Raw genomic sequence first — 115,343 nt, 5'->3', positions numbered from 1 at the left:
TTTAAATATTGATCCTTATAAGGTGCTTTTAAAACATTCTCACTCATTATAGTAAAACTCATAGCGTCATTCAAACGTTTAGAGCTTTGAATTTTACTCATAATTTTATTATAAAAATCAGTGTCATTAACAAGCCCTTGATTTACTTGAAATAATGTAGCAAAATATTCAGTAACACCTTCATACATCCATAAATGCTTTGAGAAAGTAGGATTGTTATAATCGAAATAATGCACATCCTCAGAATGTACGCTTAAAGGCGTTACTATATGAAAAAACTCATGAGAAACGACATCTGTCATACTCTCTGCTAAAGCTTCCTTTGGCATAGATTCTGGTAATACAACTACTGTGGATGTGTGATGTTCCAATGCCCCAAATCCTTTTGGAGAATCTTCTTTTCCTTCCGATAAGTACAGATAAATATCATAACGCGATGTTGTATTTATATCACCTAAATATGTTTTTTGAGCTTGCATCATTTTAAATACAGTCTCTTTTAAAGATTTTGCCGAATGAACTTTATTAGGAGAATATACACTTAATACAATTTTAATAGTCCCTACTTCGAATTCTTCAACATCTAAATTACCGTACATCATAGGATTATCGGTAATATCGAAGTACCTTGAAGCAAAATAACTTGTCGTTATATTTTTCCCGTCTTCACTAGTCGCAGAACCTACATTTTGTAATGCCGAAGTACGTATAAAATCTGCCGAAGCGGTAATATCTAATTTGTATTGGTTCTTTTTTAAAGAATCAAAATACCCAATAAAACCATGTAAATTTAATACATAATTATTGGGTTCCAGGTTTGTGCCTGAAGGTGAAAAAGGCGTATCTTTTCCTATACCACCATTAACTTCAATATCGTAAGTATCATTAACCAAATAAGTAATTTTATCTAATTGTTTTGCATTACTAATAGACCATGAATTAGTATCTACTTTATTCACCTGCATCTCATTTCCTTCATAATCAATCGCCTTAAAATCATCAACATACTTCCCAAAGTCACTTACAGAATAAGTCCCTTGTATAACTTTTGGTAAACGATATGTTACAGTTTCCACCGTAAATCTCCCAGGATTAATAACTACTGGTGCTTTATCGTTATCAATACCTACTAAGTTTATTGATGTGGATATAGGTAAACTTGTTGCTAAATCATTTTTTGTGTTCTTTGTAGAACTACAACTGGCTAGTAAAATACCTGCAAATAACGAGGCAAATGTTTTAGTATTCATCTAATTAACGTTTGTTTTTTTAATTGACGCACAAAATACCATTATGTTACGGGCTCTATTCTTAAGGTTATGTTAAAAAGTTAAATTATATTCGCCCAATGCAAACTCCTCTAGTTAGTATACTTGTCCCTTTTAAGAATACAGAAGCTTTTATAAAAGCTTGCCTGGTCTCTGTATTAAACCAAACATATACGAATTGGGAATTGCTCATCGTTGATGATGCTTCATCAGATTCTAGTTTTAATATCGTTAAAGAATTTGCTGAAAATGACCATAGAATAGTCCTTTTAAAAAACTCGGGAAATGGCATTATTGATGCTTTACGATTCGCTTTTAAACATAGTAAAGGTGAATTTATTACAAGAATGGATAGTGATGATGTTATGCATGCTAACAAATTAGAAGTATTAGTAACTAATTTATTAAAATATGGCAAACAACATGTAGCCATTGGCTTGGTTAATTATTTTTCTAAAGAAGGTATTAAAGAAGGCTACAAAAACTATGAGATTTGGTTGAATAACTTAACCAAAATGGGGCGTAATTATTCTGAAATTTATAAAGAATGTGTCATACCTTCCCCCTGTTGGATGATCCACAGAAGCGACCTAATAACATGTGATGCTTTTAACCCAAATAGATATCCTGAAGATTACGATTTGGCTTTTAGGTTTTATAAGCATAATTATAAATGCATCCCTTGTAATGATATTATTCATGATTGGAGAGATTATAGTTCGCGAACCTCAAGAACACACGAGCATTATGCCGAGAACCATTTTATAGATATAAAACTGCATTACTTTTTAGAGTTAGATCGTAGTCCTAATAAAACACTTATAGTTTGGGGAGCTGGAAACAAAGGAAAAACGGTAGCTAAAACCCTTATAAAAAAAGACATTCCTTTTGAGTGGATTTGTGATAATCCAAATAAAATTGGAAGAGATATTTATGGTAAAATATTAAAGCCTTTTGGTTATTTAAAAGAAATCAATAATCCTCAAAGTATCATTACTGTTGCTAATAAGGAAGCACAAATAGAGATTAAAAATTATATGAAGGCTCTAAATATGATGCCTATTATAGATTATATTTTCTTTTGTTAATTTCTAAAATACGTATTAAAATATTCATTTTTATTTTCTATTTTTCCTCTGTGATATATATTTGTAAAATAATATAAGAAGGAAGCTAATAATATTTTTTTCATTTCATTCAATAACTTGAAAATGAAAAAAAATATGTAGCTTTGACAAATATAAAAATGAATGCAGTTTAAACATCCAGATCTTCTTTACGCTTTATTTTTACTGCTTATTCCCATAATTGTTCACTTATTTCAATTACGTAAATTTCAAAAAGTTCCTTTTACTAATGTGGCATTTTTAAAAGAAGCTACGATACAGACCCGTAAAAGCTCGCAGATAAAAAAATGGTTAATTCTTTGCACAAGATTACTCCTTCTTGCTGCCATTGTTCTTGCATTTACACAGCCATTTACGTCTAAATCGGATAGCTTTAAAACTAAAAAAGAAACCGTTATTTATTTAGATAATTCGTTTAGTTTACAAGCCAAAGGAAGTCAAGGAGCTCTTTTAAAACGTGCCGTTCAAGATATTATTAGTAATGTCCCCGAAAATGAAAATATCTCATTAATTACTAACGACAATACGTATAAAAACACAACAATAAAAGCCATTAAAAATGATTTACTGCAATTACAGTATACATCTACCAAGCTAACATCTAAAGCTGCTTTATTAAAAAGTAAAACCGTATTTAGCAAACAAAAAAGCACTTTAAAAAATCTGGTTTTTATTTCCGATTTCCAGCAAGATGCATCAAGTTTCAACCTAGAAACAGACTCTCTTACAAAGCTTCATTTAGTAAAGTTACAACCTATCAACACTAGTAACATTAGTATTGATAGTATTTATGTTTCTAAAAGAACAGCAACAACTATAGCGTTAAAAGTACTTATAAAAAACAGTGGAAGCCCTATTGAAAATCTACCTGTTTCGCTATTCAATAATGATAATTTAATTGCTAAAACTTCGGTAGCTATTGAAAATAATGCCGAAACCATATTTTCTATTCCTATAAACGAAGTTATTAACGGAACCATTATAATTGACGATATTAATTTACAGTTTGACAATAGCTTGTATTTCAATATTAACAAGGCATCAAAAGCGAATGTCCTTTCTATAAATGCTACAAATGATTCTTTCTTAAAACGTATTTATACTAATAACGAATTCAATTACACAGCAGCTTTAGAAAACCAATTAGATTATAATATTATTGACCAACAGCATCTTATAATTTTAAATGAGTTGGATGCTATTCCTAATGCCTTAGTTGCAACGTTAAAGCAATTCACGATACAAGGAGGCACACTAATTGTAATTCCTTCAAAAAATATAAATAAACAATCCTATAATCAATTATTAACCAATTACGGTTCTAATTTTAACGACTTACTACAAACCGAAAAACGGATTACAACTATTAATTATGCACACCCTTTGTATAATAATGGTGTATTTGAAAAACAAGTAAGCAATTTTCAGTACCCTAAAGTGACAAGCTTTTATAATGTTTCGTCAAACAGTGCTGCCGCTTTACAATTTGAGGATGGGAAACCCTTTTTGTATCAAAATAATAATGCTTTTATTTTTACTGCGCCTTTAAACAGTGAGAATTCAAGTTTCACAAACTCACCATTGATAGTTCCAACGCTTTATAATATAGGAAAATACAGTCTCAAAACGCCCAATTTATATTATACTATTGGACAGGAAAACACTTTTGATGTCGATACACAATTACAACAAGATGATATCTTATCATTAGTAAATAACGATATTAACATCATACCAAGACAGCAATACTTCAATAACAAAGTAGTTGTAAATACGTCTAAAGATCCGTCGATAGCAGCGACTTATGCTATAAAAAACAAAAACGAAAGCATAAAAAATATTAGCTATAATTATAATAGAGATGAAAGTCATTTAATCTATAGAAATCTTTCACCTTCAAAAAACATTACGGTTAGTCATTCAATTACCGAAATTTTTGACACCTTAAAAAGTGATACAAAAATTAACGCCTTATGGAAATGGTTTGTTATTTTTGCGCTAGCGTTATTAATTATTGAAATGGGCATCTTAAAATACTATAAATGAACGTACTTATAAAATCTGCCACGATAATAGATCCAAAAAGCGAGTTCCATAACACAACTCAAGATTTATTAATTGAAAATGGTACGATTTCAAAGATTGCTACTAGCATTAAAAACACAAATAATTATCAAGAGATTAAGTTAGACAATCTGCATATTTCGCAAGGTTGGTTCGATAGCAGTGTCTGTTTTGGAGAACCTGGTTTTGAAGAACGTGAAACTATAAAAAACGGACTTAAAACGGCTGCTGCTTCTGGTTTTACCGCTGTGGCATTAAATGCAAATACCAACCCTGTTTTAGATTCTAATTCTGACATTACTTTTATTAACGCAAAGTCACACAACAACGCCGTTACATTATTACCTATTGGATCTCTTACTACAGGTGGTAAAGGTGCAGATTTAGCAGAGCTTTATGATATGAATTCTGCTGGAGCGGTGGCTTTTTACGATTATAAAAAACCTATTTCCAATCCCAATCTTATGAAAATTGCTTTGCAATATACAAGTAATTTTGGAGGATTAGTTTATTCATTTCCGCAAGAAAATAAAATCTCTGGCAACGGTGTTATGAATGAAAACATAACAAGTACCACGCTTGGTTTAAAAGGGAATCCTGCCCTGGCTGAAGAACTACAAGTAACACGCGATCTATTTTTACTAGAATATACAAACGGAAAATTACATATCCCTACCATTTCTACAGCAACATCTGTGGCTCTTATAAGAGAAGCCAAAAAGAAAAAATTAGATGTTTCCTGTAGTGTTGCTATACATAATTTATATTTTACTGATACCGTATTAACAGACTTCAATACACATTTTAAAGTATTACCACCCTTACGTACTCAAGAAGATACACAAGCTCTAATTGAAGGTGTAAAAGATGGCACAATCGATATGGTTACAAGCGATCATAATCCTATTGATATTGAACAAAAAAAAGTAGAATTTGATCATGCCGAGTATGGAACTATAGGGTTAGAAAGTGCCTTTGGAGCTTTACAAACTATATTCACAACTAAGAAAACAATAGATATTTTAACCAAAGGAAAAACACGGTTTGCTTTAGAACAGACACCTATTAATATTGGTAATAAAATTAATATCACGCTTTTTAATCCAGACACTGAATATTCGTTTTCTAAAAAGGACATTATTTCAAAATCGAAAAATACCATTTTTGAAGGTGAAACTTTAAAAGGGAATGTTTATGGAATCATCTCTAACAACAAAATTTCATTAAATCAATAAAGTATGACTGAGAAAGATATTGAAGCAGGAAGACAAAATGCTATAATTAGCTATCTAACTATATTTGGGACCATTATTGCCTTTTTTTTAAATAATGAAAATAAAAATGAATTTGCTAGTTTTCATATAAGACAAGCTTTAGGCTTATGGCTTACTTTTTTTGCTCTTGGATATATTATTGGAAGTTTTGATAGTTGGACTATCTCTTTAGGATTTTATATGTTTTTTTGTGTACTCTTTATTTATGGTTTTATGAATGCTGTAGGGCGAAAAGCCCAAACCGTTCCACTTGTGGGTAATTTATATCAAAAAATATTTGTAAATCTGGGTAAGTAAATCACTCCTGAAAGTCTATAGATTTGCTTTGTAAAATACCGAAGCATAAAATAATAATCATGGTAAAACTGAATTCGTGAAATTCATGCTAAAAGTTTCTAGAAGCTGAAAACGAAACACATAGTTTTAACTACATTTTAAACTAATAAATGACAAACAATACACTTTCTTTACATCATATAGTTCGTAAATCTACTTTAACAGAAAATGCACCGTTGTTAATTATGCTACATGGTTACGGTAGTGATGAAAACGATTTATTTTCATTTGCCAGCGAATTACCAGAAGAGCTCTTTATTATTTCGGTTAAAGCACCTTACCCTATGCAACCCTATGGAAATGCCTGGTATGCCATTAATTTTGATGCAGGCAAAGGTAAATGGAACGATAATGAGCAAGCTGAAGCATCTCGCGACCTGATCTCTAAGTTTATTGACGAGGTTATTGAGGCTTACCCTGTAAATAAAAACAATGTCTCACTTTTAGGATTTAGTCAAGGGAGTATTTTAAGTTATGCTGTCGCTTTAACGTACCCTGAAAAAGTTAAAAATATTATAGCTTTAAGTGGTTATGTGTATAAAGATATTATTCCTCTAGAAGACGCTAAAGACTACTCGCATCTTAATTTTTATTGTTCCCACGGAAGTGTGGATCAAGTTATTCCCGTTGACTGGGCAAGACAAACAGCTCCTTTCTTAAATAGTCTCAATATTAAACATCAATACTCTGAATTTCCTGTGGGACATGGTGTTGCTCCTCAGAATTTTCATGAGTTTAAAAATTGGCTAGTAAATAATATATAATATTTTTCGTACCTTTCGGTTCTCAAAAAGACCAAAAATGAACCGAGTAGCAATTTATACTATTAGCCTATTTTTACTTTTTATTAATCAGGCCATTTCTCAAAATTATAATGATTTAAAAGAGATTAATTCTCAAATTTGGAATAAATTCTCCAAGTCTTTCGAAACCGTAGATTATCAATTGTTTGAAAGTTTACATAGTGACGACTTAATTCGAGTAAATGGAGGTGACTACAAATCCATTAGAAATAAAGAAGCCTATCTAGAAGGCTATAAGAATCGTTGGAGCAACCAGGCTTTAAGACAATCTATTTCTTTTAGATTTTTAGAACGGGTTTGTAAAGATGGTATGGCGTCTGAGCGAGGTATCTATAAATTTATTATAAATCCAGGTAGTGAAAACCAAAAATTATACTACGGTGTATTCCATGTTATTTTAAGAAAAGAAGATAACCTTTGGAAAATATTAATTGATTACGATTCTTCAGAGAATGAGTCTATTAATGAAATAGAAATATTATACAAAGAAGCTTTCGCTTTAGATGATTTTGATAGAAACATTAAAAAATCGGGGTAACGCTAAAGTTCGTTATCTAATATTTGTTATAGGCTTTTAGGGTGTTTTATAATTAGGCATCGTTTGTCCTATTTTACTATATTCTCTTCGAATACCTTCTAAAATAACTACAAGAGAAAGCTTTCCAGAATTTTGCTGTTTATACAAGGCTACAAAACGTAAAACATTGACTAAAGCCCCTCCTCCCAATTTATAAGTGACTGCTAAGTTGTGTATCCAATTATCGGGAATTATATAGTCATTAGAAAAAATGGTATGCCATAGTTGTATTCGTGTAGATACATTGGGTATCACGAATTGTATACTCACTTCAAAACGTCTTAAAAAAGCCTCATCTATATTGTCTTTTAAGTTCGTTGCCAATAAAATAATGCCTCTATAACTTTCTATACGTTGCAGTAAATAAGCAATTTCTTGATTTGCACCACGTTCAGTTGCTGCACCTGTATTACTTCGACTTCCAAAAATGGCATCACACTCATCAAAAAATAAAATCCAATTATTACGCTCACCACGATCAAAAACTTTAGCCAGGTTTTTTTGTGTTTCCCCAATATATTTAGAAATAAGGCTGGAAATATCTATGCGATAGACGGGACGGTTTGTTTCTTTACCTATCAACGTAGCTGTAAGCGACTTTCCCGTTCCAGGAGGTCCATAAAACAAAGCTCTAATACCTGGACGAATCCATTTTTTCAGATGAATATCTTTTTCAAAAGCTGCCTCATGATTAATCCAATAAATTAATTCATTCACTTCATTAAAAATAGTTTTAGGGAGAATAAGATCCTCTTTTTTAAGGGATGTTTCTAACAATTCTGCAGGAAACTCTTTACTATATTCTGGAAGGTATACAATATCACCAAAAAATAAATACTGTGCTTTTTTTGTAAAAATAAGAGGTGTATTGAAAATAGACGGATAAAAGATAAGAGGTTCTATAATATGATCTGCAAACAAAAAATGATGTTCGCTTAAAAACTGAGTCTTTATACCACAAGCATCACAAAGCCAATTAGCGGTATGAATTGTGGGTTGTATATAACCTGTAGTAGCGTGCGCTATTAAACCAAAAGAATCTATACTCGTTGTATTTTCCATTTCTTCATGTTGTAACTTTTGAAAAAGCTTTGGTGCTAATTGAAAACAATGTGCTAAAGCAAGAATGACGCGCTCATACAAAGTAGGCTGTACTTTTTTCAAATAGCTTGAATAAGCCAAATTTTCTGGCAATATAGGTGGAACTATAAAATCGTCTTGTTCTATTGGTTTTATGGTTTGAAGTATTAGGTTATATATCCAATTTATTTCAGACAATATTGGTGATTTTATGGAGCTAACAGGCATATATTTTTTAAATTTTTAATTATTATCTTCTTCTAAAGGAGGTATGCAATATTTTTTAAGTGTTTTTAAAATATGGTCATAATCACCATTTTTAGCTTCTTTTAATACAGCTTCTATTGTTGCTTTTGACCAACCTTGTTTTAATGCTTGTTTTTCAAAAACAAGCATTAAAACAAAATAATTTGCTTCTATATCTTCTAAATTCAGATGTATCTTATTCATCTTTTTTTCTTTTTTATAGATAGAGAAACTCTTGTATTATGCTATACTTTGGTATATTTGATAAAGGCAAATATCCTTTGCCAGCTTACGTTGTTCTTCTATAATGAGTTTTAAATCTGTTTTATTTACCAAGGGACTTGCTAACACAATACGTAAGCCCACAATAAGATCTCTATCATACTTTTTTAGTGGCACTGTAGTATAAGACACGAAAGAATTCCCAGCCTCCATTTGCTTTTTCTGTAGTATTTTATTAAAAGTATTTAGAGCCTTATTTACTGTTTTGGTTTTGGGTATGTTTCCAAGAGTTTCAGGAATATACCGATATAAAAAAATATTTGTTTCTGGAAAAGTCAGCAATTCAAAATCATCCAAAGTATCCAGATAATCAGCCATATTATTGGTGTTTTCTATGCCTTTCTCAATAAGCCTTGCATACATTTTTTTTCCTAATAGTTTGAACCCTGCTTGTAAATAAAAGCTATGAGCTGGTCGGGAACCTTCAATGCTCCGCTTACCAAGATCTATCGAAGTTTTTCGAATAATATATTCTGACTGTTTCTCAATTAGTGCCGCCATTTTCGGGTCTTTAAAAAGCACAAGACCTATCCCCATAGGCAAATACAATTGCTTATGTCCATCTATAGTAATAGAATCCGCTTTTTCTATACCTTTAAGTAAATAGGCATATGTTTCAGAAAATTTTATGGAACCACCCCACGCGGCATCTACATGAAAATAAATATTATGGATTTCAGCAATTTCTGCTAAAGCATCTAAAGGATCTATACTGCCACATTCTGTTGTACCAGCAATACCAATAAGAGCAATTATTTTAAGTTGTTTTTTTTGACATTCATGGATCGTTTTTTTAAGAGTATCTATGCAAATTTTGTTTTGGTCATCTGTAGGAATAGTGATTAGACTATCGCTCCCTATCCCTAGTAACCCCATCGATTTTTTAATGGAGTAATGACCTAATTCAGAACAGAGCACTACACCTTTGCTCTCATTATACAGTCCTTTTTTTTCTATCTGAGGATATAACAAGTTTCGGGCACATTGTAAACTCGTTAAATTGGCTATAGTACCTCCTGAACAAACAATTCCTAGGGTACTATTCGTTTGATGAATGTGTTTCTCATAGAATTCTTTTGTGTTACTATACAGTAATTCATGCAACATAGCTATAGCTTGCCGCTCGTAAAAAGTAGCAGATTGTGCTGTTTCTAACTTCACTACATTTTGATTTAATGAAGCAATTAGCTTAGCAACATCAAGAGTGAAATTTGGCAATGCAGACGTCATATGTCCTATAAACTTTGGACTTGAAACATTGGTACCATAAGGCAATATCTTGCGCTCTAATTCAATGATATAATCTTTGACAGGATAATTTGTTTCTGGAATGGATTTAAATGGAAAAAGACGCTCCATACTTTGTTGATTATATCTTTTAGAAACATTTTTCTTTCTTTTGTATAACCCCAGCATTCTTTCTATCTTTTTAGATAGAGTTGTCCTTTTATAATTTTTAAATGCCGTTGCTAAAAATTTATTTATTTCTTTATCTTTCTTATTCATTTTCTGGGATTTATATCTTCATCTAACTTTAATACTGGAGATTTCACTTTTAATAAAAAAAGGATATAGAGCACTAATGCCATAACAATGATGGTAACTAAAACGCCTAAAAAAACTTCTTGGGGATTTAATCGGTTAATTTGCCACAAAAGGAAAAGAGAAAACCCAATACCCCCAAGAATAGAAACCTCGGGATCCATACCTCCTTTTAGAGAATTAACAGCTTTATTATTTTTTAGACAACTGGCTAATATACCACCACCACAACTCGTTAACACTCCTAAACATGGTCCCCAAAGCCAAAGCGGTTTTAAATTCATCTCTACAGCAACACCCACCCCAACAATAGTATAAGCCCCTAATGCAATAGCCTCTATGAACATCTTCAAAAAAAGAGACTGCATACCATAACGATTAATAAACAAATAATAGGACCTATATTTTCGTATTAAAAAAATATGGAGGGCTAAGAGTAAAAAGCCAATTAGAGAAACGGATAAAATAATATATAAATAAGTTGTATCTGCTAAAAAGGAAGGTGTTTTGCTAACGAGCAAATCCCGCATTATTCCACCTCCCGAAGTAAGCAAGGCTACCATTATGATGGTTCCAAAAATATCAAATCTGCTTTCGCGTGCTAATAAAAAACCTGTAATAGCAAAAAAAACTGCTCCTATATAATCGATTAATTGAAACCATTTTGTCTGTACCGTGATATTCATTAAAACAGGAAATAAATAATTAGCTATAAGATTATTTAATTCTCCATTTTTTTTTGAAGTTTTTAAACTTGTATTAAAACGACTCATTAGTGCTTTATTTCTTTGTATGCTAAGACTATCTTTTCCTTTGTGCAGTAATAAATGAATGGGTTTTTTAGGCAACTGAAGTATATGCTCCGAAACATCAATCTTCCATTTCTCCCTATTTTCCCATATAATTTGTGCCCCAGTAATACGATCTGCTATTATAATATTTACTTTATTATTGATTAACTGATCGAAATTTTCTTCTTCATTGATTGATTTTATTATAAACTCATTTTTATCTCCATAGGTGTCCACAAAATTATTCACGACAGGGCTTGTATAGCGATACCCCAAAACAACACCTAGCTTTAGTTTCTTTTTTTTAACATAATGTAATAAGGCATCTATGTTTGAAATTTTTGATAATTCTCTATCGTCTTTAAGGATATATAACGTATTCCATTCATAGCGGTATGGCTCAGATATCAAATATTTTTCATGCCGGTCTTCTGTCCAAAAAGCACCTCCTGTAACGATTTTTTTTCCGTCAAGAACATCTTTTTGATTTTCTTCCCAGGTTTTTTCTTCTTTCAGGTCAAAATTCACTTTTACCTCAGCTTTTTGAAAAACATGGGTGATCAATGCATAATCCAACCCTGTAATAGTTCCTTGATCATTTATATATTGATAAGGCACCCATGGGTACCAAGCTCCTTGTATCGTATCTTTAATTTGAGCTTGTACTACAGAAACAAACAACCATACGATAAGAAAACTATATTGTTTAACCTCTAAAATCTGTTTTAATATTTTCATAATCAATAAATCAAAAATTATAACTCATCACTAGTCTTACATCAAAAATTTGATTGTTTTTATTAGAAATATTTTTATCTAACAATGCTGCTTTAATTTTAGTATTCCACCTTTTATTGATGTTATAAGAAACTATAAGGTCTAGCTCATTATATATGGCAGGAGTATTTTGTAGATGATCATCTATATATAATTTATCTCTGGTATATAAGTACAATAGATAAATGTTTCCTTTAGAAAAACGATAGCTACTTTCTAAATAATAAGATTCGCTTCCTTCATTATAAGAGCTATTTGTTCCCAATAGAGGTTCCGAAACAATTAATTTAGCACCAAAAGGGTTTTGTAAAAAGGTATTTTCTTTTGCTGTTTTTTGTGGTACTAAAAAGGCTCCTGTTTCTAAACTAAGTCCTCTATAATTAAGTAACACCCCTGGTTGTATACCTTCTATAGTTTCTCCTTTAGTAGTAGTTCCATTATCCCATTGAAAAATGCTTTTACCTCTAATATTCAGATTTATATCTTTGCCAAATGTGATTATTTTTTGCAGGTAGTATATACCAACTATATTCCACAAATTATTAGCCGATATATAATAGGCCCCAAAAGATACATTAGCCTCTTTATTACTATGAGAAACCTCTACGAATTCCTGTCCTTTATCTATATCAGAAATGTAAGCGCTACTTATCGGCTTAAATTCATTTGGATTTGACTTCCAACTACTAAATTTGGATAAATATCCCAACGTAATTCTCCAATTACCAACATCAGGAATATCTATTAACACACCTTCATAAGCTTGATTTTTTTGTCTTAGTCTATTTCTTGTCATAAACCCAGTATCTAAAGCAAAACGCCCTACAGAAATAATACCTTCTTTAAACCCAATCGTTTCTAAATGGTAATTAATACTCACATTATTTAAAATACCAAAAGATCCATTTTGTAGTACATCGGCGGCATTTACAGATAGTGAGCTATATTCTTGTAATACCATAGCTTGTATATAAGAAAGGGTTACAGAAAAGTGTTTAATTTTTGGGCTTTTATAATTTAGAGTGAATGCCATAGAAGTTGCATTATTAATTGTATTACTCAGCTCTAAGATATTATCAGGACTATGAAAAGTTTTTTGGTTGATAAAAAACAACTGCGCATTTACATCAAAAACACCCACACCTTTATTATTGAGTGTATTAAAAACAGACTCCTGACTATAACTAAAAATGGAGAAAAAACACACGCTTATTATGATATAATTCTTCATTAAAAATCTATTTTTAAATTATTGAAAAGTGAAATGTTGTTAAAATGAATATGAAAAAACAGAGCAATGGCCAATACATCATTTTTATGATTTCTCCATCATTCTTTTTGAAGAAAGGAGATGCTGATGCTGATGAAAACAGAATAGCACCTACTGAAACAATGGTGATTAAAAAATACAAGCAGAAGAAAAAGTATTCTAAATAAATAATACTTCCCGTTTGTAATGTTTCTCTTAATGACATATGAGACACGATAATGACAAAAAACAGACTGGCACAAAACCCCAAAACAGTAGAGGCGCTAAACCCATAGAATTCATTTTCTTTAGAATTTCGGGTATAGGTCATTAATACTGTGAAAAGTAAAAAAACGGTCACCAAAATAGGAATAAAATAGACTACAAAGACTTCTAAAAAATCACGTTTCACACTAATATTAAAATACAGTTCTGGATATGTATGGTTATTTTTAAAATTATACTTGCCAAAGGAAGTTGCATACGGTCGGTCTCTAATAGCAAAAGAGGTGCGTACAATTTCCCAACCTTTTATAAATAAATCTTTTTCTAATCCATTCTTCAGGTTTGCTTCAGTGATATTTAGATTTAAATAATGATCATTTTGTGAAACAAATTTTGGATATGAATCAAAATCTGGTATAAAGAGTAATTGATCTTGATATGCTTTTTTAGGGTGCACTCTTAACCATATATCTTCTTCATCAAAAGGGTAGTCCGAATAATCAAATGATTGTCGTATCTCTGCCGAAAAGTACCATTGTATCAAACCATCTTCTTTACTTACCAATTCTAAATCCAAAGATTCGGCTTCAGGAAAATCTGGTTGTAAAACTTCGGTAAGCACGTTTTCTTTAAACCTTGAAGTAAATGTTGGCACATCTATTTTTTGCCAGAAATAACCTGTGATATTCAGATCATTTGCCGAAGAAAACTTGACATTCTGAATAAAAAAACCAGTCTTAACATGTAACGGAGAAGCCTTCTTTTTTTCTCGCTTTATAGCATTTAGGTACGCGTCTAACTCGGTAGTATTGGTGATTTCTATATCGGTAGTCGAAAATGAATACAGAGGTGTTTTTAATTGTACATGGATAATTAATAACGAACCAATGATATAAATGACCGATTGTAATGTGATTAAAAACCAAATTCGTCGAAAATCAAATAATAGGAAAATCCAAAAAACCAGTAAGGATATAATTAACGTGAATCCACATAAAATCTGTAATCGTAATGATTTTACTTTTTGTGTCGGGTTTATCTTTTCTGTTGAAAAAGCAGATAGTGTTTCACTCTCCTTTAAAATAATAATAGCACTGTATACTGTTCCTGTATTGGTAATATGTAACTTATATCTAAAGTATAAATTACGATCATCAATACGATCTTTATACTCCCGGATAGGTAAAAACTTTTTTTCAGGTAAGGCATTAATTTTTGAAAACACCTCCTCAGGAATAACTTCGGTTATCTTTTTTCCCAAATATTTTGATGAAGGATGCGATATTACCAAAGAATCTTCATTAATAATAATACCATATCCTTTCCGAAAAAGGTTTAGTTTTGCAACTTCCTCCTGTATATATTCTAGTGCATAATCCAAACAAACGATCCCTTCGTTTTTATCTTTTTCGGTATCACTAAGTATAGGTGCCCTATAACTAACCACCAATGTATTATTGGCATCTCCTAAATATGGCGTTGTCCAGCTACCCGTTTTCAATTTTTCAGAGTACCAATTTTTCCCCGAAGTATCAGGATCGGTATAATCGTACGGAAAAGCAATAGTTGTTTCCTGTTCTTTTTTATAAAATGGCGCCCATAATTTTTTATTGGTATTTAAGCTATAGATTGTATCATATTGTAATAGCCGTTTGCTATAGTATGCCGAAGGATGTATGCCAATCGCAGAAAAATTATAGGTTGTAAACAATCCTTTTAAAGAATCTGCAATGGCAATGGCACTTTTAGGTTTCTCTCCTATCTTTTTTGCATAATCATCTGCAATTTCTTGAGCCTCTTTAAAATCCTTGTGCAGCTGTGTTTCTAATTCCTCTAGCTCCTTCGCTACTTCTTTTTCGGTAATTGCAATAACTTTTTGTTTACTTTCTAAACCTAAATTTTTATAGGTAAAAAATAAAGACACGGTTCCTGTAAGAGTTAAAAGGCTAACAAAAACTAAAACCCATTTTTGTGCTTTTGATAGTTTTTTCATCATATTAATGTTTTATAGCACAAAATTGTGGGAATCAACACTGCTATGCATGCGCATTTATACGGGGTTTTGGAAATTGGGTGGTTTGTGGTTTTTGTTGATTACTACTTGCTGACAGTTTACATAACATACTAAAGTGAAATAGTATATCAAGAAACTGATTCTTTTCAGGCGAAATTATTATACAAAAAATCCTATCATAGTATAGTTATAATAGGATCAGTATATCTAAGCTTTTTAATATAGATACCCATCATCATATTCATATCCATCATCATATTCATATTCAGCATCATATTCATATTCAGCATCATAATAAACAGTAAGAGCATCTTTCAGTAAATCCTTGGCACTAGGCTTACTTCCTCGATCTCGAAGACGAGTACTGCGATCATTACGATCTATCTGTTTACGAGACTTAGTACTCTTTTTTCTGGGTTTCTTAATCTTTTGCTCATCTATTAGTTTTTGGAGCTCGGAGGCATTATAGAAACCCCCTTTGATCACTAAAGAAACATTTGCCAAAGCGATTTTCTCAATGAACTCAGGTGATATCTGACTCACAGATAACGTCGGACATGAATAGGCAACTTTGGCTTCTTCTTTTTCTTCCACTAACCCCTTATACCCTTGCATTTGTGGATAAGTCCCTTTAAGACCTCCATCTATCTTGTCTCGAAGCTTAGAAGGTGTTGCTGCAACCTCAATAAAATAGGACTGATCTCCATCTAAGGAAACTAGATCAACTTCCTGAATTTGTTTATTACCATATTTAAATATTGCACCGAGGCGATTAATAGGTTTTCCCGTTTGAACGATCTGAGCAGCTGCACTGAGCTCACCAGCCAATCCTTGAAATTCAGAAATCCTACCACTACTAAATTCATTCCTTTGTTCGCCAATAACGGCTGTGTAATCATCTTTAAAACCGATGACCTTTTTGAAAGCACCTCTGATGTCTTCCTGTAGCATAGTATTCATCCTATTCGCCTCAGATTTATTAATTTTCATCAAAAAACTCGCAAGGCTAGCAAAATCGAAATCACCCATAATTAAACCAACAAGGAATATAAAATTCTGCTCATTGTCATCAAGATAAGGGCGGATCTTACCTATAAGTGAACCGATTCTTCCAGTTCCTTTACGCAAAATATCATCTACCTCCATATTTCGTGCTTTTTTCACTTTATCAAACTGAAATACAGGATGAGTAACTAAAGTAATTGCATGTTGTGAGGAAACAGACTTACTTTCAAGTGTTTCTTTTTCCAACCTCCCTTTTTGTCTTACTCTTTGAAAAGTAACACTATCAGTCATACTTTTGTAAGGTTTAAATTGTTTTACAAGTAAATTGTTATCCATTTTCTGAAGTTGTTCTTGAGTATCGACTTCAAACCGATTATCTACAACTCCAAAACGTTGTTGATCATAGTTTCTCTTCTGTAAAACAAAATTATCATCTCTCTTAATCTTATTATCTCTTGACTTCTCTACTTGTTCATACATACCTTATTTTTTATTTTCTATTAAATGTTATTAGTTTTGTCTTTAAGCTAGATGGCTCCTTAACTAGTTTAATACATTCGTGATTTTATGTTTATTTATTTTTTAGGTAGTAATATGAATTTGTTACTTTAACACTTAAATTTTATTTTTTTGCTGTTTTTAATCACTAATACATATAAACCCTTTTTAATCTTTATATTCAAAATTATTCTTCTACGACTACTTCGTTTCGATTTCTTAACCACCATGCCAAAGCCAAAACCAAAGAGGCACCAGTTAAAAGCAATATCTTTTTAATAGGTACTTTCGAAGAAATCTCAAAAACTTTTCCTGTTTCTATGTTATAAACATTATTTTTACCTATAATAGCTCTAGCTGCCAATATTACACTATCGGGAGTATTAGGATCTTGCCATACTTCCGCATTCAAACCGTTATAGTTAGCCGCTTTTTTTAATTCCAAAACACGAGCTTTGAAATGACTCAAATTTTCCGCTTTAGCAGCTCCTCCAACTATACCTATTGCAGTTGGTGAACGCACATCTATTGGTGTTGTGTTACCATCATCACCTATTACGACTTCCTCGTCACGACCATTAATTTTTGCTACATTCCCTCCCATTAATACGGCAACTCTCTGTTCTCGATTGTTACCTATAACATTGGATGCCCTTGATGATTGATGAGCTTGTTGAAGTCCCAAAGCTAAGCTAGCTAATGATGTTGCATGATGTGTTTCATTACTGTTCACTTTCCTTCCAAGAGATTTTCCTAATGAATTATCCCAAACACCTGCCCCCTTCATAGCTCTTATTAATGTTCCCATATCATGGTAGGTTATACCTGTAGAATCGTCCGTGATTGATCTTTGTGTTATCGATCTATCTCGATTATCCACTAATCCAACCCCTTGCTTAATACTTCTTTTCTTCTGTACAACTGAATTAATATTTGACTGATATTTATTTTCTTTTTGTGCATACATATTCTAAACCTTTTAATATGAATTTTATAAATGATTATAGACTGTCTCCATCATTCACCATAACAATTTAGAAAAGTTACCCTCGTTACTTTAAGGTTTTGTTATGCGATATTTTTATTATTCAACTTCTATTTATGTTTTGCTAGTAGTCGCTTCTCTAAATAGAAAACTTAGAGTTTGTAGAGTTTTTCTGTAGATAATTAAATTTTTATACTCATTTATTAAGTTAACGTTTTCCTTTTATCATCTCATATACACTCTTTCTTAATTTTTTTAAATTTTGCTAGTGTTTCCCATTCTTTAATCTGACGATTGATCAAAAAACCCAAACCCACCATATACATCAGATTCTTCCAACATACTTTCTAAGGGCTTTAGATTAAGTTGTGGAAATAAAGATAAATCGTTATGCTTAATTCCACTGACACTAGTTCTCAATGACCATGATGTTCCGACTTCCCTTGGTATATGCTTAATAATCAAATCCTGAAGAGTATTCCATGCCTCTATATCATTATTGTTAGACCAAACAATCCCCTCATCAAGATCATCTTGATATCTAGCTATCATTATTTGATTAACCCCATTCCACCAAGCTGGTAACCCCATTATTGGAGTAACAGTTAGTTTAGCATCTTCATTTGTTTCAACATCATTTACAGCTTCATTATCAAAGCTATCCCAATCTGGTGAATGCCCAAGACCTATACGAAGTTCTCCATGGATCTCTTGTTCTTGAGGAGTCCATATGTTATTTTCAAATGTTCTACTCCATACTCTTACATTATCTACATTACTGCCATCTCCGCCAAACGAACTTGCAACCATATGTGCATTCATCATATTTAGAGCTTCGTTATGATTAAAATTTCCTTCAAAAAAATAACCTAATCTCTCGCTAATTGTTTGTGCCTGCCCTGAATTTTGTCCTCCAACCTCTGTTCCTTGTTCTTTTGCCCATCTTAAATTACTATAATCTTTACTAAATGTACCCGAACTGACCTTTAGTCGTCTTTGTAAAACATTACAATATTCCTGTGTTCTTTCTGAAGAAAGTAACTTGGACATTATTCTCTGATCTGCAGATTTTTGTCTTACTGACATATCATGATTCATTACTCTTTGTGGTTTTCTTTGAGTAATAGTTCCTCCACTACTTTCAACAAAACCAAATCCTTGTTTTATATTTCTTCCTTTCTTATCAATAGAATTGACAATCATTTTACTTTTATTCTTTCTTGATTTCTTTAATTGTTCATACATAATACATTTTTTAATATTTGCTTTTATCCTTTGTTATAGGTTTTTATAAATCATCTATATCCACAGTATTATAAAGCAAATCACATTGTTTCCTATACAAATTCACTTAAGAATTTTGCTGCAATTTTCTATGAAACTCCTTTAATGAAAGACTTAAACAAGTTAAATATAAACGAGTTAAGCATAGCCGTTAAAATAATCTAAATCAACTGCGTAATATGAAAGTCTATAGTGCCCTTTTCTCCATAATTAACTACCGTACGCATCTCTAAACTATAGTTAAAAGATGTGCCGACCCAACGCAATTGTATACGTCGCCACCATCTCCATCCATAATAGCTTTGAAACTTTCTAATACGTCCTCTTTTTCCTGAAAAGGGATTAAGCGCAAAAGCATGGAGCACGGCATATTTCCCTTCGCCTTTTCCTCCTTTGGCACAGGCACTAACCTCCAGCAGTTTGCAGTCGGTTTGATTGGTAAGAATGGTTTGCCACTTGCCGTTTGCCATAATAGTACCATTAGCATAAGTTCCTTTTCTACTTTGTATTCCTAGATCCCCTTTTATATCCAAAGCATGTTTTGGGGTGGTGGTATTGATACCTATTCCGCCTCCTTTCTTTATATATAAGCGACTTATACTATTATCTCCTTCTTTAAAATTTAGCCCTGCGCCATCCTCTTTGGAAGTTAAGCCCAAAGACCAGGCGGCGTATCCGTCATCAATCTGATGAAAAAGACTTAATAAGTTTTCTGCTGTATTCCCTTGTGGGGAAAGGCTTAATCCATGATCAAAATTTTTCTCTATGCCATCGTCTAACTTATTGATCATAGAGTAAATTAAATTCGAAAATATAGCCCCAGAAGGCTTCATGCCATCTTTAAATAATTCTGCCAGAGTTTCTCTATTCAATAATTTATCAGTGCTATTCTTTTCTGTTGTTTTCATTATCATTTTTGGTTTTTAGAATAAAATCGTTTTCAATTTCCATGGTTCCTATTTGTAAATGTGTTGCTTTGGTATTTATAAGTTCGTTTACAACCTCAATATTATGTGCCATACTAGGTACAAAAACAGACCAGGGTTTCGTGGGTTGCAAACCTGCTTCTTCATCCATCCCCATGGTTTCTCTATAGTCATAGGTTTTATCTTTTTCAAATTGATGGATTTGCACCATAGACAGCCCACTAATATACAGTACTTCGGGCAAGGCCAGCAGATGACTTAATAGACTACTAGGATGTAAAATTTGATGTTGCGGACTTGTATTTACTCCGTTTTCATTGTCTTGTAATATCCAGGGAGCTATAAAACGATTTATAGTGGTGATCAACTTTTGTAATGCTGTTCCTGTTTCATAGGCATCATCAAAGGTAACTGTACAAGATACCCGTATGGTTTCATAAAACGCATTGCTTATAATTAATGATTTGTGGTGCATGCACAAACCTTCTATATATTGTTTTATTTTTTTTAAGGTATACCCATTAAATTTTCGTTCCCCTTCTGGGGTATCTTCATAAATAAAGGGTAGTACCATAATCTGTATTGTTCCTGGTGGTACGTCTTTTGGAAACAAGGTTGAAGGAAAACAACTGGCTTGGTATACTTGAGAAAAAGCTTCTAAAATCAGTACCTCAAAATCAGAAGGGAGTACCCCTCTTTTTTTATGAAACAAACGCTCACTAACCCGTGTATAAAAATCCTGTTGCTTTTCTGTAACAACACCTCCTGTAGGGATAAAAGGTTGTAATACAGATTTTATTCCTGGAATTGGGGTATAGATTGCATCTATAGTATTTGGTTTTGTTACCGTAGTTTGAGAGCTACTTTTTTTGTTTATTTTTCTAATGGTTTCAACGCCATTTAGTTGAATACACACTACTTTTCCCATTTGTGAGCTCAATGTATTAGAAACCGAAAGTCGTAACCAGGCTTTTTCTTTTTCAAACAACGGATGGTGATGCTCTAAGTGTTTGGGCATTTTAATACGAATAATTCCTGAATGTTGAAAATGATCGGTACCATCATAGAGCAGAAAGGTACTGGAGGTACGTTTCCAATATTCGCCCAATAAATACTCCCAGCTTATTTCCAGAGGTTCTTTAGTAATAACCCCTACGCGTTGTGTTTCTATTTTAAAATAAAAGGATAATTCTTCTAATGGAGTCACATCTTTTATGCCCATATATAAATACCCTTTATCTTCAAAATAAGGAAGCAGCGATCGGTTTTTCACATAAGTTTGTGTCGCTGTAGAAAGCAATCCAAAAGGATGAATATGAAACAACTCAAACGGAAAACGTTTGTCTGTTCGCTTCCCTTCTTCAGAATGAAGAATAAATTCCTGCTCGGCAGTATAACTCGCCTCAATATATTGTACTTCTGGAGAAAAAGGAGTTGGTGGAATTTGGATATTTTTTTTTCTTGCCTTTTTCGGATCTTTTGCTATTTCCAACACTTTTTCATTGACCAATGCGGTATATATATCATGTCCAAAACCAAAATCTGGAGCTACGAGCTGCCATCTGAAATAACCGTTTTTTGCTTCATCAAATACAGGAGTTTCTTTATGCTCAAAATCAGGAACCATTTTTAAAATAACTGGTTCATGGATGTTTATTAAGGTCTCCGTCTCTATATCATCATTTGTTTTATGAAACAATGGAATGGCTTGCAAAGACTTTTTGGACGCTTTCCATTTTCGGTTAGACAAAGAACTTATACTAATCTTAAAACTGTCTGCCTTTATTTTTTCGGGGTATTGCCTATAGATAGCTGCTAAATTAGCATTAGAAATCTGATACCATTTTACTTTAAAATCAAGTGCTGTTAAGGATTTATATCGCCATTCATCATAACCAACATAACATGCTGCTGCTTTTCCAGGTTGCGGACCAAATAAATAGAAAGGTTTTGAGGTGTCTTGCCTACCATATTGATCATAGACCTCTAAATTTCGTAATTTCTGAACCTCTACTTTGGTATGGATGGTATTAATTCTACTATGCCTTAAAAATGAATACGGGTAATATACTTTGTTCTTATCTAAAACTATTTTTAGAACAGGGTATCCTGTTTTATACGTTCCTTTATGTACTTCTTTATTATAGGATGTTATAGCGGGTGCATCTATCGCTAAAGAGAAAGAAAAGGTAAGCTGGTAGTCTTTTTCTGTTTCTTTTATTGTAGAAAGAAATTGGGTTACAAAAAACCATCCTTCGTTTGTTGTTAAAGACAGTTTAAATGTTTGATTAAAAAAACGATGGATCCATACCTTCTCTTTGGTTCCAGTATCCTTGGTTATCTTTTGCATTTGTTTTTTAAATGCAGATAAACTTTCTTTCTCTATATTAAAATTTAAGGTTACTTTTCGCAATCCTTCTTTTAGTATGAATATGGGACCACTAACTGCCCATCCTATTTCTGAATGTGAAATAGGATATAATTCGGTAGCTTCAAAACCATCTTGTCCAAATAATTGAAGTGGGGTATTATTAGGATTCAGCTCTAAAACGTCTTCTATTGTATTCTCATAGATACCAGTAATTAGTCCCGCTTTATTGTGAGGTGAAATATGAAGGTTATTTGCAATATAAATAGTAACTAAATCGGTAAGTGTTGCTTTAGAAATATTCAAATCCTCCATGGTTTCAAATAAAATTTCTTCACCATCTTCCTCTATGCCTCCCATCAACACAGTCTTATTTGGTAAAACAACGCCTTTAGCTTCTTTGGCTAACTCAAAAAAAACGGGTGTTCGTTCTGGCTCCTTTCTTTTTTTGGATTGTCCTAAAAGTTCTTGAAAGTAATAATCTAAGTGTTTCTTAGTAAGATTATTAAATTTATCTTGAATGTGTTTGTATAATTTTAAAAAACTAAGAATTAATGCGACATGTGGTTTTGAAATTTCTTGCTTAGCGGCATAGGTATCAAAAAGAGTTTTACAAAGACTTTGAATATATAGAATGGTTTCTTCAAAGGTTTCTATACTTTTTTTAAGGGACATTTTTTCTAAAACGCATTCTTCTTTTGTGGAAATCTGCCATATATGATGAAGGGATTGTAAATCCTTCTCTTCTAAATGTCTACTCGATTTTTTCAATTGATTATTAATAGCATTTTCCAATTCGAACGATAAAGGATCTATACTAAGAGACAGTGCTTTTTTATACCAATGATCTACCGTTTTCACTAAATGTCTTAAATAAGATTTTAGTGTTCCTGAAGGGGTACTCACTATTTGTTGATAGGCTTTCTCTGTAGAAAATTGTTGAAGTTGCCCCAGAAAAAATAGTATATCTTCATCTAGAAATTGTTGCCAGGTGCCTAAATTAGTTTTTGTTTCATCTATAAAATGAATATCCTTAGCTATAGATCGTATTTCTGCAATTAATGCTATTAAAGGCCTTTGATCTAAACCAATGGTCTCTGGTATTAATTCTTGCGTTACTCTATCATCTCTTGTGGTACTATTTGGAATACTATTAAACGCGTTTTGTTTTATCATTTCTAGAATCTCTTAATTCATTAAAACACAAAGTTCTTATAAAGCATAAATCTAATAAAGGGTATAACTGCGGAGTTTTTTTATGTAGGTAGCTTTACTTATTAAACAGACTTACTTTTTAATAATAAATACCGCAAGGGTTAAGGTATTACACCTTGATCCTGCTAAAAATCGGGATTAGATTGCCTGTACCAAGTAAAAATTTTAACTAGCGTATAAAATGACGGATTTCATAAATGATTAATTTTCAATCGTTTGTCATTCAGAGCACAGCGAAGAATCTTTATTATTGATCTCTATAGATTCTTCAGTCGTACCTCCTTCTGAATGACACCCAAACTACGTCATTTTATACGCTAGTTAAAATTTTTAACACAGATCTCAGACTGACATTTTAGCCTTAACTTAACGACATTGAGCTGCCAACAGGCTGTTTCCTATCAGAAATTTTTAGATGCTGAAAGCCACATGCACTAAAGTATATCCTTTTAACTACAGTTAAGACTAATAAAAAGGTCGCAAAAAGAAACAAATTTAATATTGTTATGTTTTATTTTACTTCTCTATTAAATAGTAAGGGAATACTAAATTGGTTCGTGTATTGCTTTCTCTAATGAGGTAATGAAGGTCTATAAGAATGATATTTTCATAATCTTCTTTTTCTTCAATGATAATATCTTCCAGAGTGATCCGTGGTTCATGAATCATAAAAATATATTCCAAATGTTCTTTAACCCTATAGATTAATGTCTGATCCATGGTTTCAAAAATCATTATATATAATTGGTGTCCGTATTCTGGATACATGGGTCTTTCCCCTTGTCGGGTAGAAAGTAACATCCTTATGTTTTGTACAATACATTCGGCATTACTTACCATGGTTACATCTTTGGTATATGCACTAAATTTTATAGGAAAGTGCCATCCAGTTCCTAGAAATGTACTTTTTTCTTTTGTATTCATTTTTAATTCTTTTTAGCTGAAAATTATGGTCTTGATTGTCATTTCGAATGCAATGAAAAATCTCAGAATCATGAGATTCCTCCTCGTACCTCCTTCGGAATGACACTTTCCTTTTGTAAACATGGGATGACATACATATCTAGAACAAGCAATTATGTATCAAATATTTTTATCCCAAATTCACATAACCTTGTGCTAATTGAGTGCAACCATAGCACCTTTTACAGAGGTTTTACCACTTGCTTTTAATTCTGCTGTGGCATTTCCTTCTAAGGCTATTGCTTTGTTTGCTTTCATTTTTATATCCAAACCTTTAGCCTCAATGTTTGCGTTTGCTTCCATTTTAATCGCTTTCCCTTTTAAAATAATATCCTTGGTTGCTTTTAGCTCTATATTCCCTTTACTTTCTATAACCACACCGTTTTTACTTAGGGTTATGGTATTTTTATTCTCATCGGTAATACCTATTTCCTTGTCTTTATCGGAAATTACAATTTGATTCCCTGCAGGTGTAGCAATAGTGATGATTTTATCTTCATCATTAAATTCTATTTTCAAATCGTTTTTGGTCACTAGGGCTTTGATCGAATTCTTATCATCTGGTGTATAGGGGGCTGTATACTTCTTACTAAACAAGCTTCCTAGTATAATAGGATGGGACGAATTTCCTTCAATAAACCCCAGCACTAATTCATCACCAATTTCTGGGTAAAAGAAGAATCCTTTTTCTTTAGTTGCATAAGGCGTAGCAAAACGCGCCCAAATGCCTTCTGCTATTTCTGGAAAGCTAGGTACGGTAACCAAAATACGATAGGTATTCTCAGGGTCTTCATGAATTTTTTTAACCACACCTATTTGTAAACCTGTAAATGTTGTTGCTCTGGCATCCCCACTATTTTCATCTGTACCTGTCGAATCTTTAGGTAATCCTAATTCAATTTCTGTTTCCCAATCGCCTGGTAAAATAGTATGCTTTACTGCGCCTATATATCCATTTCCGTTGTAATTGTCTCCAAAACCTTCTAAAGTTATGGTTGTATCTGGTTTTAATTTGGGATCTCCCTGGGTATTAATTCTACCGCTAATTTTGATCATACGCAGGATTGCTAAATACGCGTTAGCCCATGCTTTAAGTACTTCCTGTTCTAAAAAGTTACTAGTTTGCAACGTGTGTTCTGTTCCTTTATTTTTTGCTAGTTTTTTTCCATCACTATTACCTTGTTTATTTACAGTGGGCTCTGTAGCTACTGCTTTTATTAGTTTTTGCTGAGAGGGATCCCAACAAACTGCTGTCACTTTTGTTGGCTGATTGGCATCACTTACCGTTAGGCTTTGCTCTTTAACAGTGTCTCCATATTTAAGTGTTCGAATGCCAGCCGCACTCACTTGAGGGGATGCTACCGTAAGTTTACCGTCATCAGCAACTAAAATACATGCGTTAATTTGCGCTCTTTTTTTGATAAAATCCCAATCGCTGGTTTTGTATTTAACTAACTGCTCAAATTTAGCTCCTTGTGAAATGGAAATGGTTTTCTCCAAACCATAATCAGATACAATACTGGTTACAATTTCTGAGTCACTTTTTTTGTAAAAAACTTTCGTTTTTATCCCTTCGGTTAAAGCAGCAACCTTATCCAGACATTCCAATATCATAGTTGGAATTTCTTTTTTATCCTGGTCTGTATTTTTTTCAGAGATCACCCCTTTAAAAATTAGTTCGGTATTTGTTTCATAGCCTGCTTTGATTTCAATCGCGCTTCCTATTTTAATTTTTGTAGCAGACTTAAAACTATCATCCCCTTCTACTGGATTTCCGTCAATTAAATGAACGGTGGCTTTAGGAATTTCATTAATCTTTTTTTCTACACTAATTTTGGTAATAGGGAATTCTTTCCCTACTGATTCGCCTTCAATCAGGATTTCTACCTCTATTTGACTGGTTGAACTACTATATACAGAATCACTCATAATACTATGCTTTTAATGGAGGTACAATAATTTCGATCCCTTGTTTTAGGTTTCTAAAAGAATCTAACTTATTAAATTGCGCTAATTCGATACAATAGCTAGGATCTTTATAAACGTTATACGCAATACCTGGTAAGTTGACCCCTGCACTAACAACCTTGTAATGAGTCATGTCTGGAGAGTTTTTCTGTACTTTTTTTTGATATTGCTTATGGGTGATTTTTTGCTTAAAATCGGCTTTTATTTTTGCCCGTATAGGAATTCCATTTCGATTAAAATGTGTGTATTCTATATCTATAGATTCACAAAAACATCGAAATTGTAATGTGCCCCATGAGAGCAATATATTATTAGGCGTATGGATTTCTCCATTAACTTGATACACGAGTTTTACAAATTTTTTAACTTGATTTTTTACTGTTTCTTTTGAGCTTTCTGGAATGACTCCTGACTCATCAAATATAAATTCAAAGGTTTGTGTTTCTGCTTCTTCATTGCCAAACCTAAAAATCTGTGTCCCACCAATGGTAGGCGTTTCGGTATAATTATGTTTTTTGGTTTGATTATAACTACTAGGGTTCACCTGTACTTTTATTCTCCCTACTCTGCTAGAAAAGCCTTCATCTTTATAGGCTATAATTGTCATTTTTTCTAGTTTCCCACTCTTTATACTCATCTTCTTTTTAGTTTTTTGTCCAACATGCGCTCACAGGATTTTAAAAGGTCTCGTTTTAATTGCTCCAGATCAATCGGTTCTTGTTGTTTGGGGTCTTGATAGACCTCACTGGTAATGATTAATTCTTTTACGATTACTGTCATTTGTTTTGTGCTTTTTTGGTGGTAGCAAGGTATATTGTAAGCCTTTAGTAGAAAATAGTAGTTCTACTTGTTTTTGGTTATTGGGTAGTTTGTATGTGTTTTTGAGTACTCTTAACACTTTCCTAATCTGTATAGAATGGCTCTGCAAAATTTGTTACTTTGTAGTACACTATATGGTTTCAACACTATAAAAAATAAAAGTTATCATATAAAATGGATAATACTTATTCTTCTTTATTTCGGAATCGTTGTGGCTATGAAGTTATAAACTTCGTAGAGCGGGGGGATTTGAGAACCAACTTTACATGTTTACCTTTATCACTTTTCGTTTAATTTAGGAACTCTATAGCTATCGTCTTCCCTAATCTCCTACCTTGGGTCATTATCCCATGTTACACCATAATAATTACACCACTCCCGTATGTGCCCTTTACAAAAACGACATATGTCGATGCTTGTATGAACACTTAATTTCCACCCCTCCATATCCTCTTGGGTTTCAATGTATGGTGTTAGGGCTCCGAGTGCTTTTACTTCTGCGTCCGCCTTTCGCTTCCTCCCAGCAGCAGAATTTTTGAGCCTATTCCAAATCCATTGAGGTGCACGGTAATTTCCGCCGCTATTTGTATTTACTGTTTTTACAATTTTATCATTCTTTGAGAGTTTCATAGTAGCAGTTGTCACTCCACTTGCTATTGTCACCGCTTTACTTGCTGATTTCCCCTTTAAGGCCTTGTTATACCCCTTGGCCCTAAATCTTCTTCCAAACTGGATCACATTAAGAGTTAAACTCTTAGATTGTGGTTGATGCAATTGTGAAATTGAATACTCATCTATCGAAGATTCATCTTTCGATTTTCTTTGAATCGTCCCTGAACAAGAAGAACAACCACACATTGGTTCATGTCCTGTAGACTTTTTTTGAAGTATTGTTTCAGCATTAGATTTCGGTCTATTATCTATAAAACTAAAAACTTGCCTCACACTATTTTTCTTCTGAACAACTGAATTAGCAACCACCCTACTTTTATTATCTTTTGGTTTCTTTACTTGTTTATACATAATAATTTTTTTTAATGGTTGTGCTTTAATTGCTCCAAGCCTATAACTCATTGTTACTTAACAAGCTTGATAAATCTCACTGATAATACTTAACTCTCTTGCGATTACTTTCATTTGTTTTGTGCTTTTTTGGTGGTAGCAAGGTATATTGTAATCTTATGATAGGAAATAGTAGTTTTACTTGTTTTTGGAAATACCGTAGTCTTTGGTTTTATCTTTGAATGACTTCTGTAGTGATAATGAAAGAAGTTTTATTAAGAAATGGGTACTAATTTGCAATGCTACATCCATTTTATAAAAAACAAGAGCTGCATTTCTAGATGACAGCTCTTATTTTTCTTGGTTTGACAATCGTTGTGGCTACGAAGTTGAAGTTTAAAACTTAGTTGAGTGAGTACTATATTTAACCAGAGTACACGTACAACCCTACTCTTGCCCCATCTTGTGCCACAGTTATAGTATTTGCTGCATTGGTGGTGTTTCCTCCTGGATCAATTGTGGCAATTGGAATGGCCACTCCTGCAGACCACGCTGGTACGTTAACTTGGTTACCTAATCCTAATCCATTTATTGCAGCTCCTACTATTGTATTTATTTTGTTTCGCCCATGTGCTTCACTTCCTACAGGCACAACTTCCCCAAATCGAGATAGAGCACCACCAGCAGCAGGTGCGACTCCAAGATTGGGTATATGACCTGAAGGTACATTTTGGTCAACCACCCGTTGGTTTCCAGCCCCAGCGAAGCCATGCCCCAGATAACTGGCTTTTATAGCTGCATGAACAGCTTGTCCAAGGAAAAGAGGATTTTGATATCCTGGTGCAGTTATCGTCCCATTAGCGATCACTACTCGTTGTAGTGGATTATCAGACATTGTATGTCTTTTTTTTTCAATTACAGCTTCTGATCGATTATCAAAAAGCCTTGAGCCTTTCTTTACAATACTTTTCTTCTGAGTAATAGAATTAGCAATTACCTTGCTTTTATTCTCTTTGGATTTTTCCACTTGTGTGTACATATCTCAAACTTTTTCAAATTGGATTTCATTGAATATTATTGACTTGTTTTGAATATAAAAATATTAGTATATATTAGTTCCAGTCCTTCTGAATTCGTTGTACCAAACTTGAAAATTCTGGAGTGCTACACCCAATTTTTGCTTTTCATTAATATCACCTCGAAGTGCTGCGTTCCCTTGGCGTGCTACTCCATCCCTTCCAAAGTGTAAATGATTATGAATATTTGTGGCATGATAATTTTCGGGATTATTCGTATCTACGCTAATATGAATATTGGGAAAATCCGCACTTGTGTATACATGCCAGCTGACTGTAGAATTAACATTTGCCCATACTCTTTGTATAATATTATCTGTAAAAGATACATTTCCATTTTGCCACTTTGCCATCTGCTTTAATTGGGTAGTATTAGAAACCAATATCTGTAATTGATTAGCTTGCTTGGCTTCAGGACAATTATCCAAAAACTTAACACCTTGATTTTTATTGTTTTTTTTCTGAGCAACAGAATTAGCAACTGCCCCACTTTTATTCTCTTTAAACTTCTCTACTCGTTCATACATATCTCTTAAACATTTCATTTTATTTAGTAGTTGTTATAAGCTTTCTTCAGTTGCCTATAACAACTTTTTTAAGCCACTAGACACTCTAGTGGTCTTTATTCTTACTATATATTTATAAATTTCTGTAGTTTTAAATTACTATAACCTAATAAAACTTATATATATGTCTTATTTTTTGATTTAAATTTTATTTTCTCCACTAAACCAACACATAATAATTATAATTCAAGTTAATAGTCTCAAAAAAAATGCTACTTTCTTCTGCATTAAGATTAGAAGCTTCCCAACTTGTAGGATACGCATTGATAAACTTCCATGATAATACAGGTTCTCGTTCCTCATCTAATAACGACACCAACAAATCGTACGTTTTAATAGGCTTATCAATACTAAACTCCATGGTATCATCACACCAGGTTGTTAAAACACTTTTATACAAAGCCATACCTCGTTTTAAAACCAAAGGACTGTAAGTTGTTTTAATAGGAAGTTGGTGTTGAAAACGATTTTCGCCACCTTCGGCTATCGCTTCGGTATCTAAAGTGGTTTTAATCCCTGATATTTCCTGAAACCCATAATCCAAGGGGTCTTCCGACCCCAGGATTTGTAACCTAAAATGAAAAGCTACTGGTGGATACAGGTTCTCTTGCTGCCTACTCATTAGCTATTACAATACCTTCATGCGCAATTTCTAGGCTTTCTACAGCAACCTCGCCGCCTTCCGATTTTAAATCGACTCCAGAAATTTTGGTTGGAAACGCATTATTTAACGTCCAGGTCATTGTAGGTGCTCCCGCTTCATCCAATAGTTTAATCACTACCGTTTCACGTTTTATGGTATTCATTTTTATGGAATTAAACCAAGTCCAAAAACGATTATCTTTTACAAATACGCCTTTTTTAAGGGTGACATTCCCAGAGGAAAACATCCCTGGCATTTTAATTGTTGAAAATTGCGGGCTATTACCATGTCGGTATTCTATTACTTTAGATTCTGCATCTAACCCATTTATTTCCTGAAAGGCCAGGTCTTTTTGGTCGCCAATATCGACACTAAAATAAAAGTTACTAATTGGCCATATGTTCTGACTTTGTACTGATCCATCTTCTGCCATGATTCTTATTTTTTATAATTATTATTTATTTTTAATTGTTATTTATGTTATGATTTTTGCATTTGTTGTTGGAACGTGATGACGATAAATTCTGCTGGTCTAGAGATCGCAACTTTAACGCTTATATTCATAATTCCCTCCAAAATATCTGTAGGAGACATGGTTGACCCCAGTCCTACTGCAACTTCAAAAGCTTCTTCTGGTGATGATCCTGCCAAAGCACCCTGTTTCCATAAATTGGTTAAGAAACTACTAATCATACTATTGATAGCAACCCAGGTATTTTTTACATTTGGTTCGAATACATAAGCGTTTGCTGCAAATTTCACAGACTGCTCTATCATAATCATAGTACGACGTACATTGATATACCTCCAATCCAAACTGTTAGCATCTAAAGTTCTGGCTCCCCAAACCATTGTTCCTAAACCTACAAACGGACGGATGGCACAAACGGCTTTTCCTAAAATAGGAGCATTTAAATCCTGTTGTTGATTATGGTCTATATGCACTGCTGGACCTATTGTACTATTTACAGCTACGTTAGCTGGTGCTTTCCATACGCCATGCTCATTATCCACACGAGTAAAAATACCTGCCATAGCTCCAGAAGGTGGCAATAGGTTTTTCTTTTCCAATACAGCCAACATCACCGATTTATAGGCTGGAAACGTGTTGTTCATAATATGGTTAAGCGTGTCTGGATCGCTAGGAACATCACTACCTTCTTCAATATCTCCTGTTAGGGCATTGATATAAGGCGTCATCGCTTCGATTTCTTTTTCTTTAAGCCCAGAAATACTTTCTGTTAATAATTCTTTTAGTAGAACGATACCATCTTCAGACAAGTTTTTATAACTCAACTCGGTAGGTTGTACTACGGTCGTTTTTAACCAAGGGTAATAGGTAGAACCGTAACTTAAAAAATCGGAACTCACAGCATCTCTAAAGGCATCAATTGGATTGTACGTAGGATCCTCTAACCCTTTATTCCCATTAAAAACATCTAAAATGGCGACTCTACTTTTTAAGGTTCCGCAGTGGTTAAGCATTTGTTGCTGTAAGGAATAACAATTGGCACCATTATCGTCTGTAAACAATAAGGCGTCTGGAATTACAACCATAGTTGGCTCTACTTCTTTTTCTAATAAGCGTAGTCCATGGATAAAAGGATCTGTAGAAAAATCAGGTTTTACGGTACCTCCTCCATACGTTCCTATGGCAATCACATAACAACTGGCTCCTCCATTTTGATAAAAGAGCTTTACGGCTTCGTACATATAAAACAATGTACCAGCTTGTGGTGTAAGGCTTAAATGTTTATCCAACATGATAAGATCGGTTGGTGGGGCATCTTCTTGATCGGGATCTATAGTTGCCACATTATAAATGGTATGGGCACCCATGCCAAAAAAGTTTTCGAATTCTAATAAAGAATCGACCCTAATAGGTTTGTTTAAAAGAGATTTCCCTTTGAAAGTAGCATTTTCTGTGTAACCAATAAATGCTGGTATGGCGGTTTCTACAGCCACTACCGAGTTAGAAAAGGCATTCTTTTCTTCAATGTAAACACCAGGTGTTTTTAATGTAAGACTCATAATATTCAGGTATTAAAATTTATATGTATATAATTGTTTGTGTTTTAAACTCTGTGACTGCTTCAGTACTGTGAATTTTTATATTCTCTGGACTTGCATTGGGTAATATGCGGTCTTCTGATGCGAGGTAAGGGGTCTCATTTTCTGTATTTGATACCAGTTTAAATCGTGTTTTGGGACGCTCCTTATAAGGTATTTTTTGATCAGATAGGTAGCTAATGGCATCTAACCCCATCATCGTTACTTTTCCTTGACATGTAAAAGTGTATGTACCATCATTATCAATAATAGTATAGATATCTTCTATGTGTTCTTTTTTAGAGATAACTAAGTATTCCCAATAGGTTTTTTTGGTTTCAAACTGTATACTAATTTGATGTACCGCTTCAGATTTTAATTGAAACTGACAAATACCAATGGTATGTTTAAGGTTTTTATCAGTTAAAAAAAAGGTGTCCGAAAACCCATTAAATGTCCAGGTATAAAAACCTTCTTCTTCCTGGGTTAAATCTAAAACGGTTGTTTTTCTTCCTACTGGTATCATTTCCTCATATACCATATCTCCATGGTTATCAAAAACTCTAATCTGTTCATCTTTTTCTACCATTTCTTCAAATACGACTACTTGTAATTTTCGTTGTATATTTTTTATGGCTTCTTTTTTAGGGATTAAGAGTTCTTCTTCTTTTTCATTTACAAAACACAATAGGTAGTCACGATTTATTATGGTATCGGGTAAATCGATATAGTTATAAAATTGAGGGTCTGTAACCTCAACCCAGAACATAAATGTGGAAGGATTTATACTTGATAAATTAATTTTTTTAGTATAAATTTCTATAGTCCCTTCTGCTTGATGCAACCATAATTCTTCTCTTTGAAAAAGAGATTGTGTAGGGTAGGTAGGGACTAACCTCAATCCCCTAGAGGCATGACTGGCATAGCTTTGGTTACAAGTTATTTTTCCTATTAGATGTAAAACGCCCATGGATGCTTACTTTTTAATTAGATTTGGTATTATTTTTTGAACCGTTGGTAAAATGGCTTTCATTTTGTTTTCTGTTATGGTTACTTGTCTCATTTTGTATATAACAGAAGGCATGTATTTACCAGATAAAGCAGCCCAAAAATGGCCTTGTTGCTGGATGTCAACGTTTACCAATTCCATCGTTAATTTGTCTATTTCTGGTGGAAGACCTGGTGTGTTTCTCGCATCAAAAACTGGTTTATTTTGAAAAAAACCAATCGCTTCAGATAACCAATGCAATCCTTCTAAATATTGCTCTGTTTTGAAACAAGCACTAATTAATATATAGATGTTTAGATTGATAGGTGGATACTGTTTTGCTATACCTCCATCTCGTTTTATATAGGGTGAATTTGTAGTACGGTTGTTTTCTACTTCTATATTTACTGTTGTTAATGCGAGATTATTAGCATCTAGCGGATTATTTTTCCCTTCGGAAAGGGTATGCATTACCACGGTTTCTTTTTGTAATTGAAGTACTTCTTTAAGGTGTGTATTCAATCCGTTATGAATGGTATGTAATGCTAATGAAATCATGTGCTTTTTGCTATATTAAAGTTTGATGTGGTTTTTGTTTGTCTTTTATTATGCCAAAATTGCTATAAAAACCAGTGATATATAAGAGTCTTTTTACGGGTTTAAAAAAAGCAGGTACTAATCACTAACCGTAAATTGCCCAGCAGATGAAAATTGAATACAACCGCCCCAGGTACACATACATTTACACGTATTATCAAGAGCAGGTACATTACCAATTAAAATAGTAGGCTTTCCTGGTATCCAGGGAGCTGTTGTGAAAGGGATACATGGCATTGGTGTTAGTACGCCTAGTGCTGCCGTAGTAGCTGCTGCTACCGTTGGGTTTGCTAAAGAGGTACACATAGCAAAAGGCGGAATGTTTACAAAAGGTATATTATCCATAATAGTTGCCGCTGGCAAATTAGAAGTTGTTACCCGTTTTAAGGGCAAAATATTCAATACTGAAGGAGCTGTTCCGAAAGAACAAGTCATCTGTGCACTTGTACATGCTAAATTGGGCATAAGTTTAATGTTTTATTAATATATTATGGGATCAAAACTATTTTAAAACAGAAGGGTGAGAAAGCGTATTAACACTTGGTTTTACGAATAACGTATTTTTACATTTAAGCTTAGATGAGCTATAAATGATATAAGACTTAGGGGACTTTTTTGAACCTATTACCTCTTTTTTAGGCCTTGCTCATCTCAAATCGATACAGAGCAAAGACATTCACATTCTATTGATTAAAAAGGGGATTGCATCGAGATTTGTAATAATTTATAGTCTATTTCTACCAGTTTATAAATTATGGCATACAATACCAAACCTACAGTATTTTTAGACCCCGTTTTAGAAAGTAAATTATTACGGTGTCCTTCTACAGTTCTTATACTAAGGAATAATTTTTTTGAGATTTCATGATTTGTATACTCATGGCATATCAGATTTAAGATTTCTAGCTCTCGTTTTGATAATTTTTCTCGTACTAAAAACCTTGAATGCAATGCTTTTATATCTGCACCTTCCGAATATAATAGGATATCTTTATAGGCTTCTGTTTGATAAATTCGTTCTCGATAAACCGTATTAATAGCATGGCAAAGCTCATTATGGCTAATTTGCTTTGAAAGAAATGCATTGATCCCTACTCTTGTCATTAAATTAATGAAAGAAGTATTATAAAATGTTGTTAGTACAATAATTTTAATATCGGGATGCTTTTTCCTAATTAATTCTACTAAATGAATGCCATTCTCTGGTTCGATCTTTAAATCTATAATAATTATTTCTGGTACTTGAATTTCTAATATATTTAGAATTGTTATACCATTTTCTACTTCAAATAAGACTTTGAAATTAGCATGATTATTTAAAATTTCTACTAATCCTGTTCTAAATAGGGTTTGGTTGTCTATAACTCCTATCTCTATTTTTTTCATAATCTTTTGGATTTGATGTCATTTTTATATCACAACTTTTCAAAAGTAAATCTGTAATAAAACTAAAAACTTAGTAAATGTCTTAAGCTGTAAAAAAAATGATACAAATAACACGATCAATGTTATAAACAGTAGCATGCATTTTTAACGAAATCTTTTTTCCCTTATTTAAAATGAAAACATCTTAAAAATCTCATAATTAATAAGTTTAAAGTTTAGGTAATTATACTTAATCTCTTTAATTATAACTTGGTAAGTAAATTCTAAAAAGAATAACAATTTTTCTTACTCAAAAAGTAGTATATTGTATCGATTTTAACCCCAACCCCTAATTGTATGGCAAACCCAGATAACGGATCAATCATTGAGATTGCAGGCATTAATTTTAAATATATTTGTCATGAAAAATTTGACTTAAGTGAAAGCATTATTGGTACACCTCCTTATGATCCATTAATAAAAGTAGAAAACACCCTTGAAGAAAACAAGTATATAGTAACTGTTGGATCCTATATACCCTACAGTCTTGATGTAGTGACAATGCCATCAAGTTCTCTTGAAATTATAGAAAATTATATTTATATAAAGTACAATGGCAATACAAATGTAAATACTCTAATTCCTACTACAAACCCAAATGGCAAGGTTATATGTAGAGATTTTAATATTGTATATGAATCTAAACCAGATTCAACAAAATTTTGTTTTTACTTAATAACATTTGAGTATACTTTTGTATTTCAAAATGCTTTACAAGTTGAAGCAGTAATAATAAGAGATGAAAATTTAGACCCTGAAACCAGTAGAGGCACAGTTTCTACACCTTCAAATCCGTCTGTTTAATTCTTTTTATTATGATGATTCTTAAGTATAACCTTTTTCTGTTTTTTTTTTATTCCTTTTTTTATTTTTACTCAAAACAAGGTAGATCAGTTCAAAAAAGATATTATAAATGTATGTCCTGTATGTCATGCTGACAGCACTTTATATTCGAAATACAAAAAAAACACCTTTCATCTTTCTCACCATTACTATTCTAATAATCAGCTAGATAATTCATATATATATGTTTCTAAAGTATTAGAAGAAGGTAAGAAATCAAAAAAAGAGTTATTTATCTTGCATGGCTTAAAAGGGCGAATTTTCAATAAAAAGCAATTATACGATCAGGCCTTAGAGCACATCAATAAAGCAATTGCTCTGGGCATCGAAACAAATCAAAATAGCCTTTCAGAATTATATTCCATTTTAGGACAACTTTATATTTATAAAAAAGAATATAAAAAGGCTATAAATATTTTAGAGAAATGGAAATCATTATACTTATATACTGTGACAGGAAATGAAAGTGATAATTTTATGAATCTTGGCATAGCTTATTCTTTTATAAAAAAGTATAAAAAGGCTGAAAAGAATATATTACAAAGTTATTATTTACATAAAGAAAATAAAGACACCTTAAAATTAGCATATTCATGTACAGAAATTGCCAATTTATATTATATACAATATAAAGACTCATTAGCGCTACCATATTTTAAGGAGGCCTTAGAATATGCTAAAAAAAGCCATGATTTAGTTATATTACAAAATACTTATCTAAATATGGCTGTGATAGAAGAAAATAAAAAAAACTATGCAATGGCTTTATCTTACAGAAAAGATTATGAAAAAATTAAAGACAGTATTTGGGATCGAGATAAAATATGGAGGCTTTCTCAAAAAGATAAAAAGATTGCAACCATTAGTAATGATCAAAAATTAAAAGAAGAGCAAAAAAAAAGAGTCAATACTTATATCTAGTTATATTTTTATGTATCGTGATTATAGGTATTGGATATTTAAGTATAAAGTTAAATTATAAAAATACGATTATAGCTAAACAAAAAAATAATTTACAAAATTCAAATAATTTTAAGAATGAATTATTTTCAGTACTTGGGCATGATTTACGTGCGCCAATGCATCAAATTTTAACAATTAGTAATAAGCTAATAGAAGCTTTTCAAAAAAAAGAAAATAAAAAAATGTTTTTTTTCTTAAAACAGAATAAAAGCACAGCTACTAAAACTTATTTGTTGTTGGATAACTTATTGTATTGGATCCGATTACAAAGTAATAATATGACTATACAAAAAGAACTACATAATATATATGAACTTATACAGCAGACTATTTCAATTTTTAATATCATTATTACTGATAAATCGATACAATTAAAAGTAGAATGTTCTGATTACATTTTTGTAAAAACAAATGCAGTAATACTTAAAATACTATTTAGAAATTTACTCGATAATGCTCTTAAATTTACACCTAAAAGTGGCAGTATTACTGTAAAATGTATAGAAAATCAGTTTCGAATAGTAATTATGATTAAAGATAATGGTCTAGGAATAGATCCAGAGCTATTAAAAGCTTTAAACAATTATAATACGACAGATGCTAGTATTATGGATACTTCAGATAAAAGAAGTACTGGTTTTGGCATCCGTCTTTGCAAATCATTTATAAAAAAACTTGGAGGGGGTTTCAAGATTTTAAGCGTAAAAAATAAAGGAACGACGTCTATAATTTCTATTTTAAAATAACCCCACAATTATGCATATTATTAATGTTTTGGTATTAGAAGATGATGATTTTGAAGCCGTAATACTAAAAGAATATCTAGAAGAAAACCACTTTAATATTGTTAAGATTTGTAACAATATTGTTGATGCTATAGAAATTTACCATACCCAAACTATAGATTTTATCATCATAGATATTTTCTTAAATGGAAAACCAGATGGTATTACATTTGCTAAAACACTATTAAAGCGCACACGCAATGTAACTCCTTTTCTATTTTTAACAGGACATGCAGAAAGATCTATTTTTGAAAATGCAAAAGTCACCCACCCACATGGCTTCGTTTTAAAGCCCTTCAATGAAAAAGAATTGGTATATACTATTCAGTTAATATTAAACAAACATAATCGTTCTATAGAAGATAATACAGCTCTAAATGATAATTCCTCTGTACCCTATTTTTTTAAAAAGAATGGTGTTTTTTATAAAATACTCCCTAAAGATATTTCCTTTGTTGAAGTTGAAGGTCGTTATTGTAAAATAATCACTTTGAAAACAAATTTCATCTCTCAATATACCTTAACCGATTTTCACAAACAACTCCCTAGCTTTTTTTTACGCGTGCATAGAAATTATGTTGTAAATGCTAATAAAATAAAAGAAGTTCATTCTAAAGATAATTTAATCGTATTAGAAAATAATCAAACAATAACCCTTGGTCGTGCTTATAAAAACACCTTTTTCGATCATTATAAAGTCATTAGATAATATTGACTATTTCAAGTGTATTTATGGCGCTTTTTAGTAGTTCAGTACTAATACCTAAATAACATAATCACATAGTTATACCCTTATAAATAGCAGACAAACTATCTAGTTTTACCCATTCAATAAACATAAAAATAGATATGAGAACCTGTGATTTTATAAAAACCAAAGTGTTTTTTGTAGGCCTGTTATTAGGAAGTATATATTGCCATTCACAAGAGCCACCAGAGCCTCCAAAACCTCCAGAAGTAACCATAGAAAAACCCAAGATTGTAGATCAAATTATAAATATTGTTGGTACTGGATTGGGACTTAGTAAAAAATCCAAACAAAAAAAGGAAGGACTACAAATTAATAAACACACACTTCATGAATCTGAATTAGCATATTATAAAAAAAATACGAACACATTTCAATCGCTCCATGACATTACTTATAGAACGACTATAGATAGTTTAAAATACACGGTTTTAGGTTGGAGTCCTTTTTGGGTTAAGGATGCCTATAAATATTATACTTATAAGCTTCTTTCTGATATATCGTATTTCAACTATGAATTAGATACCGAAACGGGAGATTTTAAAACGATCCACGATTGGAATACAACTCCTATGATAGACATAGCAAAATCAAATAAATGTACTGTTTCTCTAACATTGAGTTCTTACGGAAAACAGGACAATGCTGCGTTTTTAAACAATCATGAAGCGCAAGAAAAATCTATCCACACACTTATAAATTTATTAAAATACCGAAAGGCACACGGTGTAACTATAGACATGCATCCTATTACTCCAGCAACATCTTCTCTTTTTACTCAATATATAAATACACTTGCTACAGCATTACATCAAGAACAATTAGTATTGAATTTAGTGCTTCCCCCTGTTTATATTAATAATACATTCGATATTCCAAATTTAAGTCCTAACGTTGATTTATTCATTATTCTTGGATATGGCTATGCTTCCGATCATAATAAAAAAGCTGGGCCTTTAAGTCCTCTATTAGCTGATGAATCTTGGCGGTTTCATGCTTTAGAAACAAGTATAGATAGTTATTTGGAACAAGGCGTTCCTCCTAATAAATGTATTGTTTCTCTACCCTATCTTGGTACGCAATGGCAAGTAAAAAAACCCGAAATACCTTCCTTAAAAAGTAAGCATATTAAATATTTTCCACTTCGGTCTAAACAATCATTTTTAGACAATCATAAATTTCAATTAGATCCATTAAGCTATACAATGTTCACCTCTTTTCCTACTGAAAAGAAGGCATTCTATCAAGTATGGATAGATACCCGAGAGACTTTAAAAGAAAAATTTCAACTTATTAAAAATAAAGAGCTAAAAGGAGTCGCATTATGGTCTCTTGGGTATGACAATGGGAGTACTGAATTCTGGGAATTGTTGGAAGAAAGCTTCGCTTACCCTCAACCCAATCCTATTGAACCCCAAAAACAGGAAGATTTAGAAAAATCCATATCTATAATAGATAGTCTTTTGGTCGTACAACGTAATTTACAAGACTCTACAAACTTAAAAATAGATAAAATATCTGAAAAAATAACAGATCTAAATGCGTTTAATGAAGCTTCTCAAAAAGACGATAGCCCAATACAGCTTGGCGAAAACCTAAAAAAAGAAGTCTTTGGTTGGCATCCACATTGGGCAGATGAAAAATATAAAAGTTATAATTTTAAACTTCTTACAACATTGGCATATTTTTCATATGAATTAAACCCATCTACAGGCCAATATAAAACGATACACAATTGGGCTACCACAAAAGTAGTTGATTCTGCTCATGCTAAAGGGACAAAAGTTCATTTAACAGTAACGAATTTTGGTGTAAATAATAACAGAACGTTTTTAAATAACCCAGAAGCCCAAAAAGATTTTATTAACGAAGTCGTAAAGCAAGTCGAAAAACGATCTGCAGATGGTGTAAACATAAATTTTGAAAATATTCCCAAAGCATCAAGCGAAAAGTTCACCCAGTTTACAATTCTGCTGTCTGAAAGACTACAAAGAGAAGGGCTTGAATTTAGTATGGCTATTCCTGCTTTAGATCCCAATCATGTTTACGACTTTAAAACCCTTATTAATTTTGTAGATTATTTTGTAATGATGGGGTACAACTATCATTATAAAAATAGTAAAACAGCTGGGCCAAATGCACCTTTAAAAAGTAGTACGAAATGGGGTAAGTTAAGTATTGAACATTCTGTAAATACTTATTTTTCGAGAGGCATCCCTCCTATACAACTTATTGTAGCTTACCCTTATTATGGCATAGAATCCAAAACAGCATCTATAAAAATCCCTGCAAAGAATGAAGGTTTTATTAAAGAATGGACCTATGGCAATATTCGTAAGGAATTTAGAAAAGCACCTATTCTTGACATGGAAAGTACTAGTGCTTATTATATCATTCCGAGTCCATCCGATAATCAAATAAAACAATTATGGTTTGATAATGAAGAGAGTTTTGCTCTAAAATGTGATTGGATTAATCAAAAAAAACTGAGAGGTGTTGGCATATGGGCTTTAGGGTATGACCATGGAAATAATGAATTGTGGACCGTACTCAATCAAAAATTCGCAAAAGATCCTAATGAAGTGATATTAACCCCATTGCATTCGGGAGAAACGTTATTATTTAAAGTAAAACATATCCTTAATGATTTAAATCTGAACAGTAATACTATTATTGCTCTGTTAATTATTATGCTTGTTATCTTATTTATAGGCTTTTCATTTGCAATAACCAATGGACAAGTTGTTGATATTATATTTAGCAACAAACTCTATCAAGCTAGTCTCATTATCTTGCTTTTAGTGACTATTATTTCTATTCTGAAACTTAAAAATCTAATTAGCAGTTCTGAAGTTTTATTCCTTTTAGGAGGGTTTATTGGAATCATGACCACCTTCATTATTAGAAAAAGAATTGTTGAATCTGAAAAAAACAAACCTTAAAATGGAAAAATTACTTGAATTTTTTGACAGCTTTAAAGCATTTATTATTAAAGAATTTCTTTGGTTTTTTGCAAGTCTTTTTATCGCTATACTATTTACATTATTGAGTTTTTTGATACTTGAGGAATTTTCTATAAATCTAAGTGAGAGGATAGAATGGCAAGGTATGGAAAACAATAGCGTATATCTGGTTTTGTTTATATTCTGGTTTGTCTTCATTTACCTTGTTAGACTTATTCGTGGAGCCATCTTATTTTTAACCATTCCCAAAGAAGAAGAAAAAGAAGAAGACTAACCTATGGACTGGAAGTCCATAGGTTCGTTTTGGCAGACTGAAAGTCTGTTTCGTGAAATATGGTAAAACTGAATTTGTGTGAATTCGTGAAATTCGTGTCAAAAGTTTTTAGAAGCTGAAAGCGACATACACTAAAGTACATAGTTTTAACTCCATTTGAGACCAATAAATCATTCTAAACTACATTAAAATGCCAGTTAACACTCAATTTATAAAAAGAACAAAAAATACCGATCCTAGTATCAGTTTTTTTGAATTACGAAAAGAAGGTATTCATTATATACAACAATTATGTGGTCACCTATGGACTAATTTTAATGCCCATGATCCAGGACTTATACTTTTGGAAACACTCTGTTATGTCATCACAGAATTGGGATATAAAAGTAATTTTTCTATCACAGACATTTTACAATCTGTACCCAATAAAAAGTTTCATTTACATGAAAACGCCCTCTATGAAAAGCAAGAGATTTTTTCCACCCACCCTATTACCTTAACCGATTATAGAATATTATTAATAGATCAATTAGCACCTATTGTTAATAATGTATGGGTAGAAGCTATAAAAAATAAGAGGCAGCAGTTTACAGGAAGTTACAAAGTTTGGCTGCTGGCTGATGACCAAATACAATTTAACAAAAAAGATATTATACAAAAAGCTGAAGATTGTATGGCTAGTCATAGGAATCTTGGCGAAAACGTACAAGAAATTCTTTTTCTAAATAGAAAAAATGCTCATATACATGCTGATATTCAACTATCTAACGAATCAGTCCCTAATAAAATGCTTGCTGCTTTTTTTTACCGTTTAGAAGAAGTCTTTCTAAATCCTACTTTTAAAAGATTTACAGAAGAAGAGTTATTAGATAAAGGAATTCCTATTGACGAAATCTATAATGGTCCTAAAACCCTCCACGGTCATTTTGACAAAAATCAGTTGAAAGCATTCCCTAAAAATATTGAAATAGAAGAACTCGCTCAGGTACTGTTCCAAATTGATGAAGGCGTTTTAAAAGTAACTAATTTTAAAGTATATATAGATGGGAAGGCATATACAGAGACCATTCCCTTAGATTATTTTTTACCTCAATTTATAGCAACGGATACAGAACATAAAATGCATTGTTTCCAAAGGGGAATAAAATTAGAAGCAGACAGTTCTCAAATAGAGTTACATACGACTTCGTTAAAACAAGGACAAAATCGAAACTACGAGATACAATTACAAGAAAAAACGAAAAAAGAACTCGTAGGTACAAAAAGGGATATCGCTTCCCTTCTACCTATAAATTATGACTTACCTAACATCTTTGGTTTAGGCCATCAAAGTTTACCAAAACACAGTAGTATTGAAGAACAACAGCAGCGTCAACAATTAGAATCTTATTTGCAAATCATGAATACCTTTTTAGAAAATGCTTCTAAAAAACTTTCAAATACGTCCTCTTTCTTTAGTATCTATGAAGATTCATATACGGCAATAACTCAGCAACCCTATACTGAATTATCAAAAGAAGCTCTAAATCAACGAAACCTTATTTTAGACCACTTGTTAGCACGCTTTAATATCAAATTCCCTAAGTATACTGAAACACAAAATATAAAAGATCAATTATTGTCCAGAATTGCTGTCAAGGAAAAATGCTTACAGGATTTACCTTTACTAACTGCAAACCGAAGTGCTGGTGCTAATTTAAACAAACCTCAATGGGGAACTTCCAATACAGCTATAGCCTGTAAATGGTTACACTTGTTTTTAGGCTATCCAGATTTTGAGCTATGGAGTTTAACGATCCCTGTACAACTACTTAAAATTAATCTCCTTAAAAAGAACAGGCATATAAAAAATTTCCCTATAACAGAAATCTTGTTAAAAGGCACTCAAGCTAAGTATTACAAAATTGAAAAAGATAGAAAATATTTTGTTATATGGTTACTTCTTGATACTACTAAATTATACCTGGGGAAACGAAAAACAAAAACAAAAGCCAAAAACGTAATAACGACTTATTGCGAAACAATTGTAAAAACAAATTATAAATCTAAGGGTTTTTACATGTTAGAAAATTTTCTGGTTAAAAAGAACACTCATTTTACAATTAGTCTATTTTTTCCAGATTGGACAGCAGACATGCAAAATAATAGTTTTAAAGAATTTATAAAATCACAAGCCGTGGAGTTACTACCCGCACACATACATGCAACATTTTATGCATTGCCTTATGACGACATGCAAAAGTTTGAAACTTTTTACCAATACTTGGAACAACAAAAAAACCAATTGAATTTAAATATTTCAAAAAAATACAAAGGGTTTCAATTTTAAAAAATACCTGATTAGTAGCATGTAACTACTTCACTATACATTTCCCCTTATCGTTAATAAATACACTCGAAACCAACAACATAAGCTAATTCGGGTGTTTTGTATAGTGAAGTATTACAACAATTATCAAATCTTTTCGGAACAATATCCTTTATAAATGCGTACTACTACCTGTAATTTATAAAGCCATAGAATTACCCTTATTTAAACAACATTATGACGGTACCTTGCTATAATAATAAACGACCACGAGACAGGCTTACCAGGTATTAAGCACAAAAAATAAACCGCCATAAGTACTGGAAGTTCATAGGTTCATTTTGGCAGGCTGAAAGTCTGCTTCGTTAAATACCATAACAAAAGAAAAGGAATAAGCATTGTAAAACTGAATTCGTGTGAACACATATTAAAAACACTACAATTTAGACCAGTAAAATGCAAAGCAAATCTCTAACAATTAAACTATAAAAAAGAAACAAAAAACATGTATAAGCAAAAACATAACAATGATAATACAGCATACATCACCAACCTCAAAATGGATCATCGTATAGCTAACGTACAACGAAAAGAAACACCCAACAAAACGGGTATGCCAAACCAGTTAAAACAAGGAATAGAAAACCTTAGTGGAATAGATATGAGCGATGTTAGAGTGCATTATAATAGCCCTAAACCCGCTCAACTTAATGCTCATGCCTATGCACAAGGGAATCAAATACATATGGGTTCAGGACAAGAAAAACATTTAGCTCACGAGGCATGGCATGTTGTACAACAAAAACAAGGAAGAGTGCGTCCTACTATGAGTTTTAAAGGACAAGCTATCAATGACAATCCAGGCTTAGAAAAAGAAGCTGATATAATGGGCTCTAAAGCTTTACGCAGTTTTTAATTTATAAACGGGAGTCTACTTCAAATGAATTTATGAAATACTCATAAATTCATTTGAAGTCGCAAAACAATAAAGATGCCATATCATTATATAGATACCCTACAATGTAAATTACAAATAACGGATAAAGCTCTGCATAAACCTTTGCAAAATAAGCTCATGCAATTCTATGATACAGGGCTTTTTTCGGTATTAGATAAAGTATTTAACAAGTTTAAAACACAGAATCTAGAGATTCCTCAAATTCAATTATCCTTACCTCCCATACCACAACATAAGTTTACCCATCAATTTTTGCCCTTGGTAGAAATGGCATTGACTATATTTTTAGAGACCTATTGTAAAACGCTTGAGGCTTCTCAAAAAAAGTGTATTACAGTACTTCCAAAAGAAGATACACTAACCACTCTAATCTTCTATTTAGAAAAAGGCTATTACCCTTACTCAGTGACTCATAATTTTAACGATTTATGGGAACAAGCCATACGCGAACATCCGAAAACATTATTAAATAAACTAACACATACATTTCAGGAAATCATGCTTAAACGCTTGGTTTATCAACTTACTGAAATAAAATTATGGGAACTGGTAGCACTAGCTCTACTACATCCTTCTGTATCCTCTTTACAAAAGTATTATTCCTTTTTACAAAAAGCAGGGTTCCCTAACCCACAAAGAAATACCATTAAACAAACAAAAAACCTCGATTTTTGGTATGATCTACTAGCTATGGTCTTAGATTCTAAACGAGAAACTCTTCCCCTTACTTCTTTTATCTCAAGACACTTAACTATCCATATAAAAAACTCGAGGTTTTCTCCCCAATATGTAGTTATGCACCTAAGAAAAAAATTATATCACCTTAAAGACAAAGACTTGACAAAGTTTTTAACTGCTATACTTTCCGATTATGATACTCTTAATGAACCTATTATTTTTCAAAATAACATAGACAGAACTACATGGTTTGCACAAGTAATTAAAGACTTAAAAAAAGAAGATATACTTCAATCCCCTTTACTAAAAACTAAAATGTTTTGCACCCTTACTCAAAAAGAACAGGAATTACTTTTGCTTAGTTTGCCTTTTGCATCTATAGAATCTTATGTGGTAAAAAAACGGTCATATTTTGAGGTATTTTACAAAATGATGGCGTCTCAATTTTCATCATCAATCACTGAGAAGCAGTTTAAAGATTTTTTGTTTCGCTATGCATATGCCTATTTTTTACAAGAATCAAACTCTCAATTTCATTTAGCACAATTTGTATCTAGATTTCAAGAATTCATAAAAAAATCCCATCGAATTGATTATACACAAAAGCAAGAGTATGTATATAAAAGTGCTAATGCTTATCATAAACTAATGTCAAAAGAAAAGGATGCTATTTTTAAAGAAAAAGAAAAGGATACTATATATACCCCATCTATAGCAATTCCAACTAGCACATTAGTACTATACTTTTTAAAATATGGATGTTTTCCTGCAAACAATGAAACCATAACAATACCTGCATTAGATGCATTATTAAATACGCTATTTGCACTTAACACGATTTCCCAATGGAAACAACAGTATATAGGCTATCGCCATAAAGGATATGGTATATATAGTCCAGTGTTAGAAAATTATATGGCTCAAGAAGTACACAGGGTAAACTATATCATACTATTAAATGATTGGTATCCTTTTTATAAAAGAGAGTTAAAAGATATAACAAAGGGGATGCAAAAAAAACAGCATAGACAATCCGATTTTGCTAAACAACTTGCTAACACATTACCTGAAAAAAAAATACATAAGATTATTGGATATATTGAACCCGAAGATAAAACAATAATTCTTCATTTTATAGCAAGTAGTATATCTGTAGTTGTATTACAATCGCTAACCGACAAGTTAACAGATTTTAAAAAAGCAATATACTCTTTTGTACTGTCTTATATTTTATTAAAAAAAGGCTATAATTTTAGTAAAAAACAATTTGTAGCAAACCAAATTAAACAACTAGCACAGCATTTTGATATCGCTTACAATACTTTGTTACAATTATTTTTAGACACTCTAGACCCTAACTCTTCTTTTCGCAAAGCAAAGGAATTATATGTTATTATATCTATCTTAAAAGCTAGCAAAGATAAAAATTTAAAAGGGTCCAAATCACCAACTCCCCTCCTAAAAACGACTACAAAAAAGCAAAGTATGACTCCCAAAGCATGGAGCAAACTATTATTATACTATATAAAACATCAAGAGCTCCCTAATTGGGCGAGAATAAAGGATATTGAAACATTGATACAAGAATTTCCTATTACATCAAAAACTGAAGAAAAAATAGTGTCTTTCTTAAAAAACCAACCCCTAATAACTCAATTTTTAAATTCTAAAATAGCGCAACAACAAAATATAACTTTAGATATTTTGGTTCAGTATATTTTACAGACAAACCCACACATTCCTAACCCTATAAAAATAGGGTCTAAAGAAGCTGAAATAACGCATTGGACCTCAGTGCTTTTTTATTATTTAGATCATCAGGAATTCCCTTGGTGGTCTAACTATAGAGATTTAAAAACATTTCTAAGGCATTCAAAAACAAATACAGAAGCCCGTAGAAAAATAGTCATCTTTTTTCAAAAGCATAAAAATACCGTTACTATTTGGCAGACTGTAAATCAGATATCCAAAGTAACTAACTTTAGACAGCTATTAATACAATGGTTTTTACCAAGAACAACACACGTATCCGCAATACATGCTTTAGCAAATCTATTTTCGCCATTATATGTTAGAGATCAAAATCTATTTTCTAAACACTTTGGGGTCTTACCAGATGGAAGTCAGTTTTGGAAATATCTTTGGAATTCACGGCCTTTGTTTTTTTCGGATTCTTCTGATAAACTAACCACCTTTTGGACTGGCATGCCTCATCAATATTCATTACACCCTCTTACTTTTAATACCGCTGCCTTAACAGCTTTTAAAGAACAAAAAGAGGCTGAAATATGGCAAACAATAATTTTGTCTGCAATATCTAAATCAGCATTGCAATCCCAAATGTTTTATACTGATGAGGATTTTATCGAGAAGCAACTTTTTAATTGGTCTAAAAAAATATCAATCTATAATATAAAACAGCTCAAAAATGAATTACAGACCAAACCAACTCGTTTTGTAAATCTATTGGACAAAATACTTTATAAAAAAAATGTATCAAAATCAACATTAACACAGCTATACACGCATTGGGTCGACATTTTATTTCCTGAAATTAAAGACCAATTACTAGCAATTTTTAAAGAACTTGGTGTTTTAGAACACCACTTAAAAGTATATACATTCAACGATTACAAACTCACAAGTTTATTTATTTGGAAAGCAGTAAATCGCTATAAATTTGAAACGACTACTTTGTATTTACAAACCTTATTTCTGGAATTATCACGGTATAAAAAAATTCCTTTTAATGACCTCGTTACTGTATATTATGATACGATATATATACATCGTAAAACACTACCTGAGCTATATAAAGGAATGGTTTTATTACAATTAAATCACAACGTAAATACAATACAACAAAATATACCTGAAACCGTTAAAAACGAGTTAATTCCTAAAAACACTACCGAAACCAATGACATACCAGAATCCATTATCCTACCCAATGCTGGAATCATATTGTTATGGAAATTTTTACCGATACTCTTTGAAAGATTACACTTGTGGAATCCGATAGAAAAAGAATATCGTGATGATAAAGCTAAAAATAAAGGAGTAATAATTTTACATTATTTAGCAACTGGAAATACTGATTATATAGATGAGCATGCATTATTAGCAATGAAGTTATTATCTGGATTGCCTCTAAACTTTCCTCTTTTTAAAGAAGATTTGGAAGAAGAAGAAAAACAATTAGTAGATAGTTTAATCTCTTCTGCTATACATCAATGGCAGAAATTAGGAACTCTAAGTATAGAAGGATTCCGAAATACATTTTTAACGCGTCAAGGTACTTTAAATACTAGAGAAGAAGTGTATTTAATTAATATTCAATCTGCTGGTATAGATGTTTTATTAGATTATCTCCCCTGGCCTATTAGTACCATACGATTGCCTTGGCTAGAAAAAAAAATACATATATCCTGGAGAGAAAAGAACTCTTTGTAAACTAACCCATGGACAGGAAGTCCATAGATTCATTTTGGCAATCTAAAAGTCTCTTTCGTAATTATACCGAAATAAAAGAATAAATATTGTAAAACTGAATTCCAGTAAATTCTTGAAACCTGCCAGCCAGCAGGCTGGTTCGTGTCAAAAGTTTATATAAGCTAAAAGCGACATACACTAAAGTACATCCTTTTAACTGCATTTTAGACCAATAACATAATGTAAAACTATGATAGCATTTTCTATCTTATCTGAACAAAATATAATTCAAATTATTTATAGCTTACTTTTATAATTAGATAGGTATTAACCCGTTGTGCATTTAGGGAAGGTATCTTACTTTTTAAAGATTATTAATATCATATGTAAGCTTGATAATTCTATAGCCACAACCAAAGTATCAGAGTTATTTCTAAACCATTTAATTGATTTTGAGATTTTTATCTTAAATGCACAACAGCTAGGTATTATTATGTATTTATTACCAATCTAAAACCTTCGCCATGTATGTTTAATATTTCTACTTTTTCATCTAGTTTTAAATACTTACGCAGCTTTGCGATATAAACATCCATACTGCGGGATGTGAAATAATTATCGTCACGCCATATTTTGGTAAGTGCTAGTTCTCTTGGCATTAAATCGTTTTCATGTAACGCTAATAAACGCAATAATTCATTTTCTTTAGGCGATAATTTTATTGGTTCGCCGCCATTAAAACGTAAAAAACGTAATTTTGAATTCAAATCAAAACCTCCAATTTTAAATTCAAATTGCTTACTATCAGAAATAGTTTCGGTTGCTTTGCGTTGTATAATTGCTTTAATTTTCATTAACAAGACTTCACTATCGAAAGGCTTATTTAAATAATCATCTGCACCAACTTTATAACCTCTTAAAACATCTTCTTTCATTGTTTTAGCAGTTAAGAAAATAATTGGGACGTCTGTATTCTTCTCTCTTATTTCTTTTGCTAATGTAAAACCATCTTTATAAGGCATCATAACATCTAAAATGCATAAATCGAAATCATCTTTTTTGAATTTTTCGAATCCTTCCATTCCGTTTTTAGCATGAGTTACCTCATAATCATTCATCATTAAATAATCTTTAAGAACGGTTCCGAAATTAGGATCGTCTTCTACTAACAAAATTCTTTTTTTTTGGTCTTCCATAATTTATGATATTAGTGGAAGCTTTATAGTGAATGTGCTTCCTTTTTCTTTTTCACTTTCTACAGATACATAACCTTGGTGGTCTTCTACAATACGTTTAACATAAGACAAGCCTAAACCGTGACCTTTAACGTTATGAATATTTCCTGTGTGTTCTCTATAAAACTTTTCAAATACTCTTTTAGTAGCAGCTTTACTCATACCACTACCATAATCCTTTATTTTTAGTAATATATTCGTACCTATATTTTCGGTATACACTTCTATTTTTAGCGCGTCTGGAGAATATTTTATAGCATTATCCAGAACATTAACAATAACATTGGTAAAATGAGTTTCATTAGCTAATATCGAAGTTTTATCTGCTTCAAAAAAGGTCTTAATATACCCTTGTCTGTCTTCTACTAAAAGTTCTACATGTGTAATAGCATCATCAACTAACTCATGTAAATCTACCCTATCTTTACTAATATTAAGTTCATTTTTTTCTAATTTTGATATTCTTAATACATTTTCAACCTGAGCATGCATACGCTTGTTCTCTTCTTTTATCATAGTAAGATATCGTAACACTCTATCTTTATCATCTATAACCTTTGGATTTTTAATGGCATCTAAAGCCAAATTAATAGTTGCAATTGGTGTTTTAAACTCATGCGTCATATTATTAATGAAATCCGTTTTTATTTCTGATATCTTTCTCTGTTTTAAAAGTTGATACAAAGCACTGTAATAGGCTATTATTATAATAGATGTAAAAACTATTGATAATGATATCATGCCTATTATTGATGATAAAATATACTCTCTATCATCGGGAAAATTAACCAAAAGCTTATAAAGGCTTTGATTGTTTTCATCATAAAAAATAGGCACTTTATAAGTAGACTTTACATCGTCTTCAAAACCATCGCTATGTACTTTTGTCGCTAAATCATTATCATAAATTGCAAATTCAAAGTCTATATCAATAGATTCTTTTCTAAGCTTCTCAAACAACATATCTTGAATTTCTTCTACTGAAACCCTTTTATGTATTGGCTTTCTTTTTGAAATTTCTTTAAAATTCTTTTCAAAACTCAATCGTTGCGCATCATCCATGCTCCCACTTCTTATAATTTTAGAAATAGGGCTTTGCAAAATATCTTTTTCAGATAGATCAAAATTACTATAGATCTCTGTACTTGAATGACCTATTATATTCTTAATTCCAACACTATCAATATCTAAACCAATGTCAAGGAGCGACGAAGATAATTTATAATCTTCTTCAAAAATATTGGCACTATAAACATACGTTTCTTTTGTGTTATTATTTTTCTGATAAATTAACAACTGAGAAACAGTTTCTTCATCTGCCTTCTTCTCTTTATCTAAGCTTAAATATTTCGAAAAATATTTTTCTGATTCATTACTCTCTATAGTATTAGAAACATAACTAAGTGCTCCTTTAATAGTAAAATCGAATCTTTCTTTTTCATTTTTTACAGAATTACTAATATAGTAAGCTTGAATAGATATAATACCAATAAGTGATAAACTCATTAGTATTATTAATAGGATAAATATTTTTTTACTCACCATCCAAAATTAACATTTTAACATTTATGACACTTCCCTTTTAACCTTACATTAACAAAAATGTTAAAATCGCTTCTTTTTAAACACTTTCAAGAATGTTTTCATGAATATTAACAATCTGTTTTTGAGTTAATTCAAGAGCTGTATTTTCAATAACATAGTGCGAATGTTTTATTTTTTCTTCATCACTCCATTGGTTTTTCATGATGGCTTGAATTTTCTCCTTGGTGGTGTTATCCCGCATTAACAGGCGTTTTATCCGTAAATCTTTTGGAGCTGTAACAGTAATAATATAATCGTAAGACTTATGTCCACCATTTTCAAATAAAATAGCTACTTCTTTTATTAGGTAAGGCGCGTCTTGTTTTAACACCCAATTTTTAAAATGTTTAGCTACTCTAGGATGAATAATATCATTCATCTTCTGCAAATAGTTTTTATCATTAAAAATAATATCTGCAATAAAAGGCTTGTTTAAGGTATCATTAATATAAGCTTTATCTCCAAATAACTGAATAAGTTTTCTTTTAATAATTTTAGACTTATTCATGAGATTTTTAGCCTCAACATCTGCTATATAAACAGGAACCCCTAACTTCTTAAACTGTTTTGCAACTGTTGTTTTTCCGCTTCCTATGCCACCTGTAAGTCCTACAATAATCATTTTGTAATTATAAATTCTATACGCTGCTGATTAATTTTTACGTTTTTAGCTCTATTTGGAAATTTAACCAATTCTGGCACTAAAAGAGATTGGTTTCCTTTAGTTTTAGTATAATCGCAAACAACTTTAAAATCTTTATTTGTAACCGAATTAAAATGCCCCAAACTAATATAATAAGAGACATTTACTTCTTTTGGGAAGTACTTTATCTTTATGCCTTTTGGAACATTAATAATGTTTACTGGTATTTTTAGTGTGCCTTCTGTAAACTTTTCTACATGAGCCTTTATAATAACACTATTATCAGAAAATTTTAAATCAGATCTATTTTCGGGTAGTTTTAGCTTAGTAGCTTCTGCTAAATTTGATTTTACATTATCAAAAATAACGTCTTCTGTTTCCAAATAGTTAATTTTAGACACCACTATATTTGGCCCTATAACAACTATCGAATCTGGTTCTGAAATTAATTTATCTGATACATTATAACCTGGTTCAAAATTAACAGCGGCATTTAACTTAACTGGTATTTTTTTTACCAAGTTAACATCATACCTAAAAGTTAATCTTTTTGGCGAAATATTAAGTAATTCTACTTGCTCATCAAACTGGGTATTATTTAAATATGCTTTAGATTTATTCCATAAAAAAACGGTTTCCTCTTTATCCACATCTTTACTAAAATCTATCGTAATCTTTGGCTTAGAGATATAATACTTAAGCCATTTAAATCCATGTGTTTTTAAAGTAATATTTAGCATTACAGAATCATTTAGAATCACATGCTCTTCAGATAAATTTATCTTTTCAATATCAAAAGCCATCGTATTGGTATACTCTTTGGATAGCTTAGAAAATATTAAAATAATAAACGAAAACAATAAAAATAAAATAAACACATTTATTCTTTTGTTTTTTATTAAAATTAATATTTCGGTTTTTAACTTTTTTATCATTTCGATTTAAAAAATAATTCGGGGAAATACGTTTCTGGTTTTTTATTAAGTATTGAAACAGCAAACGTCGACTTTAAAAATCCGTAACCATATCCAAAAAACTGAATAACTATGGCTACCAAGGAAAACACAGAAACACTTAAGCTTTTAGTATGTATTAAAGCTAACATGAATGCAACTACAAAATACAACATATACCCTATCAAACCCCAGTTAAAATTAAAAAAAATGAGCAATAATGACATTATAAACCCTAAACAGAAAACGGTAGGAAACCAATAGGTGATTTTTTTTGTAGATGGATGCCACTTATTTAGAATAGGCCGTACCAATCCAAACTTATGTACTTGTTTATAAAATTTACTCCATGAAATACGACGTTTATGATATACAAAAGCTTCGGGGATTAACTTGGTTTTATAGCCTAAATTCCAAAGTCTGATAGATAAATCGGGGTCTTCTCCTGGGTGAATCCTTCCAAAACCTTTTGAAGCTATAAAGGCTTCCTTTGAAAGTCCCATATTAAAACTTCGCGGTTGAAACGTATCAACACTATTTTTATTTCCTCGTATGCCTCCAGTTGTAATAAATGATGTCATTGAAAAATTAATAGCCTTTTGGAGGTTTGTAAACGAGTCGTGTGCTGCATCTGGGCCACCAAAACAATCTACATAGTTCTTTTCCAGGCTTTCTTCAACTTTTGTTAAATAGTTTTCTGGCAAAATACAATCGGAATCTAAAATGATGAAATAATTACCTTTGGCATGTTGCATACCAAAATTTCTTGAATCACCTGGTCCTGAGTTTTCTTTAAAAAAATAAGATATATCAAGGGTTTCTTTATATGTTTCAACAACCTCTTTAGACGTTATCGTTGAGCCATCTTCTACTATAACAATCTCAAAAGGCGTCTGTCCTTGTAAAACAGAAAAACTCTCTAAAAGTTCTTGTATTTCGTCTGGACGGTTATAAACTGGAATAATAAAAGAAAACTGCAATTGCATTTAAAATGTTATTAAAATTAAATATTAGAGTTGTTCATTTTATCTGAGAAGATTTCTTGGATTTCTGGATCTATTGCAGACCACTTTAACCTATCCTTTTTTGTCCATATTTCAGTTTTATTAAACACACTTCCTGTTGGCCAAATCAACCCAGATTCTATTGCCTTAATATATAATTGATGACTTTCATTCACATTCAATTTTGAGAATGCTTGATATTTCCATTTTACAATTTTGTAACTCCACCAAATCCAACCTATAAAAATAGAGATTATAAAAGCTATTGTTATTGGAATATTCTCCGCGACAGCTCTAAATATGAGAACGCAAAGAATTACAATGCAAATCAAAGGTATGTATACACTAATTAACCCTTTTTTAATAATTGAATTTAAACTCATAGCACAAAATTCATCAATTATACAAATGTAATTAAACCTAACAAAAAAGCCACCGTTTTAAGGGTGGCTCATTTTCAATATTAAAATATTTTAATCTTCTTTCATAAAAACATCCATGACAGCATTAGTAACTCCCATGTTACTAAATCCGCCATCGTGGAATAGATTTTGAAGCGTTACCCGTTTTGTTAAATCACTGAATAAAGACACAGTATAATTAGCACAATCTAATGCTGTTGCATTACCTAATGGTGACATTTTATCGGCATAAGTTATAAATCCATCAAAACCTTTAACACCATTTCCTGCGGTGGTTGGTGTAGGTGATTGAGAAATTGTGTTTACACGTACATTTTTATCACGTCCGAAGAAATACCCAAAGCTACGTGCAATACTTTCTAAATATGCCTTATTATCAGCCATATCATTATAATCTGGAAAAACACGTTGTGCAGCCATATATGTTAAAGCCACAATACTTCCCCATTCATTCATGGCATCTGCTTTATAAAGCGTTTGCATAACTTTATGGAAAGACATGGCAGAAACATCGGTTCCTTTTTGTGTCCATGTATAATTTTGGTCTGTATAGTGCTTCCCTTTTCTAACATTAATAGACATGCCTATTGAATGTAGTACAAAATCTATTTTACCACCTAAAATCTCCATTGATTTTTCAACCAAATCTTTTAAATCTTCTTCAGAAGTTGCATCAGCAGGAATAATTTGAGAGCCTGTTTTTTCTGCTAACTTATTTATTTCTCCCATACGCATGGCAACCGGTGCATTTGTAAGTACAAATGTTCCTCCTTCTTCATGTACACGTTCAGCCGTTTTCCAAGCAATTGAATTAGAATCCAATGCTCCGAAAATGATCCCTCTTTTACCTTTTAATAAATTATATGACATTCCTTTTTAATTTATGTATTTAGTTGTTAGACTTTTTAATAAGCGCACAAAGATACTAATTAATTCAACAATTCTTTAGCATGCGCAATAGCAGATGAAGACATTTCTAAACCACCTAACATTTGAGCGATCTCTACAACCCGCTCATCATGGTTTAATTTTATAAGATTAGTTTGTGTTGTGTTATTTATATCTTCTTTATAAACTTTAAAATGCGAATGCCCTTTTGCTGCAATTTGCGGTAAATGTGTAATAGAAAATACTTGCATTGTTTTACTCATCTCCAGCATAATATCTCCCATTTTATTTGATATTTCTCCAGAAACTCCAGTATCTATTTCATCAAACATAATCGTAGGCAGTTTTATATATTTTGATAAAACTGATTTTATTGCCAGCATAATTCTTGACAACTCACCACCTGAAGCTGCTTTTTTAAGCTCGTTAAAATTCCCACCTTTATTTGCCGAAAACAAAAATAATAATGCATCCTTTCCGTTAGCAAAAAAAGTATCGCTATAAGTCGTTTCTATTTTAAATTGGGCATTTGGCATTCCCAAACTAACTAAAAGACTTTCTAATTGCTTTTTTAACTTTGGAATTGCTTCGATACGCCTTTTATGGATTGTTTCAGAAATAGTATTTAGCTCTGTTGTTTTAGAGTCAATCTCTAATTGTTTTTTCTGAATGGTACTATCTAAGTTTTCTGTGACTGAAACTTTTTCTTCGAGCTCGTTTTTTATCTTAATCAATTCAGAAACATTACCAGCTACGTGTTTTTGAAGTAAATTATGAATCATTTTTAATTTTGAATCAACCGTTTCTAACCTGCCAGGGTCTACTTCTAAATTGTCTTTTAAAGTATTAACCTCATTAAACACATCATCCATTTCTATTAAACTACTATTAATTCTCCCAAATAAATTTTCATATTTAGATGAAAGCTCAGATAGTTTTTGAAATGCATTTTTTAATGTTGTTAATGTATACAAAGCCCCTACTTCTTCATCACTTAATAATTGGTAAGATTCATCTAATTTTTCTTTTATCCCTTCAATGTTATTGAGCGTTTCGTATTCTTCTTCTAAGGTTTCTAATTCGCCATCAACCAAATTAGCCTCTACTAATTCATTTAATAAAAACGAATTATAATCATGTTCTTTAATCGCCTCAGCTTGAAAAGCTAAAAGTTCTTTTAGCTCTTTCTGAAGGGCTTTATATGTTTTTAATTTTTCTTTATAATTCTGTAAAACCTTATCATTGTTAGCAAGCGCATCAATTACTTGAAACTGGAACTCATTACTTGTAAGTTCTAAAGTTTGGTGTTGCGAATGGATATCAATTAAACAGGCACCTAATAATTGCAAGCTGCTTAAATTAACAGGAGAATCGTTTACAAATGCTCTAGATTTCCCTGAAGGTAATATCTCTCTACGAATAATGGTCTGCGATTCGTAATCGAAATCTTCAGCTTTGAAAAGGGATTTCAAATTATAACTGGAAATATCAAAAACAGCCTCAATAACACATTTTTGGGTGGTATCTTTTAAACTATTTAAATCGGCGCGTTTTCCTAGAATTAACGATAATCCTCCAAGAAGTATAGACTTTCCTGCTCCAGTTTCTCCAGTTATTATAGATAACCCATCATTAAAATCAACATGAAGCGTATCTATTAAAGCGTAATTTTTTATTGAGAGTGCGGTTAACAATGCTATTTTTGGTATTTAATTTTTCTAAATAAATATAATAAAAAGCCTTTTAAATATGAAGTCACTTAAAACTTAATCTTTTGCCATTTACTATTATGCATCGGAGCTACTTTTTGAAGTGTTTCCTTAACACTGGCCACATTTACATTAGGCCCCCCGCTAAAGATTTGTTCTATTTCATCAGCCTTAGCATCAAAAAAGGTACGCAGTAAAAACGAGTTAGGTCTGCGGCTATTCATAGTTTTGAATAACATAAGAGATGCTCCTACTTTTTCTTTTCCTGTTTTTACATTCTCACTCATCATGTCTAAGCCTTCTCTGTGGTAAACATATAAAACATCTCTATATTCTTTAAAGGTTTGAGACAGAACATTATCTATAAGTGCAAATCTGCTTTGTAAGCCATCTTCTAATTTCCATCCTTTAAAATTACCTTGTTGCGAATAATTTGCAATCGTTTGTGCTTGTTTATAATAATCATCTCCTCCTTTTTTAGAAAAGGAATCGGCATCTAATGCTAAAACCATATAAACATGGAATGATAATACTGATACTAAATTAGATTCAAATTGCGTGGGATTGAAAATTAGGTTCTGAAATTCTAAATATCTAAAACTAAAATCTTTATCATTTAAATTATAGATTGGCGTACTAAATGACGAACCAAAAATAGGACGTGAAGACTGCACTTGAATAGACGCTTGAAACGCTTCTCCACTATAACTTGTAACATTTATAATCATGTTACAATCTATACGCTCTTGTGTTTTAAATGTTTTATCAGTCCATTTTGTATTATTAACAAACTCATTTAGCTGCTTTTCTAAAGTTTTAAAAATGGGGAAATTTTCGTTTCCTGTTTGTTGTGCATTCACAACAATTTTACAATTTAGTTCTTGCGAAAAACCTTTAGCTCCCAAACAAAATATTAAAATAATCAGAATATTACGCATCTATTTTTTCTATAATTTTATTTAATATGTCTTTAGCTACTTCTGTTTTAGACTTTAACTTAAATTCGGTAATTGTTTCTTTATCATCAATAAAAGTAACTTTATTGGTATCATTTTTAAAACCAGCACCTTTATCATTTAACGAATTTAAAACAATTAAATTTAAATTCTTTCTTTTTAATTTTCCTTTTGCATTTTCAATTTCATCATTAGTTTCTAATGCAAATCCAACCAAATATTGATTTTTCTTTATCTCGCCCAAAGAGGCTAAAATATCTTTTGTTTTCTCTAACTCTAAAGTTAACGTTGGTTCCTTCTTTTTTATTTTTTGAGAAGCGACTTCTTTTGGTTTAAAATCGGCTACTGCTGCCGAAAGAACCGCCACATCTACGTTTTTAAAATATGTATGTACAGAATCATACATCTCTTGTGCGCTAGTAACTGGAAAGACCTGTATTAAAGCATGCGATACTTTTTGATGTGTAGGACCAGTAACTAAAATAACCTCTGCTCCAAGATTTGCTGCTGCTTTAGCTATTTCAAATCCCATCTTACCACTCGAATGATTTCCTATAAAACGAACTGGATCTATAGCCTCATGGGTAGGTCCCGCAGTTATAAGTACTTTTTTCCCTTTTAAAGGTAATGTGTCTAAAATATCATTTTCAATAAAAGCAACAATATCTTCAGGCTCCGCCATTCTACCTTCTCCAACCAAACCACTTGCTAATTCACCACTTGTAGCAGGTATCATAATATTTCCAAAATCTTTTAAGGCATTGAAAGAATTAAGAGTACTTGGATGTTTATACATATCTAAATCCATAGCTGGCGCAAAATACACGACACATTTTGCCGACAGATAGGTAGCTAACAGCAAGTTATCACTTGTACCATTTACCATTTTAGAAAGTGTATTAGCTGTTGCTGGAGCAATTACAAAAACATCTGCCCATAAACCTAAATCTACATGACTATTCCATACGGCGTTATCATCATCATTTGTGAAAGATGAATGTACTGGGTGTTTTGAAAGTGTTGATAAGGTTAAAGGTGTTATAAACTCTTTAGAAGAAGGCGTCATAACTACTTTTACGTTAGCGCCTGCTTTTATAAATAACCTTACTAGTGAAGCAGTTTTATAAGCGGCAATACCAGCACTGATGCCTAATAGTATATTTTTGCCGCTTAATATTGACATTTTTAAAAATTATTACTGAGAATCCTCCTCAGTATTTCTAAAATAAATTTTATCCGTTAACCATTCTTGAACGGCCAATGCATGAGGTTTTGGTAATTTTTCGTAAAATTTAGAAACCTCTATTTGTTCTTTATTTTCAAAGATCTCTTCAAGACTATCATTATAAGTTGCAAATTCTTCTAACTTATCAATAAGCTCTTTTTTAATCTCTGTATTAATCTGCTCTGCACGTCTTGCGATTATAGAAATTGACTCGTAGATATTCTCTGTTGGCTCGTCAATTTGATTTCTGTCGTACGTTACTGTATTAACTGGAGCATTGGTTTTCTTTAAATCCATTGTCATTGTTATTTAACTTTTAGTGCTGTATTTTTTTAATTCTTCCTCTAGGTCTTCAGATATTACATTAGCCGCTTCTATATACTCAGGGTTAACATAAATCTTTTTAAATGACGCATAATATTCTTTTGCCGTTTCTAAACGTTCCTTTTTTAAATGTACTATGGTTCCTTCGATTGTCTTTTTATACTCTCTACTATTCATAGCCAATTTATAGGCAGAATCTAATCTGTAAAACATAGCATCTTCACGTAATGTAGATCCTGGAAAATCGAAAACAAAATTATCGAATGATTTTATAGATGCTGGAAAATCTGATATATGATTGTATTGTTTAGCAATACTATATGCTTTCATTTCTAGTTTAAAATCTAATTCTTTAACTAATTTATTTGCTTCAGGAAGGTATTCAGACTCTGGGAATAAATTTATAAATTCTTGAAGTTTCTCAATAGCTTCTTTTGTTTCCGTTTGGTCTTTACTATAAATAGGAGACAACATATAATAACTTTTTGCACTTAAAAAAGAGGCTTCTTCTAACTTCTCACTTTCTGGGTAGCTAGATACAAAACGCTCAAACTGATACCCTGCAACATAGTAATCTTTCATTTTATAAAATGAATTAGAATACAAATACATTAGTTTTTGAGCTTGCGGCTTTCCTCTATATTTTGGTACAATTTGAGCAAAAAGTCTATTAGCTTTTGAAAATTTACCTTCTTTATAAAGGGCCTCACCTATTTTAAATTTGTCAGCAATATTTTCAGACTTCAATGTCTTTTGATATTCGCTACAACCGCTAAAAATAGCAACTAGTATTAATGTGTAAAAAAGCTTCTTCATCTGTTGTTTTTCACTGTTTTAAAAAAGTCTAATGTAATTCACATTATTGAATATCTCGAGCTATACCGAAACTTTAAATTTATGCTTATTTCATAGGTTTTTAAACAGAATGCAAAATTAAGTTATTAATATGGATTTAAAAAATATTATTTTAAAGCTAAAATAGCTGCTAAAAATCAGCTATCATAAGGTTTAAGTATTATTTAACAGTCCTAAAACTTATTTACAAAAGCTCCGATTTTTTCTTTTAACTGATTAGATGCTGGAACCAGTGGTAATCTCACATTATTTTGGCATAAATTTAGCGCTTCGAAAACAGCTTTAATTCCTGCTGGATTATTCTCCTCAAAGATATAGCTAACAATATCCATCAATTTAAAATGAAGCTTGTATGCTTCTTTTGCTTCAGATTTTAAACCTAGTCGGATCATTTCAGAAAATTCCTTAGGAAACGCTTGCCCTATAACAGAAATCACTCCCGCTCCACCTGCCAAAACAACAGTTAAAGCCAAATCATCATCACCCGAAATAATTAAAAAATCTTCTGGTTTACTCTTTAATAACTCTAAATATTGAGCTACATTGTTCCCAGCTTCTTTAACAGCTATAATATTATCAAAATCGTTAGCCAATCTTACTGTCGTTTCTGCTTCCATATTCTTTGAAGTTCTCCCTGGAACATTATACAATATAATGTCTATTGGTGATGCTTCAGAAATAGCTTTGAAGTGCTGATAAATACCTTCCTGAGTTGGTTTACTGTAATATGGAGACACAGACAAAATAGCATCTATACCACTTAAATCTGTTGTTTTTATTTCTTCAATAACCTGAGCAGTATCACTTCCTCCAATTCCTAAAACCATAGGTAAACGACCTCTGTTGGCCTCAGAAATAGTTTTTACAACTTCCTTTTTCTCTTGTTTGGTAAGTGTTACACTTTCTCCTGTTGTACCACAAATCACAAGATAATCTGTGCCATTATCAATATTGAAATTAACAATATTTGCTAAGGCACTATGGTCTACACTCAAATCTGATTTAAAAGGTGTGACCAAAGCAACTCCAGTTCCTAAAAACTTACTGTTCATTCTTAATTTTATTTAATATGGTTAGGTATTTAATCATCTCTTCTTTAAATACGTTAAATTCTTTTATTTTCGTTTTAATAATTAAATCGTTTATACGCTCATCACTTTGTATAATGCCAATTTTAAATTGTGATTTAGAATGTGCAGTAATCAACTTTAACTCTAAAATATCTTTTGTATAGTAATTGATCAAGGCATCAAATTTGATGTCTAGAAATTCCTGTAACTCTATATTTTTCACGACACCTTTCCACCCAATATCTTTAGGGTTATAACAAATATCCCATACCGTTGGGGTATCTTTATCATCTTCAGAAAAAGCTATAATCTTTAATTTATTAACGTGAATTCCTAAAGAAGTCGCTAAGCCTCTAAACAACTCATAGTCATCTATTTCATCAATATTCAAGATAACACCTAAGCTCTCAATCTTCTTATCAGTAACATTTACTTGTCTTTCTGATAACAATTTGTTCAAGTGCTTTTTATTAGATTTTTCTTTAAAACCCTTTAAAATCATTTATCTTTATATTTTCCGCAAAGATAACAAAAGTACGTTCAAAATATTCTTTTAGATATGAGGTTAACACATTTAATTTTTTTGTTATATTTTTTTAGTTTTTTAAATTGTAAGCAGCTTAAATTAGAGCCAACAAAAATAGAAGGCAAGCTAATTCAAATTACAGACACACTGCTTGTTGACCCTGAAATTGAATCTTATATAAAACCCTTTAGAAATCATATTCAAAAAGATTTAGATAGTGTTTTAGCTTATTCTGTTAACACCTACTCCAAGTCTGATGGCTTATTTAATACGGCTATTGGAAATTTTATGGCAGATGCTGTTTACAGCGAAGCCAATCCTGTTTTTAAAAGTAGAACTGGTAAAAACATTGATATGGTATTACTTAATCACGGAGGTATTCGGTCTATTTTACCTAAAGGGCATGTTACAAAAAGAACAGCTTACGAAATAATGCCCTTTGAAAATAGTATTGTAGTAGTAGCTCTAAAAAGCAATCAAATTGATAGTTTAGTGAATTATTTATGTCGAAAAAAGAAAGCACACCCTATATCCAAACTTAAATTAACAATAAACGAAAATGGTAAAATAATTGAAACTAAAATAAAAGGAGAAGCTATTAAATCTGATAAGATATATTATGTAGCCACTAACGATTATTTATATAATGGTGGTGATAACATGACTTTTTTTCAAACGAATGACAGCCTTTATGTTTTAAATTACAAAATTAGAAATGCTCTAATCGATAATTTCAAAAAAATTGACACCATTAACCCAGTAATTGATGACAGATTCGTTCAAATAAAATAAAGAGCAAATGAAACGTAGAGATTTTATACAACAAGCATCTGCAGGAACAGCATTAGTAACATTGGGTAGTTTAGGGTTACAATCTTTTACAACCGCTGCTACAACTAAAAAAATAACGATTCTACATACTAACGATGTGCATAGTCATATTGATGCTTTTGGCCCCGAAGATGGTAGAAATGCAAACAAAGGAGGCGTTGCCAGAAGAGCTAGTTTAATTGAATCTATTAGAAACGAAAATCCAAATACACTTTTACTAGATGCTGGAGATATTTTTCAAGGCACCCCTTATTTTAATTATTATGGTGGCGAATTGGAATTTAAATTAATGAGCAAACTAAAGTATGATGCAGCCACTTTAGGAAATCATGATTTTGATAATGGTATTGATGGTTTATATGAGCAATTAGAGCATGCTAAATTCCAATTTGTGTCTGCTAATTACGATTTCTCTAATACCATAATGAATACTCACACAAAACCTTATAAAATATTTAAAAAGGATGGACTCAAAATAGGTGTTTTTGGAATTGGAATCGAATTAAACGGCTTAGTTGACCCAACCATGTTTAAAGAAACCAAATACATAGATCCCATTGAGGTTTCTCAAGATATGTCCAGAATACTAAAAAAAGAAGCCCAATGTGATTTAATAATTTGCTTATCACATTTAGGATACAATTACAGAAACGAGCCAAACAAAATAAGTGATTTAAAATTAGCTGCGGCTACAAAAGATATTGATTTAATTATTGGAGGACATACACATACTTTTTTATCCAAACCTACGGTCGTTAAAAACGTTGAAGGAATAAATATGCTTGTAAACCAAGTTGGCTGTTACGGTATAAATCTTGGAAAGATTGATTTTTACTTTGATTCAGCCAAAAACAAGTCTGCAAATGGAACTTCAATAATAGTTTAAACGAAAAGATTATCTGAAGAAAATTTTTTCTTTAACTCGTAAATATTCTGCTTATGCTCGTTATATTCAATAATATATCTAAAAACAAAATAGAGACCAATTCCATAAAGTACTCTATGAAGCATTTCAAAACTCCAATGGTATAAATAGTAAAGATTAATATAATTTAAAGTAGAAGAAAAAGCTATAAAAATTACAGCAACTAAAAACAATATAGATTGTTTTGATTGTGTATTTAGATAAACCCCAAAAGAAACAAAAGCCAATATTATTAACGCCAGACTTTTCAAACCAAATAAAAGTACCTCTTCACTATCTGGAATAATTACTTTTAATACACTATACAAAGTATATAAGAAAAACATATTAATTAAAAAGACCCCCAATAGATATACCCCTATTAATTTATCGACTTCTAACACCTTAAACTTACGTGCAGCTATAGCAATTAAATACAAATAGCTTAAGAAGTATAGAATACTAGAGATTTTAACAAAACTTTCATTTGAAAAAAAAGTTAAAGAAATGTCTCCAAGAAAAGAAAAAAATAAAAAAGATATAAAGACACCACCTAAAGACTTATACTTAACAAGGTAAAAAATTAAAAGAACGGGTATAAACAAGGCCATTGTAGACTTTAGCAATAATGAATTTCCAACAAAAGCAACTAAAAAACTTATGACTATCAAGGCTAATAAAGCGAAAAAAAACACGCTATTAAAGGTAAGGTTAAACCAATTTTTCATGATTTGGGAGGTTAGTAGGTTATTCCAAATATAAAAATATATTTTTATTTCAACGTCAAAAACATACTTTTTATCGTTTTTTTTATTAAAAACAAGCTGTTTGTCTATAAAATTGAATTAGAGGCTAGTAAGTAACCACAAAAATTACGTCTAAATTTTTAACTTATAAATTTCGCTCAAAATGAAAAAATATGTTTCTCTAGCCTTAAGGTTAATTGTGTCTATTATTTTAATACAAACATTACGTTTTAAATTTTCTGGACATCCAGACAGCGTTTACATCTTTAGTCAAGTTGGCTTAGAACCATATGGCAGAATAGGTATTGGAATTTTAGAGCTTATTGCAGGGATATTATTACTCATACCCAAGACAGTATGGATGGGGGCAACCCTTACTTTAGGTGTTATTGGTGGAGCCATTTTTATGCACTTAACACAACTTGGAATAGAGATAAATAACGATGGAGGCATTTTATTTATTACTGCTATTGTTACGTTTATTCTTTCTGCAGTAATTCTTTATATTTACAAAGACAACATTCCTTTTATTAAAAAGGCATCATAGCATTGTTTTCAAACCTAATAAAAAAGCTTGTTCTGGTACTGAATTCCAATTAAGAGTAAATTAAGTAAACGAGACGACATTTTATAGCAAATTAGTATTATTCTACTGCCATATACTTTTTATCTTCATTTAAATCATTTAATAATTTTGATTGTTGATAGAAAAAGTAAAAAGCAGCAAGAGTAAGCGTTGTAGAAATAAAATTAAGTAAACTTCTATGAGCAATATAAAAATACGCTACTTGCATTACTTCTGAGAAAACAATACATAATGCTCCTATAAATAAATAAAAAGACTTCTTATTATCTCTGTAAAAATAATTTAATAATGCTATAGACAATAATAGAAGCATAACAATATTATACGCCATCTCAGTATAATATTCATGTGGCATATTACTTAAACTAGAATACAATATTATTTGTAAAACGTATACCAAGTACACATTCAAAATGGTTAAGACAATTAAGTGGATTTTAAAATTTTTAAACACATAAAATAGATTAAGTGATTTACTAATTTTTATAACCAAAAAGATATATGCTAGTATAAACATTAAATTACCTACAAAATAATCAATTCTTTTAAAATCAATCTCCTCGTTTTCTGGAAAATAAGAAACTACCACACCCAACAAGTCTGAGATTGAATAAAATAAGATAAATAAAACAAAGAAAAAACCCTTTTTTTTAACAAAAAATAAATAAATTAGCGCTATTAATGGAGTGATTAAGCAATCTAAAACATATGCTATACTATCATCGCCCTTAAATTCGAAAAAGACAAACAATACATATACTAACAAAACACAACCTACCAAGACTTTCGACTTGTACATATTAGCGACTTTTAGTTAATGAACAAATATATATAAATTTTACAACATAGACATCGTAAAAATACTTTTTATCGACAAAAATAGCGTTTAATCGATAATTTATAGAGATTTTTGTATTTTTTGCAAGAATTCACTTTCACTCATTAAAAGCACTCCAAGCTTATTCGCTTTCTCTTTTTTACTAGGTCCCATATTACTCCCCGCAACAATATAACTTGTTTTAGAAGAAATAGAACTACTTAATTTACCTCCATTGTCTTCAATGAGTTTTTTAAGCTCATTTCGCGACACATTTTCAAATACACCAGAAACCACAACTATATCTCCAGCTAACACATTCGTTTGACCAATTAGTTGTTCTGCAGACAATTCTAATTGAACCCCAAATTCCTTTAACCTATTAATAATTCGTAAATTCTCTTCAGAACTAAAAAATAGACTTACGCTTTCAGCAATCTTAACTCCTATTTCATCAACATTTACTAAATCTTCACCTGTAGCTTTCGCAATAGCATCAATACTTTTATAATGCTTAGCTAATTTCTTAGCAACTGTTTCGCCTACATACCGAATTCCTAAAGCAAATAAAACGCGTTCAAAAGGAATATTTTTAGATAACTCTACACCTTGAATTAAATTATCTGCACTTTTCTCAGCCATTCGTTCTAAAGGAATAACTTCTTCTTTTGTTAATTCGTATAAATCTGAGTAATTAGAAATCAAACCTTCATTCACTAAGAGCGCTACTGTCTCTCCTCCTAGCCCTTCAATATCCATAGCTTTTCTAGATATAAAATGTTGGATCCTACCAATAATTTGTGGTTTACAACCATTATAATTAGGGCAATAGTGCTGCGCTTCACCATCCTGTCTCACAAGTGCTGTTTTACACTCTGGACAATGGGTAATGTATTGTGTTGGTGCTGATAAATTGTTTCGTTTACTTAAATCTACGCCAAGAATTTTTGGAATAATTTCTCCCCCTTTCTCAACATAAACAGCATCTCCCTCTCGTACATCCAATTTTTCAATTTGATCTGCATTATGCAAAGAAGCACGTTTAACAGTAGTTCCTGCTAATTCCACAGGCTCTAAATTAGCAACAGGTGTAATAGCTCCAGTTCGTCCCACTTGATAGGTAATACTATTTAATTTTGTAGAAACTTGCTCCGCTTTAAACTTATAGGCCATTGCCCATCTTGGTGCTTTAGCTGTATAAGCCAATTCTTCCTGCTGTTGTAAATCGTTTACTTTAATAACAACACCATCAGTCTCGTAAGGCAGATCGTGGCGATTCACATTCCAATAATCTACAAACTCCAAAACCTCATCAATTGAATTAACAAGCTTTGCAATACTTGGCACTTTAAAGCCCCAAGCTCTAGCTTTTTCTAAACTTTCAAACTGCGTTTGAATATTTAAATTTGTACCTGTTATATTATATAGCAAACATTCTAATGGTCGTTTTGCAACCTCTGCACTATCCTGAAGCTTTAAACTTCCTGAAGCTGTATTCCTTGGATTCCTATAAGGTTCCTCTCCTATTTCAATACGCTCTTGGTTCATTTTATTGAACCCATCAAAAGGTAATACAATTTCTCCTCTTATATCAAATTTTGGTGGATAATTGCCTTTTAATTGAAGCGGCACCGATTTGATAGTTTTTATATTAGCAGTAACATTATCACCTTGAAATCCATCTCCTCTTGTAATCGCCTTAGTTAGATTCCCATCCTCATATGTTAAACTAATAGATGCACCATCATATTTTAATTCGCAAGTATATTGAATATCGCCATCTACTAATTTTTTAATTCGGGTTTCCCAATCTTGCAAATCTTCTTTTGAATAAGAATTATCTAAAGAATACATGCGATGCTCATGTTGAATAGTTTCAAAATTTTTAGTAATTGCCCCCCCTACTCGTTGTGACGGCGAATTAACATCGAAAAATTCTGGGTGTTTTGCCTCAAGCCCTTGTAGCTCTTTTAATTTTATATCGAATTCATAATCAGAAATCGTTGCATTATCAAGTACATAATAATTATAGTTATGCTCTCGTAACTCTTCTCTTAAAGCTTCAATTAATTCTTTAGTACCCATTCAAAAAAGTGAAATAATGTTTTTTTTAAAAGCCTCTAATATAACAAAATGAAAGGCAAGTAATTATTACTAGCGTTAATTTTTATTAAAGGTTTCTTAACAGAAAAAATATTACTTTATATAATGAAATTATAGAGATTAAAACACAAAATTAATGCATTAATAATTTCAAGTTAACCCAATGTATACAAGAGATCCAGAGGTTTGTCTTAGCAAACTGAAAGTCCACTTTGTGACACACCAAAATGTAAAACAATAAACATTACAAAAGTGAATTCATGCTATTTGTGTGGAAACTTTTTAAAGGTTGAAAGCGAAATACGTCAAAATACTTAGTTTTAACTGCAGTTTGGCACCAATAAAAAGATAATGATTTAGGGTAAGCCCCGAATTGAATACACCCTACAAACTTTTCAAAATTGAGTTTTCCTGCTATGAAATAAACATAGACTAATTAAAATTTCACAAACAAGTCTTAAGTCTTTAAAATATTGAACTTATAACCTAAAAGCTTATTGACTCAGAACCGCTTTAATCATTCTATCTTTTTTAAAGATATCTTGCTTTAACTTTATATTGGAAAAATTATTTTTTTGTAGTAATTGAATCATATCGTTTCCTAAATACTCATTAATTTCAAAAAATACTTGTCCATTTTTATTTAAATTTTTAATAGCAAACTTAATAATAGCTTCATAAAATTGTAATGGATTTTCATCAGCTACAAAGAGTGCCAAATGCGGTTCATTATCTAAAACATTCGGTTTCATCATATTTTTCTCTAACTCTCTAATATATGGAGGATTAGATACAATAATATCAAATTCAATAGCATGACTATCATAATTCAAAATATCTGCTTTTACAAATTCAATGTCAACCGCATTCAATTTAGCATTTTTACTGGCAATGCTTAAAGCACCCTCACTTATATCCAAGGCATAAATCTTAGCATCTGGTAAATTTTTAGCTAGCGAAATAGCAATACAACCACTTCCTGTACCAATATCTATTATTTTTAGGTTTCGATTATTAACTTGAGATTGTTCTTTAACAATCCACTCAACCAACTCTTCTGTTTCTGGTCTGGGTATTAAAACATGTTCATTAACCTTAAAAGGGAGTCCATAAAACTCCGTATTTCCTAATATATACTGTAAGGGGCGCTGTTTTTTTAATAATTCTAAAGCATTTAGAATAGTATTATAATTTTCTACTTTATAATCGGGTTCTAAAGCCAATTTTATTCTAGTCATGGCATAATAAGCCTCTATTAATATAAAAAAGAAACTATCTATTTCTTCTTTGCTATTAATACCATGTAATTCTTTATGAAATACCCCCTGAATATCTTTTAGTCTCATAAGTCCTTTATCATCCAAACACCACAAGAATAATGCCCCGTATTCCCCAATGCTTCTGTTAAATGTTTAAAACCATAACTTTCATACATATAAATAGCTACTTTAAGCTGAGGAGCAGATTCTAAATAGCATTGCTTATACCCTAATGCCTTAGCAGATTGCAAACATTTTTCAAATAGCAACTTACCATAACCTTTACCTCTTATTTTTGATGAGAAATACATTTTTTGAATTTCACATACATCTGCTTCAAAATCTTTTAAAGGTTTAATACCTCCGCCCCCTAAAATAGCTCCATTATTATCAATCACATAGTAAACATCATTACTATTTTGATAAGACTCATACATTCTTGGGGTTTCCTTATCAGAGTATGCCGTACCTTCTAATGGTATTTTAAACTCATGAAAACAATTTCTAATAACCTGTTCTATTTGAGCGTTATCTTCAGACTGAATTTCTCGAATAACTATAGTATCTTTACCCACTTTAAAAGCATATATTTTACACCTAGTGAAGATACTTAAATCTAAAAAAATGAAAATGAGGAATATCATTATTTTATCAACAATATTATTTATTTTTTTTAGTTGCTCTGTTAATGAAAAACCAGAATTTTTATATGTCAAGAATATTAAAGTTCAAGAATCAACCTCAAAACATATCACTTTTACTGCTGATGCCTTTTTTGTAAACAAAAATGATATTGGTGGCGAATTAAAAACTGATGAAATAAAGGTTTTTGTTAATGATAATGAAATGGCAAACATATCAACTAAAAGCTTTAAAGTCCCTGCAAAAAAAGAATTTTCTATTCCTTTAAAAGTAAACATTCCAACCGATAGTATTTTTAGTGATAAAAACCTTAGCAGATTACTTGGTAGCTTATTTAATAAAAAAATGAAAGTACAATATAAAGGAGATATCATATACAAAGCTTTAGGCTTTTCGTATACCTATAATATTGATGAAACCGAAAATGTGAAGATTAAACTATAAATAATTGAATAGTCACGAAATCTACATAAAACGCTGTATAGAAATTGCTAAAAACGGTTTAGGCTCTGTTAGACCCAACCCCATGGTTGGCGCTCTTATTGTTTACAAAAACACGATTATAGGAGAAGGATACACAAGCCCCTATGGAGGCAATCATGCAGAAGTTAATGCTATAAATGCTGTTGCAGACAAAACCTTATTAAAAAAATCTACTATTTATGTAACACTTGAACCTTGCTCACATTTTGGCAAAACCCCACCTTGTAGCGACCTTATTATTAGACATAAAATTCCAAATGTGGTTATTGGCTGTGTAGATGATAATATAAAAGTTGCAGGAAAAGGCATCAAAAAACTCAGAGAAGCTGGTTGTCATGTTAATGTTGGAGTTTTAGAGTCTGCATGTAAAGCGCATCATAAACGCTTTTTTACATATCACAATAAAAAACGTCCATATATCATTTTAAAATGGGCAGAAACCAATGATGGTTTTATAGCACCAAAAAACAGAAAAGAGCAAAAACCAGTTTGGATCACTAATAAATATTCAAGACAACTCGTTCATAAATGGCGATCTGAAGAACAAGCAATCTTAGTGGGCACAAATACTGTTTTACAAGATAACCCTAGTTTAACAGTTAGAGATTGGAAAGGCACCCACCCCATTCGAATTGTTTTAGACAGCACTTTAAAACTCAATAAAAAAGCGTCTGTTTTCAATAATGAAGCAAAAACTATTATTTTAAGCGAGAAGATCAAAGACCAAGAATTAAAACAACATAATTCGAATTTGGAATTTATTGATTGGAATTCAAAACAAAATATTGCTAAACAAATCTGTGACGTTTTATATAAAAATGACATCAACTCTGTGATTATAGAAGGTGGACAAAAAACACTTCAAACATTTATTAATGCCAATTTATGGGACGAGGCGAGAGTCTTTACAGGAAACATTGAATTTAATGAAGGCACAAAAGCTCCTATTTTTTTGGGTAAATTAATTTCTGAAGAAAAAATTATAACAGACATTCTTAAAATTTACAAAAATGATTAAAACTATTATTTTCGATTTCGGAAATGTATTTATAAATTTAGATATAGAGGGATCTCAAGAACATATACTTAAGTCTTTTGAAATTGAATCATTATCAGAGGAAATGATTGCTTTTAATAGTTTTTATGAGCAAGGGCTCATTTCAACCGATGAATTTCTTGAATTTCATACTGAAAATTTCCCTAAACTTTCAAATGATGAAATAATTGATATTTGGAATTTTATATTAAAAGATTTCCCTAAACACCGACTAGATTTCTTAAAACAACTTAAATCAGATTCAAATTACAAGCTTATACTATTAAGTAATACGAATGAGCTTCATATTGATTGGATAAAAAAACACATCCCTATATATGAAGAATTCAAAAGCTACTTTGATACTTTTTATTTATCTCATGAAATACATTTAAGAAAACCTAATCATGATATTTTTGAATTCGTGTTGAATGAGAATAAATTAAACGCAAACGAATGTCTTTTTATTGATGACAATACAGACAACATTAATACCGCTAAATCTTTAGATTTTAAGACTTGGAACATTAACCCTGCCACAGAAGATGTAAGTAACCTGTTTAAAACTAAAAGCAATTTATTCTAATTTTTTGACCGAAAAAGACACATACAAAACCATCGATATTGCTTCCGAAGAAGTATTATTTAAAGATAAAAACAGTAAATTCTTTGGATATGCTTTTCCTGTATTAAATGAAGATGATGTAAAACACTATTTAGAAAAATTAAAAAAAGAACATCATGCCGCAAGACACTGGTGTTACGCTTATCAATTAGGAACAGAAACTATTTCCTATCGTGCAAATGATGATGGAGAACCAAGTAATTCTGCAGGCATGCCCATTTATGGGCAAATACAATCTTTTGAGGTTACTAATATTTTAATTGTCGTAGTTCGATACTTTGGCGGCGTTAAATTAGGTGTTGGTGGTTTAATTAACGCCTATAAAACGACAGCACAAATAGCATTAAAAGGTGCTAACATTATAGAAAAGACGATAAATATAGATTACCTTATTTCGTTCGATTATAAAAACATGAATAAAGTGATGCGTATTATTAAAGAAAAAAACTTAAATATTATCAATCAGGTATTAGAAATGGATTGTAAAATCACTATTTCTGTGAGAAAAAAAAATGCCCCATCTATTTTTGAAACTTTTAATCATCTCTTTGAAATAGATATTAAAGCAGTATAAACTTTTTTATTTGCAACAAAAAACAGCTATTTGATGATCAAATAAAGCGTTTTTTGTGATTTTCAGCAATGTTATAACTCACAAAAAAAGGCAAAAATTGAACAAGAAAAAGCCACTTGTACCCCTTTGAAAAAAGATTAAATCACTTCATAAAAAATTTAGCTTTCCATAAGCTCCAAAAGATATTTAGGTATCATTATTGGCCGCTTGGTTTTTGTATTAATAAAAACTAAAACTACAGTCGCTTTTGTTAAAATTTCTCCTTTTTCATTTGTGATTTCATGCTCAAATTCAATCTTAGTAGTAGGTGTACTTTTTAGTTGAGTTTTTACATTAATTACATCATCATAACCCGCTGATTTTTTATAGTTTATGTTCAAAGAAACTACAGGTAACATAATGCCTTTTTCTTCCATTGATTTATATGATACACCAAGTTTTCGCAACCATTCAACCCTTCCCATTTCAAGGTATAATGCGTAATTACCATAATAGACAACACCCATTTGGTCAGTTTCACCATATCTCACTCTTATTTGTATTTCATCGACTTTCATAAGTATTATTAGTTTTTTTTTTGTAGTTTCGGGATGAGCTTAAATATGGGGAAAAAATTCTGAAAATTCTATAGTAAATGATTTTTTTTTTAAGAATTTTGTTCACATCTTTGCCACAAGTAAATTGGGGCTATGGGGGAATTCACTCTTTCATCGTATTAAAAAAACTAACTAACAAAAACGACTTAAACTTAACTAATGAGTATAACTGCGCAATCGGTATGGGATAATTGTCTAGAATTTATAAAGGATAACATTCAACCGCAAGCTTACAAAACTTGGTTTGAACCTATTATTGCAGTTAAACTTACTGACAATGCATTGAGCATTCAAGTTCCTAGTAAATTCTTTTATGAATGGCTTGAAGAGCATTATGTAAAAATATTAAAAGTATCACTCACAAAAGAGTTAGGTGAAACAGCTAAACTTGTTTACATTATAAAAATGGAAAACACGTATGGCAATAAACAACCTTTTACCGAAAAAATTCCAAGTACAAATAGAGGCTCTGTAAAATCTCAAGATGTAGACATTCCTTTAAACAATAAAAGTCCAGAATTAAGGAATCCTTTTGTAATTCCAGGGATTAGAAATGTTAAGATTGAATCTCAACTAAACCCTAATTATAGTTTTGAAAATTTTTTAGAAGGCGACTCTAACCGTTTAGCTCGCAGTGCTGGATTAGCAGTTTCTGCTAAACCTGGAGGCACTTCTTTTAACCCGCTTTTAATTTTTGGAGGTGTTGGTTTAGGCAAGACACACTTAGCACATGCCATTGGTGTTGATATAAAAGATAAATATCCAGAAAAAACTGTTTTATATATTTCTGCAGAAAAGTTTACACAACAATATATAGATGCCGTTAAGAAAAACAATAGAAATGATTTTATCCATTTTTATCAAATTATTGACGTATTAATTATTGATGATGTTCAATTCCTTTCTGGAAAAACAGGAACACAAGACGTTTTCTTCCATATCTTTAATCATTTACATCAAAACGGTAAACAAGTTATTCTAACTAGTGATAAGGCACCCGTTGATATGCAAGATATTGAGCAACGCTTATTATCTCGTTTTAAATGGGGACTTTCTGCCGAGTTACAAACACCAGATTTCGAAACTAGAGTTTCTATACTTAGAAATAAATTATATCGTGATGGCGTTGATATGCCAGAAGATATTATTGAATACGTAGCAAAAAACATTAAAACGAATGTTAGAGAATTAGAAGGCGCTATCATTTCATTAATAGCACAATCTTCATTCAATAAAAAAGAAATCACAATTGATTTAGCTAGAATTATAGTTGAAAAATTTGTTAAGAATACCAAACGCGAAGTTTCTATAGATTACATTCAAAAAGTAGTATCAGATTATTTCCAAATGGATATTGATACTTTACAATCTAAAACAAGAAAACGCCATATTGTTCAGGCGCGCCAATTAGCTATGTTTTTTGCTAAAAAATTCACTAAGGCATCACTGGCAAGTATTGGTTCTCAAATAGGAAAACGTGATCACGCCACTGTTTTACACGCTTGTAAAACAGTAGATAATCTATCTTCAACAGATAAACAATTTAGAAAATATGTTGAGGATATCACTAAAAAGCTTTCAGTTTAAAACTCACTTATAATGACTAAAATTCTGATGGTATGCTTGGGAAACATTTGTCGTTCTCCACTAGCCGAAGGTATTTTAAAATCTAAACTTCCAAGCGATTTATTTAAAGTAGATTCTGCTGGTACGGCTAATTATCATGTTGGAAATTCTCCAGACAAACGCTCTGTAGCAGTAGCTAGAAAATACGGATTAGATATTTCTAATTTAAAAGGAAGACAATTTAAAACTTCAGATTTTGATTTGTTCGATTTAATCTATGTCATGGACGATTCGAACTTTAATAATGTTATTTCACTAGCAAGAAACGATGAAGATATTGCAAAAGTTAAATTCATTTTAAACGAAATTTATCCAAATCAAAATTACGATGTTCCAGATCCATATTATGGCGGAGACGAAGGCTTTGAAAACGTTTACAAAATGTTAGATGAAGCTTGTGGTGTGATTGCTGAAACGTTGACTTAAACCAAACAATTCATGGATACAAGCACAGCTAAAGGTAAGCTATATTTAATCCCTACAACATTAGGAGACAACGATCCGTTGGAAGTTTTACCCATCTCAGTAAAACAAATCATTGAACAAACCGATACTTATATTGTTGAAAATGAAAAAACAGCAAGACGTTTTATAAAAAGAATTACTCCCGATAAACCACAACCATCTTTAAACATGTTTCACTTAAATAAGTTTACAGATGTAAGTGAGTTACCTGGTTTTTTAACCCCTTGTTTAAATGGAACTAATATTGGGCTTTTATCTGAAGCTGGATGCCCTGGAGTTGCAGACCCTGGTGCAGATATTGTAAAACTAGCACATCAAAAAAACATTAAAGTAGTACCTTTAGTGGGACCATCATCCATATTAATGGCCATAATGAGTTCTGGCATGAACGGACAAAGTTTTGCTTTTAATGGGTATTTACCTATAGATAAAGGAGATCGAAAAAATGAAATTAAACGGTTAGAACGTCTGTCTTTTGAACACAATCAATCACAATTATTCATAGAAACGCCCTATAGAAACAATAAAATGCTGGAAGACTTATGTCATACACTAGAAAAAAATACTGAGATATCTGTAGCATGTGACATAACTTTAAGCACAGAATTCATAAAAACACAAACGGCTAGTGCCTGGAAAAAAAATATTGTAGACCTACATAAGAGACCTACAATATTTATTATTCATAAAAGCTAGACTTCAACTTACTCGAACGAAAATCATAGTTTTAGTTAAAACCTCAATATAAAAAAAACATCTCGGAATTTATTCTGCAACTATAACTATATAGCCTTTGCTTCTTTATTTGGTTTTACAAAAGACGTATCATATCCTGAAAAACGTTTCATATAATGATACACAGTTGTTCCGTATCCATCAGCAAAATTATCTAAGCCATAACTTCTTAAATATTTTTTCACATTGCCAGGACCTGCTAAATGTGCTGCAGCGAGAATACCTGACTCTGTAACTATAATACCATTAATTCGTTTTCCAACAAAATTCTTAATATCACGTCTTAAAATCCATTTATTACGTTCTGCATTTGCAATAAAAGCGCGCTCTTGAAGCTTAGGGTTCTTTAAAAATTTAGCTGAATTTTTAATTCCAATCATTTTTAAAGTCTCTGTTCCAAATTGATATTTGCCTAAATACCCATATGTATTCACAGAAAAATAATCACCACCAGATTCTCTAAAAGCCAATGCTTCTTTAAATCCAACAAACGATTTTCCTAAATAAGGTGTAAACAATTCGTTAGATGCTAACAAATTAGAATCTTTGCTTGTATCATCTAATACCGTGTAATTTAAGTCTAATCCTTCTGTAGAATGTTCTTTACTTAAATTAACTGTCTCATTAGATGAGAACGATACATCATACAATATAAAACATATTGTAAGCGAGAGGGTTGTATAACTTGCAATATTCTTTATCATAATTTTAAATTTTTTCAGTGCATTTTTATAGTAAAATACTCCTTGAAATTTCAGCGTGCAAAATTAGGCTTTTTTTTAATTTTTTCAAAATTAATCGATTATGTGTGTTTTTTAGTTGTAGAATAGATGAAATACACACTTGTTTTCATTGATTTCTAATGTAGGGAATGGTATCTTTACCATATTAAAAATGCTTAAAACAGACTTTAATAATTTTGAATTTGTCCTAATAGCATTCAAATTTACATCAAAACTTAAATAGTATTGACGCCCCCTTCGATTAGTTGTTAACAGTTGATTGTCAATATCTTTCGTTCCAGAAAGCATTCCATCTGCTCCATAACCTACTGCTATGTTCAACCATTTAGGAATTTTACTTTCTTTAAAAAAGGCATGTAAGTTAGCACTTAGCCAGTAAGTTTGCCCATTATAGTCTTTCAATACCTGCTCTAAAAAGTGCTCCCCTAGCTTATCTGGGTTTAAATTCGCATAGCGCGTTTGATGAAACGAGTACTTTAAAGCAATTCTTTGCTCTTCCCACAATAATTCTTGTCCAATATACAAACCTGTTCCTGCTGCATTTGCTGTAATATCTCCCCACGAAAAACCCCATTCTTTCGAATATCCATCTAAAATTTCAACAACCGTTAAAAAACCAAAACCTAAAGTGGCGCCATAAATTAATTGATCCTTATTCCCTACACCACTCCAATTAAGTAGTTGCGCACCGTGTTTTCCCATTTGGTAAGCTGTAAAGGCATGCCCTATTTTATCCATTTGGAGCCATTCACTGTTATCATTAACAGTATGAAACTTTGATCTATCGAAATCTTCATACCAAAGTTGATTCAATCCTACTAAAGTTATAGCAGCTATAGATGCCTCAGTAATAACGACTGCGTTTCTTCTAGGTTTATTAAGTGTATCACTAGACGTTAAAAAGTCATTTAGCCTAGACTGTGAATAAGAAAGAGATGTTAATAGCGTAAATAAAAGAATATATTTTGTTTCAGAGTGTCTCACTATTTATTAATACCTTGAGATGACAAATAACGATGATACGCTCTGGCATTCGCATTATGCTGTGCTAACGTTTTAGCAAATTTATGGTAACCAAGGCGTTTGGCATCGGCAGCAAAATATATGTATGCATGCTTCTCATAATTTAAAACAGCATCAATAGCAGATATATCTGGCATAGCAATTAAGCCAGGCGGTAACCCTGCATTCATATATGTATTATAAGGAGATTCGATCTCTTTATGGATATTTAAAACACGTTTAATAATAGTATTTTTATATTCAGGTAATTTATAAGCGGCAAATTTAAGTGTGGGATCTGCCTGCAATGGTATCCCCATTTTTAATCTATTTATATAAACACCAGCTATTCTTGGTTGCTCGTCAGCTTGTTTAGATTCTTCATATACTATAGATGCCAAGGTTATAACTTCGTCTTGAGACAAATTAATTGCTTTTACTTTATTTTTTCGCGAATCATTCCAAAAACGATTATACTCTTTAAGCATACGATCTCTAAACGCTTCGGCTGATGTATTCCAGAAAAACTCATAACTATTAGGTAAATACATACCTAAAGCTGTTGCTTCTTTAAAGTTGTTTTTAACTAAAAACGATTCATCTTTCATTTCTTTTAGCAAAGAAGTGCTATCTGCATCTATTTGTACAGCAATACGTCCTGCTAATTTTTCAAGGGTTTCCTGATTGTTAAAGGAGAGTTTAATTGGTATATTCTTGCTACGAATAGAGTTAATAATATCATTATTACTCATCCCCTTTTTAATAGCATACTTCCCAGCTTTAATATTTGTTGTATATTTCTTTTGTTCAGCTAAATCATCAAAAGAATCGATATCATCTAATAATGGTGCTAACTGGTTTCTAACATCCTCATAAACTGCATTAGAGGGAATAAAAATATAAGCCGTGTCGTTATTAAACGCCGTATTAGGCTTTAGCATTGCTTTATACACAAAGTTTGCAAAAAATCCTGCAACCACCAAGCCAATAACTACAATCGTAAGAAGTATTTTTTTTATATACATTTAATCTAAAAATTCTCCGACCCTTGGGTCGGGGTTTCCTATTCACCTCTCCTTTGGAAAGGTCATAACTGCCTTTTTTGGTAGTTCTGGGTGAGATAAAATACAAAATTCGGCTTTGTCTCTAAAGACAAAATGAAACAGACAAAATACTCCTATAGTTTACCTAGGGTGATAGTCCGTTTCAAGAATTTATTTATTTATTTATTTATAAGCTGAAATAAGTATTCATTTTTATAAGAACCATTACTATGAATCCAATCCTTTTTAAGTCCTATTTTTTTAAATCCCTGATTTGTAAAAAGCGTCATACTCGCTTCGTTTTCTTCAGAGATATTACAATACAATTGGTGTAAACCCAAATGCGTAAAACTATAATCCACTAATAATTTAAGAGCCTCTTTACCATAACCTTTACCTCTATCATTTGCTTCCTTCACTAAAATACCAACACCTGCTCTACCATTTTTAAAATCGAAATCGAACAAATCAATCATTCCCATAGATACTTCTTTATAACTCGAAATAACCAGTCGTAATTGTTTAACTTCAAAAATATCTTTATGTGCTTGCTCTAAATACTGCTTTATTAAATACTTAGAATATGGTGTTATCGTATTGCTAATTTCCCAGATAGTCTCATCATTTTCTATAGTATGAATAAACTCCAAATCTTCAGGCTCTAAAGCACGTAAATATATATTTTCGCCTTTTAGAGTGATCATATAGTCCCTTTAAAAACTAATTTAGCAGATCCAATAAGCCATACATTTTTGTATAAGCCATCTTCAAGCTCAAAAGACACTTGTAGTTCGCCGCCTTGTACTTGAAGTGTTATAAGGTGATCTGTAGTTTCATTAATAGCGTGCATTGCTAAAGCAACAGCAGTAGCTCCAGTACCACATGATAGTGTTTCATCTTCTACACCTCGTTCGTAAGTTCTAACTGTAAACGTTTGATCGTTTAATTTCTTTACAAAATTCACATTACTTCCAGCTTCATTATATGGCGATCCATATCTAATTTTAGAACCTTCAGCTTTTATATCAAATGCTTCTATCTGATTTTCAAATTGCACATGATGAGGCGACCCAGTATCTAAAAAAACATGGTCTTCATACTTTTCAACAGTATCAACATCTACCATTTGAAGTTTCACAATATCGCCTTCAATAGTAGCATGGTGCAAACCGTCAATAGCTTCAAAAACGGCTTTATCCTTAATAACACCTAATTGTTTAGCAAATGCGACTAAACAACGTCCGCCATTACCACACATAGAACTTTGGTTTCCATCAGCATTATAATAAACCATTTTAAAATCTACATCATCATGATTTTCCAATAGAATAAGTCCATCTGCGCCTATACCAAACCGTCTGTCACATAGTAAAGCCACATGTTTAGTGTTATTTTTGTCGAAAGTTTGCTGACGATTATCAATCATCACAAAATCATTTCCTGTACCCTGATATTTATAAAAAGTCTGTTTCATAATAAAACACAAAGATATAAATATTAAACTGTATTTTCGACTGTTAAATAGGCGTTAAAATTCGCGTTAAAAATCGTTAAAACAGTATTGATTTTTCAATAAATATTTAATTTTGAACGTTATTAAACTGAAAATCAAGAAATGTATAGTAACAAAATTAATTGTAAAACATTCTTAAACAATTAATTCTTGTTTTCCGAATTTCTGAATGTATAGAAGTTCTAGGTACATTTATTAAACAAAAAATTTAAAAAGATGAAAAAGATTTTATCATTAGTATTGGTTTCAGCGTTAGGTGGTACTTTAACCCTTGGTGCCTATAAATTATTTTTGGAAAAAGAAAACAAAGTCGTTGTAGCACCCACTGAAACAAAACCTAATTTTCTACCTACTAAAAGTGTAAACAGCTTATTAAACACAAACGAAACACCCAATTTCACTGTTGCAGCCGAAAACACAGTTCATGCAGTGGTGCATGTAAAAAATATGACGCTTAGTTCTGGACAAATGACTTTTGAAGATTTGTTTTTTGGAAGACGTTCTCAACGTGCTCAATTAGGAACAGGCTCTGGGGTTATAATTAATGCTGATGGATACATTATAACAAACAACCACGTTATTGATAATGCACATGAATTATCGGTTACTCTTAATAACAATACAACATATAAAGCTGAATTAATTGGCACAGACCCAAAAACAGATATAGCGCTTTTGAAAATTGATGCAGATGAAGATTTACCTTATGCCACCTTTGGAGATTCAGACCAGGCTAAAATTGGTGAGTGGGTACTTGCCGTTGGAAACCCTTTTAATCTAACATCTACTGTAACCGCAGGTATAATTAGTGCTAAATCTAGAGATTTAACAGGTAAAAGTTCCCAATCGTTTATTCAAACTGATGCAGCAGTAAACCCTGGTAATTCAGGTGGCGCTTTAGTAAACACTAACGGTGAGCTAATTGGTATCAATACAGCCATTTCATCTCAAACGGGATCTTATATTGGTTATTCGTTTGCAGTACCAAGTAATATTGCACGTAAAGTCATTGAAGATATTATGGAATACGGCAATGTACAAAATGGTGTGTTAGGCATAAAAGGTGGTACTTTTAATAATACTGCGGCCGAAGAAATTGGTATTAACTATACAGAAGGTGTATATGTTGGTGAAGTCATTAAAAATTCTGGAGCTGAAAAAGCTGGTATAAAAAAAGGAGATGTTATTAAAAAATTAGATAATATTGAAGTTTCTAAATTTGAAGACTTAAGCGGTTATATAAAAACAAAGCGCCCCAATGATGTGGTAACTGTTGAATTACTTAGAAATAATACCTTAAAAACATTACCTGTAACACTTTCCAAAACAGAAATGTTTTCTATCAATTTTATGAAAATGGAATTAAAAGATTTATCAGATTCTTTTAAGGAAACATATAATATTGACTACGGCGTTATGGTTAAAGAAACACAAAACCAATGGCTGTATTCTAACTTAGGAATTTCTGAAGGTTATATTATTACTGGAATAAATGATATTAAAATTGAATCCATTGAAGATATATCCAAACTAAAAGAAAAATATGGAGACGATATTCAAGAAAATATTAAAAGGTTAGCATATATTAACAAAAGAAAAGAGAAAAAAGAAGTGATTTTTAGATAAAAAATCACCCATAAAAATAAGCTTTTAATCCCATCAAAAATTAAATTTTTTGATGGGATTATTTTTTTATCAAAATACGCTACGAAAACGTTTGAAATATGATACTTTTGCCAAGAATTAAACAAACTTTTAAACTATTTTACAATGTCTTTTAACAAAGCTTATGAAAATGAGTTAGCCTTTCAAGCAGATCGTCGAAGAGCTACCGTAGAATTTATTAAAATTATAAGTGACCTTTGGTACGACAAGTCCATTGAGTTAGTAATTTTCAGAAATCAACTTATTGATAGAAATGTGAGTCAAATTTTAAACCTTCATGAATATGCTGGTAAATTTGTACAAAAACCGATCTCTATTTTCGATTCTGTTGAAATAGCTCAGGCTATTAAAACACTTGATATTCCTCCTGCAAAATTGGATATTGGAAAACTCACCTATGAATTTCACTTAGAAGATAACAAGCACAGCAATGCTACCGCTTTTGTTGCTGCAAAATTAAAAAGTGCTAGCAAAAATGGTGATATTTTTCCTAAAGATGTTGTTCTGTATGGATTTGGTAGAATTGGGCGTTTAGTTGCTCGTGAGCTCATGACACGAACTGGCAAGGGAAGTCAACTACGTTTAAGAGCCATTGTTACCCGAGGAGCCATTGATGAAAAAATACTAGAAAAGCGTGCTTCCTTATTACGTAACGATTCGGTTCATGGTGATTTCTCAGGGACAGTTTCTGTAGATATAAAAAACAGCGCCTTAGTTATAAATGGCACTACTGTAAATATTATTTCTGCTAATGCTCCAGAAGACATCGATTATACTAAGTACAAAATAAAAGACGCCTTAGTAATCGATAATACAGGAGCTTTTAGAGATAAAAAAGCTTTAAGCAGGCATTTAAAATCTAAAGGTACTAGTAAAGTATTATTAACGGCACCAGGAAAAGAAATTCCTAACATCGTTTATGGTGTAAATCATTCAGAAAATAATCCAGATAAAATTGATATTTTCTCAGCAGCATCTTGTACTACCAATGCTATTACACCAGTTTTAAAAGCTATTGAAGATTCATTTGGTGTAAAATCTGGTCATTTAGAAACGATACATGCTTACACAAACGATCAGAATTTAGTAGATAATTTCCATAATAAATACCGTCGTGGTCGTGCTGCTGGGTTAAATATGGTCATTACAGAAACTGGAGCTGGCAGTGCTGTTGCTAAAGCCTTGCCCAGTTTAGAAGGCAAACTTACATCAAACGCCATTCGGGTTCCCGTTCCTAATGGCTCTTTGGCCATTCTAAACTTAGAGTTAAAAACTAAAACATCTTTAAATAGTATTCATACCATTTTAAAGAAATATGCTTTAGAAGGCGATTTAGTCGAACAAATTAAATTCGAACTAAGTGATGAGTTAGTATCTAGCGATATAGTAGGAAGTTCAGCTCCTTCTATTTATGATAGCAAAGCAACCGTTGTACGCAAAGACGGTAAAAATATTGTTTTATATATATGGTACGATAACGAATACGGATATAGTCACCAAGTAATAAGACTTGCAAAATATATTGCAAAAGTTAGACGTTATACATATTATTAATGTAGGTCATCTAAATTGAGATTTCAATCGTATATAAATTAGCCTCATTTTATGAGGCTTTTTATTTATTTATAATGTATAATAAACAATATTTTATAACTTCGCAGAACCACTAAAACCAATCGTAAATGAATTCTATTAAACAAGTCCCTCTCATAATTTTGCTATTTATCTCCTCACTAATCTCTTTTTCTCAAACAAAAATTGCAAAAGATAAGCTTTCGCTAAATAGTGGTACCATAAGTAGTCAATTTGAATACGTCATTCAAAAATCGTATACCTATAAAGGCAATGGTAAAGTTTACAAAAATGTAGAATATCATTGGTTAACACAATTAAAAGCACATACACAAGATTCTTTAAAAGCAGTACATAAAAAACTCGCTAACACGCAGTTAGTTGTAAAAACGCAAGACAAAGAGATTTCAGATTTAAAATCGAAACTTACTAATACACAAAGTGATTTAGACAAAACCAATTCAGAAAAAGATAATATGGCCTTGTTTGGTTTACAAATGAGTAAAGCAAGCTATAACGTTCTTATGTGGTCTATTATAGGAGGCTTATTAGCTTTACTTATTTTATTTCTTTATAAATTTAAAAATAGCAATTCGATTACTAAAGGCGCTAAACGTGCCCTTGCCGAAATTGAAGAAGAATTTGAAGAACACCGAAAAACTGCTTTAGAGCGAGAGCAAAAAGTAAGACGCCAATTACAGGACGAAATAAACAAACAAAAAGGATTATAAATAAATCCGAAAAAGAAATTTATAAATCTGTAATATACTATTACAGATTTTTTTTTGACTATAACAATAAAAAAGAATAAAGACATTCAATAAATGGCAGAAAAAATTAACCCTGACAATAAACTTACCCCAAAAGAACTTGCAAAGCACCTTAGACAACCAGAAGGTGAAACAGGAAAAGAAGTAGGGTTACAAATGAATAAAGGCAACAAACATATTTGCTTAAACTCATATAAAGTACTTAATCCTAAAAACAAAAATCATATTCTGGAAATTGGCATGGGCAATGGCTTTTTTGTTAAAGATTTATTGAAAATGGCAGATGATTTAAACTATTTAGGTGTTGACTTCTCTCCTACTATGGTTAATGAAGCAACAATTATAAATGAAGCATTAATTAAATCTGAAAAAGTAAGTTTTAAACAAGCTTCTATTGAAAAGCTACCTTTTAATGATCATACTTTTGATTGTATTACAACCACCAATACGCTTTACTTTTGGCCACAGCCACAAGATAACGCTAAAGAACTACTAAGGGTTTTAAAACCTGGAGGTAAATTATTAATAGCATACCGCTCTAAAAGTTTTATGGATCAAATAGAACTTTCTAAACATGGATTTGTAAAATACGACATATTAGATGTTGAAAATTTACTAACCAAATCTGGTTTTAAACAAATCGTTACTGAAACTATCAAAGAACCTGAATTAGATTTTGATGGTGACATTTTCGAAATGGAAGGTATTTATACTATTGGTATCAAATAAGCCTAAATTTCAACCTGTGTTAATTTAAGTAAAAACATTATTTCAAATATTAATTAATAATATGGATATATTTGAAGAAGTCCTTATTGGAATACACCCTTCCAAAAAAATACGAGCCAAAATAACAAACAATTAAATTATCTTTGTAATTCCTTAAAACAACCCAATGCGCATAGATATCATCACCGTTTTACCAGAACTATTAAAAAGCCCATTTGATGCTTCAATTTTAAAACGTGCTATTGAAGCAGGCTTAGTGGAAGTCCATTTCCATAATTTACGTGATTATACTACCGATAATTATAAATCTATCGACGACACACAATTTGGAGGCGGTGCAGGTATGGTTATGATGGTAGAGCCTATTGATAAATGTATCTCTGCTTTAAAAGCAGAAAGAGATTATGACGAAGTTATTTATATGACACCAGATGGCGAGACTTTAAAGCAAGGTATTGCCAATCAAATATCTCTAAAAGAAAATATTATTATTTTATGCGGACACTATAAAGGCGTAGACCAACGTGTGCGTGACCAATTTATAACTCGGGAAATTTCTATTGGTGATTACGTATTATCTGGTGGGGAGTTAGGAGCTGCTGTACTTTGTGATGCTGTGATTCGTTTAATCCCAGGTGTGTTGGGGAATGAGACCTCTGCCCTAACCGATTCGTTTCAAGATAATTTATTGGCACCACCCATCTATACCAAACCTCGTGAATATAAAGGTTGGAAAGTTCCAGAATTACTATTCAGCGGAAATTTTCCTGAGATTGAAAAATGGCGAGAAGAACAAGCTTACCAACGTACAAAAGAACGACGACCAGATCTATTGGAAGATTGATCTTATAATTTCAACTAAAATAATAGTCTTAAGAAAAAGAAACCTAATAGAATTAGTCTATCTAAACTAATCTTAATAATTATAACTCTTTTACGGTTTTTAGTTCATTTGTAAAGCTTCTAAATTTAAAAATTATAGCCTCTCTGCTATTAATGATAACAATGTTAGTAATAGATATAAGCTCAAAATGAGTATTTCCAAAAAACTTATAACTTATTACTTTTAACTTATTTCTTTTTGCTTATCTTTGCAGCCAATTTCGGGTTAACCTCTGGCGAGAATCGTGAATGTTGTTCTGGATTAATTATAATTAAATTTAAAGATATGGAATCTTTAGTAAAATTTGTACAAGACGAATTTGTAACAAGAAAAGATCTACCAGAATTTTCAGCTGGAGATACAATTACTGTTTATTACGAAATTAAAGAGGGTAACAAAACAAGAACACAGTTTTTTAGAGGTGTAGTAATACAAAGAAGAGGATCTGGAACATCAGAAACTTTTACCATTAGAAAAATGTCTGGTTCTATTGGGGTTGAACGTATTTTCCCAATTAACTTACCTGCATTACAAAAAATAGAAGTTAACAAACGTGGTCAAGTACGTAGAGCAAGAATCTACTACTTTAGAGGTCTTACTGGTAAAAAAGCTAGAATTAAAGAACGTAGACGTTAGTAACAAACATATGAAAAGTGTAATTAAGTAAACTTATAGTGAAAGAGGCAAAAGAATTTGTAGAGAACTTTTTTGAACTAGAGGCGAATGTTTTTATGAAAAAGAAGCGTAAAAGTTTACAGAACTACCTTGATGGCGTGGAAGATCTAAAACAATTAGCATTAGGTAGTTTAATTAGAGAGTTGGGGTTTATGTTCTTAGTGCAGGAAAGCATGAGTTCTACAGAAAGAAAAAGGTATTACCTTGCTTACCAAGACACTTATTCAAGATAAGTAAGTATTTTTTTGATAAATATGGTGATGTTTTTTTGTGTATGCTTCTGAGCAAAACCCTTCTGATTATAATAAAAAATTAAGAGTTGTTTTTGTTCTAATTGAGGAAGATGAGAAGTTTAAAATTGTACAATATGGGATTTATTCTGATTTTTCAACTGATGGACTTAGTTATCAATGGGAATATTACGGTGGTGGATATGAAGATTTAACCTTAGATAAATTAGGTAGTCCAGTGTCTATCGAGCGTTATCAAGAGCCAATAGAAAGCTTTGATGGTTTGAAGCATTACAATGCTCATATTTAGAACTTATTATTAAAGAGATTTAGAGCCTCTATTACTTGATTGTGATAGAGGTTTTTAATGTAATTACATATCTTTACGCTACACCTAACGCAAGTATCGGGGAATTCCAATGATTAACTTATAACTATGCTAAAAAAAACGGATTTAAGAAAATATCTACTGCAAGAAGTGAATACTTTCCTGAAACCAAAGGGGTTCAAGAAAAAGAAAGAGGATTTCCTGATTTGTTCTGACATAGGTGTTAATCAGTTTGGAATAGTCATTAGTTATTACGGAACAGCAGGTAGTTGGCTGAATTTCAGTGCCACAATAGGGTCTGATGCTGTGAACAAGGTTAGCAAGGAGTTCGATGAGAAAACCAAAGAATTTAGTAGTGATGATCATAGTCCATTGATTACAACATTAACTGATTTAAAGGAAATCCCGCATCCCTATAACGCGACGAGGTAATGACCCTGGACGATGCTGATCAGGTGCTGCAAAACTTTTACTTGGACTATGAAAAGTACATTGGGCCTTTTTTTGAACAATACAATAACCTGGAGGTCATTGAACAATACATGAACCGAAATTATGAACTTGAAGGTAACTTGAGAGAAAATTAACAATTCAGTTTCCTGAGGAAGAAGTAAGAATTGAAAGAATAATAGAAGGGCTTAAATCATTGGTTAAACAAGAATTATTGAGATGGTAGATTTTTCGACAGCGCTTAGGAAAATTTGGAAGAAAAAGAAGGTATTTAAACCTAGTATAATTAAAGATTCTGTCCTCAGTTGTGGGGGCACTATCGATAATGCATCTATAGAAAAGAGATTAAAAGAAACTAACCTAACACTGCCTGATGTATTAAAAAGACTTCTCGAACAGTATGGTAAGCAGGCATTAGAATGGATGATACCCAACCCTAGCCATCAAAATCGATTGCTTCATTCTTATGGTTCGATTTGGGGTACATGGCATTTCGAGTATGGAGGATTCCAGAATATAATAGGCTTTAAAGACAATGTTCGTATAGGAATTCCTTTTTTCTCAAAAGTAGATGATGTAGACAAACGTAAATTTTTAGAGCAACTCTATATCCTTAAAGATTTAAAGTTTGGTAAGTTGGTTCTTATCAAGATAGGTGATGATGATGACACTCATGAGCTTTATTTATTTGATCATCCTCAAACCTTAGTTAAGCTAACCATCAATTTAGAGCAGTATCTTTCCTTGACCGAGAAGACAATGGGATTATATTGTTGGGAAGAATACGTAACCGAAGATAGTTATAAACTTGATGGAAGCATTCCTGATAGTTTCCATCAAAATATGGCGATCCTTTTTCCTGACGAAGATTTAAGTGCTTTTAGAAATGCACCAGAACTAGAGGATAGCGTATTTAATCGCTTTGTAACAAAACAAGATAAAGTAGATTACAGAGCAGGTTTTATAGCCAAAATGAAAGAGCTACAAAGCAATCCCAATATAGAGTTTAAATATTATGAAAATTCATTAGGTCATAGAAGAGATCAAACCCCATATACTGCACATTACGGAGTGAAAGAAGTTGTGCTAAGAAAAATAAAGCGCGACTATGGTAGAGAAATACCCGAAAGTATGCTTGCGTTTTATTATCAAATGAATGGTTGTCGTGTGCAATGGGAGTATAATGCCCCTGAAGACGAAGAGTGGTTAGAAGGAAAAATTAATTTCCTTGAATTAGAAGAGGTGATGGGAGGTAAATGGAAAGAGTCTTATTTAGAATGGAACTCTCCAGATCTTTTTAAAGATGAAGACACTGTCTATTATTTTAATGAAGAAGAAGCCGATGATAATCCCAAAATGGCTGAATTAATGCTTTCAGCAAGGATTTTTGATGAACAAGGGGAAATGCAGGATTATTTCATCAACTTCATTAAAGACCAAGAAGAACCTGATATTTATAAAATAGTACGAACAAATTTTTATAAAATGAATATTGATTTTATAACTTTTGTTGAGGCTAGGATTGAGTTTTTAGGAATTAAAGATTGGGAATATAAGTATATCAATGATCCAGATTTTGATGAAGCCTTTACCGAGCGAATTCTTGAAGAGTTTAGAAAAAAAGTAATCAAAGTCCTTCCTTCTGCAAATTTTGATAAATTCATTTAGTGATTAATCTTTGCTCTAGCCCTTCTGGTCGTAGATTAAGCGTAGCGGTTCTACGACTAATCATGTTTGTATTGGAGACTATTTTATATTAGAAACCATAAACCTCTATTACGAAAGTGATAGAGGTTTTTTATTGGGTAATAATCCTACACAAAAGTGAATGATAGTCCACATTGAAAAAAAACACTTTTTTTCAATTTATGTCTTAGGAAGTCATTTTTTGAATATCACAACCTATTTCTAAAAAATGTATCTCATAAAGTCTCGATATTTCTAAACATATATTTCGTAACGTTTGTGAAACTTCTGGTGTCAAAAATTTTCTCCTATATTTTATAGGACAAACCAAATGATACAATAATAAACTCTTATTATGAGTCTTATGAATATGATCACTCATAATACCAAAATTACATATCTTTACGCTACACCCAACGCAAGTATCGGGGAATTCCAATGATTAACTTATAACTATGCTAAAAAAAACAGATTTAAGAAAGTATCTACTGCAAGAAGTGAATACTTTCCTGAAACCAAAGGGGTTCAAGAAAAAGAAAGAGGATTTCCTGATTTGTTCTGACATAGGTGTTAATCAGTTTGGAATAGTCATTAGTTATTACGGAACAGCAGGTAGTTGGCTGAATTTCAGTGCCACAATAGGGTCTGATGCTGTGAACAAGGTTAGCAAGGAATTCGATGAGAAAACCAATAAATTTAGTAGTGATGATTATAGTCCGTTGATTACAACATTAACTGATTTAAAGGAAATCCCGCATCCCTATAACGACGAGGTAATGACCCTGGACGATGCTGGTCAAGTGCTGCAAAACTTTTACTTGGACTATGAAAAGTACATTGGGCCTTTTTTTGAGCAATACAATAACCTGGAGGCCATTGTTGGTAGTAAGTTAATTGGAGAAATCTTTGAGAAATGGGGTGAAGAACTTTACGTTCCAGATATTAGTGGAGTTGAAGTAATGTTTAAGACCAGTAAAGTCAAAAAGTTAAGAAGAGCCGATGGTCATGTTAATGGTACCATTATCGAGATGAAACCGGTTACTGGAAAACCAACCCCTGAGCATAAAGAACAGATGCGAGATTATGCGGATGTAATAGAGAATAAAGCTAAAGGAAAACTTGCCCGTAGTGAAGAAGAAGTAGGGCCTTTTTCAAAAATTAGTTACTATTTCAGTAATACAGAAGCTGCTGATGCTTGGAGATCTGATTTAGAAAAATATTTGGTGAAAAGGTGAACATAATTGTTCCAAATGACTCATCAAGTAAGGATGTAATAGACATATAAACCAAAATGGAAATAGATCTAAATTTTAGTCTCCAGTTCAATGAAGAGCCAGAAGACATATGGCTCGAAAAGGGTCATGTAATTCAAGAAATGATAGAGGTGATTGAAGAAATGAATTTCATGAACTTTAATTATTTTATGGATAAATACGTTGATTATACGGAGATTAAAAATGTCCGAGATGGGATGAAGTACTTTGGTATTGAAAAAGCCCCCTCTTCAAGTTATTCGGCTAATTTTTGTAAAAAGAAGGATGACCTAAAAGATTCTTTATGTTTACACTTTGGTGGCTTGATATTACAAATATCTATCTCGTTGGCAAGTGATAACCCACCGTCAGTAATAGCTAAATATAAAAAGCTGGTGTGGACTATCTATGAAAAATTTAGTCATGAGTTTGTTTTTGGTCCTGTAATTTCCATTTCGACAAATATTAGTGAGTACCCTCGGTATAGGCCCATCAGGTTGTATAAATGGTTAGAATCTAATTCAATAGTTAATTTTATTCAACCACATTATTATGAAAAAATTAATCCAGCAACCAAAATAGAAGGTATGGATCATTTATTAAATGATGAATTGCCTAAGAGAGTTTTTCGGGAACAAAAGGGCGATTTGATTATGGTAGACTGGGGTACAGACCAAGAAATCAATGAAAGCAGTATTACTCAAATTTTGATGGATAGAGAAGATTGGATTTATTCTAAACTAGTTTTAAAGCCAAAATCAAGTTTTACTAAGGAAGGTGATAAAAAGTCGGTTTCTACTTTAGCTCTTAGTCAGGTTACGGATATCGATAAATTCTTCACCTATTACCATAGCGCTGCAAAATTAGCATTCAAGGTTTGTGAGTTAGGTGAAAATGGAGTGTTAGACATCAAAACACAAGAGCAACTTGTTCATAAATCCGAGGCAAGAAAATTGGATGACGGCCAAGAAATTGATAGGATAGTACTTATTATGCCGGACAGAGAACAAGCCGTGTCTATTAGTGAAAAAGCTAAAGAATTAGGAGTGTATAAAGCTCTTTACGTGGATGATAAATCCAATCTGTGGGATATGGCTCCAAAAGGAGACTGGAGGAACTAGGTGTCAACCCTTCTGGTCGTAGATTAAGCGCAGCGGTTCTACGACTAATCATGTTTGTATTGGAGACTATTTTATATTAGAAACCATAAGTCTCTATTACGAAAGTGATAGAGGTTTTTTATTGGGTAATAATCCTATACAAAAGTGAATGATAGTCCACATTGAAAAAAAACACTTTTTTTCAATTTATGCCTTAGAAAGTCATTTTTTGAATATCAAAACCTATTTCTAAAAAATGTATCTCATAAAGTCTCGATATTTCTAAACATATATTTCGTAACGTTTGTGAAACTTCTGGTGTCAAAAATTTTCTCCTATATTTTATAGGACAAACCAAATGATACAATAATAAACTCTTATTATGAGTCTTATGAATATGACCACTCATAATCCCAAAATTACATATCTTTACGCTACACCCAACGCAAGTATCGGGGAATTCCAATGATTAACTTATAACTATGCTAAAAAAAACAGATTTAAGAAAGTATCTACTGCAAGAAGTGAATACTTTCCTGAAACCAAAGGGGTTCAAGAAAAAGAAAGAGGATTTCCTGATTTGTTCTGACATAGGTGTTAATCAGTTTGGAATAGTCATTAGTTATTACGGAACAGCAGGTAGTTGGCTGAATTTCAGTGCCACAATAGGGTCTGATGCTGTGAACAAGGTTAGCAAGGAGTTCGATGAGAAAACCAAAGAATTTAGTAGTGATGATCATAGTCCATTGATTACAACATTAACTAATTTAAAGGAAATTTCGTACTTTCACAAGAACAAGGTAATGACCCTGGACGATGCTGATCAGGTGCTGCAAAACTTTTACTTGGACTATGAAAAGTACATTGGGCCTTTTTTTGAGCAATACAATAACTTGGAAGCCATAGAACAATACATGACGAGAAATAGTAAATGCAAATTCAGAGAAACATGTGACTTTTAATATGACCGTAGATGCAGAATATTATATTTTGACTGATGCTGCTACTTTGAAAGCTTTTAAAGATCATATGAAGGCTGGAGAAAAAAATGAGGTGTATAAAATACTAAAAACTAATAAAGACCCTAGAAAAGCTAAGAAGGTTGATTACGTCGCTGCTCAATTTAAAGCCGATGGAGAATCGGTAAGCGGTATGGTGGTGATGTGAATGGTAATTTTGTTAATATAGATTTATAATTAATGGTACGATTAGGAGAATTGGAAAGGCATTTGGATAAAAAGGTAAAAGCCTTTTTAAAGCCTAAAGGGTTCAAAAAAAAGGATGACGAGTTCGTGGTTGACTCTATGTTGGGTGGCAATACAGTGGGGGTCATTGTCACTCACTATAACACCGCGGGCAATTGGCTGAATTTTAGTGCCACAGTTGGTGCTAATTTATGTGACAAAACCTATGGGGATTTTCACCAGCAAACCGAGGGATATAGGAATGACTCGTACAGTCCATTGATAGCAACACTTACTAAATTAAAGTCGGTTCCACACCCCTATAAAGATGAGGTAATGACCCTGGACGACGCTGATCAGGTGCTGGAAAACTTTTACTTAGACTATGAAAAGTACATCGGGCCTTTTTTTGAAAAATACAATAGCCTGGAGGCGATTGAACAATACATGAACCGAAACTTTGAACTGGAAGGTTATTATCTAAGCCCAATATTTAAAGCACAAACAGGGATTATTCTTGCTTACTTGGTAGGTAGAAAAGATTTGGGCATTCTTTTGGAAGGGTACATTAGTAGCTGGAGAAAACTCACCACTGTTGAAAGGCAATTTCAGGCTAAAACCCAAGAACTAAAACAACTCAAAGAATTCCTTGAAAACCGTTCCTTAACGTGATTTGCTAAGTATCTACGATGGACAATGAATAAGCTATCAAAATACAAGAATCAAATAAAATTGTTTTTTAGACCATTATTGGAGGAATACCATTTGGAAACTCGTGTCAAAGCTGTTCGTGTTTCTCTCTCAGGCTGTTCGTGATTTGCAATCGCAAACCATTATCGTAGGATCTGTGATCCGCCTTCAATCAGACCTTTCCCATAGATGGCGCCAGAAATTTGTAGTGTACCCGGGTTACAAACCCTACGATAGTGATCCTGGATTGCAAATCCGGAAGAGCTTAGGTTTTGACACACAAATATCAGTCATTACAAATAACGTTAGCGGAAATTTAGTTTCAAAAATGAACTACCTCGACGCAAACATGCGAGGTATCAAAACAACTTCAACTGTGAAGTATGCATCTTTTCATAGTTGTGATTAAATAATAAACTCTTATTATGAGTCTTATGAATATGATCACTCATAATACCAAAATTACATATCTTTACGCTACACCCAACGCAAGTATCGGGGAATTCCAATGATTAACTTATAACTATGCTAAAAAAAACGGATTTAAGAAAGTATCTACTGCAAGAAGTGAATACTTTCCTGAAACCAAAGGGGTTCAAGAAAAAGAAAGAGGCGCAATTGAAGCTGAAAGTAAAATTTAAAGACAAGTAATCTAGTTATGAATCACACACCTGGTAAAGTCATTAAAAACACTTTTGGTGAGTATATTCAAACCAGTAGTATTTTTCACTGGATTAATGGTGAGAATACAGTTTCTCATTGTTTATTTCGTATTTATTTATGGAATGATCAATCTAGAGTAGTTATTGTTTTAACAGAAATAAAGAGTAATAACGGAATAGGTATTGTTACTAGTTTCAAAGAAGTAATGGAAGCTGTTTTTTCTAGTTTTAATACTGAAATTCATATACCGTTTAATAAAGTAGAATGGTTTATTCATTACGGATACTTTTCAGGATATGACGTTATACCGACAAGAGAAATATTAATTCCCGACCCAAATAATATCGACGTTGAAGATGCACTTAGTATTCCCGAAACAATAACTATCTATCCAAAAGACTACGATAAATATCTTTATGGTATAGATTTAGGAAAATTACGTCCGCTATTAGCAGAGTTGGACTGGGAGTTAATTGACCGATGGGGAGATGCTGAATGGGAGTAATAAGTACATATAAAATAACCAAAAAGAAGGGCAAATGACCATATCTGAATACTACAATAAGGAGGTAATGGGAGCTATAGAAAAACGTATTGTTAGGGAGTTGGAAGTAGAGCAGGATAAATATGCAAAAGGGAGTATATAACGTTTAATGCTATAGTTATATCCGAATGGAAAGAAATTACAGATAGTAAAATTGCTGATAAGATTAGGTCGCAGACCGCTGCGGCTATGAAAGCAAGTGATGTAGAAAAGGAAGATATTTTAAAAAGCTTGGTGTCTGATTTAGGAAAGAAAAGAGATCCTAAGTTTTGTAAGTCTGTTCGGTATGTAGTTGGTAAGGCTGTGTTAAAAAATGTGAGTGGAACAGCCCCTACATCTATACCGTATACATTTGATCAATCAATAGGTGAGGATACTCATTTAAAGGATGCGTTAAAAAAACAATAGATAAAAATGCAAAAAATTAAAGTTTTCATAGAAGATTTTTTTAAAGTAGAGTCTCGTACAGCTACTTTAAAAAGAGTTCCAGATTTAGATAGTTATAATGAGTCAGTTGAGAGGTTGAATTCCTTTTTTACCGATACTTTAAAAGGTGCTTGGGGTTATCAAATCATAAATGAATTAGATGACGAGGATGTTTATGAAATGTTTGAAGGTACCCCAGATGATATCCCTCGTCATTTGTTCAAGATTAGTCGATATGAGCATGAGAAATATGGTGATGTTTGGGTGTGTTACACCTCGGTGCGAAACCCAGATGTTAATCATAAAATACTTAATGAGGCTATGATTATAGTTCAAGAGGGAGATGATTTAAAAATTGCTACTAAGTATGGTTACTCAAGAGAGAACACTAGCAAAAAGTCCTACAAATGGGGGATTGAATCAGGTTACAGAGATTTAACTTTTGATAGTTTAGGGAGTCCTGAGTCTATAGAACGATATCAAGAGCCAGTAGAAAGCTTTGATGGTCTCAAGCATTACAATGCTGATATTTAGAATTACCGTGCTGTTCGTGTTTCTCTCAATAAAGGCGCAGGCTTATAAAAAACCCAAGAACGCCCCAGAAGAAACTGAAAAGCAATACAATCAAATTAAGAAGGAAGAAAATAACTCATGTAAGCTGGCTAAAAATGCAATGATGAATCTAAAAATACAACTTAATAATGGAGAAAATATCTGAGTTCTTTGAATATTTTGGTGAACCTAACCTAACTACTGCTGTATCAAATGATACATTAGAAAAGTATTCGCAGGTGTTTATGGGTAGAGATGATACTGAAGATATTATTGTTAAACTGTGGGAGAAATATGGTTTTGCAAGTTTTGGGAACGGCCTCTTTTGGTTAGTAAATCCAGATGAATATAATGATGTTGCAAGACAATTTAAAGAGGTTAGTCATAAGGCAATTGTGTTTGGGAGGACAGCTACAGGTAGTTTGTTTTTGTGGGAATGGATAGACGTAGTAGGCCGCCCTGTTATTGTTTATCTTAATGTTCATACAAGAGAAAGGATAATTAAAAGTGATGAGTTTGCTTTCTTTTTAGATGATGATGTTTCTACAAATTACATGTGGAAGAAGCAATTTTACGGTGAAGTAGAATTAGCTGTAGTAGATAAGTTCGGTCCAATAGCTCACGATGAAGCAGTGGTTTATGTTCCAGCGTTGGCTTTAGGGGGCGATGAGAAGTTAGGGAATATGGAAGCTCTGAAGCTTATACCACATCTAATGATCCTGTCACAACTGGATTAGGTTCTTAAAATGAATGCACCCACTGGTGCGCGTTTAGCGAAAGTGTAACGCGTACCCATTTACAATTGCACTGGAAACTGTAGTATTTGTAATGCATTTCCATCAAAATGCACACCAAGGCTGTTCGTCTTTCTCTCAATAAGGCGCAGGCTTATAAAAAACCCAAGAACAACTATATTAGACTAGTCCTTTAGTCAAAGCCGATTACAAAATGGTGTTACTAAAACCCTGTCGAGATTCTGGTTAGAAGTGAATAGCTTTTTTTTTAAAGGAGTTACTATGATTTAAACCTTGGAGGCATGGATCCCATATAGAACCAAAGCTGTTCGTGATTTACAATCTCGAACGGTTATCGTAGGATCTGTGATCCGTTTTCAACCTGCCATATTTCGTTTTTTACCCTTAGAATTGTTCTGTCCTCTGGATTTCGTAACGTTTGTGAAACTTCTGGTGTCAAAAATTTTCTCCTATATTTTATAGGACAAACCAAATGATACAATAATAAACTCTTATTATGATTCTTATGAATATGACCACTCATAATACCAAAATTACATATCTTTACGCTACACCCGACGCAAGTATCGGGGAATTCCAATGATTAACTTATAACTATGTTAAAAAAAACAGATTTAAGAAAGTATCTACTGCAAGAAGTGAATACTTTCCTGAAACCAAAGGGGTTCAAGAAAAAGAAAGAGGATTTCCTGATTTGTTCTGACATAGGTGTTAATCAGTTTGGAATAGTCATTAGTTATTACGGAACAGCAGGTAGTTGGCTGAATTTCAGTGCCACAATAGGGTCTGATGCTGTGAACAAGGTTAGCAAGGAGTTCGATGAGAAAACCAAAGAATTTAGTAGTGATGATCATAGTCCATTGATTACAACATTAACTAATTTAAAGGAAATTTCGTACTTTCACAAGAACAAGGTAATGACCCTGGACGATGCTGATCAGGTGCTGCAAAACTTTTACTTGGACTATGAAAAGTACATTGGGCCTTTTTTTGAGCAATACAATAACCTAGAGGCCATAGAACAATACATGAACCGAAATTATGAACTTGAAGGTTATTATCTAAGTCCATTATTTAAAGCACAAAGAGGTATTGTTCTTGCTTACTTGGTAGGTAGAAAAGATTTGGGCATTCTATTGGAAGGGTACATTAGTAGCTGGAGAAAACTCACCACTGATGAAAGGCAGTTTCAAGCTAAAACCAAAGATGGGGATATGGATGTTAAAATCACCATCAAACCGAATAATCTGGATAAGGATGTTACTTTAGTTGGAGGTGAAGATGATAAGGTAGCAGCAACAGTACTTCATAAAGATTCAGTTGGGTCTTACGATGAAGCTAAGATTGTAGAAGATAGAGAAGGAAATCAAATCAAAGGTTATAAAGCAGCGACTAAAAAAAACTCAGATAAGCCAGACGGTATTACGGTTGCAGATAAAGGAGGTACTCCATTGCAAGAAAGAGTATTCCCTCTCCACGAGATTGATTTATTATTTGGTACAAAAAAATAGATATGAAACAAATGAAAGCCTTTATTGATTCTTTTTTGAAGTTCGAATTTGAGTCAAATAGGATGAGGTATGATGAGAGTATTAGCGATGCTGAGTGTAAAAAATTTGATTCTACAATACATAATTACACTCATACAATCATTGATGTTATTGATATTGGTAGGTCAGAGGGAGAGCTAGAGAAATATCGCTTTAAAGAATTAATTAAAGTTAACTTGGAAAAAGTCCAAAAGCGTTCATTGTTCCAGATCAAGAAATATGAAAGTCCTAAGTGTGGAGATGTTATTAAGCGAGTATTGAAAGAGGATGTGATTTATTTATGTTATACAGGAGATAGTGAGAAAGATGAAGATTACGAATCTATGTATAGTATGATTTATGTAGTAGCTGAGAGTGATGAAGGGTTAAAGATTGTCTCTTATTTTTTTTGGGAGGAAGATGAAGGGTTAGAAGAGGTAGGAGATTATACGCCTTCGCATATACCCAAGCTTGGTAAGTTAGTAGGAGTAGAGAAGTATTTAGCTCCAGAGGAGTCTAGTAGTTTAGCTGATTACAATAAGGATTAATAATAAGGACTTGTAAGAAATTATAAACTCAGGCTGTTCGTGTTTCTCAAGCTGTTCGTGATTTACAATCGCGGACTTTATCGTAGGATCTGTGATCCAGCTTTTAACCTATAACGTTGTTTCTTGATGGTTCTTAGAACTGAAGAGTACTTTATTTTGGATATTCTATACAATTAACCCGCACGCCAATATATCATGGATCAAAATAAGTGGAAGTATGCTAATCAGATTGGTGACGTCTCGAATGACACTATTACTTTATTACCTTTCCAGCGCAAGTTCCGATGCTAAATTATTCATCAATCACGATCCAGTGTTACTTTTCCATCAACTAGTTCAAAAAATTGCATGAATCAATTATGATTTCACTATTGTTTTATCACTTCAATCTCAAAATACAAAAACAGCATTTGCTGGAATAGACCCTCTTGCAATACTTCCGTAACCCAAATCTGGGGGAATTCGCAACCAGGCTCTCGTTCCTATTTTGAGTTATCAATTGTTTGATACACTCCACCCTATCATCAGTTGGATAAGGGCACTCATCCCAATAAAAAATTTCTACCCTGTAATTATACTGCTTCTTTATTCCATTAATCTTAACCTTAACCTCAATGTCATGATAATTATCTAGTTGAGGGCTCTAAATACCTATTACACTCATATTTATTTTTTAAATATGAATCCGCTCAAAAAACACACCCAAATCATAAAATATTGTTTTTTAGATATTTACCCAATGTAACCCTATCCAAAATTGATCGTTTTAGAACAACACTCGTATAAAGCCCCTTACCACAGTAGAGAACAAGATAGGATCAGCACAAATCAAGTTGATTTATAGTTCACCTGGAGTGAAAGAAAGAAAAGTTTGGAATAAACTCGTGCCCTACAATAAAATATGGCGAACTGGAGCAAATGATGCCACAGTTTTCGAAACCTCTACCGACGTTGTTATCAATAACATAAAATTACCAAGAGGCAAATATTCATTATTTACCATTTATTGTAAAAGCAATTATTTAAAAGCCTTGATGTACATCAAGGCTTTTTTTATTAACAAAAGTTGATAAGTATGGTTTATAAATGGTTGATATCTAACATCTTGAAAAATTTGTTTTTTTAATTTCTGTTTCTATATTAGCTAAAGAAATAATAACAACCTTGGGTTGGTTTCACGGTAACATGAATTTATATTATATTCTAAATAAAGTAACGTTCTTTATTATAATTGTTTTTTGAGGTTTTGTTGCGCCACGTGTATGCGTGCGAGAGCTAAAGACCATGATATTACAAGAAGTCCTAAATGTGAAAGCAGTTAGCAACTGGTGTAATTGAAAGCTTAAAAAGCAACAGAAGCGAAAGTGCATGTTGTAATGCAAGCAATGCTTTAAACAAACTTAACGTGAAAACGAAAAGTGCGGTTAATAGCATCAAGAAAAACGATTAACAGAAACATTTTTAGTGATAGGTCAATACATATTGAAAATTACTAAACTGTTTCGTTGAAATAATAGCACTTGAATTGAAAAGATTTAAATGCAAATTTAAATTGATTTAGTAGCAATACTAATTAGATCACGTTATGTTATTTCAAAGAAAGCCATGTCAAAGAAGATTCAGTTCTTTCGTGATATGGCTTTTGTTCTTTTACAACTTCACGCTTATTTTTTTATTAAATCCTTACTCTACGCATTCTTTTTTGCTATTCTATTAAATCTATCCCCTTTTAATCGCTTTTCATATAATATTTAAACATTTTTAATCATGCATTTTTGTATATTCGCAAGGCTAAAAACGAATCTACTTACATACATCTTTTTAGCTTTATAATAATTCAAAAAAAACGACACCAATGTCTAAAATTATTTATACAAAAACAGATGAGGCTCCAGCTTTAGCAACGCGCTCATTTTTACCTATTGTAAAAGCATTTGTTAAATCTTCAGGAATTAATATAGAAACTAAAGACATCTCTTTAGCTGCTAGAATTTTAGCCGTTTTTCCAGATTTTTTAAATGAAAACCAACAGGTTTCAGACGATCTAGCATTTCTTGGTGAATTGGCTAAAAAACCAGAAGCTAATATTATAAAATTACCTAACATTAGTGCATCAATCCCACAATTGAAAGGTGCTATAAAAGAATTGCAGTCACAAGGTTTTGGTATTCCTAATTATCCTGACGAACCAGAAAATGATGCAGAAAAAGATATTAAATCACGCTACGATAAAATTAAAGGTAGTGCTGTAAACCCTGTACTTCGTGAAGGAAATTCAGATAGGCGCGCTCCAAAAGCTGTAAAGAATTATGCTAAAAAGAATCCGCATTCTATGGGGGCATGGACTAGTGATTCTAAAACGCACGTGGCAACTATGGAATCTGGAGATTTTGCTCATAATGAGAAATCGATAACCTTACCTGAAGCAACAAGTATAAAAATAGAGTATATAGACAATAATGGTAGTGCTACTATATTAAAAGATAGTTTCCCTTTATTAAAAGGAGAAATAATTGATGCTACAATTATGAGTAAAAAGGCACTTGTTTCATTTTTAGACGAACAAGTCGCAGATGCTAAAGAAAATAATTTGCTGTTTTCTTTACATATGAAAGGAACTATGATGAAGGTTAGTGACCCTATTATATTCGGTCACGCTGTAAAATCGTACTATAAAGATGTATTTAAAAAACATGCCGATATCATAAAAAAATTAAACATTAATGTTAATTCTGGTGTTAGTAATCTTATAAGTAAAATTAAAGAACTACCTGAAGTTAAACGTAATGAAATTGAAGCTGATATTGCTGCTGTTTATCAAAACGGCCCTGCTATTGCCATGGTAAATAGTGATAAAGGCATAACTAACTTACACGTACCGAGTGATGTTATTATTGATGCCTCTATGCCAGCAATGATTCGTACATCTGGTCAAATGTGGAATGCTGATGGCAAATTACAAGATACTAAAGCCGTTATTCCAGATAGTAGCTATGCAGGAATTTATGCTGCAACTATAGATTTTTGCAAAAAACATGGTGCTTTTGATCCTACCACAATGGGAACAGTTCCTAATGTTGGACTTATGGCTCAAAAAGCAGAAGAGTATGGATCTCATGATAAAACTTTTGAAATAGCATCTAGTGGTACAGTTCGTGTTGTTGATGCCTCTGGAAATTTATTATTAGAACATGCTGTTGAAGCAGGAGATATCTGGCGTATGTGCCAAACTAAAGATGCTCCAATTCAAGATTGGGTAAAATTAGCTGTAACTCGAGCAAGAGCTTCACAAACACCTGCCGTTTTTTGGTTGGATGAAAATAGAGCCCACGATGCCCAATTAATTAAAAAAGTAACTCATTATTTAAAAAATCACGATACAAACGGATTAGATTTAAGAATCTTATCTCCTGTCAATGCGACCCTTTTTACATGTGAAAGAATTATAGAAGGAAAAGATACTATTTCTGTATCTGGTAACGTACTACGTGATTATTTAACAGATTTATTTCCAATATTGGAAGTTGGTACAAGCGCCAAAATGCTATCGATAGTTCCATTAATGAATGGTGGTGGTTTATTTGAAACTGGAGCTGGAGGTTCTGCACCAAAACACGTACAACAATTATTAGAAGAAAACCACTTGCGTTGGGATTCTTTAGGTGAATTTTTAGCATTAGCAGTCTCTCTAGAGCATTTTAGCGACATTAACAATAACGCTAAAGCAAAAATTTTAGGAGAAACTTTAGATGATGCTACCGATAAATTATTAGAAAATAAAAAAGGCCCTTCAAGAAAAGCTGGAGAATTAGATAATCGAGGAAGTCATTTTTATTTAGCAATGTATTGGGCTCAAGAATTAGCAAATCAAACAAAAGATGCCGATTTAAAAGCAGAGTTTACTCCCATTGCTAAACAATTGGCAGATAGTGAAATTGACATTGTAAAAGAATTACATGATGTACAAGGAAGCGCTACAGATATAGGCGGGTATTATGAACCTAATGAAACCCTTATTAATGAAGTAATGAGACCTAGTAAAACGTTAAATTCTATATTACAGAAGTTATTATTGGAAGTAGTTTAAACCACTTCTTTCATAAAGAATATTGAAAAGCTCCTTTTTAGGGGCTTTTTTTATATTTTTATAAAAAATGCTATTAAATGAAAAACCTATTATTATGGTTTCTTTTCACATTATGTTTTAATATCTCATTTATAAACGCTCAACAAAAATTTACTTTGAGTGGTACCATCTTAGAAGAAAAAAGTAACGAAACCCTTATTGGAGTTAACATCCTTTTTCCAGAGATTCAAGCTGGAATGGCCACAAATGAATATGGGTTTTATTCCATAACATTACCAGAAGGCACATACAACATTGTTATTAGTTATTTAGGTTTTATTACTAAATCTGAAACCATTATACTTTCTGAAGATATTATTAAAAACTTCAATTTAACCAATGCATTAGAAAACTTAAATGAAATAGTTATTACCGAAAACATTGGGAAACTCAATATAAAAGCCCCCCAAATGAGTATTAACAAACTAACATCTAGTTCAATAAAAGAAATACCCGTTGTTCTTGGTGAAGCAGACATCATTAAAGCTATTACATTACTTCCTGGCGTAACCAATGCAGGAGAAGGGGCGTCTGGCTTTAATGTTAGAGGCGGTTCTGCAGATCAAAATTTAATACTCTTAGATGAAGCCACTATTTACAATTCATCACATTTATTTGGATTCTTTTCGGTTTTCAACCCAGATGCCATAAAAAATCTTCGTCTCTATAAAGGAGGAATTCCAGCACGTTACGGTGGTAGAGTCTCGTCTGTTCTAGATATCTATCAAAAAGAAGGAAATAGTAAAGAATTTCATGCTAATGGTGGCATTGGTATCGTTTCTAGTAGATTACTTATTGAAGGTCCCTTCAAAAAAGAAAAAGGATCTTTCCTTCTTGGAGGTAGATCAAGTTATGCCCATTTATTTTTACCCCTTTTTGATAATAATAATATTGCGTATTTCTACGATTTAAATACTAAATTGAGTTATAAATTAAATAATAGAAATAACATATATCTATCAGGGTATTTTGGACGAGATGTATTTAGAGTCGATGATACATTTGAAAACACTTATGGGAATTCTGTTTTAAACTTTAGATGGAATCATTTATTCTCAGATAAACTCTTTTCAAACCTGTCTTTAATTTATTCTGATTATTACTACAATCTAAAATTAAACTTTGTTGAATTTGATTGGATTTCTGGAATTCAGAATTTTAATTTAAAATATGACTTCAAACACTATTTAAACGATAAAATAAAACTCCAATACGGACTAAACACTATCTATTATAAATTTAATCCAGGAGAAATAAACCCTACCGTTGCATCCTCTGGAATAAATCCATTTAAACTTATAGATAAATATGCTTTTGAAAATGCTATTTACATGGATGTAGAGCAAAAAGTATCAGATAAATTTGCACTAGCTTATGGCTTACGCCTTAGTTCTTTTCTTCGCTTAGGGCAAGACGAATTAAACATTTATGAGAATGATCAAGCAGTCCTTTTTAATACCGATTTTCAAATTTATGAAAAAGCAGACCCAATTGGTACTGAAAGTTTTAAACGAAGTGAGGTTATAGCTAAGTTTTTCAATCTTGAACCCAGAGTATCATTAGCCTATCAAATCCATACCAATAGCTCTGTAAAATTAAGCTATAACAGAATGAGTCAATATTTGCATCTGCTCTCAAATACCAGCTCACCTACCCCTTTGGATATTTGGACACCTAGTGGCAAATATGTAAAACCTCAATTATTAGATCAATTTGCTATAGGATATTTTAAAAATTTCAACAATAATAAGTATTCATTAGAATTAGAAAGCTTTTATAAATCAGTAAAAAACAGAATCGATTATATAGATGGTGCTAACCTAATTGCAAATAATGCAATAGAACAAGTTGTTTTAAATGGTAAAGCTAGAGCATATGGTCTGGAATTTCTTTTAAGAAAAAACGAAGGACGGTTTAAAGGATGGCTAGCATACACCCTATCAAGATCTGAGCAACAAACAAAAGGCAGAACACCAACCGAATTAGGAATTAACAATAGTAACTGGTATAAGAATCCTTACGATAAAACTCATGATATCTCATTTACTGGAAGCTATAACTGGAATAGTAAATGGAAGATTAATGCTAATTTTCTATTCCAAACAGGGCAACCTGGAACATTTCCAAATGGACGCTATTTATTCAATGGTATCACTATCCCCAATTATAATAATAGAAATTCAGATAGATTGCCATCCTATAATAGACTAGATATCTCTTTTTCCTACACACCTAAACGAAAAAACACTAAAAGAAGGCAAAGCAATTGGGTCTTTGGAATTTATAATATTTACAATCGTAAAAATGCAGCATCCATTTCTTTTGGACAAAATACGAACACAAGAACTAATGAAGCCACACGATTATCAATATTCGGAATTGTACCATCAATATCTTATAATTTTAAACTATAAGCTAATGAAAAAATTAATATACATAGTAGTTATAGGTTTATACATGACGTCTTGTGAAGATGTTATAGATGTTGATCTAAAAACGGCAGAACCAAGACTTGTGATAGATGCCTCACTAAACTGGTTTAATGAAACTCTAGGAAAGAAACAATTGATTCAACTCACCCTTACTGCTCCATATTTTAATAGTAACATTCCTCCAGCATCTGGAGCTACAGTTACCGTAACAGATTTAAATAATAATATTTTTAATTTTATTGAAGAAGAAAATACTGGGATTTACATAAATAACACGTTCATTCCCGTGATTAATGGTACTTATAATCTTACTATATCATATAATAATGAAATTTATACAGCCACAGAAAGATTAATACCTGTCGTACCAATTGATTTTGTTGAACAAAAAGACAATGGTGGATTTTCAGGAGAGGAAACCGAAATAAAAGCTTATTATACAGATCCCGAAAATATTAAAAACTATTATTTATTTGAATTTAGCATTTTCGATTCGAATTCACTTAACCTTGAAGTTTATGATGATGAATTCACAGACGGAAATCAAATTTTTGGATTTTATTCAAATGAAGACCTTTCAGCTGGTGATCAACTAATAATAAGAAACTCAGGGATTTCAAAACGTTTTTTCGAATATTTAAATATCTTACTTCAACAAAGTGATACAGACCCTGGAACCCCCTTCGAAACACAGCCAGCAACAGTTAGAGGTAATTGTATCAATCAAACAAACCCAGAGAACTACCCACTCGGGTATTTCAAAGTTTCAGAAGTTTCAGTTTTTACATATACCATTAAATAAGTGCTTTAAATATTTTCTTAAACACTTAATAACACTAATACAACTACTCCTTCTTCATAATTCAGCTTACATTTTATTTAAGACTAATGGCATAATTCTTGATGCCTATTCTTTTATTAAAATCTACATATTAATGTTCTTTTAAAATAGAAATGCTTTTATTTGGCAGCCTTTTTTATGAATATCTTAACTAATACAGCAGTATACTAAGATATTTTTTAAACTAAATTTGAGTCTCATCAATCAAAAAAATAATCATGTCTAAAAAAAAACTTGCCCTTTTTGGGGTTTTTATTGTTATCCTTATAGTATCATATTCTCTTTTTGGCGATAACAACAATGAAAATAAGCCTATTACCGTTAAAGTTACAAAAGGTAAATTCGTAAACGAACTCTTTATTTCTGGCGAGGCACAATCTACAAGTTCTAAAAAAATCAATGGCCCTATTAACGCTAGAAGATTTAATATTTACCAGCTTAAAATTCAAGATCTAGTACCAGAGGGAACTGTTGTGAAAAAAGGTGGGTATATAGGAAAACTTGATGCCTCAGAAGTAAATGGAAAAATTAATGATGCCATGTTGAATTTAGAAAGTACACAATCTAAATACACACAACAACAACTTGACACAACGCTTACCTTAAAACAAGAACGAAATGCCATTAAAGATCTTCAATTTAGTATAGAAGAAAATAAACTTGAATTAGCACAGTCAATTTACGAGTCACCTGCCACTATTAGACAACTTGAAATAAAAGTTGAAAAAAATGAACGGGCTCTAAAGGAGAAAAACGAAGATTATGCAATCAAAAAAAGACAAGCCAAAGCAAAAATGATTCAAGTAGGCACCGAAGTCTCTAAAATCAAAAAAAAGATAGATGAGTTAAAAAAATTACAAAAAGAATTTACGATTTATTCTGAAGATGCAGGCATGGTCACTTATGTTAAAGAATGGAATGGTAATAAGAAGAAGGTTGGATCTACTATATCACCCTGGGAACCTGCCATAGCAAGCTTACCAGATTTAACAAAAATGGAATCTAAGACCTATAGTAACGAAGTAGATATTCGAAAAATAAAAAAAGGGCTTCCAGTAAAAGTTGGTCTTGATGCTTTTCCTGATATTGAATTGGAAGGCCAAATCACAAAAGTTGCAAATGTGGGTGAAAACAAGAAGGGGTCAGACATTAAATTATTTCAGGTCTTAATTAAATTAAACGAAACCAATACCAATATTAAACCTGGCATGACAACCTCTAATAGAATATTAACCCACGAAGAAAATGATGTATTAACTGTTCCACTTGAAGCCATATTCACAAAGGACTCTATTAGCTTTGCTTATGTAAAATCGGGATACTCTATTCAAAAAAAACAAGTAGAACTTGGGGTATCCAATAATGAAGAGGTCATAATTGTAAAAGGGTTAGAAGAAAACGAAACGGTGTATTTAAGTAAACCAGAAGATACAGATGATGAAAGTATAACATTATTAGACAACTAATGATAGACAAAATACTTTTAGAAAAATTAAGATCTAATTTTACAGAAGCGTATCGCTCGATCAAAACCAATAAATTTAGAACTTTTTTAACCGCCCTGGGAATTATTTTTGGTGTTGCTGCAGTTATTACCATGTTGGCTATAGGCAATGGCGCCGAAAAAGAAATACTATCCCAATTAGAATTAGTAGGTGTTAATAATATAGTGGTCACTCCTATACCAGATGATGAAAACCCTAACGCCAATGAAGATGATACAGATAATGAGAATAAAGAGACTAAACGATTCTCAAAAGGTCTGGATATGCTAGATGCCTTAAGCGTTAAGAAAAATATCCCTAGTGTTAAAATTGTAAGTCCAGAAATTATTTTAAATACCTATGTTATCAATAACGGCAGACAAAATTCTGTGAGGCTTATTGGAGTCACCTCCTCTTTTTTAGAATCTTCAAATATTGAGATAGAAAAAGGAAAATTCTTTTCCAAATACCAAGCTAATAATGCTCTACCTGTTTGTGTTATTGGTAGAAAAGTTGAAAAAAAATTATTCACAGGAGAAAGTGCTTTGGGTAAACAAATTAAAGTTAAAGATGTTTGGTTACAAATAATTGGTATTATAGAAGAAAAATTAATTTCAGATAAAGCTCAGGAAAATTTAGGGATTAGAGATTTAAACCAAGACGTCTTTATTCCTGTTAAAACATTTTTAGTTCGCTATAGAGATAGAAAAATAATTACTGATAATGACGATACAAGTAATAATAGACGTGATCAAAATGGCCCGAAAAAGAGAATTCCCAGAGGAAATTATCATCAAATTGATAAATTAACAGTACAAGTCTCTAACTCTAATGAGCTAAAAGCAACAGCAGAGGTTTTGAGTAGAATGCTAAAAAGAAGACATAATGATGTTCTTGATTTTGAAATTACCATTCCCATTCAATTGTTGAAACAACAACAAAAAACCAAACAAATATTCAATATTGTATTAAGTATTATTGCAGGGATCTCATTACTCATAGGCGGTATTGGCATCATGAATATTATGTTAGCATCCGTTTTAGAACGAACAAAAGAAATAGGGATTATACGTGCTATTGGCGCAACTCAAGAAGATGTTATTTTACAATTCTTATCAGAATCTATCCTTATTAGTGTGGGTGGTGGGGTTGTTGGAATTATCGTAGGCATTATTGGTGCTTATGGGATTCAAATTGTTTCTGGTATAGAAACTATTCTTTCCCTAAATTCTATATTAATTTCCTTTTTTATTGCAGTAATTATTGGTTTGATCTTCGGAATTCTACCAGCAAAAGCAGCAGCAAACAAAAGCCCCATTGAAGCTTTAAGATCAGAATAAAAATGAAAAACACACTCTTACTATTAATTGTTATTTTACCATTGATTGCCTTTTCGCAATCAAAAAGAATAACCCTAACAGAAGCTATCAGTATAGCACAAAAACAATCACCAGATTATAAAAGAAACTTAAACATAAATCAAGCAAGCTATTGGCGGTTTAAAAACTATAAGGCGGGTTTTCTACCACAACTTAAGTTGAATGCAACACTGCCTGAGTTTAGTAATTCCATCAGAAGGCAAACCAATGATGCTGGACAAGATATTTTTGTTAATCAAAATCAATTGCTATTATCAGGTAGTTTGTCCCTCTCTCAAAATATTCCATATACAGGAGGTACTTTGTCATTAAGTTCTAATTTAGAAAAAGTGGATCTTTTTGGCAATAGCAATATTACAAGCTATTCTGTGGTTCCATTTTCTATTAGCTATAGTCAGAACTCGCTTTTTTATAACAGTTTTAGGTGGGATAAAAAAATTGAACCTTTAATTTACGAAGAATCAAGAAGAGATTTTATCGAGACCATGGAACAAATCTCTATAAATACATGCCAACGATATTTTAGCTTGCTTAAAGCGCAAATGCAATTGAAAATTGCACAAAAAAACTTATCAAATCAAGATACCCTTTATCAAATTTCTCAAGGACGCTTTAAAATGGGGAAAATTGCCGAAAACGAATTGTTACAAATGGAATTATCGCTCTTAAATTCCAAAAACAATGTAACTACAAATACAATAGAACTAAAACGCACTTCTCAAAACATAGCTCGTTATTTAGAATTAGATAGTGAAAATGTAGAATTAGGAGTGCCTAATGAACTGCCTCTTTTTGAGGTTGATGTAGAAAAAGCGATTGAAGAAGCACAATCCAATAGAAAAGCGGTTATAGAATTTAGAAGAAAAAGATTGCAAGCAGAAAACGAATTGGCTAGAGCTAAAGGAAATAACAAACTAGAAATGAATCTAACTGCTAATTTAGGAATATCTCAAAACGGTAATGATTTTAATAACTTGTTTAATAATTACAATAAGCAACAATTTGTCTCATTAAGTATAGGTATTCCAATTTTTGATTGGGGTATTTCCAAATCCGAGCGTAAAATGGCAGAAGCCAATTTAGATTTAACAAACAACGATATAGATCAAGACAAACAAGAATTTGAACAGGAAATTTACTTGCACGTACTTAATTGGTCAAGCAAAAGAGATTTTTTAACAACATCGCAAAAAGCCAAAGAAATAGCCGATAAAAGTTACGAAATAACAAAAAAAAGATATGTTCTTGGGAAAGTAACGATAACAGATCTAAATATAAGTCAAGAAAAAAAAGATCTAGCTGTAGTAATATATTTAAATTCTCTACAAGCTTTTTGGGTGGACTATTACATATTAAGGCAACTTACACTTTATGATTTTATAAATGATAAAAAAATAGAGGTTGATGACATACTTTATGATTAAAATTGACGATTAATTCATACTTTTGAAGTATGAGTTTTACAAAAACAACAGAACAAGATTCCAACTACAACCATCTGGAAAAGATGAGTATAAGTAAATTATTAAGCAGTATAAATAATGAGGATAAAACAGTCCCCTTAGCTGTTGAAAAGGTGTTACCACAAATAGAAAAACTAGTAGAAATAATTGTAGAAAAACTTAAATTAGGTGGCCGATTATTTTACATGGGAGCAGGTACAAGTGGTCGTTTAGGTATTCTAGATGCATCAGAATGCCCTCCAACATTTGGAGTGTCTCACAACTTAGTTATTGGTATTATAGCAGGAGGCGATACCGCTATTAGAAACGCAGTAGAATTTGCAGAAGACTCTCCTACTCAAGGGTGGAAAGACCTTCAAGAATATAAGGTAAACTCAAATGATGTTGTTATAGGCATTGCTGCTTCTGGTACGACACCATATGTTATAGCAGCTTTAGAAGCATGCAATAAAAATAATATAGTTACAGGATGCCTTACATGTAATCACAATAGTCCATTATCTCAAACAGCTCAATTTCCTATAGAAGTCATAGTAGGTCCAGAATTTGTTACTGGGAGTTCCAGAATGAAAGCTGGTACTGCTCAAAAATTGGTTCTTAATATGATAACAACTTCTACCATGATTCAACTAGGTCATATAAAAGGAAATAAAATGGTAGATATGCAGTTAAGCAATAATAAATTAGTTGATAGAGGGACTAAAATGATTATGAGTGAATTAAAAGTTTCTGAAAAGGAAGCGCAACAATTATTAACAAAATACGGTAATGTGCGTTTAGCTATTAAAAATCATAATAATGGAAACTAAAAAAACCAATCGGGATGTACTTGCAAAAGGACTAAAAATAATGGGAGCTTCTTTAGGTACTATGTTTTTAGGTCCTTTACTTATTCACATCGCTTTTAGTAATCAAGAAAAACCTCTTTACATCCCCATATTAATCGTAGCCATCCTTATATGTGGCTTAGCCATATATTTAGCTTTTAAAGGCATAAATACGATCTTAGATAGTATGTTTAAAAAATAATATTAATAACCTGAGTTCGATAGGAAAATGAGGTTGTTTTTATAAAATACTGTTTATAACACATTTATCTTAATAAAGTGAATTTTAGATATCTGAAACAGATTCAAATCTATTAGTTTCAAGCTAAAAACCAATAAACATACCATCTTCTTCCTTAAATTATTATAGACTAGCTAGCTAGTCTATAATAATTATAAGTTGAATCTAGCATATTTATTGACCTTTATCTATGATCCTTACATCGAATTCAGGTTAATATGATGCTGTCTTTTTGGGAGTCGTTGGATTATAACCAAAGTCAGCATCATTAATTATAATGCCTATCCTATCTAATATATAATTTATAATAGCGTAATGATGTATAGTATGGCTATTAGCTTGAGCTAGTAAAGCTGCTAAAGTATAAGGTATTTCTGTTTTTCCCAGCCCTAGATCATCAACCACATTAACCGTTTTATCAAGGTTCTCTTCTAAACTACTAAGCCTATCCATTAAACTTAGTAAATAATCTTTAGCCGAATCACAACAAGTTTCTATTTTATTGTCTCTTTTTCTAGCTGTTAGATCAACACAGTCATTCTTAATATTTAAAATACAATCATAAAAATCTAAAATATGCCTTAAATGAGAGCCTATACTAGAGTTATAAGGAGATACAGAAGCATTACTTAGTATCTCATCATCCAAATTGTTTAATAAATACTGAGATTTTTGTAATGTATTAATAGTGGATTTAATAATAATATTCATAAATACTAAAATAGTTAAATAAACTGTAATATATAATAATTTTTGATTAGTCTTAGAAGTATCTAATCCTTACATATAAAACAAAAAAATCACGTAATCTATGTAACTAAAAAAACAAGCATGAGTATATTTAAAATTATTAGTAAATACTGTACAACTTAACTCAGAATAAGCAATTTTAACATAAAAATATAGATTCCTGCCTTCGCAGGAATGACAAAACAAAAAAGATATGTTTCATAATAATGGATCAAGTACAAAAGTTGTGTGTGTCTATTTCAATATTAGATTAAAACTAAAATTTAAAACTGTACTCGAAAATATGAACCGAACTCGTTCCTCACTTTTTTCAAAAGGGAGGATAATTTCGATAAAATCGAAATTTAGGAGGGTTTCATCTAAAAAGCTTCTGTTTCCAAACATCATTGAATGAGTTAACCATCAGGTATTCAATAAACTCGTTAGATACCTCTATTTGATGATTTACTTTTAGTTCACAAATCTTATTTGATAAATTAGGAGTTCATGAATCTTCGATTTCTTTGCCCGTCCAAAGAAAAGTAACAAATCTGCCTGCCGGCAGCTACGATGTACCCACAAATATGTATAATTTTGTCAAATGAGAGAAACAATTCATCCACAGCATTTTTACCCTGATTATACAGGGGAATTAGGCGATCTGCGTTCAGAACGACGAGGCATGGAATTATGGAGCAAGCTTAGTCGGTGTCCAAGTTCGACGATTCGTCAGCTAGCAAGCAACACAGCAGAGCAAAAAGCATATTATAGATTTTTGAACAATGATAATATAAAGGAAGAAGATTTAATCAATGAATCTTCAAGACGTATGGGCAATCTGTCCGAGGGTCGTCATTTGTTATGTCTACAGGACACCTGTGAAGTAAATTTGAGTTCTCACAAGAGAAGACTCAATGAAAATAGTGGATTGGGTCGTTCCGATAAGTCTGATACAGGGCATTGTTTCAAAATACATCCTGGTCTAGTATTAGATGTTCAGGGCTTAAACCCTTTAGGGTTTTCCCATATCAAAGTCTTTCATCGACCAGAAGATATGCCAGATAGAATTCAAAGAGGTTACAAACAACAGTCTATAAAAGAAAAGGAATCCTATAAATGGATTGAAGTCGCCCAAACAAGTAAAACTATTTTAAAAGAGGCAGCAACAGTGACGTTCATAGAAGACAGGGAGGGTGATATTTATGAACAGTTTGCCATGGTTCCTGATGAAAAATTCCATTTGCTGGTACGTTCAAGAACTACAAGAAACCTAAGCAATGGAAATAGTCTATACAAAGAAATCGATTCTGAGCCCATAGCAGGAACCTATACTATTGAGCTTCCAACTGATAGTCGTAAAAACCAATATAAGAGACAAGCAGAAATAGCCCTACGATTCAAAGCATGTGAGATAAAGTGTCCTAACAATTTAAAGAATAAAGGATATCCTCCAACCATTAGCTTGACCTGTATATCAGTCAAGGAAACTAGTCAAGCATCCAGAGCCATAAACTGGAAGTTATTGACCACTCATAAGATCGAAAATTATGAAGAAGCTTTGCTAATGGTAGAGTGGTACGGAGCAAGATGGTATATCGAACAACTGTTCCGAATTTTGAAAAAGCAAGGTTTTGGAATTGAGGAAACAGAATTGGAAAATGGTTGGGCAATCCGCAAGTTGGTGATCATGCAAATGACAGCGCTATTAAAGATTCTACAAATGAATATAGCTTATGCAGATACTGAGGGAGGACAACCTATAGAAGAGGTTTTCGATAAAGAACAAATAGAAGTACTAGAAATGATGAATATTAAATTACAAGGAAAAAGTATTAAACTTCAAAACCATCATAAGCCCCAACGAACAAAGTGGGCAGCTTGG

The 115,343-nt window shown here is 31.9% G+C and carries 110 protein-coding genes (1 of these 110 running past the window's edge); 56 read left to right on the top strand and 54 right to left on the bottom strand.

The window, feature by feature from the left end; all coding sequences use genetic code 11:
- Window positions 1-1,250: the 5' portion of a M61 family metallopeptidase gene (locus Q4Q40_RS12145; RefSeq protein WP_303302096.1), read on the bottom strand. It extends 643 nt beyond the left edge of the window; 1,250 of the gene's 1,893 nt are visible here — the first part of the coding sequence; the start codon lies at window positions 1,248-1,250; its stop codon lies beyond the left edge, outside the window.
- 98 nt (window positions 1,251-1,348) lie between these two features.
- On the opposite strand from Q4Q40_RS12145, the gene Q4Q40_RS12140 reads away from it, so the two are divergent.
- The 6 genes from Q4Q40_RS12140 (at window position 1,349) to Q4Q40_RS12115 (ending at window position 7,410) form a co-directional block, all read left to right on the top strand.
- Window positions 1,349-2,356 (top strand): glycosyltransferase family 2 protein, encoded by a 1,008-nt coding sequence (locus tag Q4Q40_RS12140; protein ID WP_303302095.1) that lies wholly within the window; start codon window positions 1,349-1,351, stop codon window positions 2,354-2,356.
- A 162-nt stretch (window positions 2,357-2,518) separates the two neighbouring features.
- Window positions 2,519-4,441 carry a BatA domain-containing protein gene (locus Q4Q40_RS12135; RefSeq protein WP_303302094.1) on the top strand — a complete coding sequence of 641 codons (1,923 nt, stop codon included), beginning with the start codon at window positions 2,519-2,521 and terminating at the stop codon, window positions 4,439-4,441.
- Window positions 4,438-5,694 (top strand): dihydroorotase, encoded by a 1,257-nt coding sequence (locus tag Q4Q40_RS12130; RefSeq protein ID WP_303302093.1) that lies wholly within the window; start codon window positions 4,438-4,440, stop codon window positions 5,692-5,694. Before Q4Q40_RS12135 ends, Q4Q40_RS12130 begins: the two co-directional genes overlap by 4 nt.
- A 3-nt stretch (window positions 5,695-5,697) precedes the next feature.
- Window positions 5,698-6,030, top strand: a complete 333-nt coding sequence (locus Q4Q40_RS12125; protein WP_303302092.1) for a hypothetical protein — start codon at window positions 5,698-5,700, stop codon at window positions 6,028-6,030.
- Window positions 6,031-6,179: 149 nt separating this feature from the next.
- Window positions 6,180-6,833 (top strand): alpha/beta hydrolase, encoded by a 654-nt coding sequence (locus Q4Q40_RS12120; RefSeq protein ID WP_303302091.1) that lies wholly within the window; start codon window positions 6,180-6,182, stop codon window positions 6,831-6,833.
- Between the two features lie 37 nt (window positions 6,834-6,870).
- Window positions 6,871-7,410, top strand: coding sequence for a DUF4440 domain-containing protein (locus Q4Q40_RS12115; protein WP_303302090.1), 540 nt, complete (start codon window positions 6,871-6,873; stop codon window positions 7,408-7,410).
- A gap of 36 nt (window positions 7,411-7,446) precedes the next feature.
- Here Q4Q40_RS12115 and Q4Q40_RS12110 read toward each other — a convergent pair whose 3' ends face one another.
- The 25 genes from Q4Q40_RS12110 to Q4Q40_RS11990 form a co-directional block, all read right to left on the bottom strand.
- Window positions 7,447-8,757: an ATP-binding protein gene (locus Q4Q40_RS12110; protein WP_303302089.1), complete on the bottom strand. Its 1,311-nt coding sequence runs from the start codon at window positions 8,755-8,757 to the stop codon at window positions 7,447-7,449.
- Window positions 8,758-8,772: 15 nt separating this feature from the next.
- The gene (locus Q4Q40_RS12105) at window positions 8,773-8,979 is read right to left on the bottom strand and encodes a hypothetical protein (RefSeq protein WP_303302088.1); all 207 of its coding nucleotides are present in this window, start codon (window positions 8,977-8,979) and stop codon (window positions 8,773-8,775) included.
- A gap of 36 nt (window positions 8,980-9,015) precedes the next feature.
- Window positions 9,016-10,563 (bottom strand): aminotransferase class V-fold PLP-dependent enzyme, encoded by a 1,548-nt coding sequence (locus tag Q4Q40_RS12100; protein ID WP_303302087.1) that lies wholly within the window; start codon window positions 10,561-10,563, stop codon window positions 9,016-9,018.
- Window positions 10,560-12,128 carry a TRIC cation channel family protein gene (locus Q4Q40_RS12095; RefSeq protein ID WP_303302086.1) on the bottom strand — a complete coding sequence of 523 codons (1,569 nt, stop codon included), beginning with the start codon at window positions 12,126-12,128 and terminating at the stop codon, window positions 10,560-10,562. Before Q4Q40_RS12095 ends, Q4Q40_RS12100 begins: the two co-directional genes overlap by 4 nt.
- 10 nt (window positions 12,129-12,138) lie before the next feature.
- Window positions 12,139-13,398, bottom strand: a complete 1,260-nt coding sequence (locus tag Q4Q40_RS12090; RefSeq protein ID WP_303302085.1) for a hypothetical protein — start codon at window positions 13,396-13,398, stop codon at window positions 12,139-12,141.
- Window positions 13,399-13,411: 13 nt separating this feature from the next.
- On the bottom strand, window positions 13,412-15,637 hold the full coding sequence (locus tag Q4Q40_RS12085; RefSeq protein ID WP_303302083.1) for a PDC sensor domain-containing protein: 2,226 nt from the start codon (window positions 15,635-15,637) through the stop codon (window positions 13,412-13,414).
- A gap of 234 nt (window positions 15,638-15,871) precedes the next feature.
- Window positions 15,872-17,140 (bottom strand): hypothetical protein, encoded by a 1,269-nt coding sequence (locus Q4Q40_RS12080; RefSeq protein ID WP_303302082.1) that lies wholly within the window; start codon window positions 17,138-17,140, stop codon window positions 15,872-15,874.
- Window positions 17,141-17,345: 205 nt separating this feature from the next.
- Window positions 17,346-18,125, bottom strand: coding sequence for a hypothetical protein (locus tag Q4Q40_RS12075; RefSeq protein WP_303302080.1), 780 nt, complete (start codon window positions 18,123-18,125; stop codon window positions 17,346-17,348).
- Between the two features lie 300 nt (window positions 18,126-18,425).
- A complete protein-coding gene (locus Q4Q40_RS12070; protein WP_303302079.1) occupies window positions 18,426-19,388 on the bottom strand; it encodes a hypothetical protein in 963 nt (320 codons plus the stop codon).
- 200 nt (window positions 19,389-19,588) lie between these two features.
- Window positions 19,589-20,335, bottom strand: a complete 747-nt coding sequence (locus Q4Q40_RS12065) for a hypothetical protein (protein ID WP_303302078.1) — start codon at window positions 20,333-20,335, stop codon at window positions 19,589-19,591.
- On the bottom strand, window positions 20,313-23,897 hold the full coding sequence (locus Q4Q40_RS12060) for a baseplate J/gp47 family protein (protein WP_303302077.1): 3,585 nt from the start codon (window positions 23,895-23,897) through the stop codon (window positions 20,313-20,315). Before Q4Q40_RS12060 ends, Q4Q40_RS12065 begins: the two co-directional genes overlap by 23 nt.
- A gap of 555 nt (window positions 23,898-24,452) precedes the next feature.
- Complete coding sequence (locus tag Q4Q40_RS12055) at window positions 24,453-24,860, bottom strand: GPW/gp25 family protein (protein ID WP_303302076.1); 408 nt, start codon at window positions 24,858-24,860, stop codon at window positions 24,453-24,455.
- Window positions 24,861-25,055: 195 nt separating this feature from the next.
- Window positions 25,056-26,828 carry a type VI secretion system tip protein VgrG gene (vgrG, locus tag Q4Q40_RS12050; protein WP_303302075.1) on the bottom strand — a complete coding sequence of 591 codons (1,773 nt, stop codon included), beginning with the start codon at window positions 26,826-26,828 and terminating at the stop codon, window positions 25,056-25,058.
- Window positions 26,829-26,832: 4 nt separating this feature from the next.
- Complete coding sequence (locus Q4Q40_RS12045) at window positions 26,833-27,504, bottom strand: CIS tube protein (RefSeq protein WP_303302074.1); 672 nt, start codon at window positions 27,502-27,504, stop codon at window positions 26,833-26,835.
- Window positions 27,501-27,647, bottom strand: coding sequence for a DUF5908 family protein (locus Q4Q40_RS12040; RefSeq protein WP_303302073.1), 147 nt, complete (start codon window positions 27,645-27,647; stop codon window positions 27,501-27,503). The genes Q4Q40_RS12045 and Q4Q40_RS12040 overlap by 4 nt, the downstream gene beginning before the upstream one ends.
- A 369-nt stretch (window positions 27,648-28,016) precedes the next feature.
- Window positions 28,017-28,709: a hypothetical protein gene (locus tag Q4Q40_RS12035; RefSeq protein ID WP_303302072.1), complete on the bottom strand. Its 693-nt coding sequence runs from the start codon at window positions 28,707-28,709 to the stop codon at window positions 28,017-28,019.
- Window positions 28,710-29,112: 403 nt separating this feature from the next.
- Window positions 29,113-29,727, bottom strand: coding sequence for a hypothetical protein (locus tag Q4Q40_RS12030; protein ID WP_303302070.1), 615 nt, complete (start codon window positions 29,725-29,727; stop codon window positions 29,113-29,115).
- Window positions 29,728-29,790: 63 nt separating this feature from the next.
- Complete coding sequence (locus Q4Q40_RS12025) at window positions 29,791-30,309, bottom strand: hypothetical protein (protein ID WP_303302069.1); 519 nt, start codon at window positions 30,307-30,309, stop codon at window positions 29,791-29,793.
- A gap of 181 nt (window positions 30,310-30,490) precedes the next feature.
- Window positions 30,491-30,952 (bottom strand): phage tail protein, encoded by a 462-nt coding sequence (locus Q4Q40_RS12020; RefSeq protein ID WP_303302068.1) that lies wholly within the window; start codon window positions 30,950-30,952, stop codon window positions 30,491-30,493.
- Window positions 30,945-31,406 carry a phage tail protein gene (locus Q4Q40_RS12015; RefSeq protein WP_303302067.1) on the bottom strand — a complete coding sequence of 154 codons (462 nt, stop codon included), beginning with the start codon at window positions 31,404-31,406 and terminating at the stop codon, window positions 30,945-30,947. The genes Q4Q40_RS12020 and Q4Q40_RS12015 overlap by 8 nt, the downstream gene beginning before the upstream one ends.
- A 47-nt stretch (window positions 31,407-31,453) precedes the next feature.
- Window positions 31,454-33,004: a phage tail sheath family protein gene (locus tag Q4Q40_RS12010; RefSeq protein WP_303302066.1), complete on the bottom strand. Its 1,551-nt coding sequence runs from the start codon at window positions 33,002-33,004 to the stop codon at window positions 31,454-31,456.
- A gap of 19 nt (window positions 33,005-33,023) precedes the next feature.
- Window positions 33,024-33,992 carry a hypothetical protein gene (locus Q4Q40_RS12005; RefSeq protein ID WP_303302065.1) on the bottom strand — a complete coding sequence of 323 codons (969 nt, stop codon included), beginning with the start codon at window positions 33,990-33,992 and terminating at the stop codon, window positions 33,024-33,026.
- Between the two features lie 6 nt (window positions 33,993-33,998).
- Window positions 33,999-34,568, bottom strand: coding sequence for a Pvc16 family protein (locus Q4Q40_RS12000; RefSeq protein ID WP_303302064.1), 570 nt, complete (start codon window positions 34,566-34,568; stop codon window positions 33,999-34,001).
- 117 nt (window positions 34,569-34,685) lie between these two features.
- Entirely contained in the window at window positions 34,686-35,072 is a 387-nt protein-coding gene (locus Q4Q40_RS11995; RefSeq protein ID WP_303302063.1) for a DUF4280 domain-containing protein, read from the bottom strand.
- Window positions 35,073-35,297: 225 nt separating this feature from the next.
- Window positions 35,298-35,993 carry a response regulator transcription factor gene (locus Q4Q40_RS11990; RefSeq protein WP_303302062.1) on the bottom strand — a complete coding sequence of 232 codons (696 nt, stop codon included), beginning with the start codon at window positions 35,991-35,993 and terminating at the stop codon, window positions 35,298-35,300.
- Between the two features lie 336 nt (window positions 35,994-36,329).
- On the opposite strand from Q4Q40_RS11990, the gene Q4Q40_RS11985 reads away from it, so the two are divergent.
- From Q4Q40_RS11985 to Q4Q40_RS11945, 9 genes are all read left to right on the top strand, one after another.
- Window positions 36,330-36,836 (top strand): hypothetical protein, encoded by a 507-nt coding sequence (locus tag Q4Q40_RS11985; protein WP_303302061.1) that lies wholly within the window; start codon window positions 36,330-36,332, stop codon window positions 36,834-36,836.
- A 276-nt stretch (window positions 36,837-37,112) separates the two neighbouring features.
- Entirely contained in the window at window positions 37,113-37,796 is a 684-nt protein-coding gene (locus Q4Q40_RS11980) for a tetratricopeptide repeat protein (protein ID WP_303302060.1), read from the top strand.
- A 17-nt stretch (window positions 37,797-37,813) separates the two neighbouring features.
- A complete protein-coding gene (locus Q4Q40_RS11975) occupies window positions 37,814-38,584 on the top strand; it encodes a sensor histidine kinase (protein ID WP_303302059.1) in 771 nt (256 codons plus the stop codon).
- Window positions 38,585-38,594: 10 nt separating this feature from the next.
- A complete protein-coding gene (locus Q4Q40_RS11970) occupies window positions 38,595-39,332 on the top strand; it encodes a LytR/AlgR family response regulator transcription factor (RefSeq protein WP_303302058.1) in 738 nt (245 codons plus the stop codon).
- Between the two features lie 140 nt (window positions 39,333-39,472).
- Window positions 39,473-42,313, top strand: coding sequence for a glycosyl hydrolase family 18 protein (locus Q4Q40_RS11965; RefSeq protein ID WP_303302057.1), 2,841 nt, complete (start codon window positions 39,473-39,475; stop codon window positions 42,311-42,313).
- Between the two features lies 1 nt (window position 42,314).
- On the top strand, window positions 42,315-42,608 hold the full coding sequence (locus Q4Q40_RS11960; protein WP_303302056.1) for a hypothetical protein: 294 nt from the start codon (window positions 42,315-42,317) through the stop codon (window positions 42,606-42,608).
- A gap of 190 nt (window positions 42,609-42,798) precedes the next feature.
- Complete coding sequence (locus Q4Q40_RS11955; protein ID WP_303302055.1) at window positions 42,799-44,937, top strand: baseplate wedge protein; 2,139 nt, start codon at window positions 42,799-42,801, stop codon at window positions 44,935-44,937.
- A gap of 484 nt (window positions 44,938-45,421) precedes the next feature.
- Entirely contained in the window at window positions 45,422-45,832 is a 411-nt protein-coding gene (locus tag Q4Q40_RS11950) for an eCIS core domain-containing protein (RefSeq protein ID WP_303302053.1), read from the top strand.
- A 75-nt stretch (window positions 45,833-45,907) separates the two neighbouring features.
- Entirely contained in the window at window positions 45,908-50,005 is a 4,098-nt protein-coding gene (locus Q4Q40_RS11945) for a contractile injection system tape measure protein (RefSeq protein WP_303302051.1), read from the top strand.
- A gap of 470 nt (window positions 50,006-50,475) precedes the next feature.
- Here Q4Q40_RS11945 and Q4Q40_RS11940 read toward each other — a convergent pair whose 3' ends face one another.
- From Q4Q40_RS11940 to Q4Q40_RS11875, 14 genes are all read right to left on the bottom strand, one after another.
- Window positions 50,476-51,180, bottom strand: a complete 705-nt coding sequence (locus tag Q4Q40_RS11940) for a response regulator transcription factor (protein WP_303302049.1) — start codon at window positions 51,178-51,180, stop codon at window positions 50,476-50,478.
- A gap of 3 nt (window positions 51,181-51,183) precedes the next feature.
- Window positions 51,184-52,725 carry a sensor histidine kinase gene (locus tag Q4Q40_RS11935; RefSeq protein WP_303302047.1) on the bottom strand — a complete coding sequence of 514 codons (1,542 nt, stop codon included), beginning with the start codon at window positions 52,723-52,725 and terminating at the stop codon, window positions 51,184-51,186.
- Window positions 52,726-52,840: 115 nt separating this feature from the next.
- Entirely contained in the window at window positions 52,841-53,425 is a 585-nt protein-coding gene (coaE, locus tag Q4Q40_RS11930) for a dephospho-CoA kinase (RefSeq protein ID WP_303302046.1), read from the bottom strand.
- A complete protein-coding gene (locus Q4Q40_RS11925; protein ID WP_303302045.1) occupies window positions 53,422-54,381 on the bottom strand; it encodes a YbbR-like domain-containing protein in 960 nt (319 codons plus the stop codon). The genes coaE and Q4Q40_RS11925 overlap by 4 nt, the downstream gene beginning before the upstream one ends.
- Window positions 54,378-55,385 (bottom strand): glycosyltransferase family 2 protein, encoded by a 1,008-nt coding sequence (locus Q4Q40_RS11920; RefSeq protein ID WP_303302044.1) that lies wholly within the window; start codon window positions 55,383-55,385, stop codon window positions 54,378-54,380. Before Q4Q40_RS11920 ends, Q4Q40_RS11925 begins: the two co-directional genes overlap by 4 nt.
- A 17-nt stretch (window positions 55,386-55,402) precedes the next feature.
- On the bottom strand, window positions 55,403-55,786 hold the full coding sequence (locus tag Q4Q40_RS11915; RefSeq protein WP_303302042.1) for a hypothetical protein: 384 nt from the start codon (window positions 55,784-55,786) through the stop codon (window positions 55,403-55,405).
- A gap of 90 nt (window positions 55,787-55,876) precedes the next feature.
- Window positions 55,877-56,695, bottom strand: coding sequence for an enoyl-ACP reductase FabI (locus tag Q4Q40_RS11910; RefSeq protein WP_303302041.1), 819 nt, complete (start codon window positions 56,693-56,695; stop codon window positions 55,877-55,879).
- A 59-nt stretch (window positions 56,696-56,754) separates the two neighbouring features.
- A complete protein-coding gene (gene recN / locus Q4Q40_RS11905; RefSeq protein WP_303302040.1) occupies window positions 56,755-58,407 on the bottom strand; it encodes a DNA repair protein RecN in 1,653 nt (550 codons plus the stop codon).
- A gap of 65 nt (window positions 58,408-58,472) precedes the next feature.
- Window positions 58,473-59,360 (bottom strand): type IX secretion system protein PorD, encoded by an 888-nt coding sequence (gene porD / locus Q4Q40_RS11900; RefSeq protein WP_303302039.1) that lies wholly within the window; start codon window positions 59,358-59,360, stop codon window positions 58,473-58,475.
- A complete protein-coding gene (gene coaBC, locus Q4Q40_RS11895) occupies window positions 59,353-60,561 on the bottom strand; it encodes a bifunctional phosphopantothenoylcysteine decarboxylase/phosphopantothenate--cysteine ligase CoaBC (RefSeq protein WP_303302038.1) in 1,209 nt (402 codons plus the stop codon). The genes porD and coaBC overlap by 8 nt, the downstream gene beginning before the upstream one ends.
- 12 nt (window positions 60,562-60,573) lie before the next feature.
- Window positions 60,574-60,900, bottom strand: a complete 327-nt coding sequence (locus Q4Q40_RS11890) for a DNA-directed RNA polymerase subunit omega (RefSeq protein WP_303302037.1) — start codon at window positions 60,898-60,900, stop codon at window positions 60,574-60,576.
- Window positions 60,901-60,912: 12 nt separating this feature from the next.
- Entirely contained in the window at window positions 60,913-61,743 is an 831-nt protein-coding gene (locus tag Q4Q40_RS11885) for an outer membrane protein assembly factor BamD (RefSeq protein ID WP_303302036.1), read from the bottom strand.
- Between the two features lie 212 nt (window positions 61,744-61,955).
- Window positions 61,956-62,834 carry a 4-hydroxy-tetrahydrodipicolinate synthase gene (gene dapA / locus Q4Q40_RS11880; protein ID WP_303302035.1) on the bottom strand — a complete coding sequence of 293 codons (879 nt, stop codon included), beginning with the start codon at window positions 62,832-62,834 and terminating at the stop codon, window positions 61,956-61,958.
- Window positions 62,824-63,354, bottom strand: coding sequence for a DUF6913 domain-containing protein (locus Q4Q40_RS11875; protein ID WP_345027207.1), 531 nt, complete (start codon window positions 63,352-63,354; stop codon window positions 62,824-62,826). Before Q4Q40_RS11875 ends, dapA begins: the two co-directional genes overlap by 11 nt.
- A 57-nt stretch (window positions 63,355-63,411) precedes the next feature.
- On the opposite strand from Q4Q40_RS11875, the gene Q4Q40_RS11870 reads away from it, so the two are divergent.
- On the top strand, window positions 63,412-64,170 hold the full coding sequence (locus tag Q4Q40_RS11870; protein WP_303302032.1) for a 5'-nucleotidase C-terminal domain-containing protein: 759 nt from the start codon (window positions 63,412-63,414) through the stop codon (window positions 64,168-64,170).
- A 7-nt stretch (window positions 64,171-64,177) separates the two neighbouring features.
- The gene (locus tag Q4Q40_RS11865) at window positions 64,178-65,095 is read left to right on the top strand and encodes a bifunctional metallophosphatase/5'-nucleotidase (RefSeq protein ID WP_303302031.1); all 918 of its coding nucleotides are present in this window, start codon (window positions 64,178-64,180) and stop codon (window positions 65,093-65,095) included.
- Here the strand turns inward: Q4Q40_RS11865 and Q4Q40_RS11860 are convergent.
- Window positions 65,092-65,841 carry a hypothetical protein gene (locus Q4Q40_RS11860; RefSeq protein ID WP_303302030.1) on the bottom strand — a complete coding sequence of 250 codons (750 nt, stop codon included), beginning with the start codon at window positions 65,839-65,841 and terminating at the stop codon, window positions 65,092-65,094. The two genes, Q4Q40_RS11865 and Q4Q40_RS11860, sit on opposite strands and share 4 nt — an antisense overlap.
- A 181-nt stretch (window positions 65,842-66,022) precedes the next feature.
- Here Q4Q40_RS11860 and Q4Q40_RS11855 point away from each other — a divergent pair, with 181 nt between their 5' ends.
- Entirely contained in the window at window positions 66,023-66,406 is a 384-nt protein-coding gene (locus Q4Q40_RS11855; RefSeq protein ID WP_303302029.1) for a DoxX family membrane protein, read from the top strand.
- Between the two features lie 97 nt (window positions 66,407-66,503).
- Here the strand turns inward: Q4Q40_RS11855 and Q4Q40_RS11850 are convergent, their stop codons facing one another.
- From Q4Q40_RS11850 to Q4Q40_RS11835, 4 genes are all read right to left on the bottom strand, one after another.
- Window positions 66,504-67,244, bottom strand: coding sequence for a hypothetical protein (locus tag Q4Q40_RS11850; RefSeq protein ID WP_303302028.1), 741 nt, complete (start codon window positions 67,242-67,244; stop codon window positions 66,504-66,506).
- Between the two features lie 99 nt (window positions 67,245-67,343).
- Window positions 67,344-69,347 (bottom strand): NAD-dependent DNA ligase LigA, encoded by a 2,004-nt coding sequence (ligA, locus tag Q4Q40_RS11845; RefSeq protein ID WP_303302027.1) that lies wholly within the window; start codon window positions 69,345-69,347, stop codon window positions 67,344-67,346.
- 512 nt (window positions 69,348-69,859) lie between these two features.
- A complete protein-coding gene (prmC, locus tag Q4Q40_RS11840; protein WP_303302026.1) occupies window positions 69,860-70,711 on the bottom strand; it encodes a peptide chain release factor N(5)-glutamine methyltransferase in 852 nt (283 codons plus the stop codon).
- Complete coding sequence (locus tag Q4Q40_RS11835; RefSeq protein ID WP_303302025.1) at window positions 70,708-71,199, bottom strand: GNAT family N-acetyltransferase; 492 nt, start codon at window positions 71,197-71,199, stop codon at window positions 70,708-70,710. Before Q4Q40_RS11835 ends, prmC begins: the two co-directional genes overlap by 4 nt.
- A 55-nt stretch (window positions 71,200-71,254) precedes the next feature.
- On the opposite strand from Q4Q40_RS11835, the gene Q4Q40_RS11830 reads away from it, so the two are divergent.
- From Q4Q40_RS11830 to Q4Q40_RS11815, 4 genes are read left to right on the top strand one after another with little or no spacing between them, the layout of a single operon-like run.
- Window positions 71,255-71,710: a hypothetical protein gene (locus Q4Q40_RS11830; protein ID WP_303302024.1), complete on the top strand. Its 456-nt coding sequence runs from the start codon at window positions 71,255-71,257 to the stop codon at window positions 71,708-71,710.
- 4 nt (window positions 71,711-71,714) lie between these two features.
- A complete protein-coding gene (gene ribD, locus Q4Q40_RS11825; RefSeq protein ID WP_303302023.1) occupies window positions 71,715-72,767 on the top strand; it encodes a bifunctional diaminohydroxyphosphoribosylaminopyrimidine deaminase/5-amino-6-(5-phosphoribosylamino)uracil reductase RibD in 1,053 nt (350 codons plus the stop codon).
- Window positions 72,760-73,371, top strand: a complete 612-nt coding sequence (locus Q4Q40_RS11820) for an HAD family hydrolase (protein ID WP_303302022.1) — start codon at window positions 72,760-72,762, stop codon at window positions 73,369-73,371. The genes ribD and Q4Q40_RS11820 overlap by 8 nt, the downstream gene beginning before the upstream one ends.
- A gap of 4 nt (window positions 73,372-73,375) precedes the next feature.
- Window positions 73,376-73,984, top strand: coding sequence for an IMPACT family protein (locus Q4Q40_RS11815; RefSeq protein WP_303302021.1), 609 nt, complete (start codon window positions 73,376-73,378; stop codon window positions 73,982-73,984).
- 158 nt (window positions 73,985-74,142) lie between these two features.
- Here the strand turns inward: Q4Q40_RS11815 and Q4Q40_RS11810 are convergent, their stop codons facing one another.
- Entirely contained in the window at window positions 74,143-74,541 is a 399-nt protein-coding gene (locus Q4Q40_RS11810; RefSeq protein WP_303302020.1) for an acyl-CoA thioesterase, read from the bottom strand.
- Between the two features lie 198 nt (window positions 74,542-74,739).
- On the opposite strand from Q4Q40_RS11810, the gene dnaA reads away from it, so the two are divergent.
- The 3 genes from dnaA to Q4Q40_RS11795 are packed head-to-tail and all read left to right on the top strand — an operon-like array spanning window position 74,740 to window position 77,367.
- A complete protein-coding gene (dnaA, locus tag Q4Q40_RS11805; protein WP_303302019.1) occupies window positions 74,740-76,167 on the top strand; it encodes a chromosomal replication initiator protein DnaA in 1,428 nt (475 codons plus the stop codon).
- 12 nt (window positions 76,168-76,179) lie between these two features.
- Window positions 76,180-76,632 (top strand): low molecular weight protein-tyrosine-phosphatase, encoded by a 453-nt coding sequence (locus tag Q4Q40_RS11800; RefSeq protein ID WP_303302018.1) that lies wholly within the window; start codon window positions 76,180-76,182, stop codon window positions 76,630-76,632.
- A 12-nt stretch (window positions 76,633-76,644) separates the two neighbouring features.
- The gene (locus Q4Q40_RS11795; RefSeq protein WP_303302017.1) at window positions 76,645-77,367 is read left to right on the top strand and encodes an SAM-dependent methyltransferase; all 723 of its coding nucleotides are present in this window, start codon (window positions 76,645-76,647) and stop codon (window positions 77,365-77,367) included.
- 86 nt (window positions 77,368-77,453) lie between these two features.
- Here Q4Q40_RS11795 and Q4Q40_RS11790 read toward each other — a convergent pair whose 3' ends face one another.
- From Q4Q40_RS11790 to dapF, 5 genes are all read right to left on the bottom strand, one after another.
- The gene (locus Q4Q40_RS11790; protein WP_303302016.1) at window positions 77,454-78,110 is read right to left on the bottom strand and encodes a lysozyme family protein; all 657 of its coding nucleotides are present in this window, start codon (window positions 78,108-78,110) and stop codon (window positions 77,454-77,456) included.
- Between the two features lie 111 nt (window positions 78,111-78,221).
- Entirely contained in the window at window positions 78,222-79,133 is a 912-nt protein-coding gene (locus tag Q4Q40_RS11785) for a DUF2279 domain-containing protein (protein ID WP_303302014.1), read from the bottom strand.
- Window positions 79,133-80,176 (bottom strand): endolytic transglycosylase MltG, encoded by a 1,044-nt coding sequence (gene mltG, locus Q4Q40_RS11780; protein ID WP_303302012.1) that lies wholly within the window; start codon window positions 80,174-80,176, stop codon window positions 79,133-79,135. The genes Q4Q40_RS11785 and mltG overlap by 1 nt, the downstream gene beginning before the upstream one ends.
- A 197-nt stretch (window positions 80,177-80,373) precedes the next feature.
- Window positions 80,374-80,898: a GNAT family N-acetyltransferase gene (locus tag Q4Q40_RS11775; RefSeq protein ID WP_303302011.1), complete on the bottom strand. Its 525-nt coding sequence runs from the start codon at window positions 80,896-80,898 to the stop codon at window positions 80,374-80,376.
- On the bottom strand, window positions 80,895-81,668 hold the full coding sequence (gene dapF, locus Q4Q40_RS11770; protein ID WP_303302010.1) for a diaminopimelate epimerase: 774 nt from the start codon (window positions 81,666-81,668) through the stop codon (window positions 80,895-80,897). Before dapF ends, Q4Q40_RS11775 begins: the two co-directional genes overlap by 4 nt.
- Window positions 81,669-81,923: 255 nt before the next feature.
- Between dapF and Q4Q40_RS11765 the strand changes: the two genes are divergently transcribed.
- The 10 genes from Q4Q40_RS11765 to Q4Q40_RS11720 all read left to right on the top strand — a co-directional run bounded on the left by Q4Q40_RS11765 (window position 81,924) and on the right by Q4Q40_RS11720 (window position 90,677).
- Window positions 81,924-83,333, top strand: coding sequence for a trypsin-like peptidase domain-containing protein (locus Q4Q40_RS11765; protein ID WP_303302009.1), 1,410 nt, complete (start codon window positions 81,924-81,926; stop codon window positions 83,331-83,333).
- A gap of 144 nt (window positions 83,334-83,477) precedes the next feature.
- A complete protein-coding gene (locus Q4Q40_RS11760; protein ID WP_303302008.1) occupies window positions 83,478-84,926 on the top strand; it encodes a glyceraldehyde-3-phosphate dehydrogenase in 1,449 nt (482 codons plus the stop codon).
- 128 nt (window positions 84,927-85,054) lie between these two features.
- The gene (locus tag Q4Q40_RS11755; protein ID WP_303302007.1) at window positions 85,055-85,675 is read left to right on the top strand and encodes a tRNA (guanine-N1)-methyltransferase; all 621 of its coding nucleotides are present in this window, start codon (window positions 85,055-85,057) and stop codon (window positions 85,673-85,675) included.
- Window positions 85,676-85,768: 93 nt separating this feature from the next.
- Window positions 85,769-86,443, top strand: a complete 675-nt coding sequence (locus Q4Q40_RS11750) for a class I SAM-dependent methyltransferase (RefSeq protein ID WP_303302006.1) — start codon at window positions 85,769-85,771, stop codon at window positions 86,441-86,443.
- A gap of 166 nt (window positions 86,444-86,609) precedes the next feature.
- Window positions 86,610-87,287 (top strand): tRNA (guanosine(37)-N1)-methyltransferase TrmD, encoded by a 678-nt coding sequence (gene trmD, locus Q4Q40_RS11745; protein WP_303302005.1) that lies wholly within the window; start codon window positions 86,610-86,612, stop codon window positions 87,285-87,287.
- Window positions 87,288-87,611: 324 nt separating this feature from the next.
- Entirely contained in the window at window positions 87,612-87,962 is a 351-nt protein-coding gene (rplS, locus tag Q4Q40_RS11740) for a 50S ribosomal protein L19 (RefSeq protein ID WP_303302004.1), read from the top strand.
- Window positions 87,963-88,000: 38 nt separating this feature from the next.
- Window positions 88,001-88,234, top strand: coding sequence for a hypothetical protein (locus tag Q4Q40_RS11735; protein ID WP_303302003.1), 234 nt, complete (start codon window positions 88,001-88,003; stop codon window positions 88,232-88,234).
- Between the two features lie 37 nt (window positions 88,235-88,271).
- Window positions 88,272-88,541 (top strand): hypothetical protein, encoded by a 270-nt coding sequence (locus Q4Q40_RS11730; protein ID WP_303302002.1) that lies wholly within the window; start codon window positions 88,272-88,274, stop codon window positions 88,539-88,541.
- Window positions 88,542-88,709: 168 nt separating this feature from the next.
- The gene (locus tag Q4Q40_RS11725) at window positions 88,710-88,991 is read left to right on the top strand and encodes a hypothetical protein (protein WP_303302001.1); all 282 of its coding nucleotides are present in this window, start codon (window positions 88,710-88,712) and stop codon (window positions 88,989-88,991) included.
- Window positions 88,992-89,228: 237 nt separating this feature from the next.
- Window positions 89,229-90,677: a hypothetical protein gene (locus tag Q4Q40_RS11720; protein ID WP_303302000.1), complete on the top strand. Its 1,449-nt coding sequence runs from the start codon at window positions 89,229-89,231 to the stop codon at window positions 90,675-90,677.
- A 205-nt stretch (window positions 90,678-90,882) separates the two neighbouring features.
- Here the strand turns inward: Q4Q40_RS11720 and Q4Q40_RS11715 are convergent, their stop codons facing one another.
- Window positions 90,883-91,077: a transposase gene (locus Q4Q40_RS11715; RefSeq protein ID WP_303301999.1), complete on the bottom strand. Its 195-nt coding sequence runs from the start codon at window positions 91,075-91,077 to the stop codon at window positions 90,883-90,885.
- A 73-nt stretch (window positions 91,078-91,150) separates the two neighbouring features.
- On the opposite strand from Q4Q40_RS11715, the gene Q4Q40_RS11710 reads away from it, so the two are divergent.
- Window positions 91,151-91,930 carry a hypothetical protein gene (locus Q4Q40_RS11710; RefSeq protein ID WP_303301998.1) on the top strand — a complete coding sequence of 260 codons (780 nt, stop codon included), beginning with the start codon at window positions 91,151-91,153 and terminating at the stop codon, window positions 91,928-91,930.
- 56 nt (window positions 91,931-91,986) lie between these two features.
- The gene (locus Q4Q40_RS11705) at window positions 91,987-93,069 is read left to right on the top strand and encodes a hypothetical protein (RefSeq protein WP_303301997.1); all 1,083 of its coding nucleotides are present in this window, start codon (window positions 91,987-91,989) and stop codon (window positions 93,067-93,069) included.
- A gap of 193 nt (window positions 93,070-93,262) precedes the next feature.
- On the opposite strand, the gene Q4Q40_RS11700 is transcribed toward Q4Q40_RS11705, so the two are convergent.
- Entirely contained in the window at window positions 93,263-93,457 is a 195-nt protein-coding gene (locus Q4Q40_RS11700) for a transposase (RefSeq protein WP_303301996.1), read from the bottom strand.
- A 73-nt stretch (window positions 93,458-93,530) separates the two neighbouring features.
- Here Q4Q40_RS11700 and Q4Q40_RS11695 point away from each other — a divergent pair, with 73 nt between their 5' ends.
- From Q4Q40_RS11695 to Q4Q40_RS11615, 18 genes are all read left to right on the top strand, one after another.
- Window positions 93,531-94,010: a hypothetical protein gene (locus Q4Q40_RS11695; RefSeq protein WP_303301995.1), complete on the top strand. Its 480-nt coding sequence runs from the start codon at window positions 93,531-93,533 to the stop codon at window positions 94,008-94,010.
- Window position 94,011: 1 nt separating this feature from the next.
- A complete protein-coding gene (locus tag Q4Q40_RS11690; protein WP_303301994.1) occupies window positions 94,012-94,215 on the top strand; it encodes a hypothetical protein in 204 nt (67 codons plus the stop codon).
- A 32-nt stretch (window positions 94,216-94,247) separates the two neighbouring features.
- Window positions 94,248-94,904 (top strand): hypothetical protein, encoded by a 657-nt coding sequence (locus Q4Q40_RS11685; RefSeq protein WP_303301992.1) that lies wholly within the window; start codon window positions 94,248-94,250, stop codon window positions 94,902-94,904.
- Window positions 94,905-95,580: 676 nt separating this feature from the next.
- Window positions 95,581-96,090 carry a hypothetical protein gene (locus Q4Q40_RS11680; protein WP_303301991.1) on the top strand — a complete coding sequence of 170 codons (510 nt, stop codon included), beginning with the start codon at window positions 95,581-95,583 and terminating at the stop codon, window positions 96,088-96,090.
- Window positions 96,091-96,318: 228 nt separating this feature from the next.
- The gene (locus tag Q4Q40_RS11675; RefSeq protein WP_303301990.1) at window positions 96,319-96,537 is read left to right on the top strand and encodes a hypothetical protein; all 219 of its coding nucleotides are present in this window, start codon (window positions 96,319-96,321) and stop codon (window positions 96,535-96,537) included.
- Window positions 96,538-96,543: 6 nt separating this feature from the next.
- Window positions 96,544-97,089 carry a hypothetical protein gene (locus tag Q4Q40_RS11670; protein WP_303301989.1) on the top strand — a complete coding sequence of 182 codons (546 nt, stop codon included), beginning with the start codon at window positions 96,544-96,546 and terminating at the stop codon, window positions 97,087-97,089.
- A 167-nt stretch (window positions 97,090-97,256) separates the two neighbouring features.
- On the top strand, window positions 97,257-97,844 hold the full coding sequence (locus Q4Q40_RS11665; RefSeq protein ID WP_303301988.1) for a GAD-like domain-containing protein: 588 nt from the start codon (window positions 97,257-97,259) through the stop codon (window positions 97,842-97,844).
- A 656-nt stretch (window positions 97,845-98,500) separates the two neighbouring features.
- Window positions 98,501-99,373, top strand: coding sequence for a hypothetical protein (locus tag Q4Q40_RS11660; protein WP_303301987.1), 873 nt, complete (start codon window positions 98,501-98,503; stop codon window positions 99,371-99,373).
- Window positions 99,374-99,375: 2 nt separating this feature from the next.
- The gene (locus Q4Q40_RS11655; RefSeq protein WP_303301986.1) at window positions 99,376-99,939 is read left to right on the top strand and encodes a hypothetical protein; all 564 of its coding nucleotides are present in this window, start codon (window positions 99,376-99,378) and stop codon (window positions 99,937-99,939) included.
- Window positions 99,940-100,721: 782 nt separating this feature from the next.
- A complete protein-coding gene (locus tag Q4Q40_RS24080) occupies window positions 100,722-101,009 on the top strand; it encodes a DUF2911 domain-containing protein (RefSeq protein WP_367892783.1) in 288 nt (95 codons plus the stop codon).
- A gap of 785 nt (window positions 101,010-101,794) precedes the next feature.
- On the top strand, window positions 101,795-104,026 hold the full coding sequence (locus tag Q4Q40_RS11650) for an NADP-dependent isocitrate dehydrogenase (RefSeq protein ID WP_303301985.1): 2,232 nt from the start codon (window positions 101,795-101,797) through the stop codon (window positions 104,024-104,026).
- A gap of 77 nt (window positions 104,027-104,103) precedes the next feature.
- Entirely contained in the window at window positions 104,104-106,479 is a 2,376-nt protein-coding gene (locus Q4Q40_RS11645) for a TonB-dependent receptor (RefSeq protein WP_303301984.1), read from the top strand.
- 4 nt (window positions 106,480-106,483) lie between these two features.
- Window positions 106,484-107,299 carry a DUF4249 family protein gene (locus Q4Q40_RS11640; RefSeq protein WP_303301983.1) on the top strand — a complete coding sequence of 272 codons (816 nt, stop codon included), beginning with the start codon at window positions 106,484-106,486 and terminating at the stop codon, window positions 107,297-107,299.
- Between the two features lie 257 nt (window positions 107,300-107,556).
- Window positions 107,557-108,804: an efflux RND transporter periplasmic adaptor subunit gene (locus Q4Q40_RS11635; RefSeq protein WP_303301982.1), complete on the top strand. Its 1,248-nt coding sequence runs from the start codon at window positions 107,557-107,559 to the stop codon at window positions 108,802-108,804.
- On the top strand, window positions 108,804-110,162 hold the full coding sequence (locus tag Q4Q40_RS11630) for an ABC transporter permease (protein WP_303301981.1): 1,359 nt from the start codon (window positions 108,804-108,806) through the stop codon (window positions 110,160-110,162). The genes Q4Q40_RS11635 and Q4Q40_RS11630 overlap by 1 nt, the downstream gene beginning before the upstream one ends.
- Window positions 110,163-110,164: 2 nt before the next feature.
- Window positions 110,165-111,625 carry a TolC family protein gene (locus Q4Q40_RS11625; RefSeq protein WP_303301980.1) on the top strand — a complete coding sequence of 487 codons (1,461 nt, stop codon included), beginning with the start codon at window positions 110,165-110,167 and terminating at the stop codon, window positions 111,623-111,625.
- Between the two features lie 29 nt (window positions 111,626-111,654).
- Complete coding sequence (gene murQ, locus Q4Q40_RS11620; protein ID WP_303301979.1) at window positions 111,655-112,473, top strand: N-acetylmuramic acid 6-phosphate etherase; 819 nt, start codon at window positions 111,655-111,657, stop codon at window positions 112,471-112,473.
- Window positions 112,463-112,693 (top strand): DUF6095 family protein, encoded by a 231-nt coding sequence (locus Q4Q40_RS11615; protein WP_303301978.1) that lies wholly within the window; start codon window positions 112,463-112,465, stop codon window positions 112,691-112,693. The genes murQ and Q4Q40_RS11615 overlap by 11 nt, the downstream gene beginning before the upstream one ends.
- A gap of 252 nt (window positions 112,694-112,945) precedes the next feature.
- Here Q4Q40_RS11615 and Q4Q40_RS11610 read toward each other — a convergent pair whose 3' ends face one another.
- A complete protein-coding gene (locus Q4Q40_RS11610) occupies window positions 112,946-113,443 on the bottom strand; it encodes a DinB family protein (RefSeq protein WP_303301977.1) in 498 nt (165 codons plus the stop codon).
- A 619-nt stretch (window positions 113,444-114,062) separates the two neighbouring features.
- Here Q4Q40_RS11610 and Q4Q40_RS11605 point away from each other — a divergent pair.
- On the top strand, window positions 114,063-115,343 hold a 1,281-nt coding region (locus tag Q4Q40_RS11605), incomplete at its 3' end, for an IS4 family transposase (RefSeq protein WP_303301976.1).

It is taken from the genome of Flavivirga jejuensis (assembly GCF_030540765.1).
GTDB lineage: Bacteria > Bacteroidota > Bacteroidia > Flavobacteriales > Flavobacteriaceae > Flavivirga > Flavivirga jejuensis.
Note: the sequence above shows the minus strand (reverse complement) of the source record. Positions and strands in the feature narration are given on the sequence as shown.

Coding starts and splice junctions, on each gene's coding strand:
- Q4Q40_RS12130 (WP_303302093.1), top strand. CDS start 4,438: ATGAACGTACTTATAAAATCTGCCACGATAATAGATCCAAAAAGCGAG.
- Q4Q40_RS11755 (WP_303302007.1), top strand. CDS start 85,055: ATGAATTCTATTAAACAAGTCCCTCTCATAATTTTGCTATTTATCTCC.
- Q4Q40_RS12140 (WP_303302095.1), top strand. CDS start 1,349: ATGCAAACTCCTCTAGTTAGTATACTTGTCCCTTTTAAGAATACAGAA.
- Q4Q40_RS12125 (WP_303302092.1), top strand. CDS start 5,698: ATGACTGAGAAAGATATTGAAGCAGGAAGACAAAATGCTATAATTAGC.
- Q4Q40_RS12110 (WP_303302089.1), bottom strand. CDS start 8,757: ATGCCTGTTAGCTCCATAAAATCACCAATATTGTCTGAAATAAATTGG.
- Q4Q40_RS12000 (WP_303302064.1), bottom strand. CDS start 34,568: ATGATTTCATTAGCATTACATACCATTCATAACGGATTGAATACACAC.
- Q4Q40_RS12005 (WP_303302065.1), bottom strand. CDS start 33,992: ATGGGCGTTTTACATCTAATAGGAAAAATAACTTGTAACCAAAGCTAT.
- Q4Q40_RS12070 (WP_303302079.1), bottom strand. CDS start 19,388: ATGTATGAACAATTAAAGAAATCAAGAAAGAATAAAAGTAAAATGATT.
- ligA (WP_303302027.1), bottom strand. CDS start 69,347: ATGGGTACTAAAGAATTAATTGAAGCTTTAAGAGAAGAGTTACGAGAG.
- Q4Q40_RS11800 (WP_303302018.1), top strand. CDS start 76,180: ATGACTAAAATTCTGATGGTATGCTTGGGAAACATTTGTCGTTCTCCA.
- Q4Q40_RS11655 (WP_303301986.1), top strand. CDS start 99,376: ATGAAACAAATGAAAGCCTTTATTGATTCTTTTTTGAAGTTCGAATTT.
- Q4Q40_RS12035 (WP_303302072.1), bottom strand. CDS start 28,709: ATGTATAAACAAGTAAAGAAACCAAAAGATAATAAAAGTAGGGTGGTT.
- Q4Q40_RS12095 (WP_303302086.1), bottom strand. CDS start 12,128: ATGAAAATATTAAAACAGATTTTAGAGGTTAAACAATATAGTTTTCTT.
- Q4Q40_RS11945 (WP_303302051.1), top strand. CDS start 45,908: ATGCCATATCATTATATAGATACCCTACAATGTAAATTACAAATAACG.
- Q4Q40_RS12090 (WP_303302085.1), bottom strand. CDS start 13,398: ATGAAGAATTATATCATAATAAGCGTGTGTTTTTTCTCCATTTTTAGT.
- Q4Q40_RS11910 (WP_303302041.1), bottom strand. CDS start 56,695: ATGTCATATAATTTATTAAAAGGTAAAAGAGGGATCATTTTCGGAGCA.
- Q4Q40_RS11705 (WP_303301997.1), top strand. CDS start 91,987: ATGGAAATAGATCTAAATTTTAGTCTCCAGTTCAATGAAGAGCCAGAA.
- Q4Q40_RS11610 (WP_303301977.1), bottom strand. CDS start 113,443: ATGAATATTATTATTAAATCCACTATTAATACATTACAAAAATCTCAG.
- Q4Q40_RS11995 (WP_303302063.1), bottom strand. CDS start 35,072: ATGCCCAATTTAGCATGTACAAGTGCACAGATGACTTGTTCTTTCGGA.
- Q4Q40_RS11855 (WP_303302029.1), top strand. CDS start 66,023: ATGAAAAAATATGTTTCTCTAGCCTTAAGGTTAATTGTGTCTATTATT.
- Q4Q40_RS12040 (WP_303302073.1), bottom strand. CDS start 27,647: ATGACAGTAATCGTAAAAGAATTAATCATTACCAGTGAGGTCTATCAA.
- Q4Q40_RS11925 (WP_303302045.1), bottom strand. CDS start 54,381: ATGATAAAAAAGTTAAAAACCGAAATATTAATTTTAATAAAAAACAAA.
- Q4Q40_RS11640 (WP_303301983.1), top strand. CDS start 106,484: ATGAAAAAATTAATATACATAGTAGTTATAGGTTTATACATGACGTCT.
- Q4Q40_RS12135 (WP_303302094.1), top strand. CDS start 2,519: ATGCAGTTTAAACATCCAGATCTTCTTTACGCTTTATTTTTACTGCTT.
- Q4Q40_RS11665 (WP_303301988.1), top strand. CDS start 97,257: ATGGAGAAAATATCTGAGTTCTTTGAATATTTTGGTGAACCTAACCTA.
- Q4Q40_RS11820 (WP_303302022.1), top strand. CDS start 72,760: ATGATTAAAACTATTATTTTCGATTTCGGAAATGTATTTATAAATTTA.
- Q4Q40_RS11700 (WP_303301996.1), bottom strand. CDS start 93,457: ATGAGTGGTCATATTCATAAGACTCATAATAAGAGTTTATTATTGTAT.
- Q4Q40_RS11690 (WP_303301994.1), top strand. CDS start 94,012: ATGACCGTAGATGCAGAATATTATATTTTGACTGATGCTGCTACTTTG.
- Q4Q40_RS12075 (WP_303302080.1), bottom strand. CDS start 18,125: ATGTATGCACAAAAAGAAAATAAATATCAGTCAAATATTAATTCAGTT.
- Q4Q40_RS11865 (WP_303302031.1), top strand. CDS start 64,178: ATGAAACGTAGAGATTTTATACAACAAGCATCTGCAGGAACAGCATTA.
- Q4Q40_RS11635 (WP_303301982.1), top strand. CDS start 107,557: ATGTCTAAAAAAAAACTTGCCCTTTTTGGGGTTTTTATTGTTATCCTT.
- dnaA (WP_303302019.1), top strand. CDS start 74,740: ATGAGTATAACTGCGCAATCGGTATGGGATAATTGTCTAGAATTTATA.
- Q4Q40_RS12085 (WP_303302083.1), bottom strand. CDS start 15,637: ATGATGAAAAAACTATCAAAAGCACAAAAATGGGTTTTAGTTTTTGTT.
- Q4Q40_RS11710 (WP_303301998.1), top strand. CDS start 91,151: ATGCTAAAAAAAACAGATTTAAGAAAGTATCTACTGCAAGAAGTGAAT.
- Q4Q40_RS11680 (WP_303301991.1), top strand. CDS start 95,581: ATGAATCACACACCTGGTAAAGTCATTAAAAACACTTTTGGTGAGTAT.
- Q4Q40_RS12115 (WP_303302090.1), top strand. CDS start 6,871: ATGAACCGAGTAGCAATTTATACTATTAGCCTATTTTTACTTTTTATT.
- Q4Q40_RS11775 (WP_303302011.1), bottom strand. CDS start 80,898: ATGATCACTCTAAAAGGCGAAAATATATATTTACGTGCTTTAGAGCCT.
- Q4Q40_RS11675 (WP_303301990.1), top strand. CDS start 96,319: ATGAAAGCAAGTGATGTAGAAAAGGAAGATATTTTAAAAAGCTTGGTG.
- coaBC (WP_303302038.1), bottom strand. CDS start 60,561: ATGTCAATATTAAGCGGCAAAAATATACTATTAGGCATCAGTGCTGGT.
- rplS (WP_303302004.1), top strand. CDS start 87,612: ATGGAATCTTTAGTAAAATTTGTACAAGACGAATTTGTAACAAGAAAA.
- Q4Q40_RS12120 (WP_303302091.1), top strand. CDS start 6,180: ATGACAAACAATACACTTTCTTTACATCATATAGTTCGTAAATCTACT.
- Q4Q40_RS11915 (WP_303302042.1), bottom strand. CDS start 55,786: ATGAGTTTAAATTCAATTATTAAAAAAGGGTTAATTAGTGTATACATA.
- Q4Q40_RS11750 (WP_303302006.1), top strand. CDS start 85,769: ATGGCAGAAAAAATTAACCCTGACAATAAACTTACCCCAAAAGAACTT.
- Q4Q40_RS12105 (WP_303302088.1), bottom strand. CDS start 8,979: ATGAATAAGATACATCTGAATTTAGAAGATATAGAAGCAAATTATTTT.
- Q4Q40_RS11630 (WP_303301981.1), top strand. CDS start 108,804: ATGATAGACAAAATACTTTTAGAAAAATTAAGATCTAATTTTACAGAA.
- Q4Q40_RS11870 (WP_303302032.1), top strand. CDS start 63,412: ATGAGGTTAACACATTTAATTTTTTTGTTATATTTTTTTAGTTTTTTA.
- Q4Q40_RS11920 (WP_303302044.1), bottom strand. CDS start 55,385: ATGCAATTGCAGTTTTCTTTTATTATTCCAGTTTATAACCGTCCAGAC.
- Q4Q40_RS11695 (WP_303301995.1), top strand. CDS start 93,531: ATGCTAAAAAAAACAGATTTAAGAAAGTATCTACTGCAAGAAGTGAAT.
- murQ (WP_303301979.1), top strand. CDS start 111,655: ATGAGTTTTACAAAAACAACAGAACAAGATTCCAACTACAACCATCTG.
- Q4Q40_RS11885 (WP_303302036.1), bottom strand. CDS start 61,743: ATGAAGAAGCTTTTTTACACATTAATACTAGTTGCTATTTTTAGCGGT.
- Q4Q40_RS11965 (WP_303302057.1), top strand. CDS start 39,473: ATGAGAACCTGTGATTTTATAAAAACCAAAGTGTTTTTTGTAGGCCTG.
- Q4Q40_RS11955 (WP_303302055.1), top strand. CDS start 42,799: ATGCCAGTTAACACTCAATTTATAAAAAGAACAAAAAATACCGATCCT.
- Q4Q40_RS11720 (WP_303302000.1), top strand. CDS start 89,229: ATGGTAGATTTTTCGACAGCGCTTAGGAAAATTTGGAAGAAAAAGAAG.
- Q4Q40_RS11715 (WP_303301999.1), bottom strand. CDS start 91,077: ATGAGTGATCATATTCATAAGACTCATAATAAGAGTTTATTATTGTAT.
- Q4Q40_RS11850 (WP_303302028.1), bottom strand. CDS start 67,244: ATGTACAAGTCGAAAGTCTTGGTAGGTTGTGTTTTGTTAGTATATGTA.
- Q4Q40_RS11890 (WP_303302037.1), bottom strand. CDS start 60,900: ATGGATTTAAAGAAAACCAATGCTCCAGTTAATACAGTAACGTACGAC.
- Q4Q40_RS11760 (WP_303302008.1), top strand. CDS start 83,478: ATGTCTTTTAACAAAGCTTATGAAAATGAGTTAGCCTTTCAAGCAGAT.
- Q4Q40_RS11940 (WP_303302049.1), bottom strand. CDS start 51,180: ATGGAAGACCAAAAAAAAAGAATTTTGTTAGTAGAAGACGATCCTAAT.
- Q4Q40_RS12020 (WP_303302068.1), bottom strand. CDS start 30,952: ATGAGTAGGCAGCAAGAGAACCTGTATCCACCAGTAGCTTTTCATTTT.
- Q4Q40_RS11615 (WP_303301978.1), top strand. CDS start 112,463: ATGGAAACTAAAAAAACCAATCGGGATGTACTTGCAAAAGGACTAAAA.
- dapF (WP_303302010.1), bottom strand. CDS start 81,668: ATGAAACAGACTTTTTATAAATATCAGGGTACAGGAAATGATTTTGTG.
- Q4Q40_RS11985 (WP_303302061.1), top strand. CDS start 36,330: ATGGCAAACCCAGATAACGGATCAATCATTGAGATTGCAGGCATTAAT.
- Q4Q40_RS11670 (WP_303301989.1), top strand. CDS start 96,544: ATGCAAAAAATTAAAGTTTTCATAGAAGATTTTTTTAAAGTAGAGTCT.
- Q4Q40_RS12015 (WP_303302067.1), bottom strand. CDS start 31,406: ATGGCAGAAGATGGATCAGTACAAAGTCAGAACATATGGCCAATTAGT.
- trmD (WP_303302005.1), top strand. CDS start 86,610: ATGCGCATAGATATCATCACCGTTTTACCAGAACTATTAAAAAGCCCA.
- Q4Q40_RS12010 (WP_303302066.1), bottom strand. CDS start 33,004: ATGAGTCTTACATTAAAAACACCTGGTGTTTACATTGAAGAAAAGAAT.
- Q4Q40_RS11790 (WP_303302016.1), bottom strand. CDS start 78,110: ATGATAAAGAATATTGCAAGTTATACAACCCTCTCGCTTACAATATGT.
- Q4Q40_RS11795 (WP_303302017.1), top strand. CDS start 76,645: ATGGATACAAGCACAGCTAAAGGTAAGCTATATTTAATCCCTACAACA.
- coaE (WP_303302046.1), bottom strand. CDS start 53,425: ATGATTATTGTAGGACTTACAGGTGGCATAGGAAGCGGAAAAACAACA.
- Q4Q40_RS11765 (WP_303302009.1), top strand. CDS start 81,924: ATGAAAAAGATTTTATCATTAGTATTGGTTTCAGCGTTAGGTGGTACT.
- Q4Q40_RS11875 (WP_345027207.1), bottom strand. CDS start 63,354: ATGATTTTAAAGGGTTTTAAAGAAAAATCTAATAAAAAGCACTTGAAC.
- Q4Q40_RS12045 (WP_303302074.1), bottom strand. CDS start 27,504: ATGAGTATAAAGAGTGGGAAACTAGAAAAAATGACAATTATAGCCTAT.
- Q4Q40_RS11650 (WP_303301985.1), top strand. CDS start 101,795: ATGTCTAAAATTATTTATACAAAAACAGATGAGGCTCCAGCTTTAGCA.
- Q4Q40_RS11685 (WP_303301992.1), top strand. CDS start 94,248: ATGGTACGATTAGGAGAATTGGAAAGGCATTTGGATAAAAAGGTAAAA.
- Q4Q40_RS11990 (WP_303302062.1), bottom strand. CDS start 35,993: ATGAAAAAAATAGAGATAGGAGTTATAGACAACCAAACCCTATTTAGA.
- Q4Q40_RS11810 (WP_303302020.1), bottom strand. CDS start 74,541: ATGAAAGTCGATGAAATACAAATAAGAGTGAGATATGGTGAAACTGAC.
- Q4Q40_RS11950 (WP_303302053.1), top strand. CDS start 45,422: ATGTATAAGCAAAAACATAACAATGATAATACAGCATACATCACCAAC.
- Q4Q40_RS12030 (WP_303302070.1), bottom strand. CDS start 29,727: ATGTACACACAAGTGGAAAAATCCAAAGAGAATAAAAGCAAGGTAATT.
- Q4Q40_RS11645 (WP_303301984.1), top strand. CDS start 104,104: ATGAAAAACCTATTATTATGGTTTCTTTTCACATTATGTTTTAATATC.
- Q4Q40_RS12080 (WP_303302082.1), bottom strand. CDS start 17,140: ATGTATGAACAAGTAGAGAAGTCAAGAGATAATAAGATTAAGAGAGAT.
- Q4Q40_RS11625 (WP_303301980.1), top strand. CDS start 110,165: ATGAAAAACACACTCTTACTATTAATTGTTATTTTACCATTGATTGCC.
- Q4Q40_RS12025 (WP_303302069.1), bottom strand. CDS start 30,309: ATGAAATGTTTAAGAGATATGTATGAACGAGTAGAGAAGTTTAAAGAG.
- Q4Q40_RS11935 (WP_303302047.1), bottom strand. CDS start 52,725: ATGAGTTTATCACTTATTGGTATTATATCTATTCAAGCTTACTATATT.
- Q4Q40_RS11860 (WP_303302030.1), bottom strand. CDS start 65,841: ATGAAAAATTGGTTTAACCTTACCTTTAATAGCGTGTTTTTTTTCGCT.
- Q4Q40_RS11970 (WP_303302058.1), top strand. CDS start 38,595: ATGCATATTATTAATGTTTTGGTATTAGAAGATGATGATTTTGAAGCC.
- porD (WP_303302039.1), bottom strand. CDS start 59,360: ATGCGTAATATTCTGATTATTTTAATATTTTGTTTGGGAGCTAAAGGT.
- Q4Q40_RS11960 (WP_303302056.1), top strand. CDS start 42,315: ATGGAAAAATTACTTGAATTTTTTGACAGCTTTAAAGCATTTATTATT.
- Q4Q40_RS12055 (WP_303302076.1), bottom strand. CDS start 24,860: ATGAATACAAAAGAAAAAAGTACATTTCTAGGAACTGGATGGCACTTT.
- Q4Q40_RS12060 (WP_303302077.1), bottom strand. CDS start 23,897: ATGATAAAACAAAACGCGTTTAATAGTATTCCAAATAGTACCACAAGA.
- Q4Q40_RS11830 (WP_303302024.1), top strand. CDS start 71,255: ATGAGGAATATCATTATTTTATCAACAATATTATTTATTTTTTTTAGT.
- vgrG (WP_303302075.1), bottom strand. CDS start 26,828: ATGAGTGATTCTGTATATAGTAGTTCAACCAGTCAAATAGAGGTAGAA.
- mltG (WP_303302012.1), bottom strand. CDS start 80,176: ATGTATATAAAAAAAATACTTCTTACGATTGTAGTTATTGGCTTGGTG.
- Q4Q40_RS12065 (WP_303302078.1), bottom strand. CDS start 20,335: ATGAAAACAACAGAAAAGAATAGCACTGATAAATTATTGAATAGAGAA.
- Q4Q40_RS12100 (WP_303302087.1), bottom strand. CDS start 10,563: ATGAATAAGAAAGATAAAGAAATAAATAAATTTTTAGCAACGGCATTT.
- dapA (WP_303302035.1), bottom strand. CDS start 62,834: ATGAACAGTAAGTTTTTAGGAACTGGAGTTGCTTTGGTCACACCTTTT.
- prmC (WP_303302026.1), bottom strand. CDS start 70,711: ATGAGACTAAAAGATATTCAGGGGGTATTTCATAAAGAATTACATGGT.